This window comes from Bacillus sp. EE-W1 (assembly GCF_009760835.1).
In the GTDB taxonomy this organism is placed as follows: Bacteria; Bacillota; Bacilli; order Bacillales; family Bacillaceae_G; genus Bacillus_A; species Bacillus_A wiedmannii.
In genome coordinates, this window is the sequence record NZ_WIPE01000125.1 from 1 (window position 1) to 82,302 (window position 82,302).

The following is an 82,302-nucleotide window of genomic DNA, read 5'->3' on the forward strand; positions in this document are numbered from 1 at the left end:
TAATCAGTGGGGGTTTTGTTCATCCCCACTAATTATTAGCCTTCACCAATCGGGCTTTTACAAGCAGTTGATCGCCCATCTAACTTCTTTGCTTTCGCTTAATTTTTAGGTGAGGATCTTACTGCCCGGCAAATAGCGGGGCAAATCGTAAAAAAGGAACGAATTTCGTTCCTTTTTTTATTACCCTCTATATTTCTCCTCAAAATACTTCCTTTCTCTGCAAATTCGAACAAAAATCGACAAATTCTTTTCAATTTCCTTACAAAATTGTAACCTTTCTATATCCAAATTTATGCTAAAATGGTACGAGCTACATGCTAATAACGATGCGAAGGTGATAATCTATATGAAGAAAATCTTGTCTATTTTACTAGCGCTTTTATTGCCAATTTCTTCCTTAGGAGTAACAACATCCCATGCCGAAGAAAAAATACACATTGAGGCGGCAGCTGCACTTTTATTTGATGCAGATACAGGAAAAATACTGCATGAACAAAATCCAGATGAATTACTAGCTATTGCTAGTATGTCAAAATTAATTGTTGTTTATGCCGTATTAGAAGCAATTAAAGAAGGAAAAATTACTTGGGATACAAAGGTAAACATTTCTGATTATGCTTATGAAGTTTCACGTAATAATGAATTCTCTAACGTTCCGTTTGAAAAGGGACGTCAATATACTGTAAGAGAATTATATCATTCTATCGTTATCTTCTCTGCAAACGGATCTAGTATTGCCTTAGCAGAACTTCTTGCACGAAGTGAGAAGAATTTCTTGAATCTTGCAAATGAACATGCAAAAAAACTAGGGTTAAAGAAATATAAATTTGTAAACGCTACTGGGTTAAATAACGCTGACTTAAAAGGAAAACACCCTGAGGGAACGGATCCGAATGGAGAAAATTCCATGTCAGCTCGCGATATGGGTATGCTTTCAAAAGCAATGATTACAAAGTATCCAGAAATGCTAGAGGATACAAAACAAAGATTTAGAAACTTCCCAGATAATCATCCGAAACCAATTCGTATGGAAAACTGGAACTGGATGTTACCAGGTGCTGCTTTCTCTTATGAAGGAACAGATGGTTTAAAAACTGGTAGTTCTGATACTGCTGGATACGGATTCACTATTACAGCAAAACGTGGTGACTTACGCCTCATTTCAGTAATTATTAAAACAAAATCAATGGACGAGCGTTTCACAGAATCTCGTGAATTAATCGAATACGGATTTAATAACTTTGAGAAACAAAAATTAAAAATAGATAAAAATAATACAATTCCTGTAGTAAAAGGGAAAGAAGATCAAGTGACTGTTACACCGGAAAAAGAAATAACAGTAATTGCGAAAAAAGGTAGCAAAGATCCTTATAAAATTGGGACTGAAGTAGATAAATCTCTTGCTGAAGATGGACATTTAGTTGCTCCTATTAAGAAAGATGCCAAAGTAGGCTCAATTACTTTAGAATCAACTGATAAATATGGTTTCTTAGACGGTAGTAAAAGTATGAAAGTTACTGCAAAAACGACAGAAGAAGTTGAAAAGGCAAATTGGTTCGTATTAACAATGCGCTCTATCGGAGATTTCTTCTCAAACTTATGGTCTAAAGTATTTTAATGATGGAAAGCTAGCTCACGCTAGCTTTTTTTATTTTCCTCTCTCCATGTAAAACTTCGTTTGGTTGTCATATCTGAGTCCTTTTTCTCATACGTATGAACTAGTAATCGTTACACACTTCATCTAGAAATAAACCTCTTTCCACAAGGTATTCCAAAAAGAGAGGTGACACATAATGGGTGTTATTGCTTATAACGAAGAAGATGTAAAGTTATTAGCTAGACTGATGCGTGCTGAAGCCGAAGGAGAAGGACAACAAGGAATGTTAATGGTCGGAAACGTAGGGGTAAATCGTGTCCGCGGAAATTGTTTAGATTTTAAAAAAATACGTAATTTACGTCAAATGGTTTATCAAAATCCTGGCGGTTTTGAGGCAACGCAAAAAGGGTATTTTTATCAGCGTGCAAGAGAACAAGATATCGCATTAGCAAGGCGAACGATTCAAGGACAACGTTTTTGGCCTGCAAATTTCGCCTTATGGTTTTTTAGACCTGAAGGTCCTTGCCCACCAACTTGGTATGACCAACAAAACTCTGGACGTTTTAAAAAGCACTGCTTCTTCCAACCATCTGCCGGGGATTGCCCTAGCGTATATTAAGGAATGAAAACGAGGAGGGATTTTTGAATGGCACAGCAACAAAACCCGTATTATGGAACAGGTTTTTATCAACCATCTGGAACTTATGCACAACAGCAACAAATGACCCCACAGCAACAGCAACAACAGCAAGCGATGCAACAACAAGCTGCGCAAGCTCAATATGCCGTCTCTCAAGGCATGTTACCATTAGAACAGTCGTATATTGAAAATATTCTTCGCTTGAACAAAGGCAAGCAAGCCACCGTAGTAATGACTTATGAGCGTGGTAGTTCACTCGGTACACAATCTTATACAGGTATTATTGAGGCAGCTGGACGTGATCACATCGTTATTAGTGAACCGCAATCGGGGAAACGTTTTTTACTACTAATGATTTACTTAGATTATGTAGAATTCCCAGAAGAAATTATGTATTTACCTAGTCAACAAGCAACTTATGCTCCAAGACCATAAAAAAAAGCTGGCATATGCCAGCTTTTGTTTTTTATAACCCTTTTACAACTGCAGTTCCGACTAAGATCCATGCCACAATAAACGCTACGCCACCAAGAGGTGTAATTGGGCCAAAGAACTTAATACCTGTCGTACTTAATGCATACAAACTGCCTGAAAACATAATAATTCCAGCTACCATAAGCCAGCCAGCAGTAGTTAAAAGTGATGATTGAATTTTATCCATCAATAAAGCAACTACGAATAGTCCACCGGCATGAAACATTTGATATGTAACGCCTGTTTTCCAAACTTCTAACATTTTTGCAGAAACTTTATTTTCTAAACCGTGTGCTCCAAAAGCCCCTAACGCAACAGATAGCCCTGCCGCAATACAACCTAGTAAAAAGAAAATTTTCATCTTAATTCCCCTTTTTTTACCTTTATCATAAGCAATTTTTTCATATAAGCCAAACGATTTATCTTCTAAAAATCAAATAAAGAATTACCGTTTGCGCCTTCTTCTTTTATATACACAGGTTCTCCAGAAACCGGCATAACTGGTTGAACTGTCGTCATAGGCTGAGATCCAATTACTTGTGATGGAATCTCAGGTTCTCTATACATAGAAGGCTCAGCTTGTTCATCTAATAATAAATCACATAACGCTCGCACAACTAATAAATGCGCTTTTGATTGTTGCCCTTCACTGCTTTTTGCCTTTGCAATTTCATTCGCCATTTTATTTAAAATCTTATCGCTCGATATTTGCATTCCTTGTCACCTCTTACTTTGTAGTTCTTTCTCAAATTGTCCTAGCTTCTCTACTGAACCAAACACTATTATCATATCATGTTCTCGTAGTTTTTCCTGCCCCGTTGGATTATGTATAACATCCCCATTTCTCAAAATCGCTAAAATTGTTACATCAAATTGATTTCTCACATCACTCTCTAGTAACGATTTACTAGCTAAAATAGAACCTTTGCCGACTGCAATTTCTTCAATTACAAATGACTGTTCCACGCCATATAGTACTGTATCAATATAATGAACTGTTAGCGGATTCGCAATACCTTTTGCAATATGAATTCCTGCCATGCTAGATGGATTAATCACCTTATTTGCCCCAGCACGCTTTAATTTGTCTTCAGTTTCCGGTTTTTCCGCCCTTGCCACAATTTTAATTGCATCGTTTAGCCCTCTTGCTGTTAATGTAATAAATACATTTTCAGCATCATTTGCTACGATAGCAACTAAACCGGCTGCCTTTGAAATTCCCGCATGATGTAACACTTGATCTTCCGTTGCATCTCCGTGTACATACAAAAGTTTTTCCTTCTCTAATATACTTTCATCTTTATCCACGACGACAAATGGAATTTTCTTTTCTTGCAATTCATGTACAACTTGAAGCCCCACTCTACCACAACCACATACGATAATATGATTTTGTAACTGTGCTATTTGTTTATCCATCTTCTTCCTCCGTACTGCATGAAATAAATTCCCTTCAATAATCATAGCTGCCACTACACCAATTGCATACGTAACAATACCGACACCAACAGGTATAATAAGAAGCGCAAAAACTTTTCCTGCCTGTGTTACAGGAACGGCATCTCCGTACCCAACAGTTAATACAGTAATCATCGTCATCCAAAATGCTTGAAACAAACTAATCTCTTCAATCGCCATAAATCCTAACGTTCCTAGAATTACAACAAAGGTCATACATATAACTGCTATCCATAATTGCTTCCGTGCATTCATATCGTGTTTCAACTCTTTTCTCTATCTACAATCTTTGCCAGTGGAAATGAAATACATATATACTAGATACGGAATCTATGAAAGAGGTTGATATAATGAAAACATTTCTTTCCGCCTTACAATGGGCGCTATTTATTTTAGCTGGGAGCCTTATTGTACCAATTAGCGTCGCAACTAATTATGGTCTCGATGGCGCTGAAGCTATTGCATTCGTACAAAGAACATTATTTGTTCTTGGCTTTGCCGGCCTACTGCAAGCTATATTTGGGCATAAACTTCCTATTCAAGAAGGTCCTGCAGGCCTTTGGTGGGGCATTTTCTCTCTTTATGCAAGTTTAGGTGTCGTATTATTTGGATCCAGCAACGAAACGCTTAAAGTACTTCAGTACGCCTTCCTATTAAGTGGTATCATTTGTATTATTCTTAGTGTTTTTGGACTCATCGATAAACTAGTGCGCTATTTTACACCGACAGTAATTGGAACATATTTATTTCTTCTCGTCGCGCAACTTAGCGGGTCCTTCTTAAAGGGAATGTTTGGTCTTGACGGACAACATACAGAGGTACAAGCTGACGTATTTATCCTTTCACTCATTGTTATTTTACTATCCTTTTTCATCATGAAGCTACCTATTATTGGACAATATTCCGTTCTTTTCAGTATCGTCTTCGGCTGGATATTATTCGCATGCTTCGGATTATCAAATCCAGTAACGCCTGTGACAGATATAATCCGTTTTCCGTCTCTATTTGTTTTCGGAATGCCTCGTATTGAATGGAACATGGCAATTACGGTAGTTTTCGTTACACTATTACTTCTAACAAATATGTTAGCAAGTATTCGCGTTGTGCAAAGGATTGTCTCTAAGTATGAAAAGAATGCAGCACCAGATCGTTTCAAACAAGCTGGTATTATAACAGGAATAAATCAATTGCTAGGAGGCCTTTTTTCAGCTATTGGACCTGTCGCGATTTCTGGATCAGCAGGATTTATTGCAACGACTAATATTTATAAACGACTCCCATTTATGTTAGGGTCAAGCTTTATTATTTTCGTTAGTATATTCCCAAAGATTACTTCATTCTTTGCGGCGATACCTGTCGCAGTCGGATATGCTGCCATTTACCCTGTATTTGCAAGCATGATTGGTCTTGCCTTTCGCGAATACGAAACAGTACAAGATAAAGAACGGTTATTTAAAGTAGCAGGTCTTTCAATCTTTACAGGAGTCGGAGTTATGTTTGTTCCAGCAGGAGCATTTTCTACACTCCCGCCGTTTCTAGCATCGTTTTTAAGTAACGGTCTTGTTCTTGGATCTGTAATGGCAATTTTGCTCGAAATACTATTTTCTCGTTCTACAGAAAAACAACCATCGTAAATTGGAAAACTTCCATTATTGCACTCTATCTTTAGAGTTGTTACGATAATGATAAAGTTAAACTTTAATCAATGAGAGCTATTCATCTTTACTAATGATTAGCTCTCACCGATCGGGCATTAGCAGTATAAATTATCATGGGCAATGTGCTCGTGATAATTTATACTAAAAATACAGAACTTCTCCTAGCTTCACATAAAGAAGTTCGATGTCTTACTATATATTCCCCAATATCTTCATAAAACTTTATTTCTATTTCAACAAAGAGAGGAATTTTCAATATGACTTATAAAATGATTGTTTTAGACTTAGATGATACTTTATTACGTGACGACCATACCATTTCACCTCGTACGAAAGAGGCTCTAATGACTGCACAAGAGCAAGGTGTAAAAGTTGTACTTGCTTCTGGACGTCCAACATTTGGTATGCGCAATGTAGCGAAAGAACTTCGTTTAGAAGAATACGGTAGTTTCATTCTATCTTTTAATGGTGCAAAAATTATTAACTGTAAAACAAGCGAAGAAATCTTTAGTAGTACGCTATCTCCTGAAATCGTTCACAACCTATTTGAAATTAGTAAAACTGAAGATGTATGGATTCATACTTATATTGGCGATGATATCGTAACAGAAGAAAATAATCCTTATACTGAAATTGAGGGTGATATTACTGGTATGCCAATTGTTGTAGTAGATGACTTTAAAGCTGCTGTTAAAGAGCCTGTAGTAAAAGTATTAATGAATAAAGAAGCTGAACGACTTGTTGTAGTAGAAAAGAAACTACAAAAACAACTAGAAGGCCAATTAAGTGTTATGCGTTCTAAACCATTCTTCTTAGAATTTACTGAAGCCGGTGTTACAAAAGGAACAAGCTTAAACCAACTGATTCAAAAACTTGGCATTAAGCGCGAAGAAGTTATCGCAATGGGCGATAGCTATAACGATCAGGCAATGATCGAATTCGCCGGTCTTGGTGTTGCAATGGGCAATGCACCAGATGATATTAAAGAAATTGCAAACTACGTAACAGATACAAATATGAACGATGGCGTTGCAAAAGTTGTAGAGAAGTTCGTACTAAAAAGAGAAGCACTTGTTTAATATTTTCACTCATAAAACCTATTTGAAGTCAAACACTTCAAATAGGTTTTTATTTAAATTCTCATGCTTTTGTGACTATATTTTGAACTTTGCACTATTCTCGTAGTGTAAACTTTCTTTTTGTATATAATGGAACAAAATAGACTATTTTATTTTGAAAAAGAATACAAATTTACTATATACAAGTATACATTAAAGGAGGCTACTTCATGTTATCTACACCAATCGGACGATTAAGAGCAATCGGCTTAATTGAGGGGATTTCTTTCCTATTACTATTATTTGTAGCAATGCCATTAAAATATTTTGCAGGATTTGCAACAGCCGTTAAAATTACAGGTATGGCTCATGGTGTTTTATTTATTCTATTCATCTTTGCGGTAATTCAAGTAACAATCGTACACCGCAAATCAATTGCATGGGCACTTGGGGCATTTGTTTCATCAGTTATCCCATTCGGTACTTTTGTACTAGATGCAAAATTAAAGAACGAACAACAATAATAGCAAAAAGGTAGTTAACGACTGTTAACTACCTTTTTTATTTACAAATTTGGAATTTCCCAATCAATTTCTCTCTCGCCCATATTAGCTAAAATCGTATTTACTTTAGAGTATGGCTTACTACCAAAGAAACCACGTCTTGCCGATAATGGGCTCGGATGTACAGACTCGATAATATGATGCTTCGTATTCGTAATTAACTTTTTCTTCGCCTGTGCATGACGTCCCCACAATATGAAAATAACCGGTTTTTCACGTTCATTTAATAGCTCAATTACACGATCTGTGAAATGCTCCCAACCTTTTCCCTTATGAGAATTGGCTTCACCTTGTCGAACTGTTAATACCGTATTTAATAATAAAACCCCTTGCTCTGCCCACTTTACTAAATAACCGTTATTCGGGATTTCATAACCATATTCATCTCGAAGTTCTTTATACATATTTAGCAATGACGGTGGCGTTTTAATGCCGGGCTGTACTGAAAAGCTTAAACCATGTGCTTGATCCGGTCCATGATATGGATCTTGCCCTAAAATAACGACCTTTGTATTTTCATAACTTGTATACTCTAGAGCGCTAAAAATATCTTCTATCCTTGGATAAACAACATGTGTACTGTACTCTTCTTTCAAAAAATCAGCCAGCTTACGATAATATTCTTTCTCAAATTCTGGTGCCAATAATGGCTCCCAATCATTTTTTAAAACATTTTTCATGCTTTCACTTCCCGTCCAATTAATTCACCATATCCTGTTTTGTAAATACTACAAACGAAATAATAAGGGATATAACTGCCCAAACCGTTAAATTCATTAAAGAGAACCCCATCGATAAGCCTTGTAATGCAGGTAATTTTCCTGATAGATAGTCTGTTAATGATAAATTCACACTAAAAATATATTTCGCACCCTCCCAAGATGTTGCAAACGAGCTTAAAATGCCACCTGCGATTAATGCGGCTAACATAACGCCCATACCGGCTGGTGTATTTCGAATTAAAACAGAAACCATAAATGATATAGTTCCGACAACGATAGCAACAAACCAAGCTAACCCATACGCCATCAAGACGTATTGCCACTGCGGAATAAGGTGTACAAAATTCGTATTTAACGTTTCCTTATCAATAACAAACCCAGTTAAAACAGGCAAATTCCATCCCGAGTATCCAAATACAAGCCCAGATAATATGTAAGCAAACAAACCGACAAGAAGCAGTATGAGTGAAATGAAAAATAACATCGTCACGTACTTACTAAGAAGTATTTTCCAGCGCCGAATCGGCCGTGTAAGTAGCATCTTCATCGTTCCATCACTTCGCTCTCCTGAAACAATATCGATAGCGACAATCATTACGAGAAGCGGAATAAACAATGTAATTCCTTGCTCAATAAACGACCTTACAAAAGTGGGTGCACCCGGTGCCATCGGGTTAATATCATGATCTAAATAATATTGTTGCTGCTCCACTCTTACCTTTAGCCAATCACGCCATTCTTCTGGTAGTCTAGAATTGTTCAAGCGGTTTTGAGAATCAACAATTTGTTGTTGTAATGAAACTTTCCAATCCGTCGTACCGAGCCTTTTTTGTGTCGTTTCTACTTCACGATACTGCGCATACACGAAAAGTGGGATCAAGATTGCTAAAATAAGCATGACAACAAAAATACGTTTCTTACGATAAATTTTTTCCGATTCATTTAAGACTAGATTCGCAAATTCACGCATGCTGCTCACCCCTTGTGAGTTCAATAAATAAATCTTCTAGCGTAAATACAAGCTCCTTAACGCTATGTACATCTATCCCGTTTTCTACAAAATGTTTATTCCAATTACTTATAGATGCGATATTCATGCGGCATAGTAATCGATCACCTTCTATACTCACTTCTCTTACTTCCTCAGCATCTTCTAGCATATTTTTCGCCTTAGAAATCGGTGTAACAATCCATTCTACACGATCACTTGCTGTTTTAATTAACTCTTCAACCTTGGCAACTGTTATCATCTTTCCTTTATGAATAATAGCAACGCGATCACATATCATTTGCACTTCACTTAGCAAATGACTTGAAATAAACACACTCATATTTTCTTCTTTCACAAGCTTATGTATAAATTCCCTAAGTTCTCTAATCCCAGCTGGGTCTAAACCATTTGTTGGCTCATCTAATATGAGCAATTTTGGATTTCCAAGAAGCGCTTGCGCAATACCAAGACGCTGTTTCATACCGAGTGAGTATGTTTTTACCTTATCGTGAATTCTTTCATCTAAATGAACCATTTGAGCAATTTCAATAATACGTTCATCTGATATACCACCTAACATACGGGCAAATTGTTTTAAATTTTCCCATCCCGTTAAATAGGTATACAGTTCTGGGTTTTCAACGATACTCCCAATTTGACGCATCGCTTCTCTGAAATTTTCCTTAATAGAATAACCGCCGATAGAAATCGTGCCTTCTGTTTCTTTAATCAATCCAACTAACATTCGAATTGTAGTTGTTTTTCCGGCACCATTCGGCCCTAGGAAGCCGAACACTTCCCCTTGTTTTACATCGAAGGAAATATTCTCTACAATTGTCTTCTTTCCAATTACCTTCTTCACGTCACGTACGGAAAGTATCGTCGTCATTTTACCCCTCCTTGTTCTAGTTTTAATTTACTCGCAACATTTTGAACTAATCGGTCCGCCATATATGTATATCCTATTTCATTCGGATGGAAATGGTCGGAGTATAATAAATCTTTCCCACGGTTTTGGAATAAATCAAATGTCGGTGTAATATACACATTTTTATCATTTATCGCTAATTTTTCTAAAGATGCATTCCAGTCTACAACGATGTTTGAAGAACCTTTTAAATCTTCTACATCTTCAAAAGGATTGTATAAACCAAGCCAAAAAATAGGGCTATCTGTATTTAACTTACGAATTTCTTCTATTATTTTCTTCGCTTCATTTTGGAACGTCGCTGTATCAGGACGGTATGTTTCTAAATCTATCTTTTCAAGCGATTCCCACCCTGGAAATAAATCATTTCCTCCAATTGTTAAAACGATTACATCTGCTTGCTTAATTGAATATTGAGCGCCACTACTCTCAATTTGTTTTAATAGGTCGGGCATTTTTGCACCACTAACAGCTAAGTTTGTTAATGCAACCTTTTGCTTATAATCTTTTTGTAAATCTTCTTTCATCCGTCCAACATAGCCAATTCCTTCTTTATCACCAACACCGCGTGTTAATGAATCACCTAAACTAACGATTTGTAACGTTCCCGTTTTCTTTTTCTCTTTTGCCACTACATCGGTCTTTTTAATTAAATTTGAAGCTTTCGGATTTAATACATCATTTACACCTGAAACAAAGCCATATGCAAATAAACAGAAAGATGCAATTGTAATGAGTAGAATTACTTTTACTACTTTTGATCTCATATCAAAACCCCTTTTAGCCCTCATAGATTGTCCATAATTATACCAAACGCAATTTTGAAAAGCGATTTTCAAACCTTATCTATTATGTTGTTTCCCTATGTACTAATTCTGGCAATAACTCTACGTGCCTTATATCGATTTGCTCATCATTAATCTTTTCATATAATAATTCAAATGCCTTCACACCAACATTTTTACTACAATACGAAATCGTCGTAATGCCTAAAATATCTGCCACATCTTGATCATCACAACCGATAATCGTAATATCTTCCGGAATACGAATGCCTTGTTTTTTCGCTTCCGTTACCATCCCCGCGGCAATATGGTTGCAAGATACAAGAAACGCTGTTGGTTTTACTGACATACGTGTCCATTCCCTAATCACATTACGCCCATCTTCCACTGTAAAACAGCCTTTAAACTTCCAAGCCTCTATCGGTGTTACAGCAATCTGTTGAAGCGAATCTTCATATGCTTGTTTTCTTCTCTGACTATTAATGCTATTACTTCTTCCAATGCAATACCCAATACTTGTATGGCCCGCATCTATTAAGCTTTTCATTCCGCGCGAAAACACTTTATAGTAATCAATATGCACACTCGAAATGAAATTCGAGTCGATTTCTTCGCACATAACAATAGGGCCGAATTTCGTATATTCTTCAAGCTTTTCCTTACTATTCGCCCGCGAACATATAATAACCCCATCAAGTTTTTTCATTTTTAACATATTTAAAATTTCTAATTCCCTTTCCTCACTATAATTCGTCTGACAAAGCATCATATTATAATTATTCTTTGCTGTTTCCTTTGATATTCCCTCGATAATAGCGCTATAATATTGATCATTTACGTGCGGTAATAAAACGCCAATTACATTCGTTTTTCCTTTCACTAAATGAATTGCATTCACATTTTGCGTATAATTTAATTCTTCTATAATTGCTAAAATTTCTTTTCGTTTCTGTTCATTCACATATGGATGATTATTTAGTACACGTGAAACAGTTGAAACAGATACCCCAGCAAGCTCAGCAATCTTCCTTATATTCGTCATCTCATTTTCCCCTTCCCTGCAAAAATTCTCCCTTGACCTGGTAAGCTTTCCACAATATATCCTTTCCTAGCAAATACATTTTGAAAGGATATACAACTATGCTTCGATTCAAATTAGAATATATATTTTTCATTGGCGGTCTACTCACTCTCGCCATCGGTATTAATATGATGACGACAATTACTTCCTTTGGACTTAGCCCTTATGATTCCTTCTTTATTGCACTATATCAAAATTTCGGGATAAGTATCGGTTTTTGGATTTTCATGATTAACTTTGCATTTACTCTTATCGTACTCTTTTGGAATAAAAAACAAATAACAATTGGTACAATTGTAACGATGGTTCTTATTTCTCTTTTTGTTGATTGGATTGGTTCCATTCCAACTATTATGGACGCTATCCGTTCTCTTCCAAAATATATAACACTTATTTGCGGAAATCTATTCGTTGGAGCTGGGATTGGTCTTTACGTCTCTACAAACCTTTGCGCAGCACCTCAAGAAGCTTTCGTTTTAACGGTTGCTGAGAAAAAGAAATGGACATTTAGAAGAACAGAAATTTCGTTAGCGTTTTTATTTTTAACATTAAGCTTCCTATTAGATGGACCTATCTATTTTGGAACAATCATCTTATCCTTTACAACAGGCTGGATTATCCAAGCATTTATTCAAATTGGTACGAAGATTTTAAATAGAAAAGAGCCTATTAAGCAAGCTGCTTAACAGGCTCTTTCTGTTTTATGAGAAGAGATACTACTTAGCATCCCCTTCAATTCGATAGTTTGCTTTCAAACAATCTATTTCTTCATACCCTTGCAACGTATGTAGAATATAATCATAATCAGCAAGAGACGCACGATGCGTCACAATTACAATTTCAGCCTTCCCTTTCTCTTCAAGCGGCATTTGAATAATCTTTTCAAAGCTAACGCCACGCTCAGAGAATAATGAAGTAATTTTTGCAAATACACCAATTTCATCTTTTACATGAAGTCTTAAAAATTTCTTCACAACAATTTCTTCTCGCTCTTTTAATACTTTTTTATACTGCGGGGATACCGCACTATTTCCGTTTACACCTAATCTAATATTTTGCATTACAGCTACTAAATCTGAAACAACAGCTGTTGCTGTCGGTAAACTTCCTGCACCTGGTCCATAAAACATCGTTTCTCCGACCGCTTCACCATACACATATACAGCGTTATATTCGTTTTGTACGGCCGCAAGAGGATGTGTATTTGGAAGTAGTGTCGGTTCAACCGTCACCTCTAATTTTTCACCATCTCGCTTCGCAAGACCGATTAATTTAATCGTGTATCCTAAACTCTTACTGTATTCAATATCTTCTTCTGTAATAGAAGTAATCCCTTTTACCTTCACATCTCCAAGCTCTACATTTGTAGAAAAACCAAGGGTAGCCAAAATCGTCATTTTTCTCGCTGCATCTAAACCTTCCACATCTGATGTTGGATCTGCTTCTGCAAATCCAAGTTGTTGGGCTTCTTTTAACACGTCGTTATATGCTCTCCCTTCATCTGACATTTTCGTCAAAATAAAATTTGTCGTTCCATTTACAATTCCCATTACTTTCGTAATAAGATCTGAAGAAAGTCCTTCTACGATACTTCGTAAAATCGGAATCCCTCCGGCTACACTTGCTTCATAAAACAAATCTGCTTTATTATCTTTTGCTACCGCTAAGAGTTCCGCCCCATGTAACGCCATTAAATCTTTATTGGCAGTCACAACATGCTTCCCGCTCTGTAAGGCTTGCAAAATATATGCTTTTGCATCATCAATGCCACCCATCACTTCGATGACAACGTCAATATTTGGATTATCTAAAATTTCATTTGCATCTTGTGTTAATAGAGTAGAAGGTACCTCTACCTCTCTCTCTTTTTCAATATTTTGTACTAGTACTTTCGTTACTTTTACAGGACAACCTACTTGGTGGATAAGCCGCTCTTGATGATCTGTAATGATACGAACTACACCACTCCCAACTGTCCCAAGACCTAATAAACCAACTTGAATTTCTTTCATAATACTGTCCACCCCTCAAAAATTGTGTTTAGATGAAATTATATGAGTAAAAAATCTGAAAAACAATGTTTTTTGAACATTCGGAAAAATATAAGTTAATCTTTACAAAGAAAACGTTGCCACGTGTTACACAATCTTTTTTTATAATACATAAGGGGTTTCTTGATACACGTAATAATTCAGCCAATTAGAGAATAATAGATTCCCATGGCTTCTCCACCTTACAAGTGGTTTCTCATTTGGATTATTATGCTTAAAATAATTTTTCGGCACATCAATATTTAACCCTTTTTGGCGGTCCCGTTCGTATTCTTGCTTTAACGTATCACAACTATATTCACTATGCCCGAGCGCAAACACTTGCCTTCCTTCTTGCCCAATGACAAGGTGAACACCTGCTTCCTCAGAATTTGCTAATAATGTTAAGTCTGTCACCTCTCTAATATCACTCTCTCGTACTTCTGTATGACGAGAATGCGGGGCAAAAAACAATTCATCAAACCCTTGTAACAATTTCACATGTTGCTCTCGAACTTCATGTTCAAATACACCGAACATTTTTTCCTTAAGAGGATACTTTGGAACACCATAATGATGATACAAGCCAGCCTGTGCCCCCCAACAAATATGAAGCGTAGATGTTACATTCTTTTTTGAATACTCCATAATACGTTTAAGCTCTTCCCAATAATCTACCTCTTCAAAAGAAAGAGTTTCAACTGGTGCTCCTGTAATAATAAGTCCATCAAATTTCTCATTCTCAATATCACGAAATGTTTTATAGAAACTCGTTAAATGGTCCTGCGCTACATTGCGAGACAAATGTGATTCCATATGAAGTAAGTGAACATCTAATTGCAACGGTGTGTTGCCAATTAAACGAAGTAATTGCGCTTCTGTTTCTTGCTTTGTAGGCATTAAATTTAAGATAGCAATTTTCAATGCCCGGATATCTTGTGTTTCTGCTCGCTCCTTCGTCATTACAAAAATATTTTCCTTCTGCAACACTTTGCGAGCTGGTAAATCTCTATCAATTATGATCGGCATGTTCTTTGCCTCCGACTAGCGCTGCTTCTAAATCTGCAATAATATCAGAAACATCTTCTATACCAACCGATAAACGAATTAAATCTGATGTAACGCCAGCTAGACGCTGATCTTCAGCACTTAATTGTCTATGCGTTGTGCTAGCAGGATGTATAACACAAGTTCGTGCATCCGCTACATGCGTTACGAGAGTTGCTAGTTTTACATTTGCGATAAATTCTTTCGCTGCTTCTAATCCGCCCTTAATGCCGAATGTTAAAACACCACTAGCACCTTTTTTCAAATACGTTTGTGCTAACGAGTAATTTTCATTGCTATCTAATCCCGGATAATTCACCCATTCAATACGTTCATGGTTAGCAAGCCACTTAGCAACTGCGAGAGCATTTTCACTATGACGCTCCATTCTTAAATGTAGCGTTTCTAAGCCGATATTGCTAATATACGCATTGAATGGGCTCATACAGTTTCCATAGTCTCTTAATAATTGAACACGTGCCTTCACAATATACGCTGCTGCACCAAAATTTTGAACGTAACTTACGCCGTGATAACTTGGATCCGGTTCAACAAGTTCAGGATATTTCCCATTTGTCCAATCAAAGTTCCCTCCGTCAATGACAATGCCGCCTAAAGAGCTTGCATGACCATCAATATATTTCGTCGTAGAATGAACGATAATATTTGCTCCGTGCTCAAATGCTTGGCATAAATAAGGAGTTGCTAATGTATTATCCACGATAAAAGGTACTTCTAACTCTTTCGCTGCATCTGAAAATTCTTTGAAATTTAAAACGTTCATCGCTGGATTTCCTAACGACTCTGCATAAACAAGTTTCGTCTTATCATTAGCAAGGGCCACAATTTCATCAACACTTAAATTCGGATTAAAGAACGTAACGTCAATACCAAGCTTACGCAAACTCACTCCAAATAAATTAAACGTTCCGCCATAAACTGTGGAAGAACAAAGCAAGTGGTCTCCGCTACTACAAATATTTAAAACAGCAAGCATAATAGCAGCCTGCCCAGAAGCCGTTGCAACAGCTCCTACACCACCCTCTAAATCCGCTAACTTTTGCTCAAATGCAGCTAAAGTAGGATTTCCAATACGCGTATATATATATCCTTCTGCCTCTAAATTAAATAGCGCTGCTAAATCATCTGAAGTATCGTATTTATACGTTGTACTTTGATAAAGTGGCAAAACACGCGGTTCACCATTCTTTGGTGTATAGCCACCTTGCACACAAATTGTTCCTTTTCCCCATGATTCTCCCATCTCTCATTCTCCTTTCTTTTATACAAAATAAAAAACTGCTCCTTTCCTGAAAACAAGAAAGGAGCAGTTTGAAAACACGCTCTAAAGGCTCTTTCTTATCTTTCAGGATTATTACCTGCAGGATTTGGCACAATTCCGTTATACGGCTGTTGCCAAGGTTTCATCGGGCCTGTCCCTCCACCTTTTCTTGATAAGACTATGCAATTACCGTTGATTTTATAGCAATAATTTCCTAATGTCAAACAGTTTTTCTGAATGTTCTAAATTAAATACAAAGAATTTGACATGCATAACAAAAGAAATATATTCCATATCCATTTGAAAAAGACCTTTTAAAACCCACGATTACTATATAAAATTAAGTAAGTAGTTTAACTGTATACATTTCAAATTCTCACGAGACCTCAATATATTGAATAAGCCCACCTCTCAAAAAGATACTATACATATTCCTTTCACAGTAGCATATTTAATCCTTTCGACATTAAAACTTACATAACGGAGGTATAACATGACAAACACAAAGGACATGCACTATATACTCGTCCTATACGGCATTCTTTTAGGCTCTATAGTAGGAGCTACAGTCTGGCTATTTTTAGTTACAATAAATATCGGCATTCACTTTATTTGGGGATACTTACCTACTATTTTCTCTTCTCCCCCGTATTACACTATTTGTGTAACAACTATCGGTGGTATTCTCGTTGGTTTAACCCAAAAATACTTCGGCATATATCCACGTCTTATGCCGGAAGTGATGGGTGAATATAAAAAAACTGGTAGAATTGAATACCGTTTTGTACATAAAGCTACTTTAACTGCGATTATCGTTTTAATATTTGGAGCTAGCTTAGGTCCCGAAGCAGCACTTGTTGGAATTATCGGTGGACTTTGTACATGGGTAGGGGATCGCTTTACATTTGCCTTAAAAGGAATGAATGAACTAACAGAGGTTGGAATTGGCGCTACTTTAAGTGTAATTTTTAACGCGCCATTATTCGGTTATTTAGCTCCAAATGAAAATGAGGGTGAGCAAATTAACGAATTTTCTAAAGGAAAAAAAGCAATTGTATATTTAGCTACCACTTTCGCTGGCTTTTCCGTTTATTTATTACTTAGTAAATTCGATAATCGCGGATCCTTTATCGTTGATTTTGGGGAAGGTTCCCTTTCTCTTAATGAATGGATCGCCTTTCTACCACTTGCTAGTATTGGTGCTATAGTTGGTTTCTTTTATTTCAAATTTGAATTCACATTAGAGAAATTAATCCATCCCTTCAGGGAATACAAACTATCACTTGGAATTATCGGTGGTATTTTATTAGGAATTACAGGAACTTTTCTCCCGTACACGTTATTCTCAGGAGAACATCAATTAAAAGATTTAGTCGTTGAATGGAGTCATTTATCTTTCTGGGTACTACTTCTTTCAGGTGTTTTAAAATTATGTATTACTGCCGTTTGTTTAAATACAGGTTGGCGCGGTGGACATATTTTCCCAATTATATTTGCTGGATCTAGTATCGGATATGCTATAGCTTCCATTATCCCGATAGATCCAATCGCTTCGGTAGCCATCGTCACGACAGCAATTTCAAGCTATGCATTAAGAAAACCAATTGCTATAACATTACTATTACTCATGTTTTTCCCGCTCAATTTACTATTACCGATGCTTGGAGCGGCAGCGATTGGTAATGCATTTCCACTTCCTAAAAATAACGAAGCTGCAAACGAATAAAAATAGGCAGTAGGGACAAAAGTTCCACTGCCTATTTTTATTACACACGTTGCTTCAATAACGCGTATAACTCTTCAAAATTTTGTACTTCATATGTTGGCACAATCTCGCTATTATTTGATTTCTTTTCTGGATTAAACCAACAAGTATCAATTCCCGCTACATATCCACCTTTCATATCAGCACTTAACGAATCCCCAATAATGAGCCCTTCTTCAGGGGAAAAATTAGGAATTCGTTCAAAAACATAATCAAAATACTCTTTCATCGGCTTTTGGAATCCCGTATCTTCAGAAACGAAAATATCTTTAAACAAGGCATGTAATCCTGCATTACGTAAACGTTTATCTTGCGTCTTAGAAATACCGTTTGTCACTATATATAAATCGTACTCACTTTGAATTTGACTTATAAATTCAAACGCACCTTGCATAAGTTGGTCTCCTTCTTCTAAGTAGCTACGATAATTATTTTCGAATAATACTCCATCTACTTCTTCCCCGTACTCTTTAAACAAAATTGAAAACCGCGTATTTACAACTTCATCACGGTTCATTTCACCTTCCTCAAAAGCATCCCAAAGACTTTTATTAATTTTTTTATAGTGCCCTTCAACCTCGCTAGTTAGAGGAATCCCTTTCTCTTCAAACAGCATACGTAACGCCATTTTCTCCGCCTTCTGAAAATCTAACAATGTATCATCTACATCAAATAGCAATGTTTTATATTTTTTCATAAGCCCTTCACACTCTCTTTTCTACAAAAACAAATTTACGTAAATCGTATCATTCCTTCTTGTAAACATAATAGGAGATATCTCATACTAAACATGAGGTGAAAATATGAAAGTCAGCAAAAATAGCGAAGAAATCTCTCATTACATGCAAACTTACAACGTCCATACTCTTTTTTCTTTTAATGTCTTACCGTATGCTGAACTACATTCCTTTCAAAAGAGAGAAAGGATATGTAATGAAGGCGTTGATGTTCCTTATCTTTATTACTTAATTTCCGGAAAAGCGAAAATATATATGAGTCACAAAAACGGGAAGGTCTCCTTAATTAACTTTATTCAAGCACCTTCGTTCATTGGAGAATTAGGGTTAATTGGCGTGGAATCCGTTACGAAAACGGTGGAAGTGATTGAAGATTGTATGTGCTTAGCGCTCCCTCTTAAAGATTGTCAGCATCTTTTATTGCAAGATGCTACCTTTCTACAGAAACTATGTAAATTTATCGGCGAAAAAACAATTAGCCGAACAGAAAGTTACGCCAAAAACAATAGTTATCCGTTCGAAAATCGATTAGCGGCTTTTATTCTATTAACAGAACAAAATAACAGTTATACAGAAAAACATACCGAGGCTTCGGAATACTTAAATGTCAGCTACCGCCATCTTTTATACGTATTAAACCAGTTTTGCCAGCAAAATTACTTAAAAAAAGACGGAAGAACCTATTACATACAAGATCGAATTCAATTAGAAAAACTGGCTGATGAACTTAAAATATAAAAAAGTAGCATTAACGTTTATCTGTTAATGCTACTTTTTTCGAGTGACGATTCTATTTTCAATTAAAATTTACTTGCCACTTTAGCTGCTTCTTCAAGACCAGCTGTAATGATTTCTTCTGCTTTATCTGGGAATTGGTTATGTCCTTCAATAACTACTGTTTCCATATTTGTTGCACCGAAGAAGCCCATCATGCTTGCTACATATTTAACAGCCATTTCTACTTCAGCTGCTGGACCTTCAGAATATACGCCGCCGCGCGCGTTTAATAATGCAATCTTCTTATCTCCAATTAGACCAACTGGACCTTCTGGCGTATATTTAAACGTTTTGCCAGCTCGGTTTAAATAATCAATATATGTGTGTAGCACTGCTGGAATCGTTAAGTTCCATAATGGGAAACCGAAAACGACTTTATCAGCTTCTAAAAATTGATTTAAATACTTATCAGCAACTGCTACTGCTTTTGCTTCCTCTTCAGTTAAATCAAATCCTTTACCTGCTTTGAATGTACCATTAATCATATCTACGCCTACATATGGTAATTCTTCTTTATATAAATCAAGTTCTACTACTGTATCATTTGGATGTGCTTCTTTATAGTTTGCTAAAAATGCCTCGTATAATTTCACACTAACTGCTTGTTCCGCTGGGCGGTTGTTTGCTTTTACAAATAAAACTGTTGCCATTGTTTTTCCTCCTAGTACTCACTCTTCTGTTGTTATATGCTTTCAAAAAAGGTATCCCTTGTAATTGTTGTTTTGTTGCTTACAAACATATTTTATCTTTATATCAAGACAATTTCGTCCTCACATAGACGTATTTTTCCATAAAAAAAGTCCACCTTCTAAAGGCGAACTAGGTCTTACGACTTTTGTCTTATACAATTCCATTTTTCACTGCATATAATGCTGCTTGCGTGCGATCAGATAAATTCAACTTACTCAAAATACTACTTACATGAGCTTTTACCGTTTTTTCTGTAATAACTAAAACAGAAGCGACCTCTTTATTACTCATTCCTTACGCTAATAGCTTCAACACTTCATTTTCTCTCGCCGTTAGCACATCCACTTGAATAGAAGGTTCTTCTTCCTTTTCTTCCACAGGTAATGTTTGAGAGAGAAGAGTATTTGCTATATCTGGATGTAATTGAATATTACCTTTATATGCGCTTCGAATAGCTTCAACAAGCTGATCGGGTTCTACATCTTTTAAAATATACCCACTTGCCCCCGCCCTTAACGCTGGTAAAACATGCGCCTGATCAGAAAAGCTAGTTAATACAATTACTTTCACATTTGGATATTCTTTTTTGATGCACGCCGTCGCCTCGACACCATCCATTTCGGGCATATATAAATCCATTAATACAACATCAGGATTCGTCTCCCCTACTTTCACTAACGCTTCTTTCCCATTATTTGCTTCTCCAACTAACGCTAAATCTTCCTGTGTACTTAAGAAAAATGCTAATCCTTTTAAAACAACTGTATGATCATCAACTAACAATACTTTTATTTTCACAAACTTCCCTCATTTTCACATCATAATGGTACATTTACTTTTACACTTGTTCTTTTCTTATCACTTACAATTTTAATTGTTCCACCGACTAATTCTACTCTTTCGCGCATCGTAGTCATACCGAGTGATTTCTTCTCTTTTATATTCTTCTCTACAAAGCCGTTTCCTTGATCGACTATTTCTAATGATACATTCTTCTCCGTCACTTTGAAATAAATCGCCGCTTCTCTGACATTCGCATGTTTACTTACGTTATTTAAAGCTTCTTGTCCAATTCGCCATAGCGCTTCCTCTACTACGCGTGGCAAATCACGAACACCTGTAACTTGTTCCCGAATTTTCAATCCCAAACTTTCACCATATTGTTTTAAAGCTGGTAATAGTCCTTTCTCTAATCCCGCTGGACGTAGTTGCCAAATTAACGTCCTCATTTCTTTTAAAGCACCTTGCGATAACTCACGTATCTCATGCAAAGACTGATCTACCTTTTCGTTTTTCCCCTTTAAGACGGCTTCGGCACCTTTCGTCATAAAAGTTAATGAAAACAACTTTTGTGAAACAGAATCATGCAAATCTCTAGCTAAACGATTACGTTCTTCCAGTCGTACAAGTTCTCGGCGCTTTTCATTTAACCTTAAGTTCTCTATCATTAACGATATATGATTGGCTAACGCCTGTACTACATCTATCGTATTTATATCAAATTCTCCATTATTCGAACTTACACTTAGTACGCCAAATATATGATCTTGAATATGTATGGGAATGGCAATAACCGCACGATTAGGATGTACGATATTCCCAACCTGACTCTTTAACAAAACAGGCTCTTCTTTTTTCAGAGCTTCCTGTGCCGCTGACTTCAAATCCTCTTGTATCTCATCTATCTTACATGAGGCTCTTACAGCAAGTTCATTTTCTTCTCTAATAAAGAATACAACTTGCTCCCATAAAAATAACTTCCCTATTTGCTTTACAATCTCCTCTGGCAATGCATTAAATTTATGAATCGTCCTTAAAGCTTGAATAAATCGGTCTAACTTTACATAATAATGAGCCCTTCTCTTTTCATTTTCATACAATTTTGTACGTTTTAATGCTGTTCCAATTTGGAAAGCAACTGATTGTAATAGCACTAACTCTTCTTCAGAAAAATGCGTTTTACCTGGACTAGCCACATTTAATACGCCAAATTCATCTCCCCCCGCTTTTAGCGGCACTGTCGCATGATGCACAATCCCTTCTGTATCTCCCCAGTTATATTCAATCGCATTATTAATTCTCTTACATTCAATAATATTAACGGCTTTCTCTAGTTTCCCTTCCACAAATCGGTGTAAACACCAACAATTCCCCTCACACATCGGTCGTTTATTTTCAAATCTTAATCCCTCTGGTAATTGATAATCAATTAATTTTGTATATCTGCCATTTTCATCCGCAAGAAATATCCATCCTGTCGTTAAACCTGTTACATTCAACAGTTTTTCCAACACAGCTTGCAGCACATGATATGTATCATTTGAGGTGTTCAACGTCTCTGCAATCTCTTTTAATATAACTAATTCATTTGTACGATTCTCTTGAAACATAATTCGTCTCCTACATACAAGATTTTAAATCGCCCCTAAAGTAAATCATCTACTTTTCACTTTGTACTTATTCGTAACATTGATATAATGGTGAAAACATAGTTTTCATTATATCACTTGAGGGGGATTTCATAATGACATTAAATAAAGCACTTACTATCGCTGGTTCTGACACAAGTGGCGGTGCTGGTATACAAGCAGATTTAAAGACATTCCAAGAACTTGGTGTATACGGAATGACATCTCTTACGACAATCGTAACGATGGATCCACATAACGGTTGGGCACATAACGTATTCCCAATCCCAGCTTCTACATTAAAACCACAATTAGAAACGACAATTGATGGTGTTGGAGTAGATGCTTTAAAAACAGGTATGCTTGGATCAGTAGAAATTATTGAAATGGTTGCTGAAACAATCGAAAAACATAATTTCAAAAATGTAGTAGTTGACCCTGTTATGGTATGTAAAGGTGCTGATGAAGCATTACATCCTGAAACGAACGATTGCTTACGTGACGTTCTTGTTCCAAAGGCATTAGTTGTAACACCAAACTTATTTGAAGCTTACCAATTAAGTGGCATAAAGATTAATTCTCTTGAAGACATGAAAGAAGCAGCAAAAAAAATCCACGCTTTAGGTGCGAAATATGTCCTAATTAAAGGCGGTAGCAAGCTTGGTACGGAAACTGCAATCGACGTCCTATATGATGGAGAAACATTCGATCTTCTAGAATCAGAAAAAATTGATACGACAAATACACACGGCGCAGGTTGCACATATTCTGCTGCAATTACAGCAGAACTTGCAAAAGGAAAAACTGTGAAAGAAGCAGTAAAAACTGCTAAAGAATTTATCACAGCTGCTATCCGTTATTCATTCAAGATCAACGAATACGTAGGCCCAACACATCACGGTGCATATCGTAAATTCGTTGCATCAAAAGAACTTGTCTAACATATAAATGAAAACACCCACAGAGTTTATATATTTCCTCTCTGTGGGTGTTTTTTTATAAGCTCTTCTGGTCATCTTATCTTTAAGATGCAGAACTAACCTGATTTCTACCATTTCTTTTGGAGTAATATAATGCATCATCAGCAGCTTGAATAAATCGCTCTGGTGATTCTTCATACACTGAAATTCCTACTGAAACTGTAATTTTTATTTTTGTTCCATTTAGCAATTGAAATGGATGGTTTTCAACAGCCGTGCGAACTTGTTCCCCCATACGCATTCCATAAGCTAATCCTTTCTGCGGTATCAAAAGCGCGAACTCTTCCCCACCCTTTCGAAAAGCCAAATCTGGAAACATTGAAACTTCTCGTAAAATATGCCCCATTTGTTTTAATACTTCATCTCCCGCAGGATGCCCATACGTATCATTTACACACTTAAAGTGATCTATATCTATAAGTAGTAAACAAAGTGAATCATTTTTCATACGCTTATTACCAATATGACGATTCATCTCTAAATCAAACTGTCTTACGTTTCCTAAACCTGTCAGTGCATCTATCGTTGCGTATTGCTTCATCGTTTGAAATAACTCATTGGATTGCAATACATAATTTGCGCTTATAAATGTGATATATGCTGCAACACCACTACAAACTAAATATAATGCTACTATAGACATATCCTTAAATAAAATAGAAAGTGGAACCGTTAAAATAGATAAACTATATACATTAAACCAGATCCATCTTTTAAATATAGAAGCTTTCATCCGCCAAATGAAAATAATTCCAAAACCTATCAATACAATTGTATAACAAGCCAATTCAGAGGCTAAAGAGTACTCAGTAAAAAATAATCGGGTAATTAATATAATAGTAACTGTTATACTGCTAGCTATCGGACCTCCAATTATAATTGCCAAAATAACAGCTAAATAACGTAGATCCAACATAATATCTTCAATATGTACACCAAAATGCATCAACAGTACACTTAATATTCCAGTAAGAATACCTACTACACATTTCTGCCAAAAAGAGAACCCTCCTTTTAACGGTTTATCTCTTAAAAGCTGACCTCCAACAAAAATAAAGGAAAGAATAATTGTTGTGTTTACAAATAAGTCCCTTAACATAAAATAATCTCCCTACTTTTCTATCTATCCCTTTCCTTATTTTATTGTATACGAAATACCTATAATTCCCAAAGCTTTTTATTTATTTTTTGCTGTTCCACGTGAAACAGCAAAAAATAAAAAAGGACGAAAATTCGCCCTTTTCCTCAACAACACCTTGATATCTTTCCACCCTTTGCATTAAATCTAGCTTCTTGCGCTTCTGCAAAAAACTGTTTTTGACATGCCACTTCTTCTTCTGGATGATGCTTTTTCATATGCTCTACATATGTTTCATAGCTTGGTACCCCAACGAGTAAACTAATAAAGTGTTTCCTTTTTCCCCATACTTTCCGTAGTCGTTTAAGCATAATAGTTCCTCGACTCACTTTCATCTCTAGAAATATATGGTGCCTCTTTTAGCGGCATCGGCTTATTTCTTAATACTTGAATCCAAATTCGAATCGCAGAAATTAATACAGCGATTACAACTATCATAAAAATTCCACAAAGCGCTGCATCAATATAATCATTGAAAATAATTTGTTTCATTTGAGCGACATTTTTAGCTGGTGCTAACACTTTCCCCTCATCTAATGCTCCCTGAAACACCTTTGCATGAGATAGAAATCCTATTTTAGGATTTTCATGAAATAGCTTTTGATAACCCGCTGTCATCGTTACAATAAGCAATCCGACAGTTGGAATAAGTGTCACCCAAACATATGCCTTTTTCCCCATTTTGAACAAAATTGTCGTTCCAAGTAATAATGCAATACCTGCTAACATTTGATTTGCAATACCGAAAAGTGGCCATAATGTATTAATTCCACCAAGCGGATCAACTACCCCTTGGTATAAGAAATAACCCCATCCTAATACGCATAACGTTGTAGCTATCACATTCGCTAATGTAGAATCCGTTTTCCCAAATGGCTTATATACATGTCCTAAAATATCTTGAATCATAAATCGGCCTACACGCGTTCCAGCATCAATTGTTGTTAAAATGAATAGAGCTTCAAAGAGGATTGCAAAATGATACCAAAAGGCCATCATGGCTGTTCCACCTATTACTTGTGAGAAAATATACGCCATACCTATCGCTAACGTTGGTGCACCACCTGTGCGCGATAAAATCGTTTGCTCTCCAACGTTTACAGCAAGATCTTTTAGTTCATTTGGTGTAATAGCAAATCCCCATGAAGAAATAACTTGAGCTGCCTGCGAGACATCCGTACCGATAAGTGCTGCGGGACTATTAATTGCAAAATAAGTTCCTGGTGTTAATACACAAGCTGCAATCATCGCCATCGCCGCTACGAATGATTCCATTAACATTGCCCCATAACCGATTGGCTGTGCATGTCCCTCTTGTTCAATCATTTTTGGCGTCGTACCTGATGAAACGAGAGCATGGAATCCAGACACCGCACCACAAGCAATTGTAATAAATAAGAATGGGAATAGGTTTCCAGAGAAAACAGGACCTGTTCCATCGATAAATTTCGAAACTGCTGGCATTTGTAAATCTGGTGCTACAATTAAAATACCAATTGCTAATCCAACAATTGTTCCGACTTTTAAAAATGTGCTTAAATAATCACGTGGTGCTAAAAGCATCCAAACTGGTAAGGCCGATGCGATAAATCCATATACAATAAGCATAATAGCAATCGTTTCACCGCTAAACGTGAACATGCTTGCAAGCGTTGGATGCTCTGCTACATACTGTCCCCCAATAAGAGACAGTATAAGTAGAATAATTCCGATTACTGACCCTTCACCAACCCGGCCAGGCCTAATGTAGCGCATGTACACTCCCATTAAAATAGCAATAGGAATCGTTGCTGCTATTGTAAACATTCCCCAAGGACTTCCGACAAGCGCCTTTACTACCACTAATGCTAATACCGCTAATAAAATAATCATAATGCCTAAAATGCCTATCATTGCAATAAGCCCTGTAACAGGACCGATCTCATCTTTAATCATTTCTCCTAAAGATTTACCATTCCGTCTCATCGAAGCAAATAAAATTACAAAATCTTGTACAGCTCCAGCGACAACTACCCCAACAATAATCCATATTGTCCCTGGTAAATATCCCATTTGCGCTGCCAAAATCGGTCCTACTAAAGGGCCTGCCCCAGCAATTGCTGCAAAATGGTGCCCAAATAATACCCACTTATTTGTCGGAACATAATCTTTTCCATCGTTTAATGTATGGGCTGGCGTTTGCCGATTATTATCTAAACCAAATACCTTTCTCGCTATAAATCTACTATAAAAGCGGTAAGCAACTGCATACACACATACCGCAGCTACTAAGAGCCACACGGCATTAATAGTTTCACCTTGTGATAAAGCTATTACACCAAAAGCACCTGCGCCTACTGCTGCAATAACTCCCCATAGTAAAATCGACTTCAATGTTTTCACATACAATCCCCCCAATACTATCGCTTAGTGGGATTGTACTAAATTTTCTGAATATTTAATTTGAATCCTCCTTATCATGAAGGATTTTTAGTTTATCATGTTAAAAAATTCGCATTACCTACTATAATTCAATCTTATTTCGAAGTCGTTTCACATAATTACGACTAACTGGAATCGGTTGCTCATCATATTTATCTAAATACAGATTATATGTGCCATTATAATAAGGTTTTAGTTCTTGTACATATGACATATTAATTAAATAACTTTTATGCACACGTAAAAAATCATATACATTTAGCTTATTTTCCAGCTCTTGAAGTGTATATGTTGAAATATACTGATTATTTGTTGTATAAATTGAAACCGTTTTGTTTTCCTTATTTTTGCTTACATATACAATATCTTCAGGGAAAATATACCGAATTCCCTCTTGACCTTCTATCGGTAGTTTTCGCAAATAACTCTTTGCTTTCTCGCCTTGCTCTTTACACATTCTATATAAAAGGAATTGCAAATCTTCCTCACGAAATGGGCGTAGTAAATAATAAAATGCTTGAAACCGAAATGCCGTAATCGACTCTTCTATATCTTCACCCATAAAAATCAATTTCGTATAACAATTTACTTCCCGTAATAAACTCGCATATTCAAAACCAGTTCCATCTAGTAATTTTGAATTCAAGAAAACAAAATCTGGTGTATGCTTTTTCATGATCAATAATGATTCTGTTCCCGTATTCGCTTCAAAACATTCTACATTCCTTATATTTTCAGTAAATTTTTCAGCTAAACTTCTTCGCTCTTCTGCTTCTTCCATGATCAGTAAAATTTTCATTTCTTCAACCACCTAATTCTTTTGTCCATATGTCTTGTTGTATACATTCGCTTTTATAAGAAACATTCCCTTTTTCTTACTATACCATTATTTATCTAAAAAAACAGAAAAAAGGAAACCACAACGGTTCCCCCTACCCTTTCATTCAATTATTTGTAGGAAGTAACACCCACTGAATGCGAAGAAATGAGTGTTACTTCCCCAAAAACACAATTGGTGCTGGCTAATAATCAGTGGGGATAAATCCCTCACCGATTAAACTTTCACCTTATACTAATTCTCGTTGCTTCGTTTCTTGCCCAAGTACAATTACAGCAACTACGCCAATTAAAATTGATCCACAGAAAATCGTAAATATTAGTGATAGTGAAGCCTGTGAAGCAACTAAATATCCTACTAATAGCGGCCCAAGAATACCACCAATACGACCGAATGCTGCTGCCATCCCTGCACCTGTACCACGAATAACCGTTGGATACTGTTCCGGTGTATAAGCGTATAATGCACCCCAAGCACCTAAATTAAAGAAGGATAGTAACATGCCTGCTACGATTAATATCGTTAATGACTCTGCCACTCCAAACAAGTAAGCACTACATGCTGTACCGATTAAATACGTAACTAAAACGAACTTACGACCAAGTCGTTCAATAAACCAAGCAGCCGTGAAATATCCTGGCAATTGAGCTAACGTCATAATAAGTACGTACTGAAAACTTTTTATTAAACTAAATCCTTTTAATACCATTACACTAGGTAACCAAAGGAACATCCCATAGTAAGAAAAGACAACAGAAAACCATAGAATCCATAACATAATTGTTGCCTTACGATATTCACCAGACCAAACTAACTTTACATTTTCGATAACAGATGGTCTTTTTTCAGCCTTTTGAAATTTGGGAGAATCCGGTAAATTCCATCTTAAATATAAAGCATATAGTGCCGGAACCGCGCTCAATACCATTGCAACTTCCCAACCATATTTCGGAATAACAAAATACGAGATAAGGGCTGCAATTAGCCATCCACCTGCCCAAAAGCTTTCTAATAGCACAACTATTTTGCCACGTTCATGCGCTTCAACGCTCTCTGATACTAATGTAGATGCGACTGGAAGCTCTCCGCCAAGCCCCATACCAATTAAAAATCGTAAAACAAGGAACATCGCAAGTGTCGTCGTTAAAGCAGTTAAACCACTACCGATAGAAAATAGTAATAATGTAATAATAAAGACTGATTTCCGCCCTATTTTATCTGATAGTATTCCAAAAACGAGCGCTCCGACTGCCATACCAATCGAATTAACGCTGCCTATCCAGCCCATTTCTTGCGTACTTAATCCCCAATCTTTTTGCAGTGCTACCATTACAAATGAAAGCATTCCAACATCCATTGCATCGAATAACCATCCAAGCCCTGCTATACCAAGTAGCTTTCGCTTCGAAATTTCTTTCACCTTGCCCACAAGAAGTCCTCCTTACACAGCTGTCTTTACACATCATTTTACATGTGTGAATTGTATAAGTAAAATACTTTCGTTCAAAAAATTCTCCTTCATCATTCCCCAAAAGTAAAATACTTATCACACTATTTGAGGGCAGTAAGACTCCTACCTCAAAATTCAGCTGAAACAAAAAGGTTAAATTGAAGACCAACTGCCATTAAACGTCCAATTGGTGAGAGTTAACCATCAGTGGTGGATGAGCAAAACCTCACTTTATTAAAAATGACCAAATAAAAAAGTAGCGATATTCCGCTACTTTTTCGAACGCATGACTTCTTTTAAAAATTCCGCTAATACTAACTGACGACGCCAGCGCGTTGGATTACTACACAATCTATAAAACCACTCTAAGTTAATCGCTTGAATCCATTTTGGTGCACGTTTTACCTCTCCAGCCCATACATCTAAACTTCCGCCCACTCCAACAGCCATCTTCGTTTCTAAACGATGCTTATTAGTTTGGATAAAATTCTCTTGTCTTGGGAAACCAAGCGCGACAAGTAATAAATCTGGTTTTGCTTCTTGAATGCGAGAAACGATACTCTCTTCTTCTTCTTGTTTAAAGTACCCATCTTGTGTACCCACAATAGATACAGCTGAATATGTCTTCGTTAAATGATCTGCTGCAGCTTGTACAACATGCGGTTTTGCACCAAGTAAGAAAACAGATACCGGTTTATTCTCCTCTGATAACTTTGCAAATAGATTACACATTAAATCAAAACCTGCTACACGTTCCTTTACAGGTGTACCTAACATACCACTTGCTTTTACAACTCCAATACCGTCAGGTGTAATTAAATCTGTATTTAATAATGTTTTATGGAATGTTTCATCCTTTTTTGCACACATAACAATTTCAGGATTTGCTGTTACTACCTGAAAAGTATGAGTTCGCTCCAATTCTAGTTGTCCCTTCAAATATTGGATCGTTTCATCCATTGTCATTGTAGAAAAAGGAACACCTAGAATATCAACCGTTTTTACTTCCATGATTAACTATCCTCTCTATTTCAGTAAAAGTTTTTTATATGCATTATAAGTATCTTCATACAAATTCTTTAGCGAGAAATGAGTAGATGCATGATTATATAAACGATTTCCCATCGCTTCTAATTCACCATTCAACCATTTTTCATAAGCATTTTCTAACGCGTTTGCTAACGAATCCGCATCACCAATCGGTACAATCCATCCATACGTATCATCAACTATTAACTTTTTCATATCACCTACATTTGTTGCAATAGATGTTAAGCGTTGATTAGCCGCCTCTAATAAAACAAGAGGGAAGCTTTCGCTATAAGAGGTTAACAAATTAATGTGTGCAGATGCATATAATTCTTTTGAATCTGTACGAAAACCTAGAAAAATCACCTTATCCTCTAAGCCCTTTTGTTTCACCATCTCTTTTAATTCTGCTTCTATAGGTCCATCACCAAGCAAGAGCACCTTTATATTTGGAATTTTAATTTTTTGTAACGCTTCAAATAAAATATCGTGACCTTTAACAGGATGAAGACGCGCTACTTGAACAGCTGTAAATACTCCTTCATCAATGCCAAATTCACTTTTATCATAAGGTTTTGCTGGAGTATTATCATACTCGATTCCATTATAAACCGTACAAATCTTCTCTTCTGGTACACCTAGTTTTATTATGTTTCTCTTAAAGTTTTCCGTAATTGCAAAGAATAAATCTACCTTCCTGAAAGAACGTAAATTTAACTTCGTAAATACCCATCCTTTTAATCCCCTCTTCATAAAATCCAAAGTTGGATCACTGTGGACAGTCATTATCCATTTCGCTTTTATACCTTTTTTCAAGAGGGAGAGATAGAAATTTGCTCGTGCGCCATGTGTATGCACAATGTCAAATTGATTTTCATTAATAAATGCTTTTATTTTTGAAAGAATTGATAGGTCGTACCGAGATGATTGGGTAAAAACATGCACTTGAATACCAAGGTTTCTCGCCTCTCTAGCAATCGCACCTTCTTCAAATACCATTAATTCCACTTCTTCCTTTGAAAATTGAGATAAAAGTGAAATAATATGTGTTTTCCCCCCACCTTCTTCTGCACCAGCATTCATATGCAACACTTTCATTTCTTACATCCCCCATTTTTTCTTTTTATTTACTATAACAAAATAAAAGCTAACATATGCTAGCTTTTATTTTTCTATCATTCAATTTCCAAGTCAACTATTAAATATGCCATGATTATTACTAAGTAGAAACTCACTCCAGGTGCAATTAAAATATGACCAGCCATGAATGAGATACCTAATCCGAGAAGTATTGCTGCAATCATCATTGCATATTTCACTGTGAATATTTGTTTAAATTTAGTAAATATACATGCAATAAATTTAATACCAAAGTATAAGAATGGAATTACAAGTAAAATGAACCCTATGATTCCGAAAGAATAGAACCAATCGTGGAAGTCACGTTCAATTAATTTCGGCTGTTCTTTATAGTTACCAGCATAACCCATTCCTAATAATTTTTGAGACATTGGGGCTTCATTATAGAAATCTTTATACATCTGTTCAAATAATTGACGCCCACTAAAAATAAGAGCTTGCGTTTCTTCTTTCTTCTCCGCTACTTTTTCTTTTGCTTTTTCTTTCTCTTTTTCTTGCTCTGTCACAGGAGGTTTGTGCTCTTTAGCTTCCTCCTTCTTTTTCTCTTCCTTTTTCGCACTCTGTTCTTGTTCAATTAATTGGAAATGGAATCCCATATTTTTCATAAACGGTGAAAAAGGTGTATATGCCAATATGCCTACAAATACAGTTATTGCAAGAAAACCATTTAATAAATAGGCATGTTTCTTTCCATCTTTACGCTGTGTGAATGCCTGAATAAAGCACATAACAACTGCGATAGCCATTGATCCGAAGATTGCTCCTACGCCAACCTTTGTCCCAATTGCAAATAGTGAATAAACAACTAAAATTGAAGGAATCCAATAGTACGCTTTACCTATACTTTTTGTTCTTTCAATTGAATACAAAATAACAATTGGACACATGATGGCTAAAATAGATCCTAGCTCGTTACCTGCATAAAACCAACCGCGTGATCCTAACTTTACCCATTCATAACTATTATAATCTGTTCCAGTAGTAATCGAAGCTACCATGACTACTCCTATAATTAGCGATGCATACGTAACATAGTCACGCATTTTTGAATTTGAATGGCTTTTCTCTTTTAAAGACTTAAATACAAATACATAACAAGTAAGCATAACAAACGGATATAATGCTTTTGCTATAAACTTAATTTCCTCTGTAAGTACCATAGGATCTTTTGTAAGCTTGTTATTTACCAATCCGATGGTGAAGACTATTCCTACTAAGATTATATACAATATATATTTTATATTTCCTTGTTTCTTCGTTTGAATTAAAATATATATCCCGCTTAGGAACATAACGAATAAGCGTGTAATAACTCCAATGGTCGTATCAATTTTTAAAACCATTATACAGAATGCCGTGAGCAAATCTAAAATTGGTTGCAACAAAATAAAGATTAATAGAAAATTTTCAAATTTATTACTTTTACTATTTTCGCTTAACATCTAGAACCTCCATAACTATTACCTAATTTCAATCTATACTGTTAATATTTTTTTCTTATCTCAAATATTTATTATAACATATATTTTTTAATTAAACGCCTCACATTTCTCCCCAGCCTTACCTTATAGAAAAAAGCATATTTGCATTTTCAAGCGCTTTCTTTCCTCATTTTTTCTTTTTTTCTACATGTAAAGAAAATGCATTGTTATTTACATAACTTTAGTGTATATTTTTTCTCTGGAACATCTTTAGGAGGAAGGGATTACAGCAATGTTATTAATCGACATATTTACGTTTCTTGGCATTATCGCCGCTGCTATTTCCGGTACATTAGTTGGTTTAAAAAAAGATTTAGATTTATTCGGTGTCCTTTGTTTAGCTGTAGCTACAGCGCTCGGCGGCGGTATTATTCGTGATATTATGATCGGTAACCTGCCTCCTGTCGCATTTGTTAAACCCATTTACTTTTTCGTAAGCGTATTATCAGCATTATTTACTTGTATGTTTTTTGAGCGTATCAATAAACTGCAAGTCGTTATTATGCTTTCTGATGCTGTTGGCTTAGGTGTTTTTACAGCTATTGGTGCAAATGCAGCAATGTCACATCATGTTGACGCCTCATTTTTAGTTGTTTCAATGGGAGTCATTACAGGTATTGGAGGCGGTATTTTGCGTGACATTTGCGCTCAAGATATCCCCTACGTATTCCGAAAAGAGATTTACGCAATCGCTTCTATCTTAGGAGCAATTAGTTTCCTAATCACATATGCAATGGGGGCACACGTACTAGCTTTCTATGTTTGTTTATTAGTAACATTTATTATTCGTGTTGTCACTGTAATATATAATGTACATTTCCCTGTTTTCTTTAAAACACATGCTAAAATTAATAAAGGCCATTAAGAGAATTCTACACAGAATTCTCTTAATTTATATACTATTCTACACACTAATATAGAGTAATTGTATATAAAAATATATAATTATATTAGAACCAAAAATGAAAACGCTTTATATACAGGGGGAAGAACGATGCTTCGGTTTTTTAAAAAACATACAAATAAAACAAACGCCAGTATACTTGAATTAAGTAAGGATCAAAAAATCACTTTTAACGTGCCTACTAATTCTGAACTGAAAATTCAAATGGATATGCTACATATTTCAAAAGAAGATTTACAAATCGTAAAGGTACTACAGCCCTTTATTTATGAAGAAATTGATTGGATTACGGAAAAATTCTATGCCAATATTACAAAGCAGCCTAATTTAACTACTATTATTGAACGTTATAGCTCTATTCCAAAACTAAAGCAAACTTTAAAAACACATATAAAGGAATTATTCAGCGGAGATATGCACGAAGATTTTATTGAACAACGTGTTAGAATTGCCAAAAGACATGTACAAATTGGTTTACATAGAAAATGGTATACTGCCGCTTATCAAGAATTATTCCGCTCTATCATGAAGATTTTGCAAACAAAAATTACAACAATTGACGATTTTTCTTATTCTATAAACGTAATAAATAAATTATTCACCCTTGAACAAGAGCTCGTTATTGCGGCTTATGAATCTGAATATGAAAGAATGCAAAAAGAACATGAAAAAGAAAAAGAAATAACAGCTATGACCATTACGCATATTGCAACAGAACTAGCATCTGTATCTGAAAAAACGAGTGCTTCTATTCAACAGTTAACCGCTAAATCTGAAACTATTGTAGAAATTGCCAAAACAGGTACATCATTAGCTACAACATCAGAAGAAAAAGCGAATAAAGGGAAAGAACAATTAAATCAACAGAATAAACGAATGGAATACATTCAAACAAACATGGAAACGATTATTACAGATACTCATGAACTTCTCGATATTTCTAACAAAATTAACGAGATTATAGACATTGTAAAATCAATTGCAGAGCAAACAAATTTGCTCGCACTAAATGCTGCTATTGAATCTGCACGTGCTGGGGAATTTGGCAAAGGCTTTTCTGTTGTAGCTGGAGAAATTCGCAAGTTATCAGAGCAAACGAAAGAATCTATATTCAACGTTACAAAGCTCGTTGAAAAAACAAATGAACAAATTGTTCGTGTCTCTTCTTCAGTGAAACAAATTAGCTCCCTCGTATCTGAAGGAACGGATAGTATGTCTGCAACAGATCAATACTTCCAAGAAATTGTAAAAGACATGTCTAACTCGAAAGAACAGAATAAAAAAATTGAAAATGAGTTAGAAACCATTTCACAAGTAATGAAAGGAATTCAAGACGATTCCTCAAAAATGGCTCTAACAGCTGATAGTTTACAACTAGAACTGAATAGATAGGGTGAAGCTTATGTCAGTAGAGATTCTTCATCTCTGCTGACTCTTAGTCCTCATCTTCCATCCATAAAAAAAGAATCCAAACTGGATTCTTTTTATTTTCTGAAGAATATTTTTTGACAATAAACATAACTCATATAAACACCAAAGCTTTGCAAAATAAACAAGGCTGGCACAATAAGATTGTAATATGCCATATCTACTTGGAAGAGCCTTAACAATACGTATCCGCCAATTAACAAAACGAACAACATATATCCTTCATTTTGTTGTTTCTTAATAAGAAAGTGTAATAAAGCTATCGACATAAATAATGTTACCGCTATATATATAAGTTTTTCACATTTAAATAGAATAGAATGTATTCCCTCACCTGAGAATTGATTAATTACTGGCTTTAAAAGTTTAAATCTTTCTTCTTCAATCTCTTTTAGCTTTTGATCAATATGCTCTGTTACGTTTTGATTCTTTGTTATTTTTTCCTCATTTTTACTTTTTCCAATTAAAACAGATTGAACATACGTCTCATTTGAAATTGTATATTGTGACATTCCCATTGTCTGAATTCCATAACTCACACCAAAATGAGCACTATAAAATAGAATAAGTATCCCTATCATCTTTAATAGTACTTTTTGCTTCATTGCTGATTGAAAGAGTTCAATTGACAACACATATACAGCAATAAAAATAGGAAGAAATAATCCTATTGGGAAAATCATATTACTGCATGCAAATAAAATTGCTGAAAGTACCCACATATAAGGATGATCTAAACCTTTATATAAAAGTATGTAGCAAGCCAAATAAAATAAAAATATTGCGAGCGATTCTGATGTTAATAAGGAACTCATAAATATATTCGGAATATATAAAGCGTAAAATACAGACGCAATACGGCCGCATTCTTCTCCGAAAACCATTGCTGCAATACGATAAATGAAAAATGCAGTCCCTGTGCAAAATAAAATATTAAATAACTGCAATGCGAATACTGTATCACCAAATACACGAATAATTATTGATTCATAAATAATAAAAGGTAACTGCGCTATGCTCTCTACGTTATTACCAATTGCAATCTGCTTTGCAGACTCAAACATAGCTTTCATATCACCAATTATCGGAACGTCTACAAATAGAACCATACTAAGTCTCACAATTATAGATGTACTCATAAGAAAAACAAGAAATTGTTTTTCTGTAAAACGATACTGTAAAATCGATGCCACTAACAGCATAAGAATAACAAAAATAACCAATACAATTGTTACACTTGTTGTACTGTCGCCAAAAAATTGTTTACTTGTTTCAAACGCTGACCAACAACTATAAACAAAAAATGCGAGCATCGCACCAATCATTATTTTACTAAAAAAAGACGAAAAATTTGTTTGTATATGATTCATATGTCCATTGCACCTCTATTTCCATTCATAACAAAACGATTCTATCATGAATAGGTACACAGCTGATAGGGAATTTCTATGACAAATACAGGGTCCTAATTTTTTCACTTGCAATGTAAGCGAATCCTCTTTTACACTACACTTTATATAGTAATAAATTTTCTTTCAGTTACATGAATACAAATACAGAAGTTTTACTAACCCTCTTCTGGAATTCTTTACTTCATTAAATATCTATTGATTTTTAATTTTTTGTACTCCACTTACAATACATGTCATTCTGATTGAAAACAGAAAATAGGGGCTGACCATATGGAAAAGAAATTCATGCGAGAATCCAAAGCAATTAAAACAACACGTGTTTTTCCGAATGATTTAAATAATCATCAAACACTTTTCGGAGGAAAATTATTAGCGGAAATTGATAGTATCGCTTCAATTGCAGCTGCAAGACATAGCCGTAAACATTGCGTAACGGCATCTATCGATTCTGTTGATTTTTTAACTCCAATTCACCAAGCAGATTCTGTTTGTTACGAAGCATTCGTATGTTATACAGGAAAATCTTCGATGGAAGTGTTCGTAAAAGTAATTGCAGAGAATTTATTAGCAGGCGAACGTAGAATAGCTGCAACATGTTTCATTACATTCGTTGCATTAAAAGATGGAAAACCTTCATCTGTCCCACAAGTACTACCTGAAACGGAAGAAGAACATTGGCTACACACAACTGGTTCTGAGCGTGCAGAAAGTAGAAAAAAAGGGCGTGTAAAAAGCAAAGAAATGGCTGAAGTTTTAACTTTAAGTAAACCTTGGAGTATATAGGCCTTCACCATTAAAACATCTTTTGAGCGAATAGCTATCACATATTCGCTCATTTTTTATAAACAATTTCACACCTTCATACAACCATTACTCCTTTTCACACATATTATGTAATATTTTTATACATACCCGTTCGCTATTAACTTTTTCTAATTGATAAAATCTCATTTATCCCGCTATTTTCGGGCTGTAAAACTACCGTGTAGCAAAGACTTTAGGCGGGAGCCCTGTTGCCCGTAAACGCCCAATTGATGAGTGCTGATAATCAATAGGAAATGTACACCCCCCCACTGATTAAAGTTTCACTTTATAATACAGTTCGATCCCATCAACAGTTGCTTTACAAAGTTTATGTAGGGTACACTTATACGGGTGGTCAACAAACAATTTAAGGATTTGTAAACAGTGTAGAAAACACCTTACACTTCATTATATTGAGAGAATTAACTCTAGTGAAAAAACTGGATTATTTTAATGGAAAGGTGAAATTATGCAGAAATCAATTGCTTCAAATATTTTTTATAAAATACTGCTCAACACGTTTAATATTATACTTCCAATTTTAGTTGGTCCTTACGCATATCGAACATTAGGGGCCAATTCAATCGGAACCGTTAACATTGCTGAAACTTTTTTCAATTACTTCTTCGTGTTCGCCGTATTTGGTGTATATCAATATGGTTTACGTGAAATTAGCTTAATTAAAAACGATAAAAAGAAAGTTTCTAAGTTATTTACAAGTCTCTATGTAATTAACTTCACAACTAGTATTTTAGCTTTATCAGGCTTTGTGCTCTTTAGTTATATTGGATACGGACATGAAAGTTTATTTCCTGTTCTTCTTATTTTCGGTTTTAATTTTATATCTAACATGTTTTATGTGGAATGGTTCAATGAGGCATATGAAAATTATGACTTCATCACTAAAAAAACAGTTATCGTTCGATTAATCTATGTCGTACTTCTTTTCTCTTTCATTCATGGGGTTGACGATTACAAAACATATGCTGGTTTATTAGTATTATCGACATTTTTAAACCACTCTATTAGCTTTATATATGTGAAACGCCAAGTGAAATTTGATTTTTCCGACTTAACAATTATTCCTCATTTAAAACCGTTACTATTAGTCTTGATTTTTTCAAATGCTAATATTTTATATACTCAATTAGATCGTCTTGTTTTAGGGGTATATGTTGGAAAAGAAGAAGTTGCATATTACGTAATGGCTTTTCAAATTATGATGATTATTAATACACTTATGTTAAGTGTTGTACAAGTAACCGTTCCAAGACTGTCTTATTTATCAGGAAACGCGTCTGAAATGGAATATGAGTCTTTACTAAATAAAATTTCAAAAGTATATTTCATTACCCTATTCCCTGCCGCAATTGGTTTAATGCTCATTGCTCATGGAGCTGTTGTTATTTACGGTGGACAACAATTTGCTGAGGCTGGTAATACATTAATTGTTTTCGCCTTCTATATGATTACAGTCGGTATTGAGTCCATTTTATCGAATCAAATTATTTATGTGAAAAAGAAAGAAAGCATTTTAGTGCGATTTTTATTCATTTGTGGATTTATCAACTTGGCATCCAATATTGCATTAATATTCTTCCATATACTTACACCAACAACCGCAATTTTCACAACAACAATTGCGAATTGTTTCTTAATCACATTTGAATATATTTATGTGAAAAAGAAATTAAAAGTGAATTATACGTTATTTGATATACAAAAACTTAAATATCTATTTTATTCCCTAACATTTGTCCCCATAGCATTCGTTATTGATATGATCGTATCTGGACAAATACTACAAGTTATCCTAGTCATAATAACGTGTGGATTAACGTATGCCCTTATCCTCTTTATAACAAAGGATGAAATTCTCTTTTCACTACTTGAAAAGATATTAGCACGATTCAAAAAAGCTTAAACTCAATCTCTAAAAGGAGCTGTTAAACTTGAAATTTTCTTTAATCATGGCTACTTGTGGCAGACGTGATGATATTCTTGACTTACTAAAATCACTTGAACAACAAACTTACAAAAACTTTGAACTTATCGTAGTAGATCAAAATGATACGCCAATCTCTGATTTATTTGATGAATATAAAGATAAATTTTCTATTAACTACATTTATACACCTATTAAAGGGCTATCGAGAGCTCGAAATGCAGGATTAAAAGTAGCAGATGGTGATTTCATCGCTTTTCCAGATGATGATTGTATTTATGAAACAAATGTTTTAGAGAGTATATTAGAAACTTTCAACTCTAATAAAGATGTTCATTTCATCTCGACAAACACTACAAATGTTGAAGGTACAGGTTCTTTAATACACGCACCGAATACAGACATTATTTTAAATAATAAGTATGGATTCATGGGGCCTTCTTTCACACTATTCTTCACAAAACAATTTGTACAAGCTGTAGGTACATTTGATGAAGATTTAGGTGTTGGTTCTGGCACGATTTATGGAGCTGGTGAAGAAACTGACTTTGTACTACGTGGGATGAAACAAAATTACACTGGTTTATTTAGAAAAGATCTGTTCGTATATCATCCTGTAAAAGAGGAAATTATTAATGAACAATCATTAAAACGTGCTATTTCTTATGCTGGTGGTTTTGGTAGGGTTATTCGCTTACACTATGGATTCCCTTATTTCATACGTGCTGTCGCTGCCGCAACATTCCGTATGACACAAAACATTTCTAATGATAAGCGTAAATTCCACGCAAATCGCTTACGCGGTATTGTTCGTGGATATTTAAAATAAAAAATAAGGTGTAACCACTTTTATTAAATGGTTACACCTTATTTTTTTATTTCTCTTGCATCGCTTGTTTCTTGCAAAGCAACCCATCATTCTTTTGTAATCGCATACCTTGCTTGTCAGTTACATTATATATTTTTGAAATGATAGCATTATATCCAAGAATTTAGTATCATGATTCAAGACACTATTTAGAAATGAACGGAGGACATTATGAGCTTATTAACTGTTGAAAAATTAGGCCATACATTTGGTGATCGTACATTATTTAGAGATGTATCCATGCGCTTACTCGCAGGAGAACACGTTGGATTAGTCGGAGCAAACGGTGTTGGTAAATCAACATTTATGAATATAATTACTGGTCAGCTTATCCATGACGAAGGTCGTGTAGAATGGACACCTGGTACAAATTACGGTTACTTAGACCAACATACGATTTTAACACCTGGTCGCACGATCCGTGACGTATTAGCAGATGCATTTTTACCTTTATTTGAAAAAGAAAAAGCTTTAAATGAAGTTGCAGAAAAAATGGGAACTGCTACACCAGAAGAATTAGAGGAACTTCTTGAACAAATGGCAGAAATTCAAGATGCCCTTGAAGCAGGTGGCTTCTATTTATTAGATATTAAAATTGAAGAAGCAGCGCGCGGCCTTGGAATTGATGCAATTGGTCTAGATCGTGATGTTGCGGCATTAAGTGGTGGACAACGTACAAAAGTATTACTTGCAAAGTTACTACTTGAGCAACCAGAAGTATTACTATTAGATGAGCCTACCAACTATTTAGACGTTGAACATATCCATTGGTTAACAAGTTATTTAAAAGAATATCCACATGCATTCCTATTAATTTCCCATGATACGGAATTTATGAATAAATGTGTCGATGTTATCTTCCATCTAGAATTCACAAAAATGACGCGTTATACAGCAACATATGAAAAATTCTTAGAGCTGGCAGAAATCAATAAAAATCAACATATCAATGCTTATGAAAAGCAGCGAGAGTTTATCAAAAAACAAGAAGATTTTATTGCAAAAAATAAAGCCCGTTACTCAACAACAGGCCGTGCAAAGAGCCGTCAAAAACAACTTGATCGCATGGAACGTATCGATCGTCCTGAAACAGCTATTAAGCCTGAGTTCTCCTTTAAAGAAAGTCGTGCAAGTAGTCGATTTGTCTTCGAAGGGGAAAATGTAGAGATTGGATATACACATCCGTTATTACCGAAATTAACAATGACAATTGAACGTGGTGAAAAAATTGCAATTGTTGGATGTAATGGTGTCGGTAAGTCAACACTGTTAAAAACGATTTTAGGTAAGATTAAACCATTAAGCGGAAAAACAAGTCTTGGTGACTTCTTAAACCCATCATACTTCGAGCAAGAAGTAAAAGCTGATAATATAACACCCATTGATGATGTTTGGAATACATTCCCTAGCTTAGACCAGCATCAAGTACGTGCAATGTTAGCGAAATGCGGTTTAAAAAACGAACATATCTCTCGTCCACTGAATCAATTAAGCGGTGGCGAACAAGCAAAAGTTCGTTTATGTAAACTAATGGGTGAAGAAAGTAACTGGCTACTCTTTGATGAGCCAACAAACCACCTTGATGTTACAGCAAAAGAAGAGTTGAAAAAAGCGATGAAAGCATACAAAGGAACAATTCTTCTTGTATGCCACGAACCAGACTTTTATGAAGAGTGGATAACAAAAACTTGGGATGTAGAGAAATGGGCCCAAGAAAATTCTTAATCCCCTAAAAAACATCCCTTTACACTGCTATTTAGCGTGTAAAGGGATTTCGTTTTAAAATAAACATACAGTATGATAAGGAGTTTTTAGTAATGCAACGTACATTCCCCCTAAAGCTTAATATACTTTTTGTAAAGTGCTTATTAGTACTATGTCTAATTATTTCTGCTGCTATAACGTGGCAATCAATAGTCGTAATTCAAGAAAAAACTGACACACATTCCTTTATTATCATCCCGATTATTATTCTAATAGGCCTTCTATTTTTGCTTATTGGCTATATTTCTAATAAGTATATGTCTACATTTATATTTACCGTTTCACTTATTGTTTTAGCTTTTTCTGTTCGATTAATTTGGGTTCTCTACGTTCCAACTCCTATCGAATCAGATTTTTCAGTGATGTACAATAGTGCTATTCAAGCTACTAAAGGCGATTTTAGTTTTGCACAAGATGACTATTATACTTCATGGGTTTATCAACTTGGATTTACAATGTACCAAGCCCTCATTATTAATTTATTCGGTGAAGGGCCTTTCCTTCTAAAACTTTTAAATATAATGTATTGCACAGGAACAACCTTGCTAATTTACAAAATAACTTCATATGTTTTTAATGAATGGTCTGGAAGAATGGCTGGATTACTATATGCATTATATATCCCAAGCATTGTAATGAGCTCATTACTAACGAATCAACATATTGCCACATTCCTATTTTATCTTGGGTTTTATTTATTAATTACAAAAGGCCTAACCCATAAATATATGTGGATTTTTATAGGGATCTCCCTAGCTTTAGGAGATATTATGCGTCCACTTGGCGCTTTAGTTTTGATTGCAGTAGCTCTTTATGTCTTTTTACAAGGTATATTAGGAAAATCAAAACAGGATATTTTAACTTCTATAAAAAAATTGTCTGGAATTTTCATCATTTTTTACCTTGTTCATTACATTATAAGTTCTTCATTTATATCTGCCGGAATTACCCAATATCCGCTATCTAACAGGGATCCTCTCTGGAAATTCACCGTAGGACTTAATCACGAAACAAGAGGTGGATATTCTTCAGCAGATGTAGAATATGTTATGTCCTTTGAGCTTGGAAAAGAACGAGAAGCCGTTGAGAAGAAATTGATTCAAGAGCGACTAGCTGATCCACAAAAGGTTTTATCTTTATTTAGTGATAAATTCACGATTATGTGGGCAGATTATGATTCCGCCCCAGTATGGAGTCTGGCAACACTAAGTAACACAGAGAATGATATGGTTACCTTGCAAGACGACCTTAAGACATACGATAAATATATATATATTACAACTATGTTATTTGGCACGTTAGCAACTTTTTATCTCATACTAACTAAGCAAAACAACACACATTACACACTATTTTTATTATTAATAATTGGCTATATAACGATTCACTTCTTAATCGAATATCAAACAAGATACCGATACTTTATCATCCCTAGCTTTACAATCATTCAAAGTTATGGACTATATGTAGTTTATCGTCTCATGTCTAAAAGAAAGACTACAAAAATATAAGATAAGGCCAAATAAAAAAGGCATGAGCTCGATGCAATACCGAGCTCATGCCTTTTTATTTATATCCTTTTTTTATTGTAAATATGATTAATGCCAAAAGCAGCTAAAAAGATCATAGGTATTGTAGCCGAATAATGATATCTCGGTGCTACTTCTACTATCATTTGTGCCATTGTTAGCCCAATCGTGTATAAACAAATAATGAGAAGTGAAGATTTATTTTTATTTTTTATAGCTACTAACGCCCCGAACAGTGAAGTAGCTAGTAAAAAGTAATAGAAAACATTAGAAATTATAGTATATCGTACTTTATGATCCATAATTGGATCTGCATATTTAACAGCTTGATCATCGTTCCCTAAAAAGATAATAAATTTATCATACATTAGTTTCCCGAAATCTATATCATCGTTTTTTATTCTCTTTTTCGCTTCTTCAAGCATTTGCTTTTGAACGTCCTGAGCACTCCATCCTGGTTGACCACTATAATGATATAGTAATGCTGAATCTCCTGGATTCCATGTTCCTGAAGCTCCCTTATTAAATCCTACATGAATATTGTATCCCGGCACTGTTGCTATCTCTTCACCTAAACGTAATGTTACATAATGATTTACCGCCGAAGACATCATTAAGTATCCAATAATGATAACCCCTACATATGCCACCTTGTTAATAAGTAGCTTTTTATTCCCAATATGCTTTGTATCTATAATAAACATCCATATTGCTAGGGCTATAATTGGCACTGCTGCAATTGGTCTTGCCATATTTATTAATACAAGTAATGCAGCTACTAGAATTGAATACATAAGAACCTTTGCAATCGTTATATTTTCAATTTTATCATAAACAATTATCATAATTGCCCAGGCTAATAACAGTATTGTACAATACAACGGTTCTGAAAGTGCAAACATGTTATACATCGTTTGTGATGGCAAGAGAATCCATAAAACACTTGCTGTTATCGCTGTTCTCACTCCACCAATTCTTCTAGCTATAAAATATATTAATCCCATCGATATTGTAGTTAAAACAACATTAATAATTGGCGGAATCATAAAGTTTGCCCCAAATATTTTCAGGAAGATACTTAAGAATGAAGCATATCCAAAAATATGTGGAAATAATGCAACATATCTATCATGAATAACAAAGTTGTCACCTAATGCTTTTGCCGTATTAAAAAAGGCTTCATAATCACCAATCGGATCAATCTTATATGTAAGAATCCACGCCGTTTTCACTGCTACACAAATAATTAGCAGTACAAAAAAACATATTTTTTCATTTACTCTTTCAAGGTATAGCGATCCACTGCTAAGTATAAAGTTTCCAATTGTACATAATAATAAAACTCCAACTAATATCATTACATAATTATATTTTTGAGTATCTGAAAAATAATCAAAAATTAATATTGCAACGAAAAAGCTATAAATGCCGTATATGGCACGTGTAGAAAAGGTTGAAAACAATCCAGAAAAACGTTCCAAAAAAACTCACTCCTTAACATATTTATATGGGAAAACATTATATTTCCTAAAAAAATTACACTACCAGCTACTATACATTAATATTATCATGATTTCCATGTTTGCTTTTATATTTCCTAGTATACCAATTTAAAATAATCATTTTTATTATGAACAGATTTATTTTATATCCTAAAATGATATCTACCCAAAACATATAACATATTAGCATAAACTATGATATAATTGATAGTTGTTATGTACGAACAACCTTTTTACATTCCTGTTTTATTTATATATTTTATAAAGTTGAGGATACTATTATGGAGAAACTCTTAAAGTTTGGTTTAGTAGGAATCTTTAATACACTCATTACAATTATTAGCTTTTGGATATTATTAAAATTCGGGATGAACTACCTTATTGCGAATACCATTGCCTATTTAATTGGTGTTGCCAATAGCTACTATTGGAATAAAAATTGGGTGTTTAAACCTAATAATAAAAGCACGTCAATGTTCTTTAAATTTCTAACTGTAAATTTAATTGTATTGGCTTTTAATACATTATGTTTATTTATATTAGTAGATAAACTTACTTTTAATGCATTAATTGCACAGATCTTCGCAATTGGTGTCGGAATGGTTATAAACTTTGTCCTTAATAAAATTTGGACATTCAACCAAACCGAAAAGGCTACTAATTAAACTTGAACAACTTATTAAAAATACGGAGGATACAACATGCAAAAATTAATTTCGGTTGTAGTTCCTATGTACTTCGAGGAAGAAGTAGCACAGGAATGTTATAACCGTTTAAAGTCCGTTATGCTTCAAAATGATATTAATTACGAGTTTGTCTTTGTAAACGACGGTAGCACAGACCGTACAATGGAAATCTTATCTGAGATTGCAGCAAATGATTACCGTACAAAAATCGTTAATTTTGCACGTAATTTTGGACACCAAATAGCCGTTACAGCTGGTATTGCTGCTGCAAAAGGTGACGCTATTGTAATTATCGATGCAGACTTACAAGATCCACCTGAAGTTATTCCTGAACTTATTGCAAAATGGGAAGAAGGATATGAAGTTGTTTATGCGAAACGTAAACAACGTAAAGGTGAAACTTGGTTTAAACTTTTAACAGCTAAATATTTCTATAAATTCTTAAACTATATGTCTGATATCGATATCCCAAAAGATACTGGTGATTTCCGAATCATCGATCGCAAAGTAGCTGATGTTTTCAATCAAATGACTGAACGAAATCGGTTCATCCGCGGTATGATGTCTTGGGTTGGCTTCCGTCAAACGTATGTTGAATATGAACGCGATGAGCGCTTTGCTGGTGAAACAAAATATCCATTAAAGAAAATGATTAAATTTGCATCAGATGGCATTATTGCATTTTCAACAAAACCATTACGTATCGTTATGACTTTAGGCTTATTATCAGTTCTTATTTCAATAATCGTCTTACTATATACAATTACTGTAAAAATTATTGGCACTGGTACGCAAACAGGTTGGGCATCTATTATGGTTGCTATTACATTCTTTAGCGGTATTCAGTTACTTGGTCTAGGAATCGTTGGCCAATATATTGCTCGTATTTATGACGAGAGTAAAAACCGTCCGATTTATATCGTAAAAGAAACAATCAATATTGAGCAAGAAGAGACTACACAAACAAAAGAAAAAGTGAATGCATAATAAAAAAGGTAACAATGAAAACCATCATTGTTACCTTTTTATATTGTAATACCCCATAATCCTCAAACGAAATTCTTTTAAATTTGGATATATCTCTAAATTAGATAACATTCCTTGAATGACCGGTATCCTTGGATTTTGCAATCTCATTTCTGCCTCCAAAACATCTAATGTAACAAGCAATTCCTCATCTTCTAGTTGATCAGCTAATGTGCGTTTAAAAACAATAATTTCTTTTAAAAAGTGTTCCTTAACCTGCTCCTTACTAAGCTCTGATTTGCAAAGAAATTCCCCAAGCTTTTCTTCATGTAACACAGGTTCTTCCGAAGATTCTACCAATCCATCTACTAAATCATCTACTCTTTTCAAAATAAATGCAGAAACGTAAGATAAGTCAATTTCTGGTGCTTGTAAAATGATTAGTTCTAAATATCCACGGCATATACCTTCTACCATAATGACTAAATCTAATAAATAAGGCATAACCTTTTCACCATAAATAGACAATAAACTATTCCGATAAAATGCATGAGACTCTAACTTCATCCTCATCATAAACTCTTCTACTTCTTTATTAAAAGGTATAGCATTTTCCCTCGCATGCATAATAATAAATTCTTTATGCTTTTGTATATCGTTAAACTGACAACGCAATTGCTTTGCAAATTTTTCACGCGGCAATAACGATTCATTTTCAATATCCAGCATTTTATTTTGAATCTTGTCATAGTAATATCGAAGTGTTGCTAATAAAAGCTCATCTTTCGATTTAAAGTATAAATAGAAAGCTCCCTTAGATATGCCACAAGCTGTCACAATTTCCTGTACTGATGTCGCATTTACACCCTTAGTCGCAAATAACTTCATAGCCATCTCTATAATTAAGCGCTCTTTTTCTTTCATATCATGTCTCTCCTAAATTTAATCTCGCATCTTATTATGAATTTATTATACCATCCCTTTTCATTGACGACTGACCAATCAGTCAGTTATATTATGTATTAGACTGACCAGTTGGTCAATACAATACAAAGGGAGCGCAAACATGAACAAAATTATTAATTTCTCGTTAAAAAATAAGTTCGCAGTTTGGCTACTAACCATTATTGTTACCATTGCAGGTATTTATTCTGGGCTGAATATGAAGCTGGAAACAATTCCTGATATTACAACACCTGTTGTAACAGTAACTACGGTTTATCCTGGTGCTACACCAGAAGAAGTAGCTGACAAAGTTTCAAAACCGATGGAAGAGCAACTACAAAACTTAAGTGGTGTAAACGTTGTTAGTTCATCATCTTTTCAAAACGCATCTTCTATTCAGGTAGAATATGATTTTGATAAAAATATGGAAAAGGCTGAAACAGAAATTAAAGAAGCTCTCACAAATGTGAAACTCCCAGAAGGTGTAAAAGACCCGAAAGTTTCACGTGTAAACTTCAATGCCTTTCCAGTTATTTCGTTAAGCGTAGCAAGTAAAAATGAATCTTTAGCTGCCTTAACTGAAAATGTAGAAAAAAATGTTGTTCCCGGATTAAAAGGACTTGATGGGGTCGCATCTGTTCAAATTTCAGGTCAACAAGTAGATGAAGTACAACTTGTCTTCAAGAAAGATAAGATGAAAGAATTAGGTTTAAGTGAAGATACTGTAAAAAATGTAATTAAAGGATCGGACGTATCTTTACCACTTGGCTTATATACATTTAAAGACACAGAAAAATCAGTTGTTGTAGATGGAAATATTACAACAATGAAAGCATTAAAAGAATTAAAGATCCCAGCTATACCTTCATCACCGAGCGGTCAAGGTAGTCAAAACGCTGGAGCTGGTACACAAACACCGCAAATGAATCCAGCGGCTATGAACGGGATTCCGACAGTTACATTAGATGAAATTGCTGACATTAAAGAAGTCGGAAAAGCAGAATCTATTTCTCGAACAAATGGAAAAGAAGCAATTGGAATTCAAATTGTGAAAGCTGCTGACGCGAATACTGTTGATGTTGTAAATGCAGTGAAAGATAAAGTAAAAGACCTTGAGAAAAAATATAAAGACTTAGAGATTATTTCAACATTCGACCAAGGTGCACCGATTGAGAAATCAGTAGAAACGATGCTGAGCAAAGCTATTTTTGGTGCTATATTTGCGATTGTTATTATTATGCTGTTCCTACGAAATATCCGAACAACATTAATCTCTGTCGTTTCCATACCACTTTCTTTATTAATTGCTGTATTAGTCATAAAACAAATGGATATTACGCTTAATATTATGACACTTGGAGCAATGACAGTCGCTATTGGACGCGTTGTTGATGACTCCATTGTTGTTATTGAAAATATTTACCGACGAATGTCGTTATCAGAAGAGAAACTGCGCGGAAAAGATTTAATTCGTGAAGCTACGAAGGAAATGTTTATCCCAATTATGTCTTCTACCATTGTAACAATTGCTGTATTCTTACCGCTTGGACTAGTAAAAGGTATGATTGGTGAAATGTTCTTACCATTTGCCTTAACTATCGTCTTCGCTTTATTAGCATCGTTACTAGTAGCAGTTACAATCGTGCCGATGTTAGCTCACTCTTTATTTAAAAAAGAGAGCATGAGGGAAAAAGAAGTACATCATGAAGAAAAACCAAGTAAATTAGCAAACGGGTATAAACGCATACTTGCATGGGCTTTAAATCATAAAATCATCACATCAAGCATTGCTGTCCTTCTATTAGTTGGTAGTCTTGCACTTGTGCCAATTATCGGTGTAAGTTTCTTACCATCTGAAGAAGAAAAAATGATCATTACAACGTACAACCCTGAACCAGGTCAAACGTTAGAAGATGTTGAAAAAATTGCAACGAAAGCTGAGAAGCACTTCCAAGATAATAAAGACGTCAAAACAATTCAATTCTCATTAGGTGGCGAAAACCCAATGAGTCCTGGTCAATCAAATCAAGCAATGTTCTTCGTGCAATATGATAACGACACGAAAAACTTCGAAAAAGAAAAAGAGCAAGTCGTTAAAGATTTACAGAAGATGTCTGGAAAAGGCGAATGGAAAAACCAAGACTTCGGAGCGAGTGGCGGTAGTAACGAAATTAAACTATACGTTTACGGAGATAGCTCGGAAGACATTAAACCTATTGTCAAAGATATTCAAAATATCATGAAGAAAAATAAAGACTTAAAGGATATTGACTCTAGTATTGCAAAAACGTATGCAGAGTACACTTTAGTCGCAGATCAGGAAAAACTAAGTAAAATGGGTCTAACAGCTGCACAAATCGGAATGGGACTTTCTAATCAACATGATCGACCTGTTCTGACAACAATTAAAAAAGACGGTAAAGATGTCAACGTATATGTCGAAGCTGAAAAACAAAATTATGCAACAATCGATGACTTAACAAATCGTAAAATTACAACGCCACTTGGTACTGAAGTGGCTGTGAAAGATGTTATGACTGTAAAAGAAGGGGAAACTTCGAATACAGTGAAACATCGCGATGGCCGTGTTTATGCAGAAGTAAGTGCAAAACTAACATCTGATGACGTTTCAAAAGCATCTGCCGCTGTTCAAAAAGAAGTAGATAAAATGGATCTTCCTTCCGGTGTAGATGTTTCTATGGGCGGTGTTACAAAAGATATTGAAGAATCATTCAAGCAACTTGGCTTAGCGATGTTAGCTGCGATTGCCATTGTATACTTCGTTCTTGTCGTTACATTTGGCGGTGCCCTTGCACCATTCGCAATTTTATTCTCGCTACCATTCACAATTATCGGAGCTCTTGTTGCCTTATTAATCTCTGGTGAAACGTTAAGTGTCTCTGCAATGATTGGTGCACTTATGTTAATCGGTATCGTTGTAACAAACGCAATCGTGCTTATCGACCGTGTTATTCATAAAGAAAATGAAGGTCTATCAACACGTGAAGCTTTATTAGAGGCTGGTGCTACACGCCTTCGCCCTATTTTAATGACTGCAATTGCAACAATCGGTGCTCTTATCCCACTTGCATTAGGATTTGAAGGTAGCGGCTTAATTTCTAAAGGACTTGGTGTAACAGTAATTGGTGGATTAACAAGTTCAACGTTATTAACACTTCTTATTGTTCCAATCGTTTATGAAGTATTAAGCAAGTTCAAAAAGAAAAAAGCAAAATAATAAAAAATAACCTCGCAGTTAGCGAGGTTATTTTTTATTCCCAAATACGATTAGAAAATCACCATATCCTTCTTTCTCTAATTCCTCTTTTCGGATAAATCGAAGGGCTGCGGAATTAATACAGTAACGAAGACCATTTGGTCCTGGGCCATCCGGGAATACATGGCCTAGATGTGAATCTCCCTCTTTGCTTCTCACTTCCGTACGCGTCATATTATGACTGACATCCATTTTTTCTTTCACACTTGCTGACATAACTGGCTTCGTAAAGCTAGGCCATCCACACCCGCTATCAAATTTATCTAAAGAAGTAAATAGCGGTTCACCTGAGACGATATCTACATAAAGTCCTTCTTCTTTATGATTCCAATATTCATTTTGAAAGGGTGGCTCAGTTCCATTTTCCTGTGTTACATAAAACTGCATCTCATTGAGTTTTTCTTTTAAATGAGTATTATCTTTTGGCCAATGTTGTTTAATAAAAGCATCTCGTCCCGATCCTTTACGGTATAACTCATAGCGGAATGTATTTTTCTTATGATATCCTTGGTGATAGTCTTCAGCTGGATAAAACGTAGCTGCTGGTAATATTTTTGTAGCAATTGGTTTTGAAAAGCGTCCACTCTTTGCAAGCTCTTCTTTTGAAGCCTCTGCTTTTTTATGTTGTTCTTCATTGTGATAAAAAATTACTGTTTCGTAAGACTGTCCACGATCGTGAAATTGTCCTCCTATATCAGTCGGATCAATTTGTCTCCAATATATATTTAATAACTCTTCATACGGCATTTTATTTGCATCAAATGTAATTTGTACTGCCTCATAATGTCCCGTCGTTTCTGAACATACTTCTTTATATGTTGGACTCTCTTTATAACCACCTGTATAACCAGAAACAACCTTTATAATTCCTTCCATCTCTTCAAATGGCGAAACCATACACCAGAAGCACCCTCCAGCAAATGTAGCTAAATCTACCTTTTCATTTACAGCCATTATTTCACCCCTATTCTATCTTCTGCTTACAGTATGGCATAAAAAACATCATGTTATAAAAGAAAAAGCATCGAACATCGATGCTTTTTCTTTACTTCACCTTATTTTTTCTGGCTTCATTCTCTATTTCATCACTTGTCACATCTAAGACATCTAATAAGAAAATGAAGATTGGAATACCGATAATTAATCCCCATACACCTAAGAAGTGTTCTGAGAAGATTAATACCATAAATGTATAGAAAATCGGTAAGTTTGTTTTTTGCGACATGAACTTCGGGTTTAACACGTAACTTTCAAGCGCATGAATTACTGTTACGATAATTAAAATATAAACAACGTACATAATACCGCCAATATTGTAAGCAATCATACAAAGCGGGAATAACGAAATGATAACCCCAGCTACCGGAATTAAACCGAGTAAGAAGATCATTAACGCTAAACCTAATAATTGCGGGAATCCTAATATCCATAGTGCAATAACGGATAAAACACAGTTAACAACTGCAATTAAAAATTGTGCTTCGATTACTTTTCCGAATGAACGTGCAAATTTCTTACCGAAGTACTCAATTTCAGTATAGAAAATTGCAAGTCGGCTTTCTTTAAATTTTGCAGTAAAAGCAACGATCCGAGCTTTCTCCAATAAGAAAAATAAACTTAAAATTAAAGAAAGTAACACTTGAAGGCCAAATTTCCCAACATTCGTAATCGATTTATACAAAATGTCAACGCCTTGTCCTACATATTTCGAAAGTTCCATATGATTGACAGCATTAACTGCATACTTAATTAATTCACTATCCGGTGGGTTTCTTAAAAATACGTTAAATTGATAAATCAATTGTGAAATTTGTATCGTTAATACTGGTAAATATTTAAATAGCGTAATAGCAATTCCACCAATTAACATTACATATAGAAACGCTATAATAATTTTTCGGTTAATGGGCATGAAATGATCTAATTTGCGAGAAATAAACTTTTGGAATCGATCCATTAAATATGTGAGAATAAACGTAATTAAAATTAAATTCAACATACTTTGCAGCCCGTATAACACGAGAGCAAGTATTACTAATACGAGAAACCTCTGAAATCCTTTGCTTTGAAACAGGTTTTTTATTTGCATAATCGACGAGTACTCTCTCCTGTCCTATAAAGTAAAACGTTAATAAGTAGATTTTTTCTCTCTTCTCTACCTTTAATTATTCATTCATATAAAGATTTTTATAAGCTTATTATAGGTCTCTCTTAGCAGATCCTATAGTAGCTTACTTCTTATTTTACAATACAATGACCTAATTCAAAACGTATTCTACACAGTATTAATGAAGATTTAAGGAAACTTACATTTTATTAACATAGGTCTTACCACTACTGTAACATAAAAAGCAAGCTATCAGTAGAAATCTGTCCTACAAATAGCTTGCTTTTCTCGTTTTTTTAAGTAAGTTTTACTATCCAATGAATGGCATAAACATCGGTATGACAACTACAGTTACAACCCCAACTACTGTTACAGCAATACTTGCCATAGCTGCCTCTACTTCACCCATTTCAATTCCTACTGCCACTCCTAATGCGTGACCTGCTGTTCCAAGTGCTAAACCTTTTGCAATTGGATGTTTTACTCTAAATGTTTTTAAGAATAATGCTCCTAATGCGTATACAATAACTGCATTAAAAATAACTGCAAACGATGTAATTGCTGGTATACCACCAATACTTTCAGAGATTGGTAATGCAATTGCTGTTGTTGCTGCTTGTGGTAACATTGAATTCATTACTGCTGTATCTAAACCAATTGCTTTTGCAACAATAAACACGACAATTACTGAGCAAATAGATCCAACCACGATAGCCGATAAAATTTGCCACCAATATTTTTTTAACTTATCCACTTGTTTATATAATGGAATTGCAAACGCGATTGTTGCTGGTTCTAAGAAGAAGCTAATCATTTTTCCGCCAGTATTATATTCTTCAAAAGTAAAGTTACCTACTTTTAGAAAGACAATCCCTAATACCATCGCTACGAATAATGGTGTGAATAAGAAGAATCCTTTTGAATGCTTAAATAATAATGTTCCGATTCCGTATGCGATTAATGAAACGACGATTCCGAAATATGGAGTCATTGTGCTTGCCATGTTCATTCCCTCCTAGCAATATATACTAAATTGGTTACGCAACTTTTCCGTGCTTGCGTCCTTTATTTACTACTTTCAATTCTTTCGTATCTTCTATTTCTTTATCGTCTTTTCCTAAAATAAATTGTGCAAATAATCCTGTTACAGCGAGTAAAATAATTGTTGCGACAACAATTACAGTTAAAATTTGTACAAAATATTGTCCCATTACACCGAGAGAATTAATAACCGAAATACCTGATGGAACGAAAAGGAATCCGATAATACCTGTTAAAGCCGTTCCGAGTGATTCAACTTGTTCCAATTTAATAACTTTTAAACATAATAGGCTAAATAAAATAACTAATCCGATCACCGATGAAGGCATCGGAATTGGTAAATGCGTTGCAATAATATTAGAAACTAACATAATAGCTGAAAATATGAATGCTTGTGATAAGAAACTATATACTTTTTTCGTACTCATTTTGGCCACCTCTTTCGATTTGGTACCTTTATTGTATAAGATAAAAACAAGGCTGTAAGCGTTTGCATAGCGGAACGTCAAATATACAAAATTAGTTACAAAAATAGGCAGATGAAATGCAAAAAGCTACTTCTTAAATACGAAGTAGCTTTTTGAGTTCTTTTGCATATGTACGGCTAACAGGTACTTTTGATCCTTCTTTCATAATTAAATTATATGTAGAATTGAACCATGGTTGTATTTCCGTAATATGATTAATATTTGCAATAAAACTGCGATGGACACGCATAAAACTTGCTTGTGGCAACTTCTTTTCCAAAATTACAAGTGTATCGTGTGTTACATACGTTTCTCTCATTGTTTTTACTGTCACTTTTCCATCCACAAGTCCTACATATATAATATCTTCAATATTCACAAGTACAATCGATTCCTCAATTGGTAATGCTAATTTATGCATCTCGGTCGTTACGTCTACACTCTTTACCTCTTGATTTGTTTCTAATTTTATTTGTTTTTGCTTTTTATATTTCTTTAATGTCTGTACGATACGTTCTTCATCAAATGGTTTTAAAATGTAGTCTAACGCGTCTACTTCAAATGCTTGCAGCGCATATTGATCATAGGCAGTAGCAAACACAATTGCAGGGGGATTTTTCATCTTCTTTAATATATTTGCGATTTCAAATCCGTTATCATCAGATAGCTGAATGTCTAGGAAAACAATATCTGGTTTGTTTTTCATTAATTCCTCTAATGCATCCTCTACACAATCCGCCTCACCAATTATCTCTACTTCTTTCGTTTGCTCTAATAAATACTTCAATTCATCACGTGCTAACATTTCATCGTCAACTACTAATACTTTTAACACTCCGTTCTTCCTCCCCTATTTTTTTAGGAATAACAAAAGTAATCTCTGTCCCCTCATTTAATTCACTTTCAATTTGAAGCATTGTCTCTTTCCCAAATAACCCGATAAGTCGTTCATTAATATTATATAAAGCTGTTCCAGTCCCCTTCTTTGACGACACTACCATTTTTCCTAATTGTTCTAAGCGTTCTTCCTCAATTCCTTGTCCATTATCTTTTACTTCGAAGTGAACCATGCCCCCTTTTTCAAAAACATGCACTTCTACTTCGCATACTGGCTGTTTCTTCGGAAAACCATGTCGCAACGCATTTTCAACCAACAGTTGAAGAACAAATGGTGGTACTAATGTTGTCTTTAACTCTTCCTCAATATACATCTTTACTTCATACTTATTTGGGAATCTTGCTTGTTCTAGTGATAGGTATGCCTGTACATGGTTTAATTCTTGTTCTAGTGGAATCAACAACTGACGTGCCCCTTGCAAATTACAACGGAAATACACGCTAAGCTGCAATAATAACTTCCTTGCCTTTTCTACATCTGTTCGGCATAAAGCTGATACGGTATTAATCGCATTAAATAAAAAATGCGGATTGATTTGTGCTTGTAACGCTTTTATTTCGGCATCTTGCAATAACTTACTTTGTAACTCTGCTTCACCTAACTCAAGCTGCGTGGAAAATATTTTTGCTAATCCTTCTGCAAGTTCCTCTTCAACACGACTTAACTGGTTAGGGTTCTTGAAATACAGTTTTAATGTCCCTATCGTATTTTCATGTGAAGTTAATGGAATAACAATAGCTGCTTGCAAAGGACAGCCTTCATGTTGGCAATTAATAACCTCACGTGATTTCGCTTTCATTATTTTCCCTGTATGTAAAACCTCTTTCGATAAACCTGTTATTAAACTGTGTGAAGGAATATGATGATCTGATGCCAATCCAACGTGAGCTAATATTTTCTCTGTATCTGTTAAGGATACCGCATCCGTTCCCGTAAAACGGTGAATAATTTGTGCCACATGTTTACAAGACTCTTCTGTTAATCCCCTGCGAAAATATGGTAATGTCTTATCAGCAATTCGTAATACTTTATGCGTTTGCAGAGCTTTCGCGTTTTCTTCCTGACGCAAAATAGCTTGTATCATTGAAAGTAAAATAAAACTTCCGAAACTATTTACAAGGATCATTGGTATCGCAATTGTTTTCACGATACTAGTTCCATCCTCTACGACTAATAGGATCATAATCATTTCTAAAGAAACAATAAACACGCTTAAAATCGCTGAAAATTTAGGCGTAATTGCACGATTATATTTTTTGAAAATGTGTCCAATATACCCAGTTATAACACCTGCTAAAATTGAAGAGATTGCACAACTTAGCGCTGTCGTCCCGCCAAGCATATAACGGTGAATACCAGCAATCGATCCTACTCCAATTCCGACGATAGGACCACCAAGCAATCCACTAATTCCAACACCCATAATACGTGTATTCGCAATTGTACTAGATGACGAAACACCTTGTAGCCAATTTTCATTCATAATTGTATTCCCCGCAATTTCAATTCCCGTGTAATTGCTGACAATTGTAAACACTGAAAAAATACAAATAAGCTTAAGCTTATCTACATACCCATCTTGTCTATGAAGAAGGCGCCTGAACGTTCTAATATGAGAAAGTAAAAATCCTAAAATAACAATAAGTCCGACACGTTCAATCATCATAAGTACTAAATTTAGCATCTGTGATTCATTCCTTTTTATATGAGTTAGTTTTATTATGGGAAAATAATGAAGTGGGCGTCAAGAAGAATGCAATATCTTTTGAAATATTTTACACATAACTATCCCCTCTTTATTTGACAACCTAATAGAAGAGTGCTAAAAATAAAGTAATATAATACAGTCCTTTAACCCAACCCCGTGAGGTTGAGAAGGAAGTCGGAATATACTATACGTATGGTCTTTTTTAGAGATACGTATGCTTTTTTGGCCTTCTCATCATATCAGGTGAGAAGGCCTTTTGTTATTCTTCCGTAGCGACTGTAGGAGAAAATAGGGAGGAGTAATGATGAACGTTACTACTGATGTACAATCAACAACAGAGGAAACGAAGGAGAAAAGATATAAAACATTGTTTGGTTCTGCGCTAGGATATGCAGCAGAAGGTTTAGATATGTTGCTCTTATCTTTCGTACTGGTCTACATTTTAAAAGAATTTCATTTGAGCCCTGTTGAAGGTGGAAACTTGACATTAGCTACCACAATAGGAATGCTAATCGGGTCTTATTTATTTGGATTTATTGCTGATTTATTTGGGCGTATCCGTACGATGGCCTTCACAATCTTACTATTTTCACTCGCAACAGCACTTATTTATTTCGCAACAGATTATTGGCAATTATTAATTCTTCGCTTTTTAGTTGGAATGGGAGTTGGTGGTGAATTCGGGATTGGAATGGCCATCGTAACTGAAACATGGTCTAAAGAAATGCGCGCTAAGGCGACATCCGTTGTTGCACTTGGATGGCAATTTGGCGTACTAGTCGCTTCACTCCTTCCAGCATTTATCGTCCCGCATTTCGGATGGAGAGCTGTTTTCTTATTTGGACTCATTCCCGCTTTATTAGCTGTTTACGTCCGCAAAAGTTTAAGTGAACCGAAAATATGGGAACAAAAACAACGATACAAAAAAGAATTGTTACAAAAAGAAGCTGAAGGTAATTTAACAACTACCGAGGCAGAACAACTAAAGCAAATGAAAAAGTTCCCACTTCGAAAGTTATTTGCCAATAAAAAAGTAACGATAACAACAATCGGTCTTATTATTATGTCATTCATCCAGAACTTCGGATATTATGGAATTTTCACATGGATGCCAACTATTTTAGCGAATAAATATAACTACACATTAGCAAAAGCGAGCGGTTGGATGTTCATCTCTACAATTGGCATGCTAATTGGAATTGCAACTTTTGGTATTCTAGCTGATAAAATTGGTCGCCGTAAAACTTTTACAATCTATTATGTCGGTGGTACTATATACTGTCTCATTTACTTCTTCTTATTCACAGACTCAACATTATTGTTATGGGGAAGTGCATTGCTTGGATTCTTTGCCAATGGCATGATGGGAGGATTCGGGGCAGTTTTAGCCGAAAACTATCCTGCTGAAGCTCGCTCTACAGCAGAAAACTTTATTTTCGGTACAGGACGTGGTTTAGCTGGATTTGGGCCTGTTATTATCGGCTTACTTGCTGCAGGTGGTAATTTAATGGGAGCATTATCTCTCATCTTCATTATCTATCCAATCGGTTTAGTTACAATGCTATTATGTGTCCCAGAGACGAAAGATAAAGTATTAGAATAGATTGAAAATGTACAGAGTATGAACAGTAGTTAAATAAATAGCAAAGAGGAAGCATCTCAAATGAAATGCTTCCTCTTCTTATATAAATACAATTATTTATTTTGATTTACTAGCTTTTTGGAACAAGAAGCTAGTTTTATCTTCTTCTTTTACAATACCTTGTTTTAACGCTAATTCCCCTGCGACTTTAGGCGCTAGCCATAGCATCGGGAATAACAGAATAGATACAGGAACAGCCGTCACTACAATGAAGGATTGTAAGGCGTTAATACTTCCCTCACCCATATATAAAAGAATCGCCGCAACTGCGCCCATAATAAGCGACCAAAAAACTCGCAAACTAATTCTAGGATCTCCATCTCCAGTCACTGCCATTGAAATTGAATAAGCCATTGAATCTCCTGTTGTCACTACAAATAAAATTGTTAATAAAAGAAATGCAGGTCCAATAATATTAGATAGTGGCAGTTGCTCTGTAATTGCAATCATAGCCGCTGGCATGCCAGATTCACTTAATGCCACCGAGATAGAACCAGGATTCATTAACTCATAAAACACACCTGATCCCCCTAGTATAGTAAACCAAAATGTTGTAATAATAGGCGCAATAATTCCAATTGCAACGATGATTTCTCGGATTGTTCTTCCTCTTGAAATTCGGCTCACTAAAATTGCCATCATCGGTCCATATCCAATAAACCATCCCCAGAAAAAGATTGTCCACGATCCTAACCAAGCTGTATCACCACGATATGTGCTCATTGGAATAAATTCATTTATATAAAATCCAAACGAAGACACAAATGAATCGATAATAAATCCACCTGGTCCAAATAGTAATACAAATAGCATTAATAGAACTGCTAACCTAACATTTAAATTACTTATAATTTGAATCCCTTTATCAATTCCCGTTACCGCAGATATAGTAGAAACAGCTACTACACAAACAATAATAGCTAATTGAGTAGTAAACACATCAGGAATGTTAAACAATGCTTGTAACCCATAACTTGCTTGTAGTCCTAAAAATCCGATTGGACCAATCGTCCCTGCAGCTACCGCAATAATGGCAAATACATCGATCATTGTTCCAAGCCAACTCTTTCGCAATCTCTCCCCAAAGATAGGATATAAAAGCGTTCGAGGTTTTAACGGCATATCTTTATGATAATGCCCGTACATCATAACTACCGCACTAATTGTACCTAAAATCGTCCAAGCCAGGAAACCCCAGTGCATATAACTTTGTGCTAAAGCAGGCATTACCGCTTCTTGCGTCCCAGCAGTTATACCTTCATGTATTGGTGGCACCGTCATCAAATGGTACATCGGCTCTGCGGCTGCCCAAAAAACGCCACCTCCAGCAAGTAATGTAGACATAATAATAGCGAGCCATTTTGTCGTACTAATCTCAGGTTTTTCTAGCCCCCCAAGTTTAACTCTCCCATATTTCGAAAATGCCATACACATTGCAACAACAAATGTACCAATTAATAAAACTTGCCAAAAGGCACCAAAATATTTAATTGAAGCTGCAAAACTGCTATTAATGACTCCCTCTACGTAACTTTTATTTAAAATAACTGCAATTACAAATAATAAAAGTGAGCCACCACTAATAAGAAATACAGGCCAATCCGTTTTTCGACTCTTCATTCTCATTTACACTTCCTCCTTCCTCAGCAATCTAAAAAAACAACTTTATTATGTTTTATTGTTTACATCCAAAACACAATGATTATATAAGCATAATAATTCATCAATTTTCTACACACTTATGTTGTCCCTAAAAATATGCTAAATCCCTTATTTAAAAGAAATTTTCTATTCCTATTACATAAAAAAGCAAAACAAAAGACCTTATATTTCTATAAGGTCTTCGAAACAGAAATTTGATTATAACATAAGGAACTCCTTGGTTCAAAAAGCTCCTTCCAAAAATAACCGAGAGTAAAGGCTTCCATTTGCTACGTAACAGTAATTAAAAAAAATTATAATTTGCATAAAAAAACTATACTAGCTATTATTTATGAAAGAAATTTGGCTTCAAAATTTCATTTGGATACGGTTTATGATAAATATGAGTGGTAGCTGGCGACAACGGTGGAATGAGCCATACCCAATTACCTGTTACAACCCGTCCACATGCCGCTTCCTGCTTCTCAAATTGTTGAAATTGTTGCGCAGCTGTATGGTGATCCACAATACTAACTCCTTGTTTTTTAAAAGAATGTAAAACAGCCACGTTTAATTCAATTAGCGCCTTGTCTTTCCATAACGTACCGTTTCTCGATGTATCGAGCTTCATCATCTCCGCAACAGCCGGCAGTAAATTATAACGATCATGATCCGCTAAGTTACGAGCCCCAATCTCCGTCCCCATATACCATCCATTGAACGGAGCGGCTGTATAGGAAATACCGCCAATTTCTAAGCGCATATCTGAAATCATTGGAACCCCATACCATTTTGCTCCTAAAGATGAGATTGGGTACTCTGGATGTTCAATTGGTACCTCTTTCACTTCTTTTTTTGGAATTTCTTTATATACAGGTTCTTTTCCATCGACAGAAAAAACAAGTGGCAATACATCGAAATTCGTACCTTCTCCTCGCCAGCCAAGTTCCTGGCAAAAATCCGTAAACGCAGTGGAATGAGAGTCACCAATCACTCCCATTTCTGTTTTATACCCTGCATACCGAATCAATTGGTGATTATAAATTCGTATATTATTTTCTTCACCTTGATATTGCTTAAAAATTGTAATTGTCGGTTTAACTTTCCCATCGTTCGTTGCATATTTAATATGATGAATTAATGCGTTGTATACACCTTCCTCATCATTTACTTCACGTGCATCTAATATGTGCATCTTACTCCAAAATAGTCTTCCGATACATCGATTACTATTGCGCCATGCCATTCGTGATCCATGAACAAGTTCTTCAAATGTATGCTCATACGTCCCCGTCTTCTCTATCTCAACTTGAATTTCTTTTATTCTCTCTTCTATGAAGAGTTCTTTATTAAGCTCTTTATAGCAAACCGTAATAAAATGACTCGCTTCCTCTATTAATTGTTTCGTTTTACTCATAAACGATCTCCTTCTATTTCAACAAAACGTTACTACTTTACAGTATAAGCAAAAAGAATAAGAGTCACAAATGAAAGTCGAAGTGTTACTTTTATTGTAATATTTTTCAGAAAATTAAAGAGATTACTATTGACTTGTATAAAAAATAGGTGTATTTTTGACTCAGGTAAATTATTTTTACCTAGACCAACTTTTTAATGAGAAAGGAGGGAATGTTATGTCTTCATTTCAATTGCCAAAGCTTTCATATGACTATGATGAACTAGAGCCATATATCGATAGCAACACGCTTTCCATTCATCACGGAAAGCACCATGCGACATACGTAAATAACTTGAATGCCGCTTTAGAAAACTATACGGAATTACATAATAAATCTTTAGAAGAGTTACTATGTAATTTAGAAACTTTACCAAAAGAAATTGTTACAGCTGTCAGAAATAACGGTGGTGGTCACTATTGTCATAGTCTTTTTTGGGAAGTAATGAGCCCGCGAGGTGGCAGTGAGCCTAATGGAGACGTTGCAAAAGTAATTGATTATTATTTCAATACCTTTGACAACTTAAAAGATCAACTTTCCAAAGCAGCTATTAGTCGTTTTGGAAGTGGCTATGGATGGCTTGTTCTGGACGGTGAGGAACTTTCCGTTATGAGTACACCCAATCAAGATACACCTTTGCAAGAAGGTAAAATTCCATTACTCGTCATCGATGTATGGGAACATGCCTATTATTTAAAGTATCAAAATCGGCGTCCAGAATTTGTTACCAACTGGTGGCATACAGTGAACTGGGACCAGGTAAATGAAAAGTATTTACAAGCAATGCGATCACAAAAACATTAGTCGTGCGTATAAGGTAAGTTTGGTAATGTACAATTAGTATTGTCGAAATCCTCCAGAATCCCCCGGATTGCCACCGGGGGATTTATGATTATTTCATTGCATGTATGTAATAACGTAATACTTGTTCTATTTCTATTTTCAATTCTCGGAACGGGAATCCTAATTCACTAGCTTTTCCATTATGTAATGTACAATTAATCACTTCATTATAAGGTGCTACATTATCTCCTACTTCTTGAACGAGTGCTTTTATTCCCGTATTTTCTTCTATGAAATGAATAACTTCTCGAGTAGAAACTACCCCGTTGCTACAAGCATTAATTGGCCCTTCTATGTCCTTCATCCCGCACCAAGCTAAAAATTCTCCTGCTTCTTTTTCATGTATAAATGATAACTCTCCATCTAGATCATTCACGGCGACAGGTTCTTGCTTCACAATATGTTCAACGTAAAATTGTAACCTTTTCGTATAATCGTTTTCTCCAATAACAACTGGAAAACGTACTGCAACAACTGGGAATGTTGCTTGTTGAAATACAGCAGCTTCAGCTAGTCGCTTGCCTTCACCATAAGTAAAATCCTTCCTATCTCCATACGTAATGGCATACTCGTACGGATTAAAGTTCTCTTCTAATAAGCCTAGTGCTGGCTCGTAAACAGCCATTGAAGATGTCATAATGTATTTCTTCGTTTTTCCTCGTAACACTCCACATACTATCTTCGCCGCATTCGAGCTATAGCATAAATTATCGTATACGATATCATAACTTTTATCTTTTAGACGCTCAGCTAGTTGTTTTTCGTCTTCTCTATCTACAATCAATCTGTTTACTACACTTCCAAAAGAATCTTCAGTAATGCCTCTCGTCGCAATTGTTACATCGTGTCCAGCTTGCAAAAGTGCTTCTACTAAATGTTTACCAAAAAATCTTGTTCCCCCTAGCACCAATACTTTTTTCAAATTCATCATCCCCATTTTGATAAATTGTAAAATACTACCTCTCTATTATAAATGCTAATATAGAAAAAGCATGGAATTCGTTTAACGATTCCATGCTTTTCTACAGAAAATATATTAACGTACTCGATATTTATAAATACAATAACAGAAGTATAAAATAGAAATTACGGATACATAAACCCATAGTTCATATACGAATCCCTCTCCCCATACTCCCATAAAATAAAAGAGTGAAGGCAACGTCAATGTTACCCATGATTGTACGAAGGCAATTCTTCCAAGATATTGATTGATATTCTTCTTTTGTGTATTTAATACAAAGAATAAATACCAAAGTAATGCCCACATAAACCACGTTAATGCATTAACAACATCGTGAAATTGAACAAATGAAACAACCATATAGAATAAAGCAATAATTGCTACCCAAATACAAAACCAACCTAAACCGCTACTATCCATTCCTTTTATAAAGGTAACACCTACATATAAATAGGTTAATCCAAATAAGAAAGTAGCTGCATATGAATACACTGTCCAATTACTTTGGTCAGAAATCATGATCAAATAGAACGGAATAATAATTTGTAGTGCACCCACAAATAAATTAAAAACACCCGCACTTTTCATCTCTGCTTTCCCTAATATAACAAGACTATTTAAAAATAAAGCTGCACCCGAAAGTAATAATCCTACGTACCCCATATATCCTCATGTGAAAACCTTACATTTTCACACTGTACCCTCCCCGTCTTGTAAAAATTATATTATTCCTTATTCTCCTTCTTACTTACAACTACATACGAAGTTTTTTCGAAAATAAGTCAGACTTCCTACCTTAAAAAACAATAGAAAAACCCTTTTCATACATTTTATACAGTAATGATGTCAATCAAAATATATCACGCAATAAAAACGCTTTCAATAATACGTAATTCAAGCAAAAAGCTAACAAGATTATTTGATTATAAACGCACTTTAACAATGATACAAGTATTGGAATACTTTTCAATAGAACCGGTTGCTATTCAAATGCTATGGTCAGTAATATTTTATTACATTCTCTTTCCTAAATTGAACATATTACTGACCTCAAGCAACATAATAAAGAAAACAATTTATTATATACATAAAATATCCTACAAATTAATAAGAGAATGCTTTACTAACTACCTTAAATCATTTGATAGCCGTTTTTATTATTTACCTGCCATCTCCAAGAATCTACACACATCTCTTCTAACCCATATTCTGCTTCCCATCCTAATTCTCGTTTCGCTTTAGATACATCAGCAAAACATACTGCTACATCACCAGGACGACGCCCTATCACTTTATAAGGTATTTTTTTACCTGAAACCTCCTCAAAAGCCTTTATCATCTCTAACACACTATACCCTTTACCTGTGCCAAGATTATATGCCTCTATTCCTTTCGTCTCAAGTACTTTCTCAAGTGCCTTTACATGTCCTTTTGCAAGGTCAACAACGTGAATATAATCACGGACACCTGTCCCGTCTTTTGTTGGATAGTCGTTTCCGAATATATTTAGTTCCTTTAATTTACCTACCGCCACCTGCGTTACATATGGCATTAAATTATTCGGAATCCCATTTGGATCTTCTCCAATACGACCACTTTTATGTGCTCCGAAGGGATTGAAATAACGAAGTAACGCAATACTCCATTCATCATCAGCTTTTGCCACATCACGCATAATTTGCTCAATCATTAATTTTGTTTGCCCATATGGATTTGTCACACTTAGTGGAAATTCTTCTGTAATTGGTGACGTTTTTGGAATTCCATATACAGTTGCAGATGAACTAAAAATAAACTTTTTAACATGATGTTTCTGCATCACATCACATAGTACGATTGTACTTATTATATTATTATAATAATATGTTAGAGGAATTGTAGTCGATTCCCCAACTGCTTTAAATCCAGCAAAATGTATAACCGCTTCAATATTATTTTCCAAAAAAATCTCATTCATTTTTTCACGATTTAAAACACTTTCTTTATAAAATTCAAATTGTTTTCCTGTTATTTCTTTTACTCGATTTAAGGACTCGATTGAACTATTTGAAAGATTATCTACGACTATAATTTTATAATTATTATTTAATAATTCTATACACGTATGACTACCAATATATCCTGCTCCACCTGTTATAAGTATCGCCATATATATAGTCCCCCACTTATTATTAATTATAAAATTTTATAACCTCAATACAAATCTATCCTACCACAAAAGACTGATAATTTAGAATATTTATTTCGAATTATTATTTATATAAAAAAGAGCCGCATAACCTTTACGTTATGCAACTCTTTAACATACATATGTGTCTATATCTTTATTTATTAATCAAGAAAAAATAAAAATCACTCGGAAATTTCATCTTGTTAAATTACGTAGCAATATACACTTAAAAAGTGGGCAAGGCTTCCCAATAACACGAACACGTGAAAAATTTCATGATGCCCCATATGTTTAAACTCTAACCATTTTGGCTTTGTTCCATAAATAAATCCACCGATTGTATAAAGAATGCCTCCAAGCACTAGAAGCACGATACCTCCTGCACTTAAGTTAGCAGCTAACGGTGCAAAGAACAGAACAATTAACCAGCCCATTGTAATATAAATTGCTGTTGATAACCATCTCGGGCAACTAAACCAAAACATTTTAAAAACAATACCACAAATGGCAGTTGCATAAACTAAACAAAATAATAATAAACCGTTTGCGGAATGTAATGTAATTAAACAAAATGGTGCATATGTACCTGCAATCAATATAAAAATCATAGAGTGATCAAGCTTCCGAAAGAAATAAATAACACGTTCACTGGCTACAACACTATGATATACAGCTGATGCTGTATACAGAACCATCATTCCGATACCAAACAAAATAACAGCTGTAATTGCCGCAAAAGATGGCATCTTAATAGAAACTTTTACAAGCATAGCTAATAATGCAATAAATGATAATACAGCTCCTCCCAAGTGGGTAAAAGCATTAACTGGTTCTCTTACATAAGCATTCATATATACACCCCTCATATAATTACATGTAGTTTCAATAACTACATGTAATTATATACGTATTATTATTAGAGGTCAACATTTACAATTCATTTGTTTCGTAATACCATATTTAGAGATAAACTAAACATTATGCTCCACTAAGTTATAAAAGTGAGGGGTTCTACGTGGAAAATATAAATAAACTGCTTGAAACATTATATTTAGAAAAAAACATTACGCTTGAGGATATTCCAAATGTCGACTTGTATGTAGACCAGGTTGTCCAATTATTTGAAAATACTTATTCGGATACAACAAGAACCGATGATGAAAAAGTATTAACAAAAACAATGATTAACAATTACGCAAAAGGGAAACTGTTTATTCCAATCAAAAATAAAAAATACTCAAAAGAGCATATGATTTTAATCAGCTTAATTTATCAATTAAAAGGAGCCCTTTCCATTAATGACATAAAAAGCTCCTTAGAAAATATAAATGAATCCTTATTAAACGATGATTCATTCGAATTAAATACATTATATAAAGATTATCTTTCTCTTACCGAAAAAAACGTCGAAAGCTTTACACAAGACGTAAATAATCTTGTTTCAGAAGTAAGTGAAATTTCTTCCTTAGAAGATCCGAATCTAGAGAAATTTTTATTACTAACATCATTTGTGTCGATGAGTAATATGTATAGGCGCTTAGCTGAGAAGTTGATTGATGATTTAAAAGAATCTTAAATAAAAAAACTATCCACCTATTATAGTGGATAGTTTTTTTGTTTACTTAATTGCCTCATGAACTTTTAATTGTTTACCTTTTATCGTTGTATTTCTCATAACCTTTAAAACAAGTGGTCCTTTTCCGTTTAATATTTCAACATACGAAACATTATCTTGTATTGTAATAATACCTATATCATCAGCAGAAACACCTTGAATTTTAGCAATTGTACCAACGAAATCTACCGCCCTAATTTTCTTTTTCTTTCCGCCATTAAAGTACAATTTCATAATTCCTTTGTTTAGGTCTGCATTTTTATCTTTCTTTATAATTGGTTTAGCATATATTTTTTCTTCAAATACTGCTTTCTCTTTTATAACTTCTTCTTTTGAAGGTGCCAGTTCCTTTGGAATTTCAAATCCGATATATTCCTCAATCTCTTCTAAAAATCTATTTTCATAAGGCGTTATAAATGTAATAGCTTTTCCATTATTACCAGCTCGTCCCGTCCTTCCAGTACGGTGTACATAGCTTTCTTTTTCTAATGGAATATCGTAATTAATAACATGTGTAATATTATCAATATCAATTCCTCTCGCAGCTACATCAGTTGCTACTAAATAACGGAACTTTCCTTTTCTAAAATCATCCATAACTTCAAAACGATCTTCCTGCACCATACCACCGTGTATTTTGTCACAAGGATAATTAACTCGTTTTAGCTGTCTATATACATGGTCTACGTTTTCTTGTGTACGACAAAAAATAATGCAACTGTCTGGATTTTCAATCATAGTTACATCCTTAAGAAGTGAAAGCTTCTCTTCTTCCCTTACTTCAAAAAGGGTATGTTCAATTTTATCTGTTGTAATCCCAGCTGCTTTAATTTCAATATGAGTTGGTGCATTCATATATGTACGGGATAACTTTTCAATATCTTCCGGTAGGGTTGCTGAAAATAGCATTGTCATTCTTTTTGTAGGTAATTCATCAATAATTGCCTCTACTTGATCGATAAAGCCCATATTTAGCATTTCATCTGCTTCATCAATCACTAAATATTTCAATCGATCTAAAGGAAGGGTCCCTTTTTCAATATGATCCAACACACGTCCTGGGGTCCCCACTACAATATGCGTCTTTTGCTTTAACTCTAATTTTTGACGTGCAAATGGAGATTTACCATAAATTGCAGCAGCTTTAATTCTTTTGAATCGCCCTATATTCGTAATATCTTCTTTCACTTGAACAGCAAGTTCCCTCGTTGGTGTTAAAACTAATGCTTGTGGTTTATTCTCTTCCCACTCTACCATTTCACAAAGTGGTATTCCGAACGAAGCCGTTTTTCCACTTCCCGTTTGCGACTTTACAACAAGATCCTTCTTTTGCAATGCAACTGGAATAACCTCTCCTTGCACTTCTGTCGGATGCTCATATCCTAAACCAGTAAGTGCTCGTCTTACTTCTTTACTTAATGCATAATTACTAAAGCTTTTTTTACTCATATATTAACCTCATTTGATTTTATATTTAACCTATTATGTTCTTCATACCTCACTTTAGACTATAGTAAGATACTATATTAATCCACTGTTTTCAATTCGTTTCAACCTAAATTTATCTAAGTATAATTTTAAAATAGGAAAAGGCAGCCTTAATAATAAGTCTGCCCTATCTATACTGTATTCATTTTTACGGAACTAATTTTTTCACAACTGGTATTCTTTGCAATACTAACGTAATTACCAGACTAAGAACAATTGTAATCGTTACATTAATAGGTATTGCCAATATTGCATGTACACGCTCATTTACCTTAGGGAAAACCATGTACAACAAGTTATTTAATAAGAAGAAGTGAAGAATATAGATTCCAAGGCTTGCTTGATTTATAAAACGGAATAACAATGGTAATTCTCTTTCTGACTTTTGGAATGCATATTTGAAAAATATAAATAATCCGATCGCCATCAGTACAACACCTGGCGCAAAATATCCATACCAAAACTGCTCTAACTGTCCATTTGCTTTTACTGTATAGTAATATGTAATAAAGAATGTACTAATAAATCCTACAAGTCCTCCAATGTAAGAAATATTCCTCCATTTTTTCGAAATATCGTAATTGGATAAATAATAACCAAGTAAGAAATACCCTACATAATTTGTAACGTAAAATAATTCAATGTTAAAGTTGATAGGATAATAATATTTCACTAAATTGACTACAACAGACGCATATAGCCATAAAATTAAAAAGTATTCTATCTCTCTTTTTTTAGCGTTCTTCACAAAGATTTTCAGTAGAGGTGTAATTAAATATATCCCTACAATCATGTATAAGAACCATAAATGTCCCCCAATAGTATCCGTTAAAAAGTGCTTTATCCCTTGCTTTAAAGATGCCGGGAAATATCCTGCATATGCTCCATATGCATAAAATATAGCGCTCCAAGCTACAAAAGGTATAATTACTTTACTTGCACGCTTCTGTAAAAATTCCCCGACTGAAATATCTTTTGTACCCTTTAACAATAACGCTCCACTAATCATTACAAAAATCGGAACACTCGCACGTGAAATCGATTCAAACAAGTTACCAGCCATCCAGCGTGATACGTTATTTGCATCTAACATAGAAACATAACCAGCAGAAACGTGAATTGTAACCACTGCGATCGTTGCTAATACACGCAACCAATCCATATATACTAAGCGCTTCATTAGCACCCCTCCTAAATTTACCTCTTTAACTTTTATTTCCCAAACATAATTTTACATCAAATAATACTATGTTTAAACACATTTTAATTACATGAACTTACAACATACGTAGCTAAACCTTAATTTTTAAATATAAACATGAAAACCTTTGACTTATGAGTGAAAATAATGTAAATTATCTTTTGGACGAACATTTTTAAACAAAATGAATAAAATATTCGTATTTTAGGGGTGTAAATGATGGAAAACGTATTCGACTATGAAGATATTCAATTAATTCCTGCAAAATGTATTGTAAACAGCCGCTCTGAATGTGATACAACTGTCACTTTAGGTAAACATAAATTTAAATTACCTGTCGTACCTGCAAATATGCAAACGATTATTGATGAAAGAATCGCAACTTATTTAGCTGAAAACAATTACTTCTATATCATGCATCGTTTCCAACCAGAGAAACGTATCTCATTCATTAGAGATATGCAATCACGTGGATTAATCGCTTCTATTAGCGTTGGTGTAAAAGAGGACGAGTATGAATTCGTACAACAATTAGCTGCTGAGCAACTTACACCTGAATACATCACGATTGATATTGCACACGGACATTCTAATGCTGTAATCAACATGATTCAACATATTAAGAAGCATTTACCAGAAAGCTTCGTTATCGCTGGAAACGTTGGGACTCCAGAAGCGGTAAGAGAATTAGAAAACGCTGGTGCTGACGCAACAAAAGTTGGTATTGGACCTGGTAAAGTTTGTATTACTAAAATTAAAACAGGTTTTGGAACTGGCGGTTGGCAACTAGCTGCACTTCGCTGGTGTGCAAAAGCTGCAAGTAAGCCAATTATCGCTGACGGTGGTATTCGTACACACGGCGACGTAGCTAAATCTATTCGATTTGGGGCGACTATGGTTATGATCGGTTCTCTATTCGCTGGTCATGAAGAGTCTCCAGGGGAAACAATCGAAAAAGACGGCAAACTTTATAAAGAGTACTTCGGTTCAGCTTCTGAATTCCAAAAAGGTGAGAAGAAAAACGTTGAAGGTAAGAAAATGTTCGTTGAGCATAAAGGTTCTTTAGAAGATACTTTAATCGAAATGGAACAAGATCTTCAATCTTCTATCTCTTACGCTGGCGGAACAAAATTAGACTCAATTCGTACTGTAGATTATGTAGTCGTGAAAAACTCTATTTTCAACGGTGATAAAGTATATTAATTTTAAATTTAACTCGAAGGACAAGCATTTTTATGCTTGTCCTTCTTTTTCATACATAGAAATGTAAATTATTTTCATTTTACTGAATTTTCTAGTATCATGTTTTTAGATACTTATAATAAGGGGGATATAACAAATGAAAAATGTAATTGAGAAACGCCATATTCGCACAGAAGTCCCTACTGAACTAACATGGGACCTCTCTGATTTATACGAATCTGATAAAGAGTGGGAAACTGCATTACGTGTATTAACAAACGATATAAAAAAACTTGATGCGTTTAAAGGACAATTACACACTAGCCCCACTACCTTATTACATTGCCTACTTTTAGAAGAAGATCTTTTAATGGAGTTAACAAAACTATACTCATATGCAAATTTAAAAGAATCCACTGATCGTACAAATCCAATTATTCAAGCGAACTCTTCCAAAATTGCTGCTTTATGGACGAAAGTACATACTGCACTGTCCTTTATCCATAATGAAATCCTCTCATTCGACGAAGGAACAATTGAAAAATATTTAGCTGAAGAAACAAAACTCGAACCTTTCCGTAAATCATTACTAGACATCCTACAAAAAAGGCCGCACACGCTCTCTCCTGAAACAGAAGAAGCTCTTGCTGCACTTGGCGAAGTACATAGTTCTCCATACAAAATTTACGGTATGACTAAATTAGCCGATATGGATTTTACCTCCATACAAGACGAAAAAGGAAACGAACTCCCTGTATCATTTTCATTATTTGAAAGCAAATATGAGTTCTCTCCAAGCGTAGACATACGTAGAAAAGCATACTCATCATTTGTTTCCACCTTAAAACGATATAAGAATACAGTGGCAACAACATATGCTACTGAAGTAAAAAAACAAGTAACACTCTCTCGTTTACGCAAATTTGAATCTGTTACTCATATGCTTTTAGAACCTCAAAAAGTTCCACTTGAAATGTATAACAATCAACTTGATATTATTTATAAAGAATTAGCGCCTCATATGCGCCGTTTTGCAGATTTAAAAAAGAAAGTATTAGGACTCGATCAAATGCTGTTCTGCGACTTACATGCACCTTTAGATACCGAATTTAATCCAACCATCACATACAAGGAGGCTGGTAAATTAATTCAAGATTCTTTAAAGGTATTAGGCGATGAATATAGTTCCATTATCGAAAAAGGATTCAAAGAAAGATGGGTTGATCTTGCAGATAACGTAGGCAAATCCACCGGAGCATTTTGTTCAAGCCCATATGGTTCTCATCCATACATTTTAATTACATGGCAAAATACGATGCGTGGATGCTTCACATTAGCACATGAATTTGGCCATGCTGGTCATTTTTATTTAGCAAATAAAAACCAGCGTATTATGAATGTACGTCCATCTATGTACTTTGTTGAAGCACCATCTACAATGAATGAATTACTATTAGCCCAGCATTTATTAGCGACTACTGACGACAAGAGAATGCGCAGATGGGTGATTCTGCAACTACTTGGCACATATTATCATAACTTTGTTACTCACTTACTTGAGGGAGAATATCAAAGAAGAGTATATACCCTAGCAGAAGAAGGAGAAGCACTTACAGCTACAACTTTAACTGAAATAAAAACAAATGTACTTTCGACATTCTGGGGAAATTCTGTAGAAATTGACGAAGGTGCTGGCTTAACTTGGATGCGCCAACCTCATTATTATATGGGCTTATATTCTTACACCTATTCCGCAGGCCTCACTGCATCTACTGCGGTAGCCCAAATGATTAAAGAGGAAGGGCAACCTGCCGTTGATCGCTGGTTAGATGTACTTCGCGCTGGTGGTACGATGAAACCACTTGAATTAATGAAGCATGCCGGAGTAGATATGTCAAAACCAGATGCAATCCGCAGGGCTGTTTCTTACGTCGGTTCCTTAATTGATGAATTGGAACGTTCTTATCAAGAATAAAAAAAAGCCCTCACTTTATGAGGGCTTTTTTCATATTTATTTTCCAAATCTTTTACGGTATCCACATTTCCTGCATAGCTCTTCGACTGCAACTCTTTTCGAAAATCCATCGACAATGTTTGTTGCTCTTTCACCTTCTATAATATTAGAAAATGAGTCATTATTAATATTCCCAAGGTTAATAATCCCTTCACCATCTAAACAGCAAGGAATAACCGTTCCGTTCGCTAAAATACCCGCTTGATTTCGAAGACCATGACAGAATCCTTTTCCATCATCCTCTTCTTCATGTAATGCTGGCCACTGGAATTCATAGTCTTGATTAATAAAGACGCGTTCTGCAATTTTTATACCTTTTCCTGGTGTAAGCTTCTCTTCGATTTGATAAGAGAGACCAAACTCATTTTCAATGATGGATAATAAATCTCTATTTTTCTGGATTTCAGCATTTGTTTTATTATCCTGAGTTAAATTCCATAACCGTAGTGAAACAATTAAATCCGATTGACTTGTCGCCTCTCTAATGAAGGAAAGTATACTCCTTACATAACCTTCTTTATCTTGCGAACCTGGATGCCCATCAAAACTGTGCAGTGAAAAATTCATTTGTCTTAAAGCAGGCTTATTTAACAGTCTATGCCTTCTCTTATTAATTAACGTTCCGTTCGTTGTAATATTAACTTTAAACCCTTTTTCATGGCTCAAATCTAACAGTTGATCTATTTTTGGATGGAGCAATGGCTCACCCTTCACGTGCAAATAAATGTAGTCTGTGTGAGGTTTAATTTGGTCTAATCTTTTAGCAAAATCCTCCACAGAAATGAATTGCTTCTGCCTTTCCGTCGGCGGACAAAAGCTGCACGCAAGATTACATACACTCGTAATCTCCAAGTAAAACTTTTTAAACTTCTTCACCTTTAATTCCTCACTTCTATGACTACTTATACTTTTTCCTCTTCATATTACAACACACTTTTTTATAAATAGAAACATACTTATTTTAGGAAACCTTCGTACTACCTATTAATATTTAAAAGACCATCGGTGGTTTTTGCCCAATGGTCTTTTTTACTCTTTTTATATACAAAAAGTAATTTTATTTATGATACGGTTCCCCACGATTAATACGAAACGCTCTATACACTTGCTCAAGCAATACTAATCGCATTAATTGGTGTGGTAATGTCATCTTTGAAAAAGAAAGAGATTCGTTTGAACGCTTCATTACTTCTGAACTTAGTCCAAGTGATCCACCTATTACAAATGCAACTTTACTCTTTCCATATGTAGCAAGACGATCTAAGCTTACTGCAAATTCTTCTGATGATTTTTGTTTTCCTTCTATTGCTAACGCAATGACATGTGTATCGTCAGAAATTTTATCCAGTATACGTATACCTTCTTTTTCTTTTACAATTAACATTTCTGCTTCACTTAAATTTTCTGGCGCCTTTTCATCTGGCAATTCAATTACTTCTACTTTTGCGTATGCAGATAATCGTTTTAAGTATTCTGCTATACCTTGTTTTAAATATTTTTCTTTTAATTTCCCAATTGAAATAATCGAGATATTCACACTCATTCCCCACCTTACAAACATGTTATCCACATAACTTATCCACATATCCACAATTGTTACCCACATATTGTGTGAGAATCTGTGTTCGATACAACATATGTCGCCTCGTTTTGACAAAATTCACATGTTTTTTTCTCTTTTTCTGAGTTATCCACATTGTTGATAACCGGTGCAACTTCACACTCATCCACAATAATATCTAAAGCTAATTCAACATGTTCTAAACAACAAGGTAAATTCATATTCTTCACCTCACTTTTCTACAATAGAAAACAGGAGGTAGGCCCTCCTGTTTTTAATACTTTTGAATGCCTAGTTTAACCGTTGTTGTTGCTCGTTTTGTACCACGATAAAACGTAAGAGTCATTTTATCATTAATTTTTTTATCATATAAGGCCGTACGGAATCCAATAATATCGCGAACCGGTTTTCCATCTACTGCTACAATCACATCGTGTTCTCGTAAACCAGCATCTACACCTGGCGAAGGACTTTTCACATCTAAAATGCAAACTCCCTCTGTTACATTGCTTGGTAAATGCAATGTTTTTGACCAATGGTAATTTGGAATCTCATTTAACGATCTAAGTTCAATTCCAACATACGGTCTCCTTACTTTTCCATACTTCTCTAATTCATTCATAATTGGAACAGCTCTAGTAACTGGAATAGCTAGTCCAATTCCTTCTACTTCTTTTGCTGCAATTTTCATTGAGTTAATGCCAATTAATTGACCTGCCGCATTTACAAGCGCACCACCACTATTACCTGGATTAATTGCTGCGTCTGTTTGCAATACTTCTACTTGCCAATCGTAATGTCCATCTTGATCCAAATCTACAGGAACAATACGTTCCTTAGCTGAAATAATGCCTTGTGTAACGGTTCCTGAAAATTGCAGCCCGAGTGGGTTTCCAATCGCAATGACCGGTTCTCCTCTACGAACAGTATTAGAATCGCCAATCTCAATTATTTTTTTCACATGCTTTGCATCTATTTCTAGTACAGCCAAATCTGTGACTACATCCGTTCCTAATACTTTTCCCGGAACCTTCTTACCATCACTTAAGCTTACTTCAATACGATTTGCTCCAGCAACAACATGATTATTCGTTACAATATAAGCTTGGCCATCTGCTTTTTTATAAATTACACCCGATCCTGTACCAGCTTCTGAATCTGCCTCTGAAAAATTATCTCGTTGAATATTAATAACGCCAACAACAGCTTCAGACGCACGATCAACAGCATCAACAAAGCTAATCTGTTTAATTCCTTGAGCTTCGGCCATATTACTTCCACTTGCTTCAGCTTGCGGAAGCGCGCCCGCATCATTCGCAAATAAAGGAGCTCCAAATGCAAATAACGAAGCTCCTACAATTGTTCCTGCTATACTAGAAATAACAATACCTTTATGCTTCTTTTTTCTTGCACGTTTCATACGATAATTTTCTTCATCAATAAAGGACATATTTGTTCACCCATCTTCCTGAAAACAACTATATTCACCTTTATTGTTTACTAAAATGAAGAATTATACGTATTGAATTTTTGTAGGCATTTTCGGATCTGTATCGTGAATTTCAAAGGCTTCTCCCACTCCAAATCCTTTTTCCTCTAATACTTGTGATACTGACATACGTGCGAGCTCTTTCATGTTATTATCTAAACTTAAATGAGCTAAATAAATATGTTTTGTCTCATCTGTAATTACATCCGCCATCGCTAATGCAGCGTCCTCATTACAAACGTGACCCACATCACTTAAAATACGTCGCTTAATACTCCATGGATAACGTCCCATACGAAGCATTTCCACGTCATGATTACTTTCAAACACGAAAGCATTAGCACCCTTAATAACACCTTTCATACGGTCACTCACGTATCCCGTATCTGTAATAAGGGCTAACTTTCTATTATTGTTATGAAAAGCATAGAACATCGGCTCTGCCGCATCATGAGAAACCCCAAATGACTCGACCTCAATATCACCGAATGTTTTCACATCCCCAACTGAGAAAATAAACTTTTGCTCAGTTGGGATATTTCCTATTAAATGTTCCATTGCATTCCATGTTTTCTCATTTGCATAAACAGGTAAATCATATTTACGTGCCAATACACCTAACCCTTTAATATGGTCACTATGTTCATGTGTTACAAGAATACCTGATACATCATTTATATTTAGTTCTGCCTGTTTAAATAAAGCCTCTGTTGCTTTACCACTTAAACCTGCATCGACGAGTAATTTTTTTTCATCTGTTCCTACATATAGCATATTCCCTGTACTTCCACTTGCAAGTACGCTAAAATGCAACCCCATTCTTTCTCACTCCAGTATGTTCATCAACCACTTGATTTTCCCTTTCCCCTAATTCCATAACTTGTCCTTCGATTGCATTTACAAAGAAGTCCTGCTTCTGCTCCGTTTTTAAATTCCATGTTGGAGCGAGTACTTGGTTATTAGAAGTAGATGCGGTAAGGGTGGCATAACCAATTTGTGCTTCTTTTACATGTGTATTCCCATGAACTTTATTTTTTAAATACAGATTTTCTAAAGCTGTTTGAGCAGTAATAATTTCTTGCTGTTTCGTTTTTTCACTTTCGCCCATTTCTTTTAAATCAGTTAGCATCGTCTGCGTGTACGACACGAGTTCATTTTTTTCATTTAATTCCACAACAATCATTGCCTGATCGTTATAGAAAATAGGCTTATCTTTATATTTTTGGAAGAAGTAAATTTTAGAGTCTTTCATCGCCCCAAACTCATACTTTTGTCCATCCAATACATAGTTCTTCAAAAAATCACTATACTTATCTTTGGATAATGATTTTGTATTTAAAAAGGGCTCTTTTAGCTTACTTTCTATCCTGTACATATTTTGTATATGCGCCGTTTGATTCTTTAAAGACTGTACATCTTCTTCTTTAAACGCCTTGTTTTCCGCCCTAATAAATGATTCTTTTTTCGGTTCTTTAGGGAAATTACCCATAGTAATTTTATTTGCTTTTAATTCTTGATCTATCTTTGTTTCTGCAATAAGCTCCAATTGATTACTATCTTGCTTTTGAATGAATTGAAAAATGAGAAAGAGGTCCAAAACAAAAAAGGTCACAATAAATATGGTTTTAATCCGATCCCAATCCATTTAGTCCTCCCTCACTCCACTCATATATTTTTTGTTTACCCGCTTCATCTTCAACAAACTTTACATACCAAATTGGCTGTAGTCGAGCTACTTGCCCATCTAGTGATAATTTGTATCCAATACCAATGTCTTTAATGAATCTTTTATCTACCGCGGCATTATTTTCTAAAGATGCTATTACAACATGACCTGATGGAAGAGTAACCTTCTGTTCTATACCTTTCGTATTTAAAGACAACAACGGTCTTTCATATTCCATTACTTCTTCTGATCCCCATACTTGTCTCAATTCAGCTAATCCATCTGTATTGAATACGGAATATCCATCTTCATGTAAACGGAATACCGTCTGTCCTTTATTCATATAATCCAAACGATATGAATCCAAACTCCCACTGTGACCATTTACAAAATCAAAGCTTTTTTGTAAAAGCATTAAATTATCTGTCGTTTTCTCACTTGAAACAGAAGAATTTTTATACTTTAGCATATGATGATCGTTTTCAATCTCCATGGACCTAATACCATCCGTAAATGTTTCTTTCGATTTCTCGGTAATAGGGCTTAAATAACGTGGGTCACTAAAAAGAGCATTCTTAAATGTATCAACCGCTAAATTAGATGAAATATATGTTATATTACTTAATTCTGTCGTTCCATCTGGTAAAAATAGCTTTTTCATATCATTAATTTGATAGTCAAAATAAGGTTTTGCCGATACTATAAATTGATTTTGTACATTTACAATATCTTTTAAATACACACCACTTAATTTTGCTTCATATATTCTAGAGTTATCACCATCAGAAACAAAATTAATTTTAATTTCTTGATCCCTACTTCTAGAAGGATCAAGAATAATTCGATTAAAATATTTAGGCTTATTTATACTTTTTTCTTTCATATTAAACATAGATTTAACTGCATCAAACGGGATGTTGGTAGGAAAAACAAGTTCAATTTTCCCTTCACCATGCACATAAGAAAGGAAATCAGCCTTAGCAATCGATATCTCTTTGAAATCATGTAATTCCCCTGCTTCCAAAGGTTTATAGATTGATTCTATATCTCCCTCTCTTTTGCTCCCATAATGATTTTTATCTTTATGCACGATGATAGAAGTAGGGCGGACAACATCAGCGATTTTAGTTTGAGTAATTCCTTCATTCCCCTGCACAAATTTTGCATTTTGCATAGACGTGGAATCTGGCACATACGTCCATAAGTTAAAAGTAAGAAATAGGCTAATTACAACTAAATTAATTAAAACTATCGTTTTAACATTTTCCATACTCATTCCCAATCGTCCTCTTCATCTGCTGCCATTGGCAATGTGAAGTAAATAGTTGTCCCTTTTCCTTCCTCACTCTTCGCCCAAATCGAGCCACCATGTGCCTCAATCATTTCTTTTGCAATTGCTAATCCAAGTCCTGTACCACCCATTTGTCTTGAACGTGCTTTATCTACGCGGTAAAAACGTTCAAAGATTTTATCGACGTTTTCTTTGGGAATACCCATTCCTTGGTCACTTACACTAACCTCTAATAATTCCCCACGATCACGTAAGCGATATGTTACTGTTCCACCTTCTGGTGAATATTTTAATGCATTCGAAATAATGTTATACAAAACTTGCGTAATTTTATCCGTATCCATATCAATAAATCGGGATTTCTTAGAGAAAGATCGTTTGAAACTTACGTTTTGCTCTTTAGACATTTCAAAACGATCAATAATATTATTAAAGAAGTCAGTAAAGTCGACCCATTCTTTCATTAAACGATGTTCTGTACTATCGAGTTTAGAAAGTTGCAATAACGCATTTACAAGTCTAATCATTCTTTCTGTTTCTTCTTGTGTAACTGTTAAAAATTGCGGTGCAATATTCGGATCTTGCCACGCGCCGTCCGTAAGTGCCTCTAAGTAACTGCGCATCGTTGTTAATGGCGTTCTTAATTCATGGGAAACGTTTGCCACAAACTCACGGCGTTCCCTCTCTATACGCTCCTGCTCAGTTACATCATATAATACGGCAATTAAACCATTTGCTTTCCCTGTCTCTTTTTGAATAACAGAGAAACTAGCACGTAAAATATATGGCTCATTTCTCGTACTAAAATCTAATAAAACGGAATCAGGCTCTTCGTATAAATGATCGAGCGTAAATTCTTCTTGTATCCCTAATACTTCTAAAACAGATTGATCGAGCGCCGTTTCACGCGAAACATTTAGCATCTTTTCCGCAGGATCATTTAATAAAATAATGTCTCCTTTTCGGTCAGTAGCAATTACTCCATCTGTCATATGTGATAAAACAGATGATAATTTACGTCTTTCACTTTCCGTTGAAGAACGAGCTTGTTGTAATTTTTTTGATAAATTATTGAAAGATAATGCTAATTGTCCTATTTCATCATGGCTATGCACTTTTACTTTTCTTGAATAGTTTCCTTTTGCCATTTCAATCGCTTGTCTTCGCATATCTGAGATTGGTCTCGTAATCGTTTGAGCTAACAAAATTCCAAGTACAGCTGTTACGAGTAATGCAATAACGGTTCCAGTCGCAAAAATTTGATTAATATCCTTCATCTGTTTATAAACATCTTCCATAGATGCAACAATGTAAATAACACCAAGTGCATCCTTGCCGTTATCATCTAGAATAGGAGTAAGCATAACTTGTACACGATGGCCTGTACGACCATCCTTCTCAATTTTCACTTCTGGCTTTTTTTGTACCAATACCCGTTGAACAGCTATATCAGTTGATGTTCTATTTACCTTGTTTTGCTTTGACTCATCTGAAATAGCGAGTAACTTTCTATGCGAATCAAATACACTTACCTCTTGGATATCTTTCTTTCGATCAGAGGCAAATTTTCGAATTGAAGTTTTAATCGTTTCATCTGTTGATTCTGTTTCTGCCTTTGTATAACTTTTTTTAAACTCTTGTTTCAAGTTATATGATAATAAGTTCGTTTGCTGCGTTAAAGAATCTCTAAAGCCTTGTACAAGACTCTTTTCTAACTCTCTTACAAAATATACCCCAATAACTTGCATAGCTATCAATATTAATAGCATATATATGAGTACAAATTTTAAATGAATAGATTGAAAAAAACCAACTTTCTTCATATACTATTCCTGCTCTGGGTCACGCAAGTAATATCCTACTCCACGTCTAGTTACAATTAAAGTAGGATGACTTGGATTATCTTCAATTTTTTCACGTAAACGACGCACTGTTACATCCACTGTACGTACATCTCCAAAGTAGTCATAACCCCAAACTGTTTGCAATAAATGCTCACGAGTCATAACTTGTCCTAAATGTTTGGCTAAATAATGTAGTAGCTCAAACTCACGATGTGTAAGTTCAATATTTTCCTCACGTTTCGTTACACTATACGCATTTGAATTGATAACGATTGGTCCAATAACCATTTCCGTATTTTCTTCTTTTTCTGCAGCACCACCTTGTTGATGGCGACGTAAATTCGCCTTCACACGAGCAAGTAGTTCCCTCGTACTAAATGGCTTCGTTACATAATCATCTGCTCCAAGCTCAAGCCCTAATACTTTATCAATTTCAGAGTCCTTTGCTGTAAGCATAATAATCGGCATTTCTGAGCTTTTACGTATTTCACGGCAAACCTCTAAGCCATCCTTACCTGGTAGCATAATATCTAATAAAACCATATCTGGCTGCTCTTCATTCGCTTTTTCAATCGCTTCATCACCATCATGCGCCATTACAATTTCAAAACCTTCTTTTTCTAGGTTGAACTTCAAAATATCCGCAATCGGCTTTTCATCATCAACTACTAAAATTTTCTTTCCCATCATCGTCTATTTCCTCCTTATAAAGTGAAACTTTAATCGGGCATTTACGTGCAGTTGATTCCGCACCTAACTTCTTTACCTTCGTTGAATTTTTGGGTGGGGTCTTACTGCCCGTTAATGCGGGGTAA

73 protein-coding genes, 2 pseudogenes and 1 riboswitch are annotated in these 82,302 nt (G+C 35.0%); of the genes and pseudogenes, 26 read left to right on the forward strand and 49 right to left on the reverse strand.

Annotation, left to right across the window (positions count from 1 at the left end; translation table 11 throughout):
* Positions 1 to 346: 346 nt before the first annotated feature.
* The 3 genes from GFJ36_RS27520 (at position 347) to gerQ (ending at position 2,672) form a co-directional block, all read left to right on the forward strand.
* Positions 347 to 1,618: a serine hydrolase gene (locus tag GFJ36_RS27520; RefSeq protein ID WP_097890094.1), complete on the forward strand. Its 1,272-nt coding sequence runs from the start codon at positions 347 to 349 to the stop codon at positions 1,616 to 1,618.
* Positions 1,619 to 1,793: 175 nt separating this feature from the next.
* Entirely contained in the window at positions 1,794 to 2,216 is a 423-nt protein-coding gene (gene cwlJ / locus GFJ36_RS27525) for a cell wall hydrolase CwlJ (RefSeq protein ID WP_000538157.1), read from the forward strand.
* Between the two features lie 27 nt (positions 2,217 to 2,243).
* Positions 2,244 to 2,672 carry a spore coat protein GerQ gene (gene gerQ / locus GFJ36_RS27530; protein ID WP_000068635.1) on the forward strand — a complete coding sequence of 143 codons (429 nt, stop codon included), beginning with the start codon at positions 2,244 to 2,246 and terminating at the stop codon, positions 2,670 to 2,672.
* 31 nt (positions 2,673 to 2,703) lie between these two features.
* Here the strand turns inward: gerQ and GFJ36_RS27535 are convergent, their stop codons facing one another.
* From GFJ36_RS27535 to GFJ36_RS27545, 3 genes are all read right to left on the reverse strand, one after another.
* Complete coding sequence (locus GFJ36_RS27535) at positions 2,704 to 3,072, reverse strand: DUF423 domain-containing protein (RefSeq protein WP_000688322.1); 369 nt, start codon at positions 3,070 to 3,072, stop codon at positions 2,704 to 2,706.
* Positions 3,073 to 3,137: 65 nt separating this feature from the next.
* Positions 3,138 to 3,425 carry a YwdI family protein gene (locus GFJ36_RS27540; RefSeq protein WP_001167358.1) on the reverse strand — a complete coding sequence of 96 codons (288 nt, stop codon included), beginning with the start codon at positions 3,423 to 3,425 and terminating at the stop codon, positions 3,138 to 3,140.
* Positions 3,426 to 3,431: 6 nt separating this feature from the next.
* The gene (locus tag GFJ36_RS27545; protein WP_137034927.1) at positions 3,432 to 4,424 is read right to left on the reverse strand and encodes a potassium channel family protein; all 993 of its coding nucleotides are present in this window, start codon (positions 4,422 to 4,424) and stop codon (positions 3,432 to 3,434) included.
* A gap of 95 nt (positions 4,425 to 4,519) precedes the next feature.
* Between GFJ36_RS27545 and GFJ36_RS27550 the strand changes: the two genes are divergently transcribed.
* The 3 genes from GFJ36_RS27550 (at position 4,520) to GFJ36_RS27560 (ending at position 7,409) form a co-directional block, all read left to right on the forward strand.
* Entirely contained in the window at positions 4,520 to 5,803 is a 1,284-nt protein-coding gene (locus tag GFJ36_RS27550; protein ID WP_141542727.1) for a purine/pyrimidine permease, read from the forward strand.
* Between the two features lie 281 nt (positions 5,804 to 6,084).
* Positions 6,085 to 6,906: a Cof-type HAD-IIB family hydrolase gene (locus GFJ36_RS27555; protein WP_087981923.1), complete on the forward strand. Its 822-nt coding sequence runs from the start codon at positions 6,085 to 6,087 to the stop codon at positions 6,904 to 6,906.
* Between the two features lie 209 nt (positions 6,907 to 7,115).
* Positions 7,116 to 7,409 carry a DUF3817 domain-containing protein gene (locus GFJ36_RS27560; RefSeq protein WP_000953389.1) on the forward strand — a complete coding sequence of 98 codons (294 nt, stop codon included), beginning with the start codon at positions 7,116 to 7,118 and terminating at the stop codon, positions 7,407 to 7,409.
* A 41-nt stretch (positions 7,410 to 7,450) separates the two neighbouring features.
* Here GFJ36_RS27560 and GFJ36_RS27565 read toward each other — a convergent pair whose 3' ends face one another.
* The 5 genes from GFJ36_RS27565 to GFJ36_RS27585 are packed head-to-tail and all read right to left on the reverse strand — an operon-like array spanning position 7,451 to position 11,916.
* A complete protein-coding gene (locus GFJ36_RS27565) occupies positions 7,451 to 8,128 on the reverse strand; it encodes a uracil-DNA glycosylase (RefSeq protein WP_088608213.1) in 678 nt (225 codons plus the stop codon).
* Positions 8,129 to 8,147: 19 nt separating this feature from the next.
* The gene (locus GFJ36_RS27570) at positions 8,148 to 9,140 is read right to left on the reverse strand and encodes an ABC transporter permease subunit (protein WP_088608212.1); all 993 of its coding nucleotides are present in this window, start codon (positions 9,138 to 9,140) and stop codon (positions 8,148 to 8,150) included.
* Entirely contained in the window at positions 9,133 to 10,050 is a 918-nt protein-coding gene (locus GFJ36_RS27575) for an ABC transporter ATP-binding protein (RefSeq protein ID WP_088608211.1), read from the reverse strand. Before GFJ36_RS27575 ends, GFJ36_RS27570 begins: the two co-directional genes overlap by 8 nt.
* Positions 10,047 to 10,928, reverse strand: coding sequence for an SGNH/GDSL hydrolase family protein (locus tag GFJ36_RS27580; RefSeq protein WP_176546129.1), 882 nt, complete (start codon positions 10,926 to 10,928; stop codon positions 10,047 to 10,049). The genes GFJ36_RS27575 and GFJ36_RS27580 overlap by 4 nt, the downstream gene beginning before the upstream one ends.
* Before the next feature lie 10 nt (positions 10,929 to 10,938).
* Positions 10,939 to 11,916 carry a LacI family DNA-binding transcriptional regulator gene (locus GFJ36_RS27585; protein ID WP_088065057.1) on the reverse strand — a complete coding sequence of 326 codons (978 nt, stop codon included), beginning with the start codon at positions 11,914 to 11,916 and terminating at the stop codon, positions 10,939 to 10,941.
* 98 nt (positions 11,917 to 12,014) lie between these two features.
* On the opposite strand from GFJ36_RS27585, the gene GFJ36_RS27590 reads away from it, so the two are divergent.
* Positions 12,015 to 12,641, forward strand: coding sequence for a YczE/YyaS/YitT family protein (locus GFJ36_RS27590; RefSeq protein WP_088065058.1), 627 nt, complete (start codon positions 12,015 to 12,017; stop codon positions 12,639 to 12,641).
* Positions 12,642 to 12,671: 30 nt separating this feature from the next.
* Here GFJ36_RS27590 and GFJ36_RS27595 read toward each other — a convergent pair whose 3' ends face one another.
* The 3 genes from GFJ36_RS27595 to GFJ36_RS27605 form a co-directional block, all read right to left on the reverse strand.
* Complete coding sequence (locus tag GFJ36_RS27595) at positions 12,672 to 13,967, reverse strand: homoserine dehydrogenase (RefSeq protein ID WP_088608209.1); 1,296 nt, start codon at positions 13,965 to 13,967, stop codon at positions 12,672 to 12,674.
* 141 nt (positions 13,968 to 14,108) lie between these two features.
* Positions 14,109 to 15,014 carry a homoserine O-acetyltransferase MetA gene (metA, locus tag GFJ36_RS27600; RefSeq protein WP_048542768.1) on the reverse strand — a complete coding sequence of 302 codons (906 nt, stop codon included), beginning with the start codon at positions 15,012 to 15,014 and terminating at the stop codon, positions 14,109 to 14,111.
* On the reverse strand, positions 14,998 to 16,296 hold the full coding sequence (locus tag GFJ36_RS27605; RefSeq protein WP_097890091.1) for a bifunctional O-acetylhomoserine aminocarboxypropyltransferase/cysteine synthase: 1,299 nt from the start codon (positions 16,294 to 16,296) through the stop codon (positions 14,998 to 15,000). Before GFJ36_RS27605 ends, metA begins: the two co-directional genes overlap by 17 nt.
* 92 nt (positions 16,297 to 16,388) lie before the next feature.
* Positions 16,389 to 16,493: riboswitch (SAM riboswitch) on the reverse strand.
* A 314-nt stretch (positions 16,494 to 16,807) separates the two neighbouring features.
* On the opposite strand from GFJ36_RS27605, the gene GFJ36_RS27610 reads away from it, so the two are divergent.
* Complete coding sequence (locus GFJ36_RS27610; RefSeq protein WP_088065060.1) at positions 16,808 to 18,040, forward strand: chloride channel protein; 1,233 nt, start codon at positions 16,808 to 16,810, stop codon at positions 18,038 to 18,040.
* A 40-nt stretch (positions 18,041 to 18,080) separates the two neighbouring features.
* Here GFJ36_RS27610 and GFJ36_RS27615 read toward each other — a convergent pair whose 3' ends face one another.
* Positions 18,081 to 18,776 carry a YjjG family noncanonical pyrimidine nucleotidase gene (locus GFJ36_RS27615; protein ID WP_048542774.1) on the reverse strand — a complete coding sequence of 232 codons (696 nt, stop codon included), beginning with the start codon at positions 18,774 to 18,776 and terminating at the stop codon, positions 18,081 to 18,083.
* A gap of 106 nt (positions 18,777 to 18,882) precedes the next feature.
* Here GFJ36_RS27615 and GFJ36_RS27620 point away from each other — a divergent pair, with 106 nt between their 5' ends.
* A complete protein-coding gene (locus GFJ36_RS27620; RefSeq protein WP_087981907.1) occupies positions 18,883 to 19,554 on the forward strand; it encodes a transcriptional regulator YeiL in 672 nt (223 codons plus the stop codon).
* A gap of 62 nt (positions 19,555 to 19,616) precedes the next feature.
* On the opposite strand, the gene GFJ36_RS27625 is transcribed toward GFJ36_RS27620, so the two are convergent.
* The 3 genes and pseudogenes from GFJ36_RS27625 to GFJ36_RS27635 form a co-directional block, all read right to left on the reverse strand.
* Complete coding sequence (locus tag GFJ36_RS27625; protein ID WP_000246726.1) at positions 19,617 to 20,243, reverse strand: FMN-dependent NADH-azoreductase; 627 nt, start codon at positions 20,241 to 20,243, stop codon at positions 19,617 to 19,619.
* Positions 20,244 to 20,433: 190 nt separating this feature from the next.
* Positions 20,434 to 21,081 (reverse strand): annotated as a pseudogene (locus GFJ36_RS27630) (response regulator).
* A gap of 20 nt (positions 21,082 to 21,101) precedes the next feature.
* Positions 21,102 to 22,673 (reverse strand): GAF domain-containing sensor histidine kinase, encoded by a 1,572-nt coding sequence (locus tag GFJ36_RS27635; protein ID WP_088608206.1) that lies wholly within the window; start codon positions 22,671 to 22,673, stop codon positions 21,102 to 21,104.
* 134 nt (positions 22,674 to 22,807) lie between these two features.
* Between GFJ36_RS27635 and pdxK the strand changes: the two genes are divergently transcribed.
* Entirely contained in the window at positions 22,808 to 23,632 is an 825-nt protein-coding gene (gene pdxK, locus GFJ36_RS27640) for a pyridoxine/pyridoxal/pyridoxamine kinase (protein ID WP_088065063.1), read from the forward strand.
* Between the two features lie 82 nt (positions 23,633 to 23,714).
* Here the strand turns inward: pdxK and GFJ36_RS27645 are convergent, their stop codons facing one another.
* From GFJ36_RS27645 to GFJ36_RS27680, 8 genes are all read right to left on the reverse strand, one after another.
* Complete coding sequence (locus tag GFJ36_RS27645; RefSeq protein WP_097890090.1) at positions 23,715 to 24,770, reverse strand: GGDEF domain-containing protein; 1,056 nt, start codon at positions 24,768 to 24,770, stop codon at positions 23,715 to 23,717.
* A gap of 146 nt (positions 24,771 to 24,916) precedes the next feature.
* Positions 24,917 to 25,120, reverse strand: coding sequence for a YbdD/YjiX family protein (locus tag GFJ36_RS27650; RefSeq protein WP_142311184.1), 204 nt, complete (start codon positions 25,118 to 25,120; stop codon positions 24,917 to 24,919).
* A complete protein-coding gene (gene cstA / locus GFJ36_RS27655; protein ID WP_000854302.1) occupies positions 25,113 to 27,191 on the reverse strand; it encodes a carbon starvation protein CstA in 2,079 nt (692 codons plus the stop codon). The genes GFJ36_RS27650 and cstA overlap by 8 nt, the downstream gene beginning before the upstream one ends.
* A gap of 121 nt (positions 27,192 to 27,312) precedes the next feature.
* The gene (locus GFJ36_RS27660) at positions 27,313 to 28,029 is read right to left on the reverse strand and encodes a LytR/AlgR family response regulator transcription factor (protein ID WP_048542790.1); all 717 of its coding nucleotides are present in this window, start codon (positions 28,027 to 28,029) and stop codon (positions 27,313 to 27,315) included.
* 268 nt (positions 28,030 to 28,297) lie between these two features.
* Positions 28,298 to 29,497 (reverse strand): MFS transporter, encoded by a 1,200-nt coding sequence (locus tag GFJ36_RS27665; protein ID WP_087981899.1) that lies wholly within the window; start codon positions 29,495 to 29,497, stop codon positions 28,298 to 28,300.
* Positions 29,498 to 29,788: 291 nt separating this feature from the next.
* On the reverse strand, positions 29,789 to 30,529 hold the full coding sequence (locus GFJ36_RS27670) for a WecB/TagA/CpsF family glycosyltransferase (protein ID WP_046955475.1): 741 nt from the start codon (positions 30,527 to 30,529) through the stop codon (positions 29,789 to 29,791).
* 15 nt (positions 30,530 to 30,544) lie between these two features.
* Positions 30,545 to 31,645 carry a glycosyltransferase family 4 protein gene (locus GFJ36_RS27675; RefSeq protein ID WP_088065067.1) on the reverse strand — a complete coding sequence of 367 codons (1,101 nt, stop codon included), beginning with the start codon at positions 31,643 to 31,645 and terminating at the stop codon, positions 30,545 to 30,547.
* 77 nt (positions 31,646 to 31,722) lie between these two features.
* Complete coding sequence (locus GFJ36_RS27680; RefSeq protein ID WP_088065068.1) at positions 31,723 to 33,129, reverse strand: O-antigen ligase family protein; 1,407 nt, start codon at positions 33,127 to 33,129, stop codon at positions 31,723 to 31,725.
* Between the two features lie 271 nt (positions 33,130 to 33,400).
* Between GFJ36_RS27680 and GFJ36_RS27685 the strand changes: the two genes are divergently transcribed.
* The 3 genes and pseudogenes from GFJ36_RS27685 to GFJ36_RS30300 all read left to right on the forward strand — a co-directional run bounded on the left by GFJ36_RS27685 (position 33,401) and on the right by GFJ36_RS30300 (position 35,464).
* Positions 33,401 to 34,033: a trimeric intracellular cation channel family protein gene (locus GFJ36_RS27685; protein ID WP_000924376.1), complete on the forward strand. Its 633-nt coding sequence runs from the start codon at positions 33,401 to 33,403 to the stop codon at positions 34,031 to 34,033.
* 129 nt (positions 34,034 to 34,162) lie between these two features.
* Positions 34,163 to 34,708 (forward strand): annotated as a pseudogene (locus GFJ36_RS30295) (protoglobin family protein); the annotation flags it as partial.
* Positions 34,709 to 34,762: 54 nt separating this feature from the next.
* The gene (locus tag GFJ36_RS30300; RefSeq protein ID WP_371399585.1) at positions 34,763 to 35,464 is read left to right on the forward strand and encodes a methyl-accepting chemotaxis protein; all 702 of its coding nucleotides are present in this window, start codon (positions 34,763 to 34,765) and stop codon (positions 35,462 to 35,464) included.
* A 92-nt stretch (positions 35,465 to 35,556) separates the two neighbouring features.
* Here the strand turns inward: GFJ36_RS30300 and GFJ36_RS27695 are convergent, their stop codons facing one another.
* The gene (locus GFJ36_RS27695) at positions 35,557 to 36,870 is read right to left on the reverse strand and encodes an ArnT family glycosyltransferase (RefSeq protein WP_097890087.1); all 1,314 of its coding nucleotides are present in this window, start codon (positions 36,868 to 36,870) and stop codon (positions 35,557 to 35,559) included.
* 312 nt (positions 36,871 to 37,182) lie between these two features.
* Here GFJ36_RS27695 and GFJ36_RS27700 point away from each other — a divergent pair, with 312 nt between their 5' ends.
* The 5 genes from GFJ36_RS27700 (at position 37,183) to GFJ36_RS27720 (ending at position 43,804) form a co-directional block, all read left to right on the forward strand.
* Positions 37,183 to 37,695 (forward strand): acyl-CoA thioesterase, encoded by a 513-nt coding sequence (locus GFJ36_RS27700; protein ID WP_000412135.1) that lies wholly within the window; start codon positions 37,183 to 37,185, stop codon positions 37,693 to 37,695.
* Positions 37,696 to 38,185: 490 nt separating this feature from the next.
* Positions 38,186 to 39,640, forward strand: a complete 1,455-nt coding sequence (locus tag GFJ36_RS27705) for an oligosaccharide flippase family protein (RefSeq protein ID WP_087981894.1) — start codon at positions 38,186 to 38,188, stop codon at positions 39,638 to 39,640.
* Between the two features lie 28 nt (positions 39,641 to 39,668).
* Positions 39,669 to 40,490 (forward strand): glycosyltransferase family 2 protein, encoded by an 822-nt coding sequence (locus GFJ36_RS27710; protein WP_087981893.1) that lies wholly within the window; start codon positions 39,669 to 39,671, stop codon positions 40,488 to 40,490.
* A gap of 210 nt (positions 40,491 to 40,700) precedes the next feature.
* Positions 40,701 to 42,254, forward strand: coding sequence for an ABC-F family ATP-binding cassette domain-containing protein (locus GFJ36_RS27715; RefSeq protein ID WP_087981892.1), 1,554 nt, complete (start codon positions 40,701 to 40,703; stop codon positions 42,252 to 42,254).
* A gap of 92 nt (positions 42,255 to 42,346) precedes the next feature.
* Positions 42,347 to 43,804, forward strand: a complete 1,458-nt coding sequence (locus tag GFJ36_RS27720) for an ArnT family glycosyltransferase (RefSeq protein WP_097890086.1) — start codon at positions 42,347 to 42,349, stop codon at positions 43,802 to 43,804.
* A gap of 59 nt (positions 43,805 to 43,863) precedes the next feature.
* On the opposite strand, the gene GFJ36_RS27725 is transcribed toward GFJ36_RS27720, so the two are convergent.
* Positions 43,864 to 45,303, reverse strand: coding sequence for a glycosyltransferase family 39 protein (locus tag GFJ36_RS27725; RefSeq protein WP_088065071.1), 1,440 nt, complete (start codon positions 45,301 to 45,303; stop codon positions 43,864 to 43,866).
* A gap of 302 nt (positions 45,304 to 45,605) precedes the next feature.
* On the opposite strand from GFJ36_RS27725, the gene GFJ36_RS27730 reads away from it, so the two are divergent.
* Together GFJ36_RS27730 and GFJ36_RS27735 are read left to right on the forward strand one after the other, a co-directional pair.
* Positions 45,606 to 45,989 carry a GtrA family protein gene (locus GFJ36_RS27730; protein ID WP_000413281.1) on the forward strand — a complete coding sequence of 128 codons (384 nt, stop codon included), beginning with the start codon at positions 45,606 to 45,608 and terminating at the stop codon, positions 45,987 to 45,989.
* Between the two features lie 36 nt (positions 45,990 to 46,025).
* Entirely contained in the window at positions 46,026 to 46,997 is a 972-nt protein-coding gene (locus GFJ36_RS27735) for a glycosyltransferase family 2 protein (RefSeq protein WP_001170707.1), read from the forward strand.
* 30 nt (positions 46,998 to 47,027) lie between these two features.
* Here the strand turns inward: GFJ36_RS27735 and GFJ36_RS27740 are convergent, their stop codons facing one another.
* The gene (locus GFJ36_RS27740; RefSeq protein WP_088065072.1) at positions 47,028 to 47,900 is read right to left on the reverse strand and encodes a TetR/AcrR family transcriptional regulator; all 873 of its coding nucleotides are present in this window, start codon (positions 47,898 to 47,900) and stop codon (positions 47,028 to 47,030) included.
* Positions 47,901 to 48,042: 142 nt separating this feature from the next.
* On the opposite strand from GFJ36_RS27740, the gene GFJ36_RS27745 reads away from it, so the two are divergent.
* A complete protein-coding gene (locus GFJ36_RS27745) occupies positions 48,043 to 51,159 on the forward strand; it encodes an efflux RND transporter permease subunit (RefSeq protein ID WP_088065073.1) in 3,117 nt (1,038 codons plus the stop codon).
* Positions 51,160 to 51,186: 27 nt separating this feature from the next.
* Here GFJ36_RS27745 and msrB read toward each other — a convergent pair whose 3' ends face one another.
* The 6 genes from msrB to lytS form a co-directional block, all read right to left on the reverse strand.
* On the reverse strand, positions 51,187 to 52,152 hold the full coding sequence (gene msrB, locus GFJ36_RS27750; protein ID WP_157349812.1) for a peptide-methionine (R)-S-oxide reductase MsrB: 966 nt from the start codon (positions 52,150 to 52,152) through the stop codon (positions 51,187 to 51,189).
* 91 nt (positions 52,153 to 52,243) lie between these two features.
* A complete protein-coding gene (locus tag GFJ36_RS27755; RefSeq protein ID WP_088065075.1) occupies positions 52,244 to 53,287 on the reverse strand; it encodes an AI-2E family transporter in 1,044 nt (347 codons plus the stop codon).
* A gap of 328 nt (positions 53,288 to 53,615) precedes the next feature.
* Entirely contained in the window at positions 53,616 to 54,308 is a 693-nt protein-coding gene (gene lrgB, locus GFJ36_RS27760) for an antiholin-like protein LrgB (RefSeq protein ID WP_000168869.1), read from the reverse strand.
* Positions 54,309 to 54,342: 34 nt separating this feature from the next.
* Complete coding sequence (gene lrgA / locus GFJ36_RS27765) at positions 54,343 to 54,774, reverse strand: antiholin-like murein hydrolase modulator LrgA (RefSeq protein WP_000104908.1); 432 nt, start codon at positions 54,772 to 54,774, stop codon at positions 54,343 to 54,345.
* A gap of 133 nt (positions 54,775 to 54,907) precedes the next feature.
* A complete protein-coding gene (locus GFJ36_RS27770; protein ID WP_048542820.1) occupies positions 54,908 to 55,648 on the reverse strand; it encodes a LytR/AlgR family response regulator transcription factor in 741 nt (246 codons plus the stop codon).
* Positions 55,626 to 57,395, reverse strand: a complete 1,770-nt coding sequence (lytS, locus tag GFJ36_RS27775) for a two-component system sensor histidine kinase LytS (RefSeq protein ID WP_097890083.1) — start codon at positions 57,393 to 57,395, stop codon at positions 55,626 to 55,628. Before lytS ends, GFJ36_RS27770 begins: the two co-directional genes overlap by 23 nt.
* Before the next feature lie 328 nt (positions 57,396 to 57,723).
* On the opposite strand from lytS, the gene GFJ36_RS27780 reads away from it, so the two are divergent.
* Complete coding sequence (locus tag GFJ36_RS27780; protein ID WP_001103428.1) at positions 57,724 to 59,022, forward strand: MFS transporter; 1,299 nt, start codon at positions 57,724 to 57,726, stop codon at positions 59,020 to 59,022.
* 96 nt (positions 59,023 to 59,118) lie between these two features.
* Here GFJ36_RS27780 and GFJ36_RS27785 read toward each other — a convergent pair whose 3' ends face one another.
* Together GFJ36_RS27785 and GFJ36_RS27790 are read right to left on the reverse strand one after the other, a co-directional pair.
* Positions 59,119 to 60,687 (reverse strand): BCCT family transporter, encoded by a 1,569-nt coding sequence (locus GFJ36_RS27785; protein ID WP_097890081.1) that lies wholly within the window; start codon positions 60,685 to 60,687, stop codon positions 59,119 to 59,121.
* 361 nt (positions 60,688 to 61,048) lie between these two features.
* On the reverse strand, positions 61,049 to 62,119 hold the full coding sequence (locus GFJ36_RS27790; protein ID WP_097890080.1) for a nitric oxide synthase oxygenase: 1,071 nt from the start codon (positions 62,117 to 62,119) through the stop codon (positions 61,049 to 61,051).
* A gap of 217 nt (positions 62,120 to 62,336) precedes the next feature.
* On the opposite strand from GFJ36_RS27790, the gene sodA reads away from it, so the two are divergent.
* Complete coding sequence (sodA, locus tag GFJ36_RS27795) at positions 62,337 to 62,963, forward strand: superoxide dismutase [Mn] (protein WP_088065080.1); 627 nt, start codon at positions 62,337 to 62,339, stop codon at positions 62,961 to 62,963.
* An 88-nt stretch (positions 62,964 to 63,051) separates the two neighbouring features.
* On the opposite strand, the gene GFJ36_RS27800 is transcribed toward sodA, so the two are convergent.
* The 4 genes from GFJ36_RS27800 to trhA form a co-directional block, all read right to left on the reverse strand.
* Positions 63,052 to 63,939 (reverse strand): NAD-dependent epimerase/dehydratase family protein, encoded by an 888-nt coding sequence (locus tag GFJ36_RS27800; protein ID WP_137012945.1) that lies wholly within the window; start codon positions 63,937 to 63,939, stop codon positions 63,052 to 63,054.
* 99 nt (positions 63,940 to 64,038) lie between these two features.
* A complete protein-coding gene (locus tag GFJ36_RS27805) occupies positions 64,039 to 64,629 on the reverse strand; it encodes an AmiS/UreI family transporter (RefSeq protein ID WP_000542569.1) in 591 nt (196 codons plus the stop codon).
* Between the two features lie 469 nt (positions 64,630 to 65,098).
* Complete coding sequence (gene galE / locus GFJ36_RS27810; RefSeq protein WP_098082163.1) at positions 65,099 to 66,115, reverse strand: UDP-glucose 4-epimerase GalE; 1,017 nt, start codon at positions 66,113 to 66,115, stop codon at positions 65,099 to 65,101.
* Positions 66,116 to 66,339: 224 nt separating this feature from the next.
* The gene (trhA, locus tag GFJ36_RS27815) at positions 66,340 to 66,987 is read right to left on the reverse strand and encodes a PAQR family membrane homeostasis protein TrhA (protein WP_000995376.1); all 648 of its coding nucleotides are present in this window, start codon (positions 66,985 to 66,987) and stop codon (positions 66,340 to 66,342) included.
* Between the two features lie 164 nt (positions 66,988 to 67,151).
* Here trhA and GFJ36_RS27820 point away from each other — a divergent pair, with 164 nt between their 5' ends.
* Positions 67,152 to 67,712 carry a DUF1836 domain-containing protein gene (locus GFJ36_RS27820; RefSeq protein WP_088065081.1) on the forward strand — a complete coding sequence of 187 codons (561 nt, stop codon included), beginning with the start codon at positions 67,152 to 67,154 and terminating at the stop codon, positions 67,710 to 67,712.
* A gap of 42 nt (positions 67,713 to 67,754) precedes the next feature.
* On the opposite strand, the gene dbpA is transcribed toward GFJ36_RS27820, so the two are convergent.
* Positions 67,755 to 69,200: an ATP-dependent RNA helicase DbpA gene (gene dbpA / locus GFJ36_RS27825; RefSeq protein ID WP_097890079.1), complete on the reverse strand. Its 1,446-nt coding sequence runs from the start codon at positions 69,198 to 69,200 to the stop codon at positions 67,755 to 67,757.
* A 187-nt stretch (positions 69,201 to 69,387) separates the two neighbouring features.
* Positions 69,388 to 70,419 (reverse strand): acyltransferase, encoded by a 1,032-nt coding sequence (locus tag GFJ36_RS27830; RefSeq protein WP_087981859.1) that lies wholly within the window; start codon positions 70,417 to 70,419, stop codon positions 69,388 to 69,390.
* Positions 70,420 to 70,659: 240 nt separating this feature from the next.
* Here GFJ36_RS27830 and guaC point away from each other — a divergent pair, with 240 nt between their 5' ends.
* Positions 70,660 to 71,643, forward strand: coding sequence for a GMP reductase (gene guaC / locus GFJ36_RS27835; protein ID WP_000432444.1), 984 nt, complete (start codon positions 70,660 to 70,662; stop codon positions 71,641 to 71,643).
* A gap of 136 nt (positions 71,644 to 71,779) precedes the next feature.
* Positions 71,780 to 73,597 carry an oligoendopeptidase F gene (gene pepF, locus GFJ36_RS27840; RefSeq protein ID WP_097890078.1) on the forward strand — a complete coding sequence of 606 codons (1,818 nt, stop codon included), beginning with the start codon at positions 71,780 to 71,782 and terminating at the stop codon, positions 73,595 to 73,597.
* Between the two features lie 36 nt (positions 73,598 to 73,633).
* On the opposite strand, the gene GFJ36_RS27845 is transcribed toward pepF, so the two are convergent.
* The 9 genes from GFJ36_RS27845 to walR form a co-directional block, all read right to left on the reverse strand.
* Positions 73,634 to 74,512, reverse strand: a complete 879-nt coding sequence (locus tag GFJ36_RS27845; RefSeq protein ID WP_000713629.1) for a radical SAM/SPASM domain-containing protein — start codon at positions 74,510 to 74,512, stop codon at positions 73,634 to 73,636.
* Between the two features lie 181 nt (positions 74,513 to 74,693).
* Positions 74,694 to 75,173, reverse strand: a complete 480-nt coding sequence (gene rlmH, locus GFJ36_RS27850) for a 23S rRNA (pseudouridine(1915)-N(3))-methyltransferase RlmH (RefSeq protein ID WP_001027003.1) — start codon at positions 75,171 to 75,173, stop codon at positions 74,694 to 74,696.
* A 59-nt stretch (positions 75,174 to 75,232) separates the two neighbouring features.
* Positions 75,233 to 75,418 (reverse strand): CxxH/CxxC protein, encoded by a 186-nt coding sequence (locus GFJ36_RS27855; RefSeq protein ID WP_001052827.1) that lies wholly within the window; start codon positions 75,416 to 75,418, stop codon positions 75,233 to 75,235.
* Positions 75,419 to 75,471: 53 nt separating this feature from the next.
* On the reverse strand, positions 75,472 to 76,647 hold the full coding sequence (locus GFJ36_RS27860) for a S1C family serine protease (RefSeq protein WP_048542840.1): 1,176 nt from the start codon (positions 76,645 to 76,647) through the stop codon (positions 75,472 to 75,474).
* A gap of 63 nt (positions 76,648 to 76,710) precedes the next feature.
* On the reverse strand, positions 76,711 to 77,505 hold the full coding sequence (locus tag GFJ36_RS27865; protein WP_000522836.1) for an MBL fold metallo-hydrolase: 795 nt from the start codon (positions 77,503 to 77,505) through the stop codon (positions 76,711 to 76,713).
* Positions 77,489 to 78,331, reverse strand: a complete 843-nt coding sequence (locus GFJ36_RS27870; protein WP_088065084.1) for a two-component system regulatory protein YycI — start codon at positions 78,329 to 78,331, stop codon at positions 77,489 to 77,491. The genes GFJ36_RS27865 and GFJ36_RS27870 overlap by 17 nt, the downstream gene beginning before the upstream one ends.
* On the reverse strand, positions 78,312 to 79,628 hold the full coding sequence (locus GFJ36_RS27875) for a YycH family regulatory protein (protein ID WP_088065085.1): 1,317 nt from the start codon (positions 79,626 to 79,628) through the stop codon (positions 78,312 to 78,314). Before GFJ36_RS27875 ends, GFJ36_RS27870 begins: the two co-directional genes overlap by 20 nt.
* Positions 79,625 to 81,466 carry a cell wall metabolism sensor histidine kinase WalK gene (walK, locus tag GFJ36_RS27880; protein ID WP_048542845.1) on the reverse strand — a complete coding sequence of 614 codons (1,842 nt, stop codon included), beginning with the start codon at positions 81,464 to 81,466 and terminating at the stop codon, positions 79,625 to 79,627. Before walK ends, GFJ36_RS27875 begins: the two co-directional genes overlap by 4 nt.
* 3 nt (positions 81,467 to 81,469) lie before the next feature.
* Positions 81,470 to 82,177: a cell wall metabolism DNA-binding response regulator WalR gene (walR, locus tag GFJ36_RS27885; protein ID WP_000971866.1), complete on the reverse strand. Its 708-nt coding sequence runs from the start codon at positions 82,175 to 82,177 to the stop codon at positions 81,470 to 81,472.
* Positions 82,178 to 82,302: the final 125 nt, after the last annotated feature.

Bases quoted from the DNA above. Each gene is read 5' to 3' on its own strand.
- GFJ36_RS27790 (WP_097890080.1), bottom strand. From the start codon at position 62,119: ATGAGTAAAACGAAACAATTAATAGAGGAAGCGAGTCATTTTATTACG.
- GFJ36_RS27865 (WP_000522836.1), bottom strand. From the start codon at position 77,505: ATGGGGTTGCATTTTAGCGTACTTGCAAGTGGAAGTACAGGGAATATG.
- GFJ36_RS27715 (WP_087981892.1), top strand. From the start codon at position 40,701: ATGAGCTTATTAACTGTTGAAAAATTAGGCCATACATTTGGTGATCGT.
- GFJ36_RS27535 (WP_000688322.1), bottom strand. From the start codon at position 3,072: ATGAAAATTTTCTTTTTACTAGGTTGTATTGCGGCAGGGCTATCTGTT.
- GFJ36_RS27875 (WP_088065085.1), bottom strand. From the start codon at position 79,628: ATGAGTATGGAAAATGTTAAAACGATAGTTTTAATTAATTTAGTTGTA.
- GFJ36_RS27605 (WP_097890091.1), bottom strand. From the start codon at position 16,296: ATGGGAGAATCATGGGGAAAAGGAACAATTTGTGTGCAAGGTGGCTAT.
- GFJ36_RS27660 (WP_048542790.1), bottom strand. From the start codon at position 28,029: ATGAAAATTTTACTGATCATGGAAGAAGCAGAAGAGCGAAGAAGTTTA.
- GFJ36_RS27860 (WP_048542840.1), bottom strand. From the start codon at position 76,647: ATGTCCTTTATTGATGAAGAAAATTATCGTATGAAACGTGCAAGAAAA.
- pdxK (WP_088065063.1), top strand. From the start codon at position 22,808: ATGACATTAAATAAAGCACTTACTATCGCTGGTTCTGACACAAGTGGC.
- GFJ36_RS27755 (WP_088065075.1), bottom strand. From the start codon at position 53,287: ATGCAAATAAAAAACCTGTTTCAAAGCAAAGGATTTCAGAGGTTTCTC.
- GFJ36_RS27650 (WP_142311184.1), bottom strand. From the start codon at position 25,120: ATGCTTAAACGACTACGGAAAGTATGGGGAAAAAGGAAACACTTTATT.
- GFJ36_RS27520 (WP_097890094.1), top strand. From the start codon at position 347: ATGAAGAAAATCTTGTCTATTTTACTAGCGCTTTTATTGCCAATTTCT.
- GFJ36_RS27585 (WP_088065057.1), bottom strand. From the start codon at position 11,916: ATGACGAATATAAGGAAGATTGCTGAGCTTGCTGGGGTATCTGTTTCA.
- GFJ36_RS27800 (WP_137012945.1), bottom strand. From the start codon at position 63,939: ATGGGGATGATGAATTTGAAAAAAGTATTGGTGCTAGGGGGAACAAGA.
- GFJ36_RS27870 (WP_088065084.1), bottom strand. From the start codon at position 78,331: ATGGATTGGGATCGGATTAAAACCATATTTATTGTGACCTTTTTTGTT.
- GFJ36_RS27675 (WP_088065067.1), bottom strand. From the start codon at position 31,645: ATGAAAGTGTTGCATATGAATGCTGGTGCAGAAGAAGGTGGGGGGAAA.
- lrgB (WP_000168869.1), bottom strand. From the start codon at position 54,308: ATGGCAAGCACAATGACTCCATATTTCGGAATCGTCGTTTCATTAATC.
- GFJ36_RS27610 (WP_088065060.1), top strand. From the start codon at position 16,808: ATGACAAACACAAAGGACATGCACTATATACTCGTCCTATACGGCATT.
- GFJ36_RS27615 (WP_048542774.1), bottom strand. From the start codon at position 18,776: ATGAAAAAATATAAAACATTGCTATTTGATGTAGATGATACATTGTTA.
- GFJ36_RS27645 (WP_097890090.1), bottom strand. From the start codon at position 24,770: ATGTTAAGGGACTTATTTGTAAACACAACAATTATTCTTTCCTTTATT.
- GFJ36_RS27830 (WP_087981859.1), bottom strand. From the start codon at position 70,419: ATGAAGCGCTTAGTATATATGGATTGGTTGCGTGTATTAGCAACGATC.
- GFJ36_RS27670 (WP_046955475.1), bottom strand. From the start codon at position 30,529: ATGGAAGTAAAAACGGTTGATATTCTAGGTGTTCCTTTTTCTACAATG.
- lrgA (WP_000104908.1), bottom strand. From the start codon at position 54,774: ATGAGTACGAAAAAAGTATATAGTTTCTTATCACAAGCATTCATATTT.
- GFJ36_RS27560 (WP_000953389.1), top strand. From the start codon at position 7,116: ATGTTATCTACACCAATCGGACGATTAAGAGCAATCGGCTTAATTGAG.
- msrB (WP_157349812.1), bottom strand. From the start codon at position 52,152: ATGGCTGTAAATGAAAAGGTAGATTTAGCTACATTTGCTGGAGGGTGC.
- GFJ36_RS27685 (WP_000924376.1), top strand. From the start codon at position 33,401: ATGTTATTAATCGACATATTTACGTTTCTTGGCATTATCGCCGCTGCT.
- trhA (WP_000995376.1), bottom strand. From the start codon at position 66,987: ATGAATGCTTATGTAAGAGAACCAGTTAATGCTTTTACCCACTTGGGA.
- cwlJ (WP_000538157.1), top strand. From the start codon at position 1,794: ATGGGTGTTATTGCTTATAACGAAGAAGATGTAAAGTTATTAGCTAGA.
- GFJ36_RS27590 (WP_088065058.1), top strand. From the start codon at position 12,015: ATGCTTCGATTCAAATTAGAATATATATTTTTCATTGGCGGTCTACTC.
- sodA (WP_088065080.1), top strand. From the start codon at position 62,337: ATGTCTTCATTTCAATTGCCAAAGCTTTCATATGACTATGATGAACTA.
- GFJ36_RS30300 (WP_371399585.1), top strand. From the start codon at position 34,763: ATGACCATTACGCATATTGCAACAGAACTAGCATCTGTATCTGAAAAA.
- GFJ36_RS27595 (WP_088608209.1), bottom strand. From the start codon at position 13,967: ATGAAAGAAATTCAAGTTGGTTTATTAGGTCTTGGGACAGTTGGGAGT.
- GFJ36_RS27635 (WP_088608206.1), bottom strand. From the start codon at position 22,673: ATGTTTCAAGAGAATCGTACAAATGAATTAGTTATATTAAAAGAGATT.
- GFJ36_RS27540 (WP_001167358.1), bottom strand. From the start codon at position 3,425: ATGCAAATATCGAGCGATAAGATTTTAAATAAAATGGCGAATGAAATT.
- GFJ36_RS27785 (WP_097890081.1), bottom strand. From the start codon at position 60,687: ATGAGAATGAAGAGTCGAAAAACGGATTGGCCTGTATTTCTTATTAGT.
- GFJ36_RS27855 (WP_001052827.1), bottom strand. From the start codon at position 75,418: ATGAATTTACCTTGTTGTTTAGAACATGTTGAATTAGCTTTAGATATT.
- GFJ36_RS27555 (WP_087981923.1), top strand. From the start codon at position 6,085: ATGACTTATAAAATGATTGTTTTAGACTTAGATGATACTTTATTACGT.
- GFJ36_RS27705 (WP_087981894.1), top strand. From the start codon at position 38,186: ATGCAGAAATCAATTGCTTCAAATATTTTTTATAAAATACTGCTCAAC.
- walK (WP_048542845.1), bottom strand. From the start codon at position 81,466: ATGAAGAAAGTTGGTTTTTTTCAATCTATTCATTTAAAATTTGTACTC.
- GFJ36_RS27545 (WP_137034927.1), bottom strand. From the start codon at position 4,424: ATGAATGCACGGAAGCAATTATGGATAGCAGTTATATGTATGACCTTT.
- GFJ36_RS27620 (WP_087981907.1), top strand. From the start codon at position 18,883: ATGAAAGTCAGCAAAAATAGCGAAGAAATCTCTCATTACATGCAAACT.
- GFJ36_RS27550 (WP_141542727.1), top strand. From the start codon at position 4,520: ATGAAAACATTTCTTTCCGCCTTACAATGGGCGCTATTTATTTTAGCT.
- GFJ36_RS27745 (WP_088065073.1), top strand. From the start codon at position 48,043: ATGAACAAAATTATTAATTTCTCGTTAAAAAATAAGTTCGCAGTTTGG.
- GFJ36_RS27720 (WP_097890086.1), top strand. From the start codon at position 42,347: ATGCAACGTACATTCCCCCTAAAGCTTAATATACTTTTTGTAAAGTGC.
- GFJ36_RS27805 (WP_000542569.1), bottom strand. From the start codon at position 64,629: ATGGGGTACGTAGGATTATTACTTTCGGGTGCAGCTTTATTTTTAAAT.
- GFJ36_RS27700 (WP_000412135.1), top strand. From the start codon at position 37,183: ATGGAAAAGAAATTCATGCGAGAATCCAAAGCAATTAAAACAACACGT.
- lytS (WP_097890083.1), bottom strand. From the start codon at position 57,395: ATGCTAAATTTAGTACTTATGATGATTGAACGTGTCGGACTTATTGTT.
- dbpA (WP_097890079.1), bottom strand. From the start codon at position 69,200: ATGAGTAAAAAAAGCTTTAGTAATTATGCATTAAGTAAAGAAGTAAGA.
- GFJ36_RS27570 (WP_088608212.1), bottom strand. From the start codon at position 9,140: ATGCGTGAATTTGCGAATCTAGTCTTAAATGAATCGGAAAAAATTTAT.
- GFJ36_RS27730 (WP_000413281.1), top strand. From the start codon at position 45,606: ATGGAGAAACTCTTAAAGTTTGGTTTAGTAGGAATCTTTAATACACTC.
- metA (WP_048542768.1), bottom strand. From the start codon at position 15,014: ATGCCGATCATAATTGATAGAGATTTACCAGCTCGCAAAGTGTTGCAG.
- galE (WP_098082163.1), bottom strand. From the start codon at position 66,115: ATGGCGATACTTATAACAGGTGGAGCAGGATATATTGGTAGTCATACG.
- GFJ36_RS27575 (WP_088608211.1), bottom strand. From the start codon at position 10,050: ATGACGACGATACTTTCCGTACGTGACGTGAAGAAGGTAATTGGAAAG.
- pepF (WP_097890078.1), top strand. From the start codon at position 71,780: ATGAAAAATGTAATTGAGAAACGCCATATTCGCACAGAAGTCCCTACT.
- GFJ36_RS27735 (WP_001170707.1), top strand. From the start codon at position 46,026: ATGCAAAAATTAATTTCGGTTGTAGTTCCTATGTACTTCGAGGAAGAA.
- GFJ36_RS27780 (WP_001103428.1), top strand. From the start codon at position 57,724: ATGAACGTTACTACTGATGTACAATCAACAACAGAGGAAACGAAGGAG.
- GFJ36_RS27625 (WP_000246726.1), bottom strand. From the start codon at position 20,243: ATGGCAACAGTTTTATTTGTAAAAGCAAACAACCGCCCAGCGGAACAA.
- gerQ (WP_000068635.1), top strand. From the start codon at position 2,244: ATGGCACAGCAACAAAACCCGTATTATGGAACAGGTTTTTATCAACCA.
- GFJ36_RS27565 (WP_088608213.1), bottom strand. From the start codon at position 8,128: ATGAAAAATGTTTTAAAAAATGATTGGGAGCCATTATTGGCACCAGAA.
- guaC (WP_000432444.1), top strand. From the start codon at position 70,660: ATGGAAAACGTATTCGACTATGAAGATATTCAATTAATTCCTGCAAAA.
- GFJ36_RS27695 (WP_097890087.1), bottom strand. From the start codon at position 36,870: ATGAATCATATACAAACAAATTTTTCGTCTTTTTTTAGTAAAATAATG.
- walR (WP_000971866.1), bottom strand. From the start codon at position 82,177: ATGATGGGAAAGAAAATTTTAGTAGTTGATGATGAAAAGCCGATTGCG.
- GFJ36_RS27740 (WP_088065072.1), bottom strand. From the start codon at position 47,900: ATGAAAGAAAAAGAGCGCTTAATTATAGAGATGGCTATGAAGTTATTT.
- GFJ36_RS27680 (WP_088065068.1), bottom strand. From the start codon at position 33,129: ATGTTAAGCGAAAATAGTAAAAGTAATAAATTTGAAAATTTTCTATTA.